The organism is Streptomyces sp. NPDC048417, from assembly GCF_040651615.1.
Classification (GTDB): domain Bacteria; phylum Actinomycetota; class Actinomycetes; order Streptomycetales; family Streptomycetaceae; genus Streptomyces.
This window is the reverse complement of sequence record NZ_JBEZKI010000047.1, coordinates 1-82,272: the sequence shown is the minus strand read 5'-3', so window position 1 is coordinate 82,272 and position 82,272 is coordinate 1. Positions and strand designations below refer to the sequence as shown.

The 82,272-nt window shown below is 69.3% G+C and carries 78 protein-coding genes, 1 tRNA gene and 3 pseudogenes; 54 read left to right on the top strand and 28 right to left on the bottom strand.

Annotated features, from left to right (window positions below):
* The 8 genes and pseudogenes from AB0D59_RS46760 to AB0D59_RS46725 all read left to right on the top strand — a co-directional run.
* Positions 1–95, top strand: a pseudogene (locus AB0D59_RS46760) (short-chain dehydrogenase); the annotation flags it as partial.
* A 115-nt stretch (positions 96–210) separates the two neighbouring features.
* Positions 211–663: pseudogene (locus tag AB0D59_RS46755) on the top strand (transposase); the annotation flags it as partial.
* A 632-nt stretch (positions 664–1,295) separates the two neighbouring features.
* Complete coding sequence (locus tag AB0D59_RS46750) at positions 1,296–1,637, top strand: hypothetical protein (protein WP_362577982.1); 342 nt, start codon at positions 1,296–1,298, stop codon at positions 1,635–1,637.
* Between the two features lie 71 nt (positions 1,638–1,708).
* On the top strand, positions 1,709–2,341 hold the full coding sequence (locus AB0D59_RS46745) for a sigma-70 family RNA polymerase sigma factor (protein WP_362577981.1): 633 nt from the start codon (positions 1,709–1,711) through the stop codon (positions 2,339–2,341).
* Positions 2,338–2,652 carry a hypothetical protein gene (locus AB0D59_RS46740; RefSeq protein ID WP_362577979.1) on the top strand — a complete coding sequence of 105 codons (315 nt, stop codon included), beginning with the start codon at positions 2,338–2,340 and terminating at the stop codon, positions 2,650–2,652. Before AB0D59_RS46745 ends, AB0D59_RS46740 begins: the two co-directional genes overlap by 4 nt.
* A 191-nt stretch (positions 2,653–2,843) precedes the next feature.
* Positions 2,844–3,890 carry an AraC family transcriptional regulator gene (locus AB0D59_RS46735; RefSeq protein WP_362577978.1) on the top strand — a complete coding sequence of 349 codons (1,047 nt, stop codon included), beginning with the start codon at positions 2,844–2,846 and terminating at the stop codon, positions 3,888–3,890.
* Between the two features lie 239 nt (positions 3,891–4,129).
* Positions 4,130–4,501, top strand: coding sequence for a beta/gamma crystallin domain-containing protein (locus AB0D59_RS46730; RefSeq protein ID WP_362577976.1), 372 nt, complete (start codon positions 4,130–4,132; stop codon positions 4,499–4,501).
* Between the two features lie 189 nt (positions 4,502–4,690).
* On the top strand, positions 4,691–5,080 hold the full coding sequence (locus AB0D59_RS46725) for a beta/gamma crystallin domain-containing protein (RefSeq protein WP_362577974.1): 390 nt from the start codon (positions 4,691–4,693) through the stop codon (positions 5,078–5,080).
* A gap of 85 nt (positions 5,081–5,165) precedes the next feature.
* On the opposite strand, the pseudogene AB0D59_RS46720 reads toward AB0D59_RS46725, so the two are convergent.
* From AB0D59_RS46720 to AB0D59_RS46700, 5 genes and pseudogenes are all read right to left on the bottom strand, one after another.
* Positions 5,166–5,355 (bottom strand): annotated as a pseudogene (locus AB0D59_RS46720) (IS5/IS1182 family transposase); the annotation flags it as partial.
* Complete coding sequence (locus AB0D59_RS46715; protein ID WP_362577973.1) at positions 5,312–5,665, bottom strand: hypothetical protein; 354 nt, start codon at positions 5,663–5,665, stop codon at positions 5,312–5,314. The gene AB0D59_RS46715 and the pseudogene AB0D59_RS46720, both read right to left, overlap by 44 nt.
* Positions 5,666–6,044: 379 nt before the next feature.
* A complete protein-coding gene (locus tag AB0D59_RS46710; protein ID WP_362577971.1) occupies positions 6,045–6,230 on the bottom strand; it encodes a hypothetical protein in 186 nt (61 codons plus the stop codon).
* Between the two features lie 124 nt (positions 6,231–6,354).
* Positions 6,355–6,957, bottom strand: a complete 603-nt coding sequence (locus AB0D59_RS46705; RefSeq protein ID WP_362577969.1) for an XRE family transcriptional regulator — start codon at positions 6,955–6,957, stop codon at positions 6,355–6,357.
* 68 nt (positions 6,958–7,025) lie between these two features.
* Positions 7,026–7,664 (bottom strand): class I SAM-dependent methyltransferase, encoded by a 639-nt coding sequence (locus tag AB0D59_RS46700; protein ID WP_362577968.1) that lies wholly within the window; start codon positions 7,662–7,664, stop codon positions 7,026–7,028.
* A 352-nt stretch (positions 7,665–8,016) separates the two neighbouring features.
* On the opposite strand from AB0D59_RS46700, the gene AB0D59_RS46695 reads away from it, so the two are divergent.
* From AB0D59_RS46695 to AB0D59_RS46560, 28 genes are all read left to right on the top strand, one after another.
* Positions 8,017–8,451 (top strand): hypothetical protein, encoded by a 435-nt coding sequence (locus AB0D59_RS46695; protein ID WP_362577966.1) that lies wholly within the window; start codon positions 8,017–8,019, stop codon positions 8,449–8,451.
* 289 nt (positions 8,452–8,740) lie between these two features.
* Positions 8,741–8,932: a hypothetical protein gene (locus AB0D59_RS46690; RefSeq protein WP_362577964.1), complete on the top strand. Its 192-nt coding sequence runs from the start codon at positions 8,741–8,743 to the stop codon at positions 8,930–8,932.
* A 66-nt stretch (positions 8,933–8,998) separates the two neighbouring features.
* A complete protein-coding gene (locus AB0D59_RS46685) occupies positions 8,999–10,060 on the top strand; it encodes an NAD(P)/FAD-dependent oxidoreductase (RefSeq protein ID WP_362577962.1) in 1,062 nt (353 codons plus the stop codon).
* Positions 10,061–10,733: 673 nt separating this feature from the next.
* Positions 10,734–10,898 carry a hypothetical protein gene (locus AB0D59_RS46680; protein WP_362577960.1) on the top strand — a complete coding sequence of 55 codons (165 nt, stop codon included), beginning with the start codon at positions 10,734–10,736 and terminating at the stop codon, positions 10,896–10,898.
* A gap of 293 nt (positions 10,899–11,191) precedes the next feature.
* Positions 11,192–11,785 carry an HTH domain-containing protein gene (locus AB0D59_RS46675; RefSeq protein WP_362577958.1) on the top strand — a complete coding sequence of 198 codons (594 nt, stop codon included), beginning with the start codon at positions 11,192–11,194 and terminating at the stop codon, positions 11,783–11,785.
* A 121-nt stretch (positions 11,786–11,906) separates the two neighbouring features.
* On the top strand, positions 11,907–12,995 hold the full coding sequence (locus tag AB0D59_RS46670) for a hypothetical protein (protein ID WP_362577956.1): 1,089 nt from the start codon (positions 11,907–11,909) through the stop codon (positions 12,993–12,995).
* Positions 12,996–13,179: 184 nt separating this feature from the next.
* Entirely contained in the window at positions 13,180–13,392 is a 213-nt protein-coding gene (locus AB0D59_RS46665; protein ID WP_362577954.1) for a hypothetical protein, read from the top strand.
* Positions 13,393–13,430: 38 nt separating this feature from the next.
* A complete protein-coding gene (locus AB0D59_RS46660; RefSeq protein WP_362577953.1) occupies positions 13,431–14,315 on the top strand; it encodes a hypothetical protein in 885 nt (294 codons plus the stop codon).
* 169 nt (positions 14,316–14,484) lie between these two features.
* Positions 14,485–15,573, top strand: a complete 1,089-nt coding sequence (locus tag AB0D59_RS46655) for a Ku protein (RefSeq protein WP_362577951.1) — start codon at positions 14,485–14,487, stop codon at positions 15,571–15,573.
* A gap of 23 nt (positions 15,574–15,596) precedes the next feature.
* Positions 15,597–16,565, top strand: coding sequence for an ATP-dependent DNA ligase (locus AB0D59_RS46650; RefSeq protein ID WP_362577949.1), 969 nt, complete (start codon positions 15,597–15,599; stop codon positions 16,563–16,565).
* 224 nt (positions 16,566–16,789) lie between these two features.
* Positions 16,790–17,002, top strand: coding sequence for a hypothetical protein (locus AB0D59_RS46645; RefSeq protein WP_362577947.1), 213 nt, complete (start codon positions 16,790–16,792; stop codon positions 17,000–17,002).
* Between the two features lie 74 nt (positions 17,003–17,076).
* A complete protein-coding gene (locus tag AB0D59_RS46640; protein WP_362577945.1) occupies positions 17,077–17,364 on the top strand; it encodes a hypothetical protein in 288 nt (95 codons plus the stop codon).
* 566 nt (positions 17,365–17,930) lie between these two features.
* On the top strand, positions 17,931–18,623 hold the full coding sequence (locus tag AB0D59_RS46635) for an SOS response-associated peptidase (protein ID WP_362577988.1): 693 nt from the start codon (positions 17,931–17,933) through the stop codon (positions 18,621–18,623).
* Positions 18,624–19,009: 386 nt separating this feature from the next.
* Positions 19,010–19,324 carry a hypothetical protein gene (locus AB0D59_RS46630; RefSeq protein WP_362577943.1) on the top strand — a complete coding sequence of 105 codons (315 nt, stop codon included), beginning with the start codon at positions 19,010–19,012 and terminating at the stop codon, positions 19,322–19,324.
* Positions 19,314–19,859 (top strand): bifunctional DNA primase/polymerase, encoded by a 546-nt coding sequence (locus AB0D59_RS46625; protein WP_362577941.1) that lies wholly within the window; start codon positions 19,314–19,316, stop codon positions 19,857–19,859. Before AB0D59_RS46630 ends, AB0D59_RS46625 begins: the two co-directional genes overlap by 11 nt.
* A 1,348-nt stretch (positions 19,860–21,207) precedes the next feature.
* Positions 21,208–21,765, top strand: coding sequence for a hypothetical protein (locus AB0D59_RS46620; RefSeq protein WP_362577939.1), 558 nt, complete (start codon positions 21,208–21,210; stop codon positions 21,763–21,765).
* 363 nt (positions 21,766–22,128) lie between these two features.
* On the top strand, positions 22,129–24,684 hold the full coding sequence (locus AB0D59_RS46615; protein WP_362577937.1) for a type II toxin-antitoxin system prevent-host-death family antitoxin: 2,556 nt from the start codon (positions 22,129–22,131) through the stop codon (positions 24,682–24,684).
* A complete protein-coding gene (locus tag AB0D59_RS46610) occupies positions 24,684–25,256 on the top strand; it encodes a hypothetical protein (protein WP_362577935.1) in 573 nt (190 codons plus the stop codon). The genes AB0D59_RS46615 and AB0D59_RS46610 overlap by 1 nt, the downstream gene beginning before the upstream one ends.
* Positions 25,257–25,292: 36 nt before the next feature.
* Entirely contained in the window at positions 25,293–26,072 is a 780-nt protein-coding gene (locus AB0D59_RS46605) for a hypothetical protein (protein ID WP_362577933.1), read from the top strand.
* A gap of 68 nt (positions 26,073–26,140) precedes the next feature.
* Positions 26,141–26,542, top strand: a complete 402-nt coding sequence (locus AB0D59_RS46600) for a hypothetical protein (protein WP_362577931.1) — start codon at positions 26,141–26,143, stop codon at positions 26,540–26,542.
* On the top strand, positions 26,539–27,189 hold the full coding sequence (locus tag AB0D59_RS46595; protein ID WP_362577930.1) for a hypothetical protein: 651 nt from the start codon (positions 26,539–26,541) through the stop codon (positions 27,187–27,189). The genes AB0D59_RS46600 and AB0D59_RS46595 overlap by 4 nt, the downstream gene beginning before the upstream one ends.
* Before the next feature lie 69 nt (positions 27,190–27,258).
* Positions 27,259–27,783 carry a hypothetical protein gene (locus AB0D59_RS46590; RefSeq protein WP_362577928.1) on the top strand — a complete coding sequence of 175 codons (525 nt, stop codon included), beginning with the start codon at positions 27,259–27,261 and terminating at the stop codon, positions 27,781–27,783.
* A 372-nt stretch (positions 27,784–28,155) separates the two neighbouring features.
* Positions 28,156–29,007, top strand: a complete 852-nt coding sequence (locus AB0D59_RS46585) for a hypothetical protein (protein ID WP_362577926.1) — start codon at positions 28,156–28,158, stop codon at positions 29,005–29,007.
* A 245-nt stretch (positions 29,008–29,252) separates the two neighbouring features.
* On the top strand, positions 29,253–29,531 hold the full coding sequence (locus AB0D59_RS46580) for a hypothetical protein (RefSeq protein WP_362577925.1): 279 nt from the start codon (positions 29,253–29,255) through the stop codon (positions 29,529–29,531).
* Positions 29,532–29,686: 155 nt separating this feature from the next.
* The gene (locus AB0D59_RS46575) at positions 29,687–30,754 is read left to right on the top strand and encodes a hypothetical protein (RefSeq protein WP_362577923.1); all 1,068 of its coding nucleotides are present in this window, start codon (positions 29,687–29,689) and stop codon (positions 30,752–30,754) included.
* Positions 30,751–31,602: a hypothetical protein gene (locus tag AB0D59_RS46570; RefSeq protein ID WP_362577921.1), complete on the top strand. Its 852-nt coding sequence runs from the start codon at positions 30,751–30,753 to the stop codon at positions 31,600–31,602. Before AB0D59_RS46575 ends, AB0D59_RS46570 begins: the two co-directional genes overlap by 4 nt.
* Positions 31,602–32,168: a hypothetical protein gene (locus tag AB0D59_RS46565; RefSeq protein WP_362577919.1), complete on the top strand. Its 567-nt coding sequence runs from the start codon at positions 31,602–31,604 to the stop codon at positions 32,166–32,168. Before AB0D59_RS46570 ends, AB0D59_RS46565 begins: the two co-directional genes overlap by 1 nt.
* A gap of 37 nt (positions 32,169–32,205) precedes the next feature.
* Positions 32,206–32,943, top strand: coding sequence for a 3'-5' exonuclease (locus AB0D59_RS46560; protein WP_362577917.1), 738 nt, complete (start codon positions 32,206–32,208; stop codon positions 32,941–32,943).
* Between the two features lie 284 nt (positions 32,944–33,227).
* Here the strand turns inward: AB0D59_RS46560 and AB0D59_RS46555 are convergent, their stop codons facing one another.
* The 3 genes from AB0D59_RS46555 to AB0D59_RS46545 all read right to left on the bottom strand — a co-directional run bounded on the left by AB0D59_RS46555 (position 33,228) and on the right by AB0D59_RS46545 (position 35,406).
* Complete coding sequence (locus AB0D59_RS46555) at positions 33,228–33,509, bottom strand: hypothetical protein (RefSeq protein ID WP_362577916.1); 282 nt, start codon at positions 33,507–33,509, stop codon at positions 33,228–33,230.
* The gene (locus AB0D59_RS46550; RefSeq protein ID WP_362577914.1) at positions 33,506–34,186 is read right to left on the bottom strand and encodes an HNH endonuclease family protein; all 681 of its coding nucleotides are present in this window, start codon (positions 34,184–34,186) and stop codon (positions 33,506–33,508) included. Before AB0D59_RS46550 ends, AB0D59_RS46555 begins: the two co-directional genes overlap by 4 nt.
* A gap of 263 nt (positions 34,187–34,449) precedes the next feature.
* Entirely contained in the window at positions 34,450–35,406 is a 957-nt protein-coding gene (locus tag AB0D59_RS46545) for an ankyrin repeat domain-containing protein (protein ID WP_362577913.1), read from the bottom strand.
* Positions 35,407–36,108: 702 nt separating this feature from the next.
* On the opposite strand from AB0D59_RS46545, the gene AB0D59_RS46540 reads away from it, so the two are divergent.
* Entirely contained in the window at positions 36,109–36,750 is a 642-nt protein-coding gene (locus AB0D59_RS46540; protein WP_362577911.1) for a hypothetical protein, read from the top strand.
* A gap of 242 nt (positions 36,751–36,992) precedes the next feature.
* Here AB0D59_RS46540 and AB0D59_RS46535 read toward each other — a convergent pair whose 3' ends face one another.
* Positions 36,993–37,637, bottom strand: a complete 645-nt coding sequence (locus AB0D59_RS46535; RefSeq protein WP_362577909.1) for a hypothetical protein — start codon at positions 37,635–37,637, stop codon at positions 36,993–36,995.
* A gap of 243 nt (positions 37,638–37,880) precedes the next feature.
* A complete protein-coding gene (locus AB0D59_RS46530; RefSeq protein ID WP_362577907.1) occupies positions 37,881–38,348 on the bottom strand; it encodes a hypothetical protein in 468 nt (155 codons plus the stop codon).
* 450 nt (positions 38,349–38,798) lie between these two features.
* On the opposite strand from AB0D59_RS46530, the gene AB0D59_RS46525 reads away from it, so the two are divergent.
* Together AB0D59_RS46525 and AB0D59_RS46520 are read left to right on the top strand one after the other, a co-directional pair.
* Positions 38,799–39,173 carry a WhiB family transcriptional regulator gene (locus tag AB0D59_RS46525; protein ID WP_362577986.1) on the top strand — a complete coding sequence of 125 codons (375 nt, stop codon included), beginning with the start codon at positions 38,799–38,801 and terminating at the stop codon, positions 39,171–39,173.
* A gap of 478 nt (positions 39,174–39,651) precedes the next feature.
* Positions 39,652–40,167 (top strand): hypothetical protein, encoded by a 516-nt coding sequence (locus tag AB0D59_RS46520; protein ID WP_362577905.1) that lies wholly within the window; start codon positions 39,652–39,654, stop codon positions 40,165–40,167.
* Positions 40,168–41,434: 1,267 nt separating this feature from the next.
* Here the strand turns inward: AB0D59_RS46520 and AB0D59_RS46515 are convergent.
* Positions 41,435–41,809, bottom strand: a complete 375-nt coding sequence (locus tag AB0D59_RS46515) for a PPOX class F420-dependent oxidoreductase (protein ID WP_362577903.1) — start codon at positions 41,807–41,809, stop codon at positions 41,435–41,437.
* On the bottom strand, positions 41,701–42,426 hold the full coding sequence (locus AB0D59_RS46510; protein WP_362577901.1) for a hypothetical protein: 726 nt from the start codon (positions 42,424–42,426) through the stop codon (positions 41,701–41,703). The genes AB0D59_RS46515 and AB0D59_RS46510 overlap by 109 nt, the downstream gene beginning before the upstream one ends.
* Positions 42,427–42,747: 321 nt before the next feature.
* On the opposite strand from AB0D59_RS46510, the gene AB0D59_RS46505 reads away from it, so the two are divergent.
* The 10 genes from AB0D59_RS46505 to AB0D59_RS46460 all read left to right on the top strand — a co-directional run bounded on the left by AB0D59_RS46505 (position 42,748) and on the right by AB0D59_RS46460 (position 56,560).
* Positions 42,748–42,888, top strand: a complete 141-nt coding sequence (locus AB0D59_RS46505; protein ID WP_362577899.1) for a hypothetical protein — start codon at positions 42,748–42,750, stop codon at positions 42,886–42,888.
* A 44-nt stretch (positions 42,889–42,932) separates the two neighbouring features.
* On the top strand, positions 42,933–43,124 hold the full coding sequence (locus AB0D59_RS46500; RefSeq protein ID WP_362577897.1) for a hypothetical protein: 192 nt from the start codon (positions 42,933–42,935) through the stop codon (positions 43,122–43,124).
* 514 nt (positions 43,125–43,638) lie between these two features.
* A complete protein-coding gene (locus AB0D59_RS46495) occupies positions 43,639–44,295 on the top strand; it encodes an alpha/beta fold hydrolase (protein ID WP_362577895.1) in 657 nt (218 codons plus the stop codon).
* A 178-nt stretch (positions 44,296–44,473) separates the two neighbouring features.
* Positions 44,474–45,421 carry a TauD/TfdA family dioxygenase gene (locus AB0D59_RS46490; protein ID WP_362577893.1) on the top strand — a complete coding sequence of 316 codons (948 nt, stop codon included), beginning with the start codon at positions 44,474–44,476 and terminating at the stop codon, positions 45,419–45,421.
* Positions 45,408–47,138 (top strand): condensation domain-containing protein, encoded by a 1,731-nt coding sequence (locus AB0D59_RS46485; protein ID WP_362577891.1) that lies wholly within the window; start codon positions 45,408–45,410, stop codon positions 47,136–47,138. Before AB0D59_RS46490 ends, AB0D59_RS46485 begins: the two co-directional genes overlap by 14 nt.
* On the top strand, positions 47,135–48,349 hold the full coding sequence (locus AB0D59_RS46480; protein ID WP_362577889.1) for an ATP-grasp domain-containing protein: 1,215 nt from the start codon (positions 47,135–47,137) through the stop codon (positions 48,347–48,349). The genes AB0D59_RS46485 and AB0D59_RS46480 overlap by 4 nt, the downstream gene beginning before the upstream one ends.
* Entirely contained in the window at positions 48,346–50,103 is a 1,758-nt protein-coding gene (locus AB0D59_RS46475) for a non-ribosomal peptide synthetase (protein ID WP_362577887.1), read from the top strand. Before AB0D59_RS46480 ends, AB0D59_RS46475 begins: the two co-directional genes overlap by 4 nt.
* Before the next feature lie 40 nt (positions 50,104–50,143).
* A complete protein-coding gene (locus AB0D59_RS46470; RefSeq protein WP_362577885.1) occupies positions 50,144–51,493 on the top strand; it encodes an MFS transporter in 1,350 nt (449 codons plus the stop codon).
* Between the two features lie 67 nt (positions 51,494–51,560).
* Positions 51,561–52,607: a TauD/TfdA family dioxygenase gene (locus AB0D59_RS46465; protein ID WP_362577883.1), complete on the top strand. Its 1,047-nt coding sequence runs from the start codon at positions 51,561–51,563 to the stop codon at positions 52,605–52,607.
* Positions 52,604–56,560: an amino acid adenylation domain-containing protein gene (locus AB0D59_RS46460; protein ID WP_362577881.1), complete on the top strand. Its 3,957-nt coding sequence runs from the start codon at positions 52,604–52,606 to the stop codon at positions 56,558–56,560. The genes AB0D59_RS46465 and AB0D59_RS46460 overlap by 4 nt, the downstream gene beginning before the upstream one ends.
* A gap of 573 nt (positions 56,561–57,133) precedes the next feature.
* Here AB0D59_RS46460 and AB0D59_RS46455 read toward each other — a convergent pair.
* Together AB0D59_RS46455 and AB0D59_RS46450 are read right to left on the bottom strand one after the other, a co-directional pair.
* Complete coding sequence (locus AB0D59_RS46455) at positions 57,134–57,328, bottom strand: hypothetical protein (RefSeq protein WP_362577879.1); 195 nt, start codon at positions 57,326–57,328, stop codon at positions 57,134–57,136.
* 326 nt (positions 57,329–57,654) lie between these two features.
* Positions 57,655–58,671, bottom strand: coding sequence for a hypothetical protein (locus AB0D59_RS46450; protein WP_362577877.1), 1,017 nt, complete (start codon positions 58,669–58,671; stop codon positions 57,655–57,657).
* Between the two features lie 616 nt (positions 58,672–59,287).
* Here AB0D59_RS46450 and AB0D59_RS46445 point away from each other — a divergent pair.
* Positions 59,288–59,563 (top strand): hypothetical protein, encoded by a 276-nt coding sequence (locus tag AB0D59_RS46445; protein ID WP_362577875.1) that lies wholly within the window; start codon positions 59,288–59,290, stop codon positions 59,561–59,563.
* Between the two features lie 146 nt (positions 59,564–59,709).
* On the opposite strand, the gene AB0D59_RS46440 is transcribed toward AB0D59_RS46445, so the two are convergent.
* The 3 genes from AB0D59_RS46440 to AB0D59_RS46430 form a co-directional block, all read right to left on the bottom strand.
* Positions 59,710–59,883: a hypothetical protein gene (locus AB0D59_RS46440; protein WP_362577873.1), complete on the bottom strand. Its 174-nt coding sequence runs from the start codon at positions 59,881–59,883 to the stop codon at positions 59,710–59,712.
* Positions 59,884–60,252: 369 nt separating this feature from the next.
* Positions 60,253–60,327, bottom strand: a tRNA-Met gene (locus AB0D59_RS46435).
* A gap of 1,120 nt (positions 60,328–61,447) precedes the next feature.
* A complete protein-coding gene (locus tag AB0D59_RS46430) occupies positions 61,448–61,945 on the bottom strand; it encodes a hypothetical protein (protein WP_362577871.1) in 498 nt (165 codons plus the stop codon).
* 50 nt (positions 61,946–61,995) lie between these two features.
* On the opposite strand from AB0D59_RS46430, the gene AB0D59_RS46425 reads away from it, so the two are divergent.
* Positions 61,996–62,583 carry a hypothetical protein gene (locus AB0D59_RS46425; protein ID WP_362577869.1) on the top strand — a complete coding sequence of 196 codons (588 nt, stop codon included), beginning with the start codon at positions 61,996–61,998 and terminating at the stop codon, positions 62,581–62,583.
* A 628-nt stretch (positions 62,584–63,211) separates the two neighbouring features.
* Here AB0D59_RS46425 and AB0D59_RS46420 read toward each other — a convergent pair.
* A complete protein-coding gene (locus tag AB0D59_RS46420; RefSeq protein WP_362577867.1) occupies positions 63,212–63,919 on the bottom strand; it encodes a GIY-YIG nuclease family protein in 708 nt (235 codons plus the stop codon).
* A gap of 697 nt (positions 63,920–64,616) precedes the next feature.
* Here AB0D59_RS46420 and AB0D59_RS46415 point away from each other — a divergent pair.
* Genes AB0D59_RS46415 through AB0D59_RS46405 form a run of 3 tightly spaced genes read left to right on the top strand, consistent with a single transcriptional unit; the run spans position 64,617 to position 67,530 of the window.
* Complete coding sequence (locus tag AB0D59_RS46415) at positions 64,617–65,612, top strand: bifunctional DNA primase/polymerase (RefSeq protein ID WP_362577984.1); 996 nt, start codon at positions 64,617–64,619, stop codon at positions 65,610–65,612.
* The gene (locus AB0D59_RS46410) at positions 65,609–67,132 is read left to right on the top strand and encodes a phage/plasmid primase, P4 family (RefSeq protein ID WP_362577865.1); all 1,524 of its coding nucleotides are present in this window, start codon (positions 65,609–65,611) and stop codon (positions 67,130–67,132) included. The genes AB0D59_RS46415 and AB0D59_RS46410 overlap by 4 nt, the downstream gene beginning before the upstream one ends.
* Positions 67,129–67,530: a DUF6009 family protein gene (locus AB0D59_RS46405; RefSeq protein ID WP_362577863.1), complete on the top strand. Its 402-nt coding sequence runs from the start codon at positions 67,129–67,131 to the stop codon at positions 67,528–67,530. The genes AB0D59_RS46410 and AB0D59_RS46405 overlap by 4 nt, the downstream gene beginning before the upstream one ends.
* A gap of 1,926 nt (positions 67,531–69,456) precedes the next feature.
* Here the strand turns inward: AB0D59_RS46405 and AB0D59_RS46400 are convergent.
* From AB0D59_RS46400 to AB0D59_RS46355, 10 genes are all read right to left on the bottom strand, one after another.
* Positions 69,457–70,041: a DinB family protein gene (locus tag AB0D59_RS46400; RefSeq protein ID WP_362577861.1), complete on the bottom strand. Its 585-nt coding sequence runs from the start codon at positions 70,039–70,041 to the stop codon at positions 69,457–69,459.
* Positions 70,042–70,758: 717 nt separating this feature from the next.
* Positions 70,759–71,556: a CRISPR system precrRNA processing endoribonuclease RAMP protein Cas6 gene (gene cas6, locus AB0D59_RS46395; protein ID WP_362577859.1), complete on the bottom strand. Its 798-nt coding sequence runs from the start codon at positions 71,554–71,556 to the stop codon at positions 70,759–70,761.
* A 111-nt stretch (positions 71,557–71,667) separates the two neighbouring features.
* Positions 71,668–72,798 carry a hypothetical protein gene (locus AB0D59_RS46390; protein ID WP_362577857.1) on the bottom strand — a complete coding sequence of 377 codons (1,131 nt, stop codon included), beginning with the start codon at positions 72,796–72,798 and terminating at the stop codon, positions 71,668–71,670.
* A gap of 17 nt (positions 72,799–72,815) precedes the next feature.
* Positions 72,816–73,259, bottom strand: a complete 444-nt coding sequence (locus AB0D59_RS46385; protein ID WP_362577855.1) for a hypothetical protein — start codon at positions 73,257–73,259, stop codon at positions 72,816–72,818.
* Positions 73,256–74,683, bottom strand: coding sequence for an RAMP superfamily CRISPR-associated protein (locus AB0D59_RS46380; RefSeq protein ID WP_362577853.1), 1,428 nt, complete (start codon positions 74,681–74,683; stop codon positions 73,256–73,258). The genes AB0D59_RS46385 and AB0D59_RS46380 overlap by 4 nt, the downstream gene beginning before the upstream one ends.
* Complete coding sequence (locus tag AB0D59_RS46375; protein WP_362577851.1) at positions 74,680–76,038, bottom strand: type III-B CRISPR module-associated Cmr3 family protein; 1,359 nt, start codon at positions 76,036–76,038, stop codon at positions 74,680–74,682. Before AB0D59_RS46375 ends, AB0D59_RS46380 begins: the two co-directional genes overlap by 4 nt.
* Complete coding sequence (locus tag AB0D59_RS46370; protein WP_362577849.1) at positions 76,031–76,603, bottom strand: RAMP superfamily CRISPR-associated protein; 573 nt, start codon at positions 76,601–76,603, stop codon at positions 76,031–76,033. The genes AB0D59_RS46375 and AB0D59_RS46370 overlap by 8 nt, the downstream gene beginning before the upstream one ends.
* Positions 76,600–78,087: a hypothetical protein gene (locus AB0D59_RS46365; protein WP_362577847.1), complete on the bottom strand. Its 1,488-nt coding sequence runs from the start codon at positions 78,085–78,087 to the stop codon at positions 76,600–76,602. The genes AB0D59_RS46370 and AB0D59_RS46365 overlap by 4 nt, the downstream gene beginning before the upstream one ends.
* Positions 78,084–80,165, bottom strand: coding sequence for a TIGR03986 family CRISPR-associated RAMP protein (locus AB0D59_RS46360; RefSeq protein ID WP_362577845.1), 2,082 nt, complete (start codon positions 80,163–80,165; stop codon positions 78,084–78,086). Before AB0D59_RS46360 ends, AB0D59_RS46365 begins: the two co-directional genes overlap by 4 nt.
* A 132-nt stretch (positions 80,166–80,297) precedes the next feature.
* Complete coding sequence (locus AB0D59_RS46355; protein ID WP_362577843.1) at positions 80,298–80,444, bottom strand: hypothetical protein; 147 nt, start codon at positions 80,442–80,444, stop codon at positions 80,298–80,300.
* Positions 80,445–82,272 lie beyond the last annotated feature (1,828 nt).

The window sequence follows — 82,272 nt, the reverse complement described above, 5'->3', positions numbered from 1 at the left end:
AGGGCACGGACGCGATCGTCGCCCTCGCCACCGAGGGGCCCGGTGCCGGCACCGGACGCTTCATCGACCGCCATGGCGAGATCGCCTGGTCCTGACACCGGCGGTCCTGAGACTGCCGCCTCCGACCAGCGTGAGAACCTCCGGAGACCGTCACGCCAGCCCTTTGACCTTGCGTCTTCAAGTTGGCGGAGGCTCAAGGGGTCTGGGGAGATCCCGGCGGAGACGGTGCGGGTGACTCGGGCCGCGTTCCCGAAGGGGAGCCTGGCGATCCGGGTGCGGGACGAGTTGGGCTCGTTGTTCAAAGATGAGGAGTTCGCGGACCTGTTCCCGGCGCGGGGCAGGCCGGCCTGGTCACCGGGCGGGCTGGCGCTGGTGTCGGTGTTGCAGTTCGTGGAGGGGCTGACCGACTGGCAGGCCGCTGAAGCAGTGCGGGCCAGGATCGACTTCAAGTACGCGCTCGGGCTGGAACTGGACGATCCGGGCTTCGACTTCTCGGTCCTGTCGGAGTTCCGTGACCGGCTGGCTGGGGCGGACGCCGGGCGGCGGGTGCTGGACGGCGTCCTGGTCGCGGCCCGTGACAAGCGGCTGCTCAAGAGCGCGGGCCGGGCCCGGACGGACTCCACGCATGTGCTGTCGGCAGCGCGCGAACTGTGCTGGCTGGAGGGAGCAGGGAGAGCCTCTCTCAGACGACCTTTCCGCCTGCGGCCGACGCCATGACCACGCTCCGGGAGAACTGCCCCGAGTGACCATCGCAGGCATAGAAGCGGCGGCCGTCATCGGGGCCGGCGCCGGGCTCGAACCACATCACGGCGGCATGCCGGCAGGAGTGGTGGTCATCCAGGGCGCGGCCTGTTCGCGATAGCTGTGTCCGACTGGGGCCAGCTCGGCGCTGCGGGTGAGGCTGAAGATCGTCACCATGACGATGTCCGAGGGCCGGGCGGTAGCCGGTGCGCGGCCACCGATGCATCAGACCGGTATCGCCGGCGTCGGTGGCGGCCTTGCGCAGCGGACCGGCGAGGTGGTGGAGGGCTGGGTAGCCGAGCGGGGCGAGGGCGCCGCAGGTGTCGGTGAAGTGGTTGCGCGGAGCGCGGGCGGCCCCGCCCAGGGCATCACCGCCGTCCACGCGTGGACGTTCACCGGCTGGACCCACGAAGGCTGCAGTTTTTTCGCGGATCGCGACAACCCCGGGTGGGGCCGCACGTCTGGTGGGGTGAAAGGCGGTTTCCGGGACGGGATTTTCAGCCCCGGCGCTGCCCGACCTTCAGCGTTGTCTCTACTCTTTGGAGTCGTTTCCTATGCGGCACATCCGCGCCAAGAAGTCGAACCGTTCCCTGCGCACCTGGGTGCTGGGGTCGGCTGCCGGTCTCGTCCTGGTGGTGGGCGGCGGCATCGCCGCTCAGGCGGCCACCGCCGGCCACGCGCACCCGGTCGTCAAGTCGGGCACGTCGGCCAAGGCCGACCCGAACCCCGTGCCGTCCACCCCGGCGAAGCAGACCTCCGCCGACACCGACCCGACTCCCGTCCCGGGCGATGAGAACGGCAAGCCCTACCCGTCCGCGGTCCCGGGCGACTCGAACGGCAAGCCCTACCCGACTCCGGTCCCCGGTGACGCGCACGGCAAGCCCTACCGCCACTGAGTCGCCGACCATGGGTGTGGCGGGGCCGGACCGGAGCCGGCCCCGCCACACCCCTGATGTGAACGAGGACGATGCAGCTCACCCTTGCCCTGCCCTGGTGGGCCCGGCTACTGCGCCGCGCCCGAACCACCGCCCGCACCCCGGCGCCGGGCGCACCGCACCCCGGCCGACGATTCCGGCACCTACGTCCGGTGGCGGGCCGGGACGGCGAGGAAGACTCCCCCACACTCGCCGACCTGTACCGGACCCGGCGGCTCGACATGGTCCGGCTGGCGGTCTTCCTGGTGGACGACCTGCACACCGCCGAGGACGTCGTCCAGGATGCCTTCGCCGCCGTCTGCCGTCGGCACGGCGAACGGCTGGACGACCTCCAGGACGCGCACGCCTACCTCCACACCGCGGTGGTCAACGCCGCCCGCTCGGTGCTGCGTCGGCGGCGCACCGCGCGCGCGTACACCCCGCCGTACGAGGGCCTGGGGGCGCCGGTCGACGAACTGCTGCTGCTCGCCGAGGAGCACCGGCAGGTCTTCGACGCGCTGGCACAGCTCACCGAACGCCAGCGCGAGGTACTCGTCCTGCGTTACTGGTCCGACCTGACCGAGGCGCAGATCGCCGAGACCCTCGGCGTGTCCCGTGGCACCGTCAAGTCGACCGCGAGCCGCGCGCTCGCCACTCTGGAAAAACTCTTGGAGGTGGACCGATGAGTACTCGGGCAGCGATCGAGGAACGGCTGCGCGCTGCGCTCGAAGCACGCGGGCAGCTCATCAGCGCCCACGACCTGTCACCGGCCCGCCCGCCCACCGGAAGCACCTGGGGCACACGCAGGATCCGGCGGGTGCTGTCCATTGCCGTCGCCGCCACCGCGGCGGCCGCAGCCGCCGCCGTCCTCCTGCTGTCCTCCCACACCCCGGACCACCCCCGCCCGGCACCACCCGCACGACATTCCAGCCCCACCCTCGCCCCCAGCCCCACCGTCCCGCACCCCGTGCCCTCCGCCGTCCCGTCCGGGCCCTAGCTAGGAGTGGAGAACGGCCGTACCGGCCTTGCTGCGCCGACGCTCTCAGTCCCGACCGGCGGCGGTCCGCCCGCCACTCGCCAGGCGGCGGACGGACCGTGCATGTCGAGCGCGTCCTGCTGCCGCGATCACCGAGGCCGGCGTGAGGTGCCGTCGGCCCGAGCCGGCCTGATCCGAAAGACAGGCCCTGGGTGAACGACCGTTCTGATCGTGTCCCCGGGGCAGATCGCGATGCCCCGTCAGGACCGCCGACTGCTCTACGGCGACACCGCGCTGTCGACATCAGTGACCGTCCTGCGACGACACCAAGAGGAATTCACGTGTTCGCGTCCCTCGCGTTCGATCTGGCACCGTATGCCGACATCGATGAAGATCAGTACGTACAACGTGGCTACTGCAGTTGGAGCGACGCGGGTTGGCGATCGCTGCTGGTGCAGAGTTTTGTGCATGTACGCCAAGTCGAGGACTTCCTGCTGCCTGGAACGTCCGACCTGCATCTCGTGCTGTGCACCGGTGGAGAAGCGATGATGCGGGTCAGCTCCGGAGGGGCATCGACCAGTCGGCACTGGAGGTCCGGCCGACTCGAGCTCATGGTGCCCGGCCAGTCGACGGTGCGCAGCTACACAGCGACGTCGACCATGTCGACCATCCAGGTGCACATACGACGGACTGATGTGGAGCAGGCCGCCCACGGGCTGGAGAAGCCCGCTGCCGACTTCGAGACGTTGTCCGCCGAACTGAGCGCCGGCGACCCGGTCGTCGAACACATCGTCCGGTCTCTGCCGGCCAACCGGGACGCCGGTGACCTGTACGCCGAGTCGGCCGCGGCGTTCCTCGCGGTGCATCTCATGTCCCGGGGCCGGACACCGCGCGTGTCCGGACCCGAGCACGCCGCGGTGCGCAAAGGCATGGGCATCATGCGGGACCGCCTGGCCGAGCCGCTCACCCTCGCCGAGATCGCGGCCGAAGCGCACCTCAGCGTGTACCACTTCGTACGTGTCTTCCGGGGCGCCACGGGCCTGACACCACGCCGGTATCTCACCCGGCTCCGTATCGAACTCGCCCAGCGACTGCTGTCGGAAACAGACCTCACCATTCAACAGATCACCGAGCGATGCGGCTTCGCCACGCCCAGCGCTCTGTCATCGGCATTCCTGCGCCAGGTCGGCGTCCGGCCCTCCGCCTACCGTCAGGCGACCGCTGAGCAGCCCAACGTGCTCGGCCCGAGTTCGCCCTGAACCGGTCGAACTCACCTCGTGAGCGCGGGGCATCCGCAAGGTGTCCACCATCCGGGCCGGGTACCCATGCCCGTTCGGACGGCCAACTGTGTCCGGGACACCGCAAGATGGGACTGCTCGGGCAGCAATCTGACGCATGTTCATGCGTCGTGGAGAGATCATAAACTTCGAATGCGTCTCAATCCGCGATGCGGATGAGGGGTACACGCGAACTCGTCACCGAAGCAAGGATGTCTTCAGTGCAAACGAACAAACTCATCTCCACCGTTGCCCTTGCGGGGGCTGCGGCAGCTGCGCTCACCGTACTGGGGCCGGTTTCCAGTGCCTCCGCCATGAGCAATGTGCCCTGCACCCCGGATCAGGGCTATCTCAAGATCTGGGACCATCCTTCAGGATTCCATGCGGGCACGTATGTGGAATGCTATGCCGTAGCCGGGACCGTCAACTGGTTTCGCGAGCACGGCCAAACTACATGGGTCGATCGGATCCAGACAGGCAACAATGATGTTGTCATCAACGACTGCAACGGTGCCCAAGACCGTTTCGATCGGTGGACGGACACCCTCTTCCCGAACCGTCCGATCGATGCCTGCAGCATAACCATTCTGTAACGCGCCACAACACGCTTGCATGACCTTCACCTGGCATGTTGCACACCTTGAGCCCTGGCTCGGTGATCGACGCCGATGGATATGGTCGCGCGCGGAAGGCGGCTGCCGGCTCCGTGAATCCTGATCGGTGACCGCCCCTTCCCGAAACATAAGGCACCAAAGCACCACAATCGGAAATGAGGCACTGTTTTGCCTGTCAAGACGAAAATCACCCGCAGACTGGCTGTGCTCTTCGCGGCGGCCATCACGCTCGTCGTAGCCGGCCCGACCACAAACAGCTTCGCCGGCAGCAACACCGTCCCGGACAGCGGCAACATCAGCGAGGTCACCTGTGTCGATGGGAAGGGCTTCCTGAAGATCTGGTACCACAACAGCGCCAGCCACGTGCGCTGCTACGCAAACGCAGGCGTGCACAATATGATCGGGGGGGACGGGGGGGATTGGTTTGACAGGGTCCAAACCGGAAACAATGACGTCTGGCTCTATGACGAGAACGGAGACATAGATTCGTTCCCTCGATGGACCGACACCGTATTCCCCAACCGTCCCCTCCACATTTACGCGATTCGAATCCTGTGAACACCGGGAGAACGGTCCGAGTCAACGTTCGGAGCCGCATCACGACAGACGCCGCGGTGGTGGTCCCGTGGAATACACAGCCGCGCTTGTCATAGCGTGTGGCGACCGCCCCGGAACTGTTTCAGGCGGTTGATCGCGCGTTCGGCGGTGTTGCGCTTCTTGTAGCGGTCCTCGCCGAAGCCGGATGGCCGTCCGCCGCGTGAGCCCGTGCGCAGGCGGGCGGCCTGGCTGTCACTCTTCTCTGGGATCGCGTGGCGGATGCCCCGCCGCCGCAAACACTCGCGGACGGGACCGGGCGCCGAGAGTGATGTCGAGGTCGGCAAGCGAGGATTCGCCTGCGTCGGCTTCGTCCTGGGCGTAGTCCGGCAGTTCCCGGTGCCCTGGTACGGGTGTGGTGTCCAGCGGCTTGATCGTGCTGGACGGGCTGCTGGACGCGGTGGGGGTGACCGAGCAGGCGACGTCCCGGCCGATGTCCAGGAAGCACAGGGCGTCCTCGGCGCTGCGCCAGGATGTGGACTCGATCGCCTGACGCGTCCAGCGGCCGTAGGCCACGAATCCGAGGCGCTGCGCCTCCGGGCCCGGCATGACTGTTGCCCCGGGTGTGAGTAGTTGAGGTACAGGAAATCCCGGTGAGATTGATCTTGCTGCGGTTCCCCACTCCTGATGAGGCCCGGGTGTGCTGCATACGGCAGCGGTCTCATCCTCTTCGGGTTCGGGCCAGGGGCCGAAGGGACCGTGTTTCCCGGGGCCGGTGGCGCCGAGGAGGCCGGGATCCTTCCAGCGGTGCAGCGGCACGGGGATCACTGTGCGTTTCCGTTCCGGGCCTGTGAGAGCACAAGGGCGTCTCGTCGCGCCGTGTCCCACTGCCGACCCCTCCGTGGAGTTGGCTGCTTGAAAGGTTCCCCACGACGCGAAGCGATTGACAGGGACCGTGAGCCGCCGGTCGGCCGACGCGCGGGGCGGATCAGTTGCGCGTGCCGGCCGGTGGGCCGACGACGGTGGTGAGCTGGAGTTTGGTCTCTTCCTCACTGCCCGGCGCGGCGGTCATGATGACAATCTTGAGCTCCGTGTCGCCGTCGGTCAGGACATCGCAGTCCACCGTGACCGGGCCCACCGACGGGTGATCGAGACCACGGTCAAGGCCCGCCACCGCTGGGGGTCGGGGAGCTGGCCGGTGTCGTGGGTCTGTCGTGCTGCGTCATCTGGTCCTCATCGCGCGGGTTCGTTTGCAGTCGGGGCGCTGCGTGTGTCGCAGACGCAGGACGTGTTCGTGGTCAGCACTGGCGGACGTGGAGTTGTTCGCCGCTGGTGGAGAACAGGGCCAGGACTTCGGCTGCCGCGTCATGGTCGGCGCTGGTCAGGGCGTGGGGTATGCGGGTGTCGAATTCGGCGGCTTCGCTGGCGTGCACGCGGGTGGTCGTGGTGCCGAGGGTGAGGTCGATGGCGCCGGTCAGGACGTACAGCCATTCGTAACCGCCATGCGTGCGCAGCGAGGGCTTCGGGGCGATCCGCAGGGGTGGGAGAACCATCTTGAAGGCCTCCACGGGAGCTCTGCCGCGGGTGAGAGGGACGAAGGTGGTGCCGTTGTTGCGGATCGGCTTGACGTGGACGCGGGGGTCACCGGTGGGCGGGGCGCCGATCAGGTCGTCCAGGGCGACCCGGTAGACGTGGGCCAGTGGCAGCAGGAGGTCCAGGTTGGGGCGGCGCCGTCCGCTCTCCAGGCGGGAGAGGGTGCTGGTGGAGATGCCGGTGCGTTCGGCGACGTCCGAGAGCGTCATTTGGCGGGCTTGGCGGGCGTCGCGCAGATGGGGCCCGACCGAGCCGAGCACGGCCTCTGTGTCGTGAACGAGCTGGTCGTCGGTCGGTGTGGTGGGCATGGCTCTCTTCTTCGTCGTGTGGGGTGGTGGGGGCTCCGCTCGCTGCGGGAGTACGGGGGCGGGGCGGTTCAGGTGGTGTGGGTCAGGCGCCACACATGGTCGGTGCGGGTGCCTGGGCGCCCCTCGGATGAGGGGGCGGACCGCTGGACGCTGGCGAGGGTGTCCACCTTCCAGGTGGGAGGCAGGGCAAGGGTGGTCAGCAGGCCCTCAAGGGTGGGGAAGACGACATCGGCGGGCTGCTGCGCGGCGGTGCTCCAGGTCGGCCATCCGGCGTGCATGACGATGATCAATGTGCCGCCCGGTGCGACGGCACGGGCCGCCAGCCGTAGGATGGCCGTCTGGTCCAAAGCGACCGGTGACTGAAGGTACTGCGCGGCGACGAGGTTGAAGCTGCCGCCGGGAAACGTCTGTCCGAGGTCGTGGTGCTGAAAGGTGACCTGCCCGGACAGGCCCAGCTCGATCGCCTGGGCGGCGGCCCGTCGCAAGGCTGTGGTGGAGATGTCGACAGCGGTCACCTGCCAGCCCCGGGACGCCAGCCACAAGGCGTCCGCGCCCTCGCCGCAGCCCAGCTCGAGTGCACTTCCCGGTGCCAGATCGCCCGCTTCGCGGACCAGCAGCTCGTTCGGCTGACCGCTCCAGATGCGTCCGCACTTGCGGTAGCGGTCCTCCCAGAACCGGGCCGGCTCGATGCTGTCGGGTGTGGTCATCAAGATCTCCTTACAAGCGCGGAAGGCGGCCCCTCGTGGCCAAAGTCCTCACCCGCCGCTCCGTAGGCAAGCTGCGTTGCTGATCCTGCAAACGGCGGGAGCCGGGGAGGGAGGGTGTCGTCAGGAGGTCTGAGGAAGTACGGCTGCAGAAGAGGTCACCAACAGGTGCAACGGCAGGGTCGTCACCTGCGAGCTCCGCTGCACGAAGGCACCGCCGTGGGGCTTCTGACCCCGGGGTATCGGTCCAGTCCGTTTTGCTGGTACCGCAACGTTTGTTGTCCGTTGAGTGGGTTGGTGCTGACCATGGCCAGGCGATTGACGCGCGTTTCTATACCTGGAAAGGACGAACCACATGGCGATCCAGCGTCATACCGAGTCGCCTGACTGCATCAGCATGGGCGGCACGGCCAACCTCTTCACCCTGACCGAGAGGTCTGGCATCGGTGCCATGACAGGCACGATTGATGGTGCGGCCTACGGGGAGAACACCAGCGACCTGAACAGCGTCGGCAATGGCAGGTTCGAGTACACGATGTGTCATGTCTTTCTCGACAAGTGCGGCTCGAAGCTGCGCACGCAGGACCGTGCCGTCCTGCAGACGTCCACGGAAGACGGAGTCAGTACCTTGGAGGTGGAGTACACCGTGGTTGAGGCCACGGGGAGATTCGCGGGTTACGCCGGCGCCTTTCGCAGTCGCGGCTGGCTCAGCATGCGGGAAGGCGAAAACGGGATAGACCAGCACGCTGTCGGCGTTGTCCGCTTCGAGGGCGAGATTTGTCGCAAGTAGGTGAGCGCGCGAAGCGCGTCCGGCTTCACCCTCCTTGAGGTGGACTGATGCCTGCAAGCACAAGGCTGTGAAGTTACGCTCGCAGGCTGCACGCAAGTGCGTCCTGATCTGCGTGAACGCCGGACGTTGGAAGCGGAGCCCCGGTAGGACGACGTGTCGACCAAGACTCATCATTCCAACCCGGGAGCTCCGCTGTCCGATAGTGAGTCATCACACGTGAAATCATGGTAACTAATGGCCTGTTCGCCCTACTCATCTGGGAGAACTCACCCAGATCGTCCCGTTCGACATGGTCGATGAGGCTCTTGCCAAGACCGGTGTGACCCAGCAGCGGCTGCGGAAGCTTCCCGCCGGGGTGTGGTCTACCTGCTGCTGGCCGTCGCCTTGTTCGAGGAGTGCGGCTACCAGGCTGTTTGGCGCAGGGCCTGATTGCCGGGAGAGCGGGGCAGATGAGTTCATCGGCCCGGCTGCAACCGGGTGAACCGATACTTTGCGGAAATAGCAAGGCTGTTTGCCGTAGACGGTAGCGCGGGGTGACAGTGCCGATATGGACACCAATGAGCTGAAGAGCACCGAAGGCCGTACCTGGGACGTCGTCGTGGTCGGCGGGGGCGTCGCCGGCCTGTCCGCCGCCCTGCTGCTGACTCGCGTACGGCGCTCCGTCCTCGTCATCGACGCAGGCGAACCCCGCAACGCCCCCGCCGCGCGAGTCGGCGCCCACAACATCCTGGGCCGCGAAGGCATCTCCCCTCTGGAGCTCCTTCGCATAGGCCGGGAGGAAGTCGCCTCCTACGGCGGAGAAGTCGTCAACGGCCGAGTCGAGCGCGTCGAGCGAGGCGACAGCACCTTCACCGTCACCACCCAGGACGGACAGCGCGCCCGTGCCCGGCGCGTCCTGGTGACCACCGGCCTGATCGACGAACTGCCCGACATCCCCGGCCTGGCCGAGAGGTGGGGCCACGACGTGATCCACTGCGTGTACTGCCACGGCTGGGAAGCCCGCGAAACCAAGGTCGGCGTCCTGGGTAACTTCCATCAAGCCCTGTTGTTCCGTCAGATGACCGACCAGGTCACCCTCTTCGCCCACCACGCACAGGCAGAGCTCACCGACGAGCAGTGGGAACAGCTCGCCGCCCTCGGCATCGAAGTAATCCACGGCGCCGTCACCGCCCTCGAGACCGACACCGAACAAGACAAGCTGACCGGGGCCCGCCTGGCCTCCGGCACCGTCATCCCCCTCGACACCCTTGTCGTCGCGCCGGCCTTCTCCGCCCGCGGCGGCTTCCTCGAAGACCTCGGCCTCACACTCAACCCCCACCCCGCCGTCCCCGGCGTCCAGGTCGCAGTCGACCCCTCCGGATTCACCGGCGTCCAGGGCGTGTGGGCCGCCGGGAACGTCAGCGACGTCCTTGCTGCCGTGCCCCAGTCCGCCGGCGCCGGAAATACCGCAGGTGGCGCCATCAATATGGACCTCATCCTCGAAGATGCCCGACGTGCCACCGAGGCCCGCGAAGCAGCATCGGCAACGCCGTTCGACGGCACGATGGAAGCAGAAGTGTCGCGACGCGTTCTGGGGACCCGCGCCCACGGTCTGGAAGGCCTCGCATAGCAAGCGGCGAGGCGCTTCCGCAACACCTCGTCATCGCCACCGCCAGGCCCTGCCCGTGAGCACCACCATGCGGCAGGGCCTGCCGCATGACGCGAGGGGCAAAGCTGATTGGGTGCAGTTCCTTTGGAGGGAAGGGTAGAGCTGGCCGCTGCGCGTGGGCGGGCCAGGGTCACCAACCCTTGATCATCGAGCTGCCCTCTCGCGTTGCTAAAAGCCATTCGAGGTACCAGCTGCGGAAGCGGAAGGTGTGACGGTTTCCGTTTGCATCGACGTACGGCTCGAAGGGCGGGTGACCCCGCTGTCCCAGTCATCCCCGCGGCGCGGGGGACGATGATGAGCCGGCCGGTCATCCCGCATCCGTTGTCGCATCGCGCCGCGCCCGCATTCCAGGAACCGGGCATCGTCGCCGGCGTCACGAAGACCTTGCGGTAGTCGTCCAGGTAGTCCTCGTCTTCGTCACGTGTGGCGGGTTCGTACCCGGCGGCGCGAAGCCCGGTGCGCGAGCAGTGCACCCGTTCGAAGACCGGCGGCCGGACCCTCTCCCTGCAACCCCGCGAGGTTCAACATCCTCGACCATGCCCGCGTCCAGCAGGGCGACGAGTAGTGGCGAGCCAAGGACGGAACCCGCGCGGGCATCGAGGGAACCATCCACCAGGCAGTCGCGGTCACCGGGATGAGCCGTGCCCGCTACCTCGGCCTCCAGAAGACCCACCTGGAGCACGTCTTCTCCGCCGTTGCGCTCAACCTCATTCGTCGCGATGCCTGGTGGAACGGCCATCCCCTCGACCGCTCCCGAGTCAGCCACCTCGCTCGGCTCGGTCTCTCCCTCGCCGCGTGACCGAATAAGCCAGCAGGGTCAGTGACGCGGTTCTTACCGGCTCACCGAGAGACACTCCAACCAGCGGTAGCACCACAGCTGTTGCACAAGCTAGAGTTCGACTACGAGCGGCTGAGCTGCACAAACCCGAGGTGCACACCACTGCGACAGCCTCACTCCCCCAGAGAAGTCGGGATAGTCGTACGTCGTCACGGCCCCCACAGTAGTTCGAACCGCTGACAGTGCCGCCGGTTCGACACCGGGGTCGTGCTCGCCGGATTCTGTCCACAGGGGACCTGTCCGAGGGTGTTCCCATGGATGATCAGCACGAATCGCAGCAGCCGGCCGCGCGCGGCAGCAAGGTCCTGGACGCCCTCACCCGGGCGGAGCGCAAGGTGTTCACCCGGCCCGCGCCGAAATCCGCGAAGGCTCAGATGAAATTCCTTCTCACGCGGGCGAAGGGGTCGACGAAGGCTCTGGCCGAGCGCCTGGGTGTCTCCCGCCGCACGGTGCAGCGCTACCGTGCCGGGCAGTTGAAGAAGCCTCAGAAGCGCCTCCAGGCGGCCCTGGTGGAGGAGACGGCCACACAGTGGCAACCGCAGGTCAGAGCACAGGCGAGGGAACGCGCGGCCACCTCCGGCGGCATGCAGGTTGAGGTGTATGCCTACTTCGGGTTCGAGGCCTCCGGCAGCTCCGACGACGGCCGCGAGCGGTACATCAGCACGGCGATCTCGCCCGTCTACGCCGCTGAGATCCTCCGTCTCCGGGAGGCAGGTGCGACGGAGGAGGAGCTGCATCCGGTCGTTGCGGAGGCCATCACCGAGTCGTATTTCACGGACTCGGGCAGCCGCTGCCGTGGACTGCGAGCGGATTTCACGCACGTACGCTCGATAAATTTCGAGTTCTGAACAGTCGGAATTCAGGGTCTGCTATAAAACAGATTTGTGACTGAGTGCCTCAGTTGGCCGCTCCGTGCTCAGCCGCCGCCTTCGGGACGTACCTGCCGGACCGTGCGGCATGATTGCGACCATGCGTAGAGGGGTGGGCTGGGGGTTCCGCCGACTGTGGCCATGGCGCGGACAGGACGAGTCGGCGCTCGCCGAGATCGAGGCCGAGATCACCGCCTTCGGTGAGGCTCTGGACCTCCATTCCTTCGCCCCCGGCCAGCCCGGCGCCACCGATGAGATGCGAGCCGAACTGGCGCGTGCTCTCGACGCATACGACCAGGCAAAGCGGGACGTCGCCCGGGACCGGATGCGGGCGGACACACTCGATGTCCTGCGCACGCTGGACGAGGGCAGGCACGCGCTGGCTTGTCTGGATGCCCTGATCGCCGGCCGACCGCTACCGGAGCACATGCCGCTGTGCTTTTTCGATGCCCGGCATGGTCGGGCCGCCCGGCTGGTCAGTTGGGCGCCTCCCGGGGGTGCCGACCGCAACATCGCCGTATGCGCAGCGGACGCGGTCCGCCTGACGGAGAACGCGAGCCCAAGCACTCCGCGACAGCCAGTCCCGGGCAGCAGAGTCCACACCCAGCCGCGCGGGGCCAAGCCTCGCCCGACGACGCCGACGGGTGTCCCCCAACTGCAGGTCAGCGGGAAGGGAGGCAGCGGCGAGCAGACCCATCAGCTGAAAATGCCGTCGTACCGCCCGGCCGTGATGGTCTTCTCGACCGGCGGCCAGGCACGGGTCCACCTACGCTTCGAGGACGGCAGGAAGGGGCGTTCCTCACGCCTGTACCGGCTGTCCGGCGACGGCACCCCCATCACCGCCCGGATTCCGCTGCCGGAAGGGAACAAGGCAATCGCCTTCCGCGTGTTTGCCGCCGGCGAACGGGAGGCGTGGACGGCGACCGCGGCCCCGCTGCGAGAAGTCCCGCGCTTCCACGATGAGATCAACGGGACCGGATCGGATGTCGTGCACTACCGAGGGGAACCGGGCCCGGGCGTCCTGCACTATGTGGGGCCGAGCCTGATCCAGTTGGAGGCGCTGGACGACCACCTCGCCTACTGGGTGACGGTGGTCGAGGGCCGCGCCGGGGAGCATACGTTCCAGTGGCCGGGCCGCGGCTACTACCAGGTGCGCTCGGCCGGAGCATGGAGCCTGTCCACTACGTGACGAAGCACAAGACCGCAATCCACTACCCGAATCGGTAGCTGCCCCGGCCAACTGTGACGCTCAGAGTGGCCAACTGAAGCACTCAGTCACAGCCGCCAGATCCGTTCTCGTGCCACCGGGCCTGCGAGGCGGGACTCGCCTCGGCCGGGATGCGGGGCGGTGAGGCGCGCGTGAGGCTGAAGCCATGTCGGAGCGCCGCGTGATCGTCTACCCGCCGTCCGGGACGGGTGGCCGCAGGGTGTGCATCGACGATCAGATGCTGGGCACGGCCTACAGCCTCCATGACCTCACCGTGTTCCTGCAGAACGCGGGCCTGACCGGCTGGGACGAGCTGCATGTCGCCGAGTCGGGCCGCATCGAGTGGCACGAGGGCGGGCCGGAGGTGTGGAAACGCTGAACGCGCGCAAAGACCGCCGCCGCGGCCAAGGGCACGACGTGGAAGCCGTCCTCGACGAGCTCTACACCACGCCGCCGTCCGACTTCGTCGCCCGACGGGAGACGCAGGCCGCCGCCGCGAAAACAGCCGGCCGTGTGGACGATGCCCGCCTCATCCATGCCGCCCGCCGCCCCACCGTCGCGGCCTGGGCCGCCAACCTCCTGCTGCGCTCCCAGCCGGAAGAGAGCCGGCAGTTCCTGGACCTGGGGCGCGCGCTGCGCGAGGCCTACCACGCCCTGGACGCCGCCGGACTCAAAGATCTCTCCGCGCAGCGCCGCCGCGTCGTCTCCGCCCTCTCCCGGCAGGCCGCCCAACTCGCCCGCGACGCCGGCCACCGGCTCTCGCAGCCGGTCCTGCAGGACCTCGAAGCGACCCTGCGCGCCGTCCTCTCCGATCCGGACGCAGCCGACCAGTGGGCGGGGGGACGCCTGGTCAACGCCCTCACCCCGCCCTCGGAATTCCGCCCCGACACCGCACCAGCGGCCGAGAGGCCGGGCACCCGCAGCCACCCGGCGCCCCCGCCCCCGGCACGGGCCTCCAAGGACGAAATCGCCGAGCGGCGCCGCGCCCGCCAGGAGCAGCTGGCCCGAGCCAAGGAGGCAGCCGAGGCGGCCGAGCAGCGCCTGCGCGAAGAGCGCGCACGGCAAGCGGACGTCGACGCCGAGCTGCAGCGGGCGCGTAAACGCACCGAGCAGGCCCGCCAGCGGATGGCCGCCATCGAGGAGCAACTGCCTCAGGCCCGCGAGGAGGTCCAGCAAGCCGAGAACGAACAGCAGGAAGCCGAGGAGGACAGCCGGTCCGCCGCCGACGCCGTTGCCCAGGCCGAGCGGGAGGCACACGAGACCGTCCAGCACGTACGCCGCATGACCGCCGGCACCACATAGCCGGCACCGGCTCAGCGGAGCGCAACGCCGGCTATTCCCCCCCGCCTCCACCTGCGGCTCTTGGGGACGGCGCCCGGCGCGCGCCCCTGGTTCAGGAGTGACACCGTGGTCAGCAGGCGCACCCTGCCCGGCGCGCCACCAGCAGCATCAGGCACGGGAGTGAACGGTCATGGCACGCTCAATCTGGACCGGTGTGATCACCTTCGGACTGGCCAGCCTGCCCGTGGGCCTCTACACGGCGACCGAAGACCACACGGTCCACTTCCACCAGCTGCAGCGCGGCACCGCCGACCGGATCCGCAACCGGCGCGTCAACGAACGCACCGGCAGGGAAGTACCGTCCGAGAACATCGTCAAGGGCTACGAGCTCGCCGAGGGCGAGTACATCGTCGTCGAGCCCGACGAGCTGGACCAGATCGCGCCGGGCCGCTCCCAGACCATCGACATCACCGACTTCGTCGACCTGGCCGACATCGAGCCGGTCTACTTCAACCGCACCTACTACATCGCGCCCCGCGGCAAGGAGTACACCAAGGTCTACGAACTGCTGCGCGCCGCGCTCGAGGAGTCGGAAAAGGCCGGGATCGCGACGTTCGTCATGCGAGGCAAGCAGTACCTCACCGCGCTGCGCGCCGAGGAACGGCTGCTGGTTTTGCAAACCCTGCACTGGGCGGACGAGGTGCGCGACCCGGGCAAGGAACTGCCCGAACTCCCCTCGCGCCGCGCAGGCAAGGGCAAGGAACTGACGCTGGCCATCCAGCTCGTCGACGCCCTGAGTGCGCCCTGGGAGCCCGGCCAGTACCACGACACCTTCGAGGAGAAGGTCCGTGAGCTGGTGCAGGCGAAGGCCGAGGGCCAGGAGATCGCAGTGGCGGAGGAGGCGCCACAGGCCACCAACGTCATCGACCTGATGTCCGTCCTGCAGGGCAGTCTCGACCAGGCCCGCCAAACCGGTCAGAAGAAGGCCGGCGAGCCGCGGCAGACCAAGAAGACCCCCGCCCGCAAAACCGCACGAAAGCCGGCCGCGAAGGCGGCGAAGAAACCCGCCGCCCACAAAGCACCGCCGAAGACGGCACGCACCACTTCGAAAGCCCGCCGACAAAACGGAGGCAAGAGCGAACTACAGCAGCTGAGCAAGGCCGAGCTGTACCAGCGGGCCACCGAGCAGGGCATCGAAGGCCGCTCCAAGATGAGCCGCGAGCAGCTCGTCGACGCACTCACCCACGCCGGGCGCCGCCGCAAGAAGAGCGCCGCCTGACGTCCGCCCGAATGCCGCGCCCCATGACCTGGACACTGCCCGAGCCGATGCTCGCTGCGGCCGTGAACAGCCCCGAGCTACCGCAGGGGTGTGCGGCCGAGCCGAAGTGGGACGGATTCCGCGCAAGTCTCTCCGTGGGCAGCGGCCGGGTGCTACTGCGCTCGAGGCGCGGCACGGACATGACGCTGGCTTTCCCCGAGGTAGTAGCCGAGGCTGCGCAGCTGCCGGATGCGACGGCGCTGGACGGCGAGCTGGTTGTCTGGGAGGCCGGACGGCTGACGTTCAAACGCCTCCAGGGACGGCTCCGGCTGAGTGGCACCGGAGCGGATCGGCTCGCGCAGGAGTGGCCGGCCCATTTCGTCGCGTTCGATCTGCTCCGGCTGGCGGGCACCAACACGATGCCGTGGCCGTACCGGCGACGCCGGGCAGCGCTGGAGCAGCTGTTCACCGCGAGTCGGCTGACGGCGCCGTGGGCGCTGTGCCCGTCGACGACCGACCCGGACACCGTCCGGGAGTGGTTGTCCTGGACAGCGGTCGGATTGGAAGGTGTCGTCTTCAAGCGGCTGGAGGACCCGTACCGGCCGGCGATGCGCGGTTGGCTGAAGTACAAGGTCCGCGAGACCACGGAGGCGATCGTCGGCGCGGTCACTGGCTCGCCCACGGCTCCCAGGAGCCTGCTGCTGGGGCGCTATGACACGGACGGGCGCCTGCAGTACACCGGCCGCACGGTCACCCTCTCCCAGGCGATCGGCGGCACATTCACCGACCTTCTGAACCCGGCCGGGAGCGAGCACCCGTGGACGGGCTGGACGTTCTCCGCCGGGTGGGGCACGAACGAGACGCTGAACGTCACCCTGATCCAGCCCGAACTGGTCGTGGAGGTCCACATCGACGTCGCCCGGGACAGCGCCGGCCGCTGGCGCCACCCCGCGCGGCTGCACCGCGCTCGCCCGGATGTCTCCGCCGGTGATGTTGCCCTGTTCGGCAAGTGACCCTCACTCGTCGCCGTAGCAGTGCCGCCTGCCGACTCCGTTCCTCAAGGGTTGAGCAGTTGGGCGACGCCGCCACCCACCAGCCCACCTTCGACCCCGGACGGCAACAAGGCCCGCCTCGTCGAGGCCGCTGCGGACAGGGTGCGGCAGCGCTTCACCGATGCGATGCTGTCTGCCGCCCTCGCCGGTCGCCGGGGCCGACAATGAAGCGGAAGGAGACGCCGGTGGAGACCAGGTATCTCGCCCGGCTGCGGTTCGTGGCCAACGGCCCCGCCGTGGAGGGCGAGTGGGCACTCGCATCAACGGCTCGCGACCGTTACACGGAGTGGGTCGGGATCTACAGCAAGGACCCGGAGGTCGTGGTCTGGCTCATCGAGAAGACGGGTGGGCAAGAGCGTGTGCTTCGAACGTGGACGGCGCAGGGCGAGACCGTGTGATAGCACGCCTGGGTTGACGGCGAGCCGGTCACGTTGCCGAGCGCCTGGCCGCAGCCGACGTAAGATCCGTCGACGTGGCACACACATTCGATGAACTGGTGGAGATGCAGAGAGCGGCTGACGAGGCACACGGCCGGGTTCTGGAGCTGCGGGACGCCCACGGCCGGCCCACGGCGACGCCGTGGACGGTGGAACAGACCGAGGCGTACGAGACGGCCTGGCTGCACTGGAGGCATCTGGCCGGGGATGTCCAGGCCGCCGTCACCGCCCACGCCGGGCAGGAGGACAAGCCCCGCTTCGGCGTCGAGGCCGCTGTACGGGCCAAGGCCCGGCATCCGCACCCAGAGCCAGCGAACGCATAGAGGACCGAGTGCTGCGCCCCGCCGTGCGGCAGGCGCGCAAGGGAGCCGGGAGTCATCGTGAGTCCTGAGGCTGGAGGGGCGGGAGCGGCCCGGACGACGTGATGAGGACGGCGCGGGCGCGACGGCGTCGTCCTCGATCGACCGCTCGTTCATGGTGGGCTGGCGGCGGCCGGTGCATCGGCGGCCGGTGTTTCCGCCGGCGGATGGGCGGGCGTGACGGTCGACGGTGTCTGGCTGAAGTACGTGAGGACATCGGCGGGCTGTGCGGCCCGAAGAGCTCGCCGTCTGGGGCCCGCGAAGGAGCTTGTTCCACGCGTCGACGAGCTGCGTCGCATGGCAGATCCCAAAAATGATGACGCAGACGGCGCAACTGCCCCACCAGGGTGCATCGGCGACGGCTGAGAGCAGGCCGCCCGTGATGCCGCCGGTGACGGAGGAGACGTTCATGCCGCGCTCCGGGCGATACAACGGCTGCAGAGCCGGCCGGCACCGCCGGCGCGGGACACGGTGAGTGGACGCGAGAACTACGGCTGATGCGCCTGTTCGGCATCACCGAGCAGACCGCCATGCGCTACGTCACCGCCGCGCACTCCGAACGCACAGCCAAACTGCCCCACTGCGCGCCGACCAACGAGGTGTGGGCCGTCCTCGAGCGCACAGCGCGCGGACATGACGATGCCGCGCCGGAGAGCAGGCAATTGAGGCCGCTGCGCTGGGGCTTGGTGCCGTCGTGGGCGAAGGACGTGAAGGTTGGCGCCCGGATGATCAACGCGCGGGTGGAGACCGTGCACGAGAAGCCCGCCTACCGCCGCGCGTTCGCCAAGCGCCGCTGCCTGTTGCCCGCCGACGGCTTCTACGAGTGGCAGCAGATCAAAGATCAAGACACGGGCAAGGCCCGCAAGCAGCCGTACTTCATCCATCCCGAGGACGACCAGGTGATGGCGCTCGCCGGGCTGTATGAGTACTGGCGCGATCCGGCGGTCAAGCAGGACGACGATCCGGCCGCCTGGCTGGTGACCTGCACGATCATCACCACCGAGGCCACCGACGTGGCCGGCCACGTGCACCCGCGTATGCCGCTGGCGCTCACGCCGGACCATTACGATGCGTGGCTCGACCCCCACCACCAGGACCCCGACGAGTTGCGCGCGCTGCTGACCCAGCCAGCCGATGGCCACCTGGACGCCCGGCCGGTCTCCACGGGGGTCAACAACGTTCGCAACAACGGCCCCCAGCTCCTGGACGAAACCGCACCGTAGATCGCTTCAGCGGAGGGGGGACGTACTCGCCGTTCCCCCTTCTTGCACCTGGACTTCCCCTGGCGATCAGCTGTGCAGGATTTCGACCAGCAGTCCCGGTTGCAGGCGGCGTTGGCCGAGCGGTCCGGCTCGCAGCCCGCCGGGAACTGGGACCTGCCCCGCGCGCGGCAGCGCCACGTGCGCCCGAGTGTCAGTGGCATCCTCTACCTTACGAAGTGGCGGTCAGTGGACCGTGGGCCCGGCTCGAAGGCCCGGAACCCGTTCGGCCCGTGACCGAACGTTCCTTCCGAAGGTGCACCGCGCCGAGCCTGTCTTCGCAGTTTCCTCGGCCGACGCTTCCTGCGCGGCGAGTCACGGGACCGCCGCGGCGCTGGAGGGGTTACGCCATGCCGAAGAGCCACGCCCGCAAGAAGGAACTCGCCGACCTCAAAGAGACGTTCGGCGTCCGACACCACGACGCGGTCGCCATCCTGGACGATCCCCGCCGGGACGAGCTCTGCAAGGTCCTCACCGAGTACACCGACGTCACGACGTACGCGGCGGCCGTCGAGGCCCTCGAACTGCCGGTCTACAAGTACGAGTTGGGCATCGACGAACCGGACGAGCCCCGGGAGTACAGCTGTGAGGAATGCGGGTTCTTCGGCACCGGATTCCACTGCTGCGAGTGCGGCGCCACCCACGAGTACCACTGTGTGTGCTGACCCGGCCTCCACCACGGCCGCGGCCGTCGACCTGGTCCGGCGCGGGCTGGCGGTGTTCCCGCTCCCGCCCGGCGGTCGACGGCCGGCCGGAAGCGGATGGCATGCCCGCTGTCTGACCGAGCCCTCCCGCGTCCGTGCCGTGTGGCGCGAGGGCGACAACATCGGCGTCGGCTGCCGTGCCTCCCGCGTGGTCGGACTGGACCTGGACGTCGAGGGTGGCGGCCAGGCGGCGCTTGCGGCACTCGCCGCCCGGATCGGCCAGGACTGGCCCGACACCTTGACCGTGAGGACTCCGAGCGGGGGCTTGCACCTGTACTTCCGCGCCCCAGGCGACTGCACGATTGCCAGCCTCTCGGGGGGCCGGACGGCGCTCGGGCAGGGCATCGACGTCCGCGGTCCCGGCCGGCGCAGCGGCGGGTATCTCATCGGCCCCGGATCCGTCGTGAACGGCACGCCCTACGTCATCAGCCGGGACGTCCCGATCCTGGAACTCCCGGGCTGGATCGCGGACCGGGTCACCGTCCTCCCGGTGTGATGCGATTTTTCGAGATAGGTGACACGGAAGGAGAGGGCTGGCCTGGGCTGTGCAGTCGCTCTGGTCGCTCTACCTGACACCGGAAGGTCGTTCTTTGTTGACACCCTCCGCCTGTTGTCCGGTCCCATTGACACCAGCTTCGAAGTTCGGCCGGAGCTGGAAAGCCCCTGGCGCTCCTCGGGGAAGGATTCAGTGCTCACAGCCACAGTCGCCGCCGGTGGATTCGACAGGCCAAGTACGAATCCTCGTCATGGTTGGGGATGCGGCCGGGGACTGATGAGTCGGAAGGGCCGCCCTTCGTCATCTGCGATAACAACCCCGGACTCTCCATTACAGACCCAGTGAACTCCGACACGCCACTGCACGTCCCCGGGGCTATCCAGAGCAGCACGAAGGACGAAGACTTCTGGGTCGTCCGGTGAAACCGTGTACGGGAAGTCCGGCACTCCCTCGGCCGGTTCCAACTGAGGGGGCGAGGCGTCGAGACCCACGTTGAGGGGCATGCCTGGGCTCACGTCACTCAACTGAACGTCGAACGTCCGCCTCGGCCTCCCCCTTCCCCGGCGCCGGGGAACGATCTGGACGTCAGGCGGAGCGGACCGTGACTCGATCTGCACGCTGAGACCTGTCAGGATCACAGCACGGTCAACGACGGCCTCCACGGTCAGGTATACGCTCGTCCGCCAGAGGGCAACAGTGTTCGCCCCACGCTCAGCGACATCTTCGGGGATCGGCCCGATGTGTCCTGCGTCGACGTCTCTTCCCGCATTTTGCCGCCCAGTGACGAGGATGGGAGTGGGAGGCGCCGGATCCAGTGCAACCTCACGACCGCGGGCGACGGCCCTGTCGGCGCTGCGTGCTACGAGCCCGCTGATAGCGGAGGCGAGCCCTGCTAGCACTGCCGCCACGGTCCACTTGCCGATCCCGGGTACTACAACAGCGACAACAACTGCGGCAAGCAGTGATGCAACTGCCCCAAGGCGCAGCATGAGTTGACGAGACCGCACGATACCCCCAGGCGCTCATGATGCCCCATCCTGCCGCCGGCGGACCGCATGGAGCTGCCCAGCCGCTGATGCCAACTATCGCGATCAGGTGTCACCTATCTAGAAAAGTCGCATGTGAAAAGGCCTGCTCAACACCAGAGCCCCCGTTGTCAGTGGCACCCACTACGGTAGATCCCGTAGTAAACGGCATGCCGCGAACCGCCGTTTCCGCTGCTGTCGCGCGCCCACGCCGCGCGAGTTTCCGGGAGAAGGTCCTTCGGGATCCAGATCACCAAACAGGCCGATCCTCTTCTCCACCGGCCGACGGCGTGGGCGCAAAGGCCGGCCTCACGGAGACGATCGTGACTAAGCGAAACACCGCCCAGCAGCGCGCACGGGAGCTGCAGCAGGCCGAGGGAATCGGCTACCACCAAGCCCTGAGCAGGGTCCGCGCGGGCACGCGGATCAAGCACGAGAGCGACCTGAGTGTCACCCTCACCGAGTCGACCCTCATCCTCATCGAGCCGGCCTACAACAACCGCTGCATGGCATGCGCCAAGAGCATCGCCTACGAGCAGTGGCAGCTGAACCTGATCGACGTGAGCACGTACGGCCGCTACGACCCTGTCCTCTGCATCCCCTGCGCCAAGGCGATCGGGAACGCCGTCGCCCACGTCCCGTCGACTCCTGCACCGGACCCCAACGACCCACACGAGATCCACTTGCCCGCAGCATCCGCGCCTGATCAGGTCGTGGGCTACCGCTCGCAGGACCGCGTCCACCTGCTGTGCCGACGCCACATCCCCCAGGCCCCGAACGACTATCTGCCCGTCACCATCGAAGACCTTGACCACCTTTTCCGCCCTGGCGGAGGCGGGCGCCGCTGCAGCGTCTGTGACCTCGACGTGCTGATCGACTGACCTGCTCTCCGAGTGAATCGACGGCCGGCGCATAGCTGGCCGTCGAGATCGGATAGCCGCTCCCGCGAACCGACCGACGTCAGCACCTGGGACGGACGCCTGTGGTGATCCGGTCCGCAGCCCGACAGGAGCCGGCAGGGGGGTTGAGCCTGTCGGCTCGACGGGTGTGATCGTCTGCGGATGGTGTGGAGCTGAGGCCGGGACCGGTAGTCCCGGCCTCAGTGCTGTCCGCTTCCGAACTCGTCAACATCCACCATGAAGTCACCAATAGTGAGTGAGATTGACAAAAAAGTTAGTGAGTATAGCGGATGAGTGGGTGAATTCTGCTATGATGGCGGTTAGTTGAATGCTAGAGGAGGGTGAGTGAGCCAGTCACCGCAGGAAGAGGGTGCGATCAACGCGACCACGGCGCGGAACAACCTGTACGCGCTGGTGAAGCTCGCTGAAGAGGAGGGGCGCACCACTGTGATCACCAAGCACAGGGTGCGCGCTCTCCTGGCGCCGCTGGACAGGTTCCCGGCAGCCCGGAAGACCGACGCCTTCCCGGCCCACGTGCTGAGCGCGGCGCAGAAGGATTTCGGCGACCTCGTCACGCTGGCGGCCCAGGGCCAGCCGCAGGTGCTCATGCGGAACAGCACCCCCGTCGCGGTCCTGCTCCCCGCCGACCCCTCTCCTGATGCTCTCTCATCCGACACGGCCGCGGGCACCGGCGCGGCGACCGCAGGAGGTGCGGTGAACAGTCAAGGCCACCAGAACCGCGGCAGCGTGCCGCGCAGGCTCGCCACGCTCGGCGACGCCATCGGTTCCGTACTCACCGACGGCCCCGTCGGCGGCCCCACCTTCGGACTGCCGGGCCTGGACGCCGCCACCGGTGGTCTGCAGCGGGGCAGGCTGACGCTCGTGGCAGCCCGTCCGAGTGTCGGAGGGAGTCTGCTGGGTCTGGCCGCCGCGCGGAGGACAGCGCTCGTCGACCGCCTCAAGGTCTTGTACGCGGCCTCGGGGCCGAACCGGGACGACATCTTCCGCCGGATCATCGCCGCGGAGGCCGGTGGTGAATACGCGCGTCTGAAGCAGGGCCGCCTCACCGAGCATGAACAGCACGTCGCCCGTCAGGTGGTCCAGGCCGGGGACCTCCTGATGATCGATGACGGCAGTGACCTGACGGCCGAGGACATCAGGGAGACCGCCCCACACATGGAGGGCCTGGCCCTCGTGGTCGTTGACCGCCTGCAGGCTGTGAACAGTGCCCGCCTGCCGCTGTCCGGGGACCGTCTCCCCGATGCCTCCCAGGTTCTGGCAACTCTCGCGCGCACGCTGCACGTGCCGGTGCTCGCCATCGTGGACAGCGACGATCCCGCACTCCTGGGTCTCCTGGACGCCGACGTCACGCTGACGCTCACGCCGGCCGAGGACCCTGCCAAGGTCCAGGTGGTGGTCGCCGAGCGCGACTTCGGCACGATCGGCTCGGCGTACCTGCAGCCCGATCTGGTCCACGCCCGCTTCCTCGACGCAGGCGCCGCGCCCATCGAGCGCGCCGACAGCCCGGCGGGCTCGGGGCGTTCGGCGGCCGTCGGCGGGACGGCGGCAATGGAGTTGGCCGAGGCCGCCCTTCCCTACACGTCCGGCGGACACCAGGGGATCCCGGCCGCCCTCACCCACGAACTGGCGGCATGGCGGACCGCGGTCGCAACCGGCGACCAGGAGGCTCTCAAGGAGATCCTGCCGTCGCTCCTCCAGGCCGCCGCAACGGTTGCGGAGATGCCGGACACCCATGAGGGACACCGCCTCGCCTGCGCGCTGCGCCCCTACACGCCCGAGTCTGCCGACACCACCGCAGACGCCGGGCAGTCCGCCGCTGCCGCTGTTCACGCCCCATCGGACAACGGCCAAGCCCAGGCCGACGTCGCGGAGGATGAGGAAGACGGCGAGGACGGTCTGGTGCCGGGGGACGAGGAGGACGAGCCCCAAGGCCACGTCTTCCCTGCCCTGAAGATCCTCAAGGACGCGGTCGGCCGCTCGAAGATGCACCCGATCCCCGTCATCCGAGCCGCCGACCGCGACAGCGGCCCATGGCCGCTGATCAGCGAGCACATGGACGGTGAGCCCCGATGGGTCCACCCCGACGTCACCGCCACCCGCGTTCCCTACATCCGCGCGAACGGCAAGCGTGTGCGCCGCGACCAACTCGACGTGCCCGACTCGTTCGGTGAGGGCGTGCTGTGCCTGATCGACCGCAACGGCAGCTTCCCCTCCGCCTGTTCGGCCGTTCCCCTCGCCCCGAACAAACTCCTGCACACCGGCCCGCTCGACGCGTACGACAAGGCCGGCGCCGGCATCTATCTCATCGACATCCCGGAGTGGACTCGCACCGACATGCCGCATCCTCTGGGGCGGATCGTCGACCGTCCCGACGAGGACGGCCGGGTATGGGTCACCACCCCCCACATCAAGCAGCTAGTGAGGCTCGCCCGGGACAACCACATCGGCGCCATGCCGACCATCTACGACTCCTGGACGGGCAAGGCCAACGAGTCCCTCTTCAAGCCCTTCTACGAGGCCACCCGGAAGGCTAGGACCGAGCTCGTCCAGACCGGCGGCGACCCCTACAAGGCGTACAAGACCCGGCTTTCCATCGCGCTGCGCCTGCTGTGGCCCAAGCGCCCCTCACAACGGTCCCCGTTCTGGCGGCCGGACTGGCGCATGAGCATGGTCGCCGAGGCATCCGTCCGCCACTGGACTGTCGCGTTCAAGGCCGTCCAGGAAGGGCACACGCTCGTCGCGCTGCGCAACGTCGACGCGGCCGTCTTCTGGACACCCGACGGCACCGCGCCCGCGACGTACCGGATCGGGACCGGCTTCGGCGAAGTGAAAGCCAAGTTCGTCCAGGCCGGCGAGATCATCCCCGAAGGTGATGACTGATGGCCGGCCCCACCGGCCACGGCGACTCACTGGGCGCCGCCCTCAACAACCTCCTGCGCTCCCAGGTCACCCCCCGCCACCGGCTGTCGTCGTACACCGCCAAGCACTGGCACGCCCAGCTCAGCCAGCTCACCGCGACCCACCGCGGGCAGCAGGCCCTGGAGGACGCCGGCCTCAACGTGACGACCAAGACCCTCATCAACTGGCTGTCCGACTCCGAGTACAACATCCGCCGCAGCTACCGCGACCTCATCCACACAGCGTACGAGAACGTCGCCATCGTCCCCGCCGACCCGATCCCCGACCACATCAGGCGGGGCCAGTACGAGATCAGCGGCGTCGTCAAAACCGGCGACGACGAGCGCACGCGCGGCACCGTGGACGCCGCCCCCCTGCGTATCGACGGCAGCCGAGGCCACTGGGACGAGATCGAAGAACTCTGGCTCGCCGGCGAACTCACCGACGACGAGTTCGAGGACCACTTCATCGACGACGTCATCGTGGAGGACATCGGCGAAGGCACCGACGGCTGGGAGTTCCCCGGCGCCTCGTACTCCGTCGAACTCAGGTAACAGCAGGCCGACCGACGGCAGCAGAGGAATTCGGACATGAGCAACTCCAGCCAGCGCCCCCCGTTACCACTGATCACCGTGCATCACGTGGCAGCCGTGCAGGCCCAGCACCACGTGGCTGGCCTGCTCGAAACCGCCGGCGCTTCACCGGCAGAGGTCCGGCGCCTGATCGCGGTCATCCAGGCCGGCGCCGTGGAAGCCGCTCACGCGGAGGCCATCGAGCAGGACGTACTCGCCCCGCCCAGCAGCAGCGACCAATTTCACGCAGGCTGGCGTGGTGCCGTCGAGGCGGTGACCGGCCGGCTCACGCACATCGCCGACCGCACCGTCCGCCAAGCCCAGGCAGCAACCGAGCCCTCCCGGACACTCCCGCCTGCGCCATGCCGCACTCCGTGCCGTTCGACGACAATGGTCGACAGCGTGGGGGAGGAGCAGGTGCTGCGGGTTCTGGAGGCGGCCGAGCGGATCTTCGTATCCCTGACCGGCTACACCCACTACGACCACGACCTGTCCGAGGAGATCCTCCCTGTCGTCCTCAAGGCGGTCGGTGCCGAGCAGCAGGACGGCTACGTGAGCCGGTTGGAGACCTTCGCCGCGGACAAGCGTGAACGCCTCGCGCAGCTGTATGCCCTGTACGGGCCGGGCGGACGGTTCGAAGCCCGGGATCGGTGCTACCTGACCCATCAGCCCGAGAGCCTCGTGGTCTGCGAGCGCCTGGACGCCGCTCCGCTGTGGCTCGCCTCGGTGTGGAACGACGAGATCGATGCCGAGCTCGTCCTGGACCGCTTCACCCAGTACTGGCGCTACGGGATCTGATCACCCGCAGGAGACGGCTCCCTCGGCCTGCACCTACCGGCCGGGGGTTTCGTGGAGAGGACAACGACATGGCCCAGCTGAAGATCCGGGACCTGCACGGCCTCCTCAGCCGCGCACCGAGGAGAAGCGACCTGGCGCAGGACGGGATCCGGCTGCTGTACGACGGCCAGGCCTTCCATCTCTCCACGGCCGACGATCCGGACACGGTGCTCGCCACAGCTCCCGTCACCGGGTTCACGACGGGGCCGTGGGAGGTGACGGCGTACTCGGCGAGCCTGGCCTCGGTGACGGCGTGGATGCGGATGCTGGACGGCGAGGACCTCATCGATGTGTGCCCCTTCTGGGTCAGCGAGGCCGTTCTCGCGTTCGCCACCGGCGGGCAGGTCGGGACGTGGCCGCTGATCGCGTGCCCGACCGCTCCAGCCGACCGGCGCCCGCAGGCCACCGCCGAGGGGAGGACGGACCGGTGAACGGACGGTGCCCGAAGTGCGGGGAGACGCACAATGTCCGAGTCGGCCGCGGCGACAAGATCAGCAACCACGGCTGCCCCGCGTGCGGCGTCGCTCTGCAGGGCGTTGCGTCCGGCCGGGGTCGCGGCCGGTATCTGTGCCCCGTCGACGGCTTCGTCGTCACCCTGGGGCAGACCGCCGTCCAGCTCGCCCGTCCCATGGTCCTGGCCTGGCAGCCCGGTACCTTCGGCCGCTGGAACGTCACCGAGCCGAGCGAACTCGACGCGCAGTGCCTTCAGCGGGTGGCCGGCCGCGTTCTTGGCACTGGCTGCGTGGTGTCCGCTCACTACGATCCGGACCGCGACCGACCTGAGGGCTGGGCCGAGCAGGCCGGCCTGCGTCTGGTCGACGATGATGATCCAGGAGATCCTACGGCGTGGCTGGTGAACGAGCGGTTGGTCTACCGCCCGTGCACAGCCTGCACCAGCCGTATCCCCGATGTTTCTGACCACCGCGTCCCGAGCGCGTGGACACCTCGGCGGGCGTGGGCGACGAAAGGCCGCGGCCAGTACCGGCGGGCCCAGGTCGCCGTCGACCAGGGGCCCCATCCCGCTGGGAGTCTGGCCTGTCCCGACTGCGACCCGCGCAGGAGAACTGCAGGCCAGTGATCTCCGGGCTGCGTGTGCGGTGCGGCACTGATGGACCGTGGCGTTCCCTGACTGGGCATACTCGTGGGCATGAGAGTCCCGCTCCGTACCCGGCTGTTCGCGGCGTTGACGCTGCTGATCGTGTGCGCGGGATCGGCCGGAGGGTATGCCGGGCTTCGGCTGGGCAGCTGGCTGGGGGCGGGCGCAGGGATCCTCGCGGGGATGACCGTGGTGTGCCTGGGTGCAAGAATCACGATCTCTCTGTGCCGTCTGCAGACGCAGGAGTTTCTGAAGCAGGTCGTGGGCGACGGCAAGGCAGAGGCGTCAGCGGATACGGTCCTGCGGGGGATCATGCTCTACGAGGCAGCTGCTTTTCCGCTGAGTGCCGGAGGGGTCAGTGCCGCGGAGCGGGAGTCCCGTCGCACGGTCGCGTACCGGTGCGCCGCCTTCGACGACCTGCCGGTCTCCGTGAGGCTGGCGGCGGCCGAGACGCTGGAAGTTGTCGACCAGGGCCAGGACCGCGAGCGGGTGCGGGCCGCGGTCTGGGCGCTGGCCGAGGTGGTTCGTGAGTGCCGTGCTGGTCAGCTCCACGTCCTCGATACGCCCGAAGCCTAGGGAGTTTCGTTCTCGGGCAGTGCGAGACCGTGACGGTGGCTCCCACGGGTGGTCGTGGCTGTGTCGGGTGGAGTTGAGGCGCCAGGCGGCGAGCATCATGCTTCGCCTGCGGAGGGGGATCTCGCGGAAGGCCCGGGGGCCCCCGCCGAAGAAGGTGTGAGCTCGTGTCAGGCGGCCATGGGGTGTGGGGCGGCGCTGTTTGTCGGCGAGTCGTTTGGCCTTCGGTGGCTGCGGCCTCGTCAAGGTCGCCTCCCGGGGCGCACATCCTGACGTCGAGCGCCGGGGGAATGCGCCCTGAATGCGCCAGGAAGCCGGTCACGATCCTGTCGACTCGCTGAGACGGCGGACGCTGCACTGTCAACATCTGCCGCCATGACGTCACTTGAAAGGCTGACCGCCTTCCGTCCCGACACCTGCAGCAGCGGCGCCGGCGGTATCGACTGGAGTGCCATCGGCTCTGCCGGAGCCATGAGCGCCTTCTGCGGCATCATGGCCGGCTTCGTCTTCGCCGGGATCGTCGTCGTCATTGGGGAGAGAAACCCGGCCTCGGGCGACGGCCACGCCTCACGCGGACTGAGGCTCCTGCTGCCCTGTTTCGTCGGGCTGGCCACTGCCTCGTACCTGTACGCGCTCACTTCCGGCGAACTGGTCTGCAACCGCGCCATCACTGAGCAGCTCTTCTCTGGGGCGATCCTCGCGGGCGACGCCGTCGTGGTGATCGTCGCGCTCGCCTGGCTGCTACCCGCCTACGGCCGCAACACCCACGGTACGGTCAGCTTCTTCCGCGGGCTCATCCAGTTCGCCGCACAGTTCTCCATGCTGATGGTCGTCGTGTCCGCCTCCGGCTTCACCAACTCCGTCCTGCACCATCGAGCCTCCGGGTGGTCCGACGCCCTGGTGTGGGGCAGCTGGGTCGTTGTCGCCGGCGCCGTCTTCTACCTCTGGCGAAAACGCCTGCCCGCCGCGCCTTCCAGCCGGCCCGAAGACGAGACTCCCGAGCAGTGGCGCGACGATGTCGTCCTCGACCGGCGCGTACGCATAGCCTCCTGGACCACCCTGTACGTGGGCGGTGTGCTCGCGATCGCGAGCGCTGTCGCCGTGGGCATCCCGTACGGCCACTGGACCGTGATGCCGCCATGGCTCGTCTACGGCTTCGGCGAAGCCTCGCTCCTGCTGCCCGGCGCCATCATCGTCACCGCCGTCTGGGCAGTACCCCGCGAGTAACCCGGAGAAAGATCGCACGACCCTTGGCCAGGACGCGGGCGGCGTGATTCACAGACGCACCCAGTGGTCATCATCTGAACGGTCATGCGGGGACCTTAGGAGCCGGCACCGACAGGGTGTCCCACATCTGGAGCATCCCGGCTCACCCTACGGGCACCTTCTTCACCCGCTCGGCCGCGTGCGCAGGGCAGCGGCCCGTTTGATGAGGCCCGTGGAAGTCTCGGCGGTCCGGCAGGGTGAGCCTCATGCCTCAGGACTTCATGTCGTGCACGACGCTCGCCCTGCCCGCTGGGTCTTCTCTCTCCCCGCGCGAGCGCATTGGGGAACTCGCCGCACACCTGCGCGCCGTTGAGCAGCAGTGTTCGGGGCTGCGGCGGGAGCGATGGGGGTATGCCGCGGCGAACGCGGAGGCGGCTGCTGCAGCCGGGCATCCGTCCGCCCGGCGCTGGCTGTGGGCGACGGCCTGTGACTACGCCCGGCTCGCTGCGGAGGGCGGTACCGATGTCCTTCACTCCCTGAGGTGATTTCCCCGTGCGCCGGGTTGATGCCGCACGCGCAGGTTGGCGCTCTCGGCCCTCCCCGAGAAGATGATCACTATAGGTGCCCGAGGCTCGCATATGGCTACTCTCCGTGCCCGGCTGCTCGGTGCGGGTGGCCTCCCCATCCGGAGGGCATGAGGATGACCACGCCGTCCCCGTCGATTTGGACCGAACCCCAAGCGGACACAGCAGATGAAGCGGGCTGCACGCCGGCGGAGTTCGACGAGATTGAACGCATCGTCACTCGCGGCTCGACCACGGGCCGCGAGTTCAGGGACACGCGCTTCGCCGTCGGTGACTGGCTCGTGGCGAAGTACGGGCCGCCGGGGAAGCCCGGCTCCCGCTACGCCACGGAGGCACAGCTCGATGTGCTCAGTGCACGACTGAAGCTGTCGCCGCACACGCTGCGCAAGTGCCGTCTGCTGGCCCACCGGTGGAAGCCGCAGCAGCGCCAGCCGGTCCTGGACTCCCCGGTGCACGTCTCGTTCACCACGATGTTCCAGGTCGCTCTCAGCAGCGAGCACGGCGAATTCGACCAGGAACAGTTCAACGAGAAGGTCGAAGTTCTGCTCGGCCTGATGGACCTCGCCGCGCAGCACGACATCCTCGAAGTCACCGAGACCGACTACCTCAAGGCCGTACGCAAGGCGGTCCCGCCCAGCCGCCGCCCCGGCGCGCAGTCCGAGCACAAGGCGGTCGTCACCACGGTCACCCAGTTCGAGGCCCGACAGCCCGACGTTCGCGACGCGGTCCTCGGCGCCGTGAAAGCCGACGAGGACGCCACCCGCAGCGTCGCCGCCGCCTACCTCATGCGCAGACCCGAACTGGCCCGCGCCGTCCTGCGGGAAGACCCCGAACTCGCCGAAGCGGCCGCGCAGGAGGCCGCCCTGCACACCCCGGATGCCGAAGAAGCCGACGGCGAATCCGGCGAGCAGGTCTTCCGCGAACTCGTCCAGGTTCTCGGCGGCGCCCGGCCCAGCGACGAGCTGCTGCTGGCCGAGTGGCGTCAGGACTTCGCCCGGGCGGTCGGCCGGTTCAACGCCTTCGTCACCGACTGGTACCCCGCCGACAAAGTTGCCGTCAACGCCGACGCCGACATCGTCCGGCTCGTCACCTACCTCGCCGACGACGTAGCCCGATGGGCTGCCACCATCACCGACTCGCGCACGCCCGGCGGCCTGCGCCTCGTAGAGAGCACGACCGCATGAACCACGACGACGCCGACAACGCCGCCACGCCGCCCGGCGACAACGCGCCCCACTTCTTCGACCGCTACCCGTCCGAGACCGCCCACTGGCTGGCCGGCATCTGCGACGAGGCCACCGCGAAGGCGGGCGACAGCCCCTACGACTTCCGCAAGTTCATGTGCGAGCTGATCGTCATGAACCTGCGCGACGGCATCATCCACGCCTTCCGTGTAGCCGAGCAGCTCATCGTCGCGAACAGCCCCGGCGCCAAGTACATCGAGGAGCGCTACCTGAAGTATGACCAGGCCCGGGCTGCGGTCATCGAGACAGGACCCACGTCCGTCACCGCCACCGGTGAGCCGGACAAGACCGACACGCCGCAGACCACAACGGCCGGAACAGACGACGCACAGGGCCCGAACGGGACCAGCGGCACCGCTCCAGGCCCGGGGGCCAAGGCGGGCACGGGCGTCACCATCGGCGTCGCCGGCGGTTGCGGCACAGGCGTCGCCACGGGGGCAGAGGACACCGGCAACACCGGCATCGGCCACCAGGGAAGCCTCTTTATCGTTCACTACTCCCAGTTCCGGACCACCATCTCCGCGCGCCGCACAAAGGCCAGCACCGAGAACAAGCGCCTCACCCAGGTCCGGGTGGATGCGCGTCGGCAGATCGCCGCCAACAACGACGAGCTGGCCTTCCTCGACCGCATCGAGGCAGCCGACCCGGTCCTGGAAGACCTGATCAGCACACACCGCAAGGAGACGAGCATCGTCGGGGTACTGCGGGCCGCCGGCCGGACGCCGGAGGACCTCGGCCTCACCCCGGACACCGTGACGTGGCTGGACACCCAGCTCAAGGCCGTCTGATGCCCCCTGTCACCACGTGCCCCAAGTGCGGGGCACAGCTCGGCCCCTCCCGCGTCCGCGGCGAGGGGCCCTGGTGCCAGGGCTGGCGCTCGGGCCTGAGCAGCGATCAGCAGTATGTGTCACGCGGCGACATGGAAGGCGACGTCCTCACCCCGTGCGGCCACATCGTAGAACTGCAGTACGGGCCCCTGTCCCGCGTCAACATCGAACTCCGTGAACGCGTCTACGGCACCATGGTCTGGCTGTTCCACGCCTGCAGCGCCCACCGCAGCGGCCGCCTCCGTCTTGGTCTGAGCCCGGGGCGCCCGCACGTCAACTTCGCCTGGCGCCAGCCCCGTGAGACCCTCGACGCCTGCCGGCGCACGGTCCACCTCGACCTCGGCGAGTCCGACCAGGCCGACGGACTGCACCTGGTCCTGCGGATCAACCGCTGGCATCCCAAGCAGCCCGGCCGCCTCTCGGGCAGCGGCATCCTCTACACCGCCGAGGCCTTCCACAACTGGATGGCCCACGGCCTTCCCCTCACGCCCTTCACCCCCGAAGCCCCCGACCATGCAGCCGCCTGATCCCACGCGTCACCTCGACCACCTCTTCACTCGTACCGTGGACGCCTCCCCGGTCCACTTCGTGCGGCCCCTGGACACCAACCGGCCAACGTGGGTTGCGTACGAAGGCGGCCAGTACCTGGGCACCGTCCACGCACAATTCGACACCGGCAGACACTGGCACGTGCAGTCCCTGCGCGAGCAGCACCTCCACCTCGACGACGCCGTACGCGCCCTACGCCGCCCCGCCACCTGGCCGGACGACCAGGAACGCGTACGCCGGTGGGCCCACAGTGTGCTCGGCGACCACCACCTGGTCGTGCTCGACGTGCAGACCACCGCGCTCAACAATCCGTGGGCCGTGCAGATCGGCCTTACCGACCGCCACGGGAACGTGCTCTTCAACGAGCACCTCAACCCCCTAGCTGACATCGCCCCCGAGGCAGCGGCACTGCACGGCATCACCGCAGACCAGGCAGCCGCCGCACCGCCCTTCGGTACGTTCGTGCCGCGACTTTCTCGGCTGCTGCGCGGCCACCGCTGCCTCTCCTACAACGCACCCTTCGACAGCGGCGTACTCAAGCGGGAACTGCTCCGCCACCTCCGCAGTACGACCCGAGCCTGCTCCTGGCTGGACCAGTGCACCTGGGTAGACGCCATGAGGCCGTACGCTGCTTGGAAGGGCCTATGGTCAGCCCACCGCCGCGACTACCGCTACCAGCCACTGGGCGGCAGCTACGAAGCGGTCACCAACTGCCGAATCCTGCTGGCCACACTCGAACGGATCCGATGGTAGGCGGGCGTGGAGGCGTTGTTGCGGCTGGCGCGTGCGGGCCGACCGCCGGGGCGGTCCCTTCGGGCTGGTCTGCTGCTCGTCGCGGTAGACGGCTCGGGCGGCGGGTGTCGCTGAGGGTGGTGGCGGTTGCGGGACAAGCGCCGGGGGAGAGCCGGGCCGTTGGCGGTGGTGTTTGGTCTGGAAGAGCTCGGTGCCGTCCTCGGCGGTGTGCGCGACGAGGCGGGGCCTGCGGCGCCTTGCCGAAGCGCGGGCTGGGTCAAAGGCGCCGTAGGCGGTGACAGGAGTCAGGTCGCCTGGGCGGCCTGACCGCGGCGGACGCGGCCGAGCAGGTCGCGGTGGTAGGCGGCGAGGCCGCCGTCGGGGACGGGTGCGGGGCTGCCGGTCAGCGTGTACCACTCCTCAGCACCGGTGTACTGCACGGTCACGCGGGCGCTGCGCGCGTCGTCATTGAGGGTGGTCCGTACGGTGAGGTCGCCGGTGATGACGCCGACGTCGTCGGTCATCACCCCGCCAGGTCCGGCTGTGACCTCGTCCTGATAGCTGGTGGCGTCCGGGTGTTGGGTCATGCGGGGCAGGTGTCCACCATCTCGATCAGCTTGTTCTTCTCCGGCTCGGTGATGTTGAGGTTGTACAGGTACTTCACGTGGGTCCAGGCCCGTCCGTAGGTGCACCAGTAGGAGCGCAGCGGCGGAGCCCACTGGTCCGGGCTCTGGTCGCCCTTCTGACGGTTCGACGACGCCGAGACCGCGATCAACTGGGGGTCGGTGAGGTCGTTGGCGAACTTGCGTCGGGTGGCGGTGTCCCACAGGTCGGCGCCGGAGCGCCATGCGTTGGCCAACGGTACGACGTGGTCGATGTCGACCTCGGTGGACGGCCTCGTGGACACCTTGCCGTCGTACGCGCTGACCCACACACCGGAGACGGCCCGGCACTGGTCGTCCTGGACGACGTCCTGGCCGTCACGGGCCAGGACGACCTCCCGGCTATCACAGGCACCGTACTGGGTGACCCAGTGCGGGAACTTCGACCGGGAGTAGCCGGTCATCGCGTGCGGGGCAGCGATGGTCAGGTCGTCGAGTTCCTTGCGGATGACGTCCGCCGGCGGCGGCTCGGGAAGGTCCCGCCGCACGGTTGCGGCGCCGGCCGGGTGGCTTGCCGGTCCGGCGGCGGCAGCGGTGACGGGTGCGAGCAGTGCGGCGGCGGCCGCGGTCACCAGGGCGAGCTTCGCGCTGATCCTGCGCATGCGGTGGCCTCTCTCGATCGGCGGAGTTGCTGATCCAGAGAGGTAGCGGCCCGCAACGCACCCACGCTGGTGCGGCGGAGCGATGTCACCCCAATGGCAGGGGGAAGTTCACCGGTGAAACGAATCCTCCGGATCACCAGAACCCGGGCTGCACCGTTTCACCCCCGGCTCGCGAGACGCGGTGCTCACTCAGGTGCCGTTCGTGCCGTTCGTGCCGTCGCGGGGTTGAGGCGTGCCAGCACGGCGGCGACGGTTTGTGTCAGTCAGTGACTCCAGTAGTCGCGGCGGGGCAGTTCAACCCACCTATCGGGAGGTCCGACCACGGCGCGCCGGTCGGCCAGGCGCAGTCCTGTAACGGCGCAGCAGTAGGCCACGGCGTTGTAGTGGTAGAGGTACGAAGTCAGTGCTTCCTCGGGGGTGTCGTTCTCGTACGGTCCTCCGCCCGGGTGCAGGTCCCTGCCCTCGATGCTTCCATGACGGGCGATGCGGCCTTGGTTGCCGCTCTTGGGATTGGCGTACAGGCCGTAGCAGACCGTGCCGGCGGACAACCGGGTCAGCACACCGGGCATCTGCGGCGCGTATCCCCAGGGTTGTGTCACGACACAGCCGCCTGGCACGGACGTCACGCCGATGATCAGCATGCTCTCGTCCATGCCGTACGCGTTCGGGTCTTCCAGCAGTTCGTCGATGACGTCGTCCGCCACCGGCGCCGCCTCCAGCCGGCGCACCGCCTCGGCCGCGTCGATGCCGGTCACGCAGGCCAGCCCCGTACCGTTGTAGTGGAAGGTGCCCAGTGCTGTGGTGAGCCGTCTGGCCTCTTCCGCTGCCGCACGCTCCGTGCCGGTCAGGCGTACCCCCTCCGGTACCGGGAACAGATCCGGCGTCGGTCCGGCCAGGCTCAGCCGCCCCGGTGACCAGCCGCCGACCGACAGCCGCCAGGGATCAGCCCCGGCGGCGGCGAGCGCCCGTGCGTTGTGCGGCTTCCTGGACACGACGGCCTCCCAGAGCGCCGTCACCCCGTTCTCCAGCGCGTCCACATCCGCAACGCGGCAGGCCAGTTCGGCGACGATCTCCGGGGACCCGAACACGGCCGCGCGATGCAGCGGCCGGCCGCCGCTCCATTTTTCTGGATCGGCGCCTTCGTCGAGACGCCGGCGAATGTCGTCGGCATCCGTCCAGTCCCAGCCCATCCCAGACCAGCCGTCACTCACTGCTGCCACCGTTCCCCCTTCAACATGTCCCATGTTTTCGCGCTACACGCTCGCACACAGGTCCGACACTGGAGACCGGCCAGCGCGCATCCGCCCGGAGAACCAAGTCGGGCAACTCCGAGGCGACCCGGTGATCGGCATCTCGACCCCGAGGGCGTGGGCCAGACGCTGGCACCCCTGCTCGGTGGCGACACCTCCTCGCCGTTCATCGGGCAGCCGCTGCCGGCGGCGTACCCCGACGGCCTGCCGCGAGACGAGGCTCGGCCGTCGCCCGCCAGCGATCGCTTCCGGCGGGCTGGGTGTCCGGCTCACTGTGCTCGTGTCCAGTCTGATGTGCCGTGTCGGGTGAGGGAGGCATGGGCGTGAGAGGGCGGCGGCGCGTCCTGCGCGCCGCCGCCCCTTCTCCCGCGTTGGGCCTGGTCAGTTGCTGAAGTAGAAGTAGTTCCAGGTGCCGTATGTGGTGGTGTTGACGTTGTCGCCCGAGGAGGGGTCGATGTAGGAGGTGCGCACCCGGGCGCGTATGCCCGAGGTCGGATCCATGGCGTGCAACCTGGAGATCGCCAACGTGGACTTCTACGAGTTCGTCGCCGAGGACCAATGATCCCGCTGAGACAGTGCGGTTCACTACGGAGACGGAGGCTGGCGCGTTCCCGCATCCCCGACCTCCGCGAGCTGACGGGCCGGCCGATCCACCCCGGAGGTAGAGGCACGATGACGCCCGAACCCGAACCTGCCGAGAACGGCCCCGCCGCGGCCTCAACGGGCCGCCCCGCGTCCCTGACGCGCGCGGTACTGGCCGAGCGTGGCTTCGTCGGCTTCGTGCCGTTCGCCGACCTCCCGCACAGCACCGTCCCCACCGGGGAGGGCATCTACGTCGTGCTGCGCCCCTCCGCCTCACCCCCCGTCTTCCTCGCACGCAGCCCCGCCGGCCACCACAAGGGCCACACCCCCACCACGACGACCGCCACCCTCAACAACGCCTGGGTGCCCGGCGCCACAGTGGTGTACGTCGGCAAGGCCGCTGGCCGCCAAGGGCTGAGTCAACGGCTGAACGCCTACCGCCGCCAGGGCCAGGGCCGCAACGTCGGGCACAGCGGCGGCGCGTACATCTGGCAGCTGGCCGACTCCGACACACTCCTGGTCGCCTGGCGCACCGTGACCGAGCCCCCCGCCGGCCAGGCCGAGGCGGAGCTGATCGCGGAGTTCACCTCGATCCACGGAGCACTGCCATTCGCCAACCGCAACCGGGGATCCTCGATCGTGCGCGGACCCGCTGGCGCTGTCGATGTAGTTGGCCCCACTTCGGGCTTGACCCGGCTCCAGGACAAACCGGACGCAGCTACTCCCGGCTAGAAATGGCCCCACCGCTGAACAGGATGAACGGCCTCATGTGGGGTCGCTTCAAGCCGGAACTGAACACGTGCGTGGGTCCAAACCGGACCGATTCCGCTGGGGCCAGCGGCAAACCGATAACGCCAACCAGCCTTGCCGGCCGCAGCCACGCCAGGGGGTGGGGAGCACGAGCAGGTCTGGAGAACGAGCCGAGCGTCCTTCGGGCGCGAGTGCTGTTGTACCGCGGTGAGAGGCCTGAACGGCTACTGGGCTTCCTCGGGTTGAGCCTCCTGCTGTGACTCGGCCGGGGCGGACGGCGTGGGCTGGGATGCGTCGGGGGAGGTGTAGTACACGGAGCGTCCCTGCTTGGTGCGCTGGGCCTGGCCCTTGGCGACGAGGTTTTCGACGGTGGTGCGTACGACGGTGTTCTTGACGCCGCGTTCAGGGTGGGCCTGGTCGAGGGCGGCGGTGATCTCGACGGTGGAGCGAGGTTCGCTCTGGTCGGCGAGGTGCTGGCGGATCAGTTCGATCAGCGAGGGCTGTGCTGCTGTTGAGGGCGCGTCCTCGGTCTTCTTGGCTGGCTTGCGGGCTCGTTCGCGGCTGGGTGCAGCGGTGGTCTTCTTGGCCTGCGCGGTGGTGCTCGTGCGCGAGGCGGCTTTCTTGCGGGGTGCCGGCACGGTTGCCTGCTCAGGCGCCGTGGGCTCGGCAGGTGGGAGGGTGATGCCGAGTGCCTTCTGCATGGTCACCAGCACGGTGTGGTCGTGCTGCAAGGTGGCCAACTGCTGCTGCAGTGCCGTGATTTCCCCGCTGACCCGGTCCTGTTCCTTGAGGTTGTGCTCGAGGTCGCTGGTCACCTGGGCGGCGTATTGCGAGGTCAGTTCCGTGGAGGCGGTCGTGTTCTCGGACATGGTGGTGGCCTTTCCTTGATGTCACAGCCGCAGGGGGTCTGTGACGGCCGGGGCCTGGCCGCGTGCGCGGTGCGACGACACGGACTGTGTCATGGCGCAGGGCCTGGCGTAGAGATAGTACGGACGGACGGGGAGGTTGTTCCGCACGGCAACTGTGGAACGTCACGTAATTCCCCACCCTCGGCGCCAACTTCCCGCCCTATCGTTCGAACGTGCTGCACTTGGTTCCTGCTGGGACCTGAGTCAGATGTGGGCTCTGACCTGCTTCACTGGATGCCCGAGTGTGTCGCTGATAGTGGCCAGTTCCTCGTCGCCGAACCAGTCACGTTCGGGGTTCCAGATGGCGATCTCGAAGCGGGCGAAGGCGCACGGCCAGTCGTAGTCCAACACGTCCAGCGACGTGGCGGTGCCGCAGCAGGGCACTTCCACGGCCAAGGTGGCGAAGCCGTCCTCACAGTGGGTTTCCAGCAGGTCGGCGTACCATTCGGTGTCGATCGAGGCGCCGCAGTGCGGGCGGCCGATCCGTTCCAGGTTGTCGCCGCAGTCGACGGGGGTGAGGGTGTCGTGCCAGGTGACGTCGATCTCGACCTCCACGCCATCCGGCAGTCCGGGAGCCAGGTCCGCGGCAAGCGCGGCGGTCCGCTCGGGCGCCGCCCGGTCGGGCTGCCACTGGGGATCGGTCGGAATGATCGACAGGACGTCGTCGCTCACGGACTCACTCAATTCGTCGGGCACAAGCGTTCGGTGGGGTGCCGCGATCGTAGGGCCACGTGCCGGCTGGCCGTTCCCTGGGTTCGTTACTCGTCGATGGCAAGGCCCGTGCCGGCGAGGCAGCCGTCGACTATGTCCGGTCGGTACTGGATCTGCTTGAGCCTGCGCTTGACGGCCTTGGTGATCTGGGTGAGGTCGGCCGGGGCGAGATTGCCGACCTCGACGCGATATAGCCTGCCCGTGATCGGGTGCCGGGACCGGTGGCGTATCCCTCGGCGACGGCGCGTCAGGCCGACCGCTGCAGGTATCGGCCTACGACTCGGGGCGCACCGTCACGTTGGCATGGCCAGCGCCATACTCTCGGCCTCGACCGCCGTCAACAGGGCCGTCACCCACCGGAGTTACCACCTGGTGGGACATCTTGCTTCCCATGTGGTTGCCGTACGGTCTGTGCATCCCCCGTGGTGCGGGGGCAGGGGAGAGGACAGCGCAGGCGTGATCACGGGTGAGGAAGAGTGGCAGGCGCGGGCGAAGTGCCGGACCGCTGACCCCGACGACCTCTTCGTCGAGGGCGCGGCCCAGAACCGGGCGAAGGCCGTCTGTAACGGGTGTCCGGTGCGCACCGAATGCCTGGCCTACGCCCTGGACCACCGTATCGAGCACGGGATCTGGGGAGGCATGACGGAGCGGGAGAGGCGCAGTCTGCTGCGCCGGCGCCCCACCGTGACGTCCTGGCGGATTCTCCTGGACACCGCGCGCACCGACCACGAACGGCCTGGCGGTCGGTCGTCCGACAGCACCGAAGACTGGTCCGGGACCGGCTGAGCCACCTCATGTCCGGAGGGCCGCGGCGGCGCGCAGGAGCTGAGGACGGCGCTGGTCAACGCCGACACCGTTGACGGGCGAAGACATCCGGATACGTCTGGCGATGGCGTACACCTGGAGCCCTGGTGCCGAACGATTCCGGCTCCCGGCGACGAGATGTCGCCGGGAGCCGGATGTTGGTAGCGGGTGCGGGAAACGCAGAGTTGGAACAGCACGCTTCATGGTGAGAGATCCACGGAGGTCGGTGGCTTGGGCTGCTGTACGCGGCCATGCCGGCCGGTCTTGGTGCGGGCGGGAAGCGGCCCATCTCTGCCGTGAAACAGGGGGCTTGGGAAAGGCTTGGTCAGGGTGAGGTAAGGATTGCGCAGGTCGCTTCTTGTTCATCCCGCGGCTCTACTCGCATAGACCTGGGTAGTGGTGTCATGCCGTCAGCCGCCCGGCACCCCACCTTCCGGGCCGACCCCGCGGGAGATCCTCTATGCGTCGCTTCACCGCCACTACCTGTGCCCTGGCCCTGGCGGCCGCGGGCATGATCGCCGCTTCGGCCGGCACTGCCCAGGCGTCGACCTGCTCCCACTCCTACCTGCCGTTGCCCGACTCCTCGTGTACGCCGGGCGCCTACAACTCGGATGTCACGCAGTCGAACATTCACAGCACGATCTGCGTGTCCGGCTGGACTGCCACCGTCCGCCCGCCGACGTCCTACACCAACCCCCTCAAGGCCCAGGGCATCATCGACTACGGCTACTCCGACACCAACATGGCCGACTACGAGGAAGACCACCTGGTCCCCCTCGAACTCGGCGGCTCGCCCCGCAGCACCAGCAACCTGTGGCCCGAGCCCTACTCCGGCACGAAGACCGCCACCACCAAGGACGGCGTGGAGACGAAGCTGAAGAACGCCGTCTGCGCCGGCACCATCACCCTGTCCGCTGCCCGCAGCGCCATCAAGACCAACTGGACCACGGCCCTGCAGGTCACCGGCATCGGCTGACCCTGCCAGCTGCCGGGACATCCAGTCCGAACGTGCTGCATGTCCCGGCACCAAGCGTCGAGCTCGGGTCCGGGCCGGTCATCATCTCGCTGGTGCCGGCGCTGACCGAGTTGTCCGGCCGCCGCCGCTGGTGGGTTGCTGGGCGCAGCCGCACGACGTTGCGGCCGCGGTGCGGGTGGCCAAGTTGAGGGTGATGGTGCCGCCGGAGGCGTCGACCTTGCTCCGCGCCGCCTGAGGCTCCTAGCGCGACTCTGCGTATCCGTCCCTGAGTCATGCCTTGGCGGAGGCTACTCCGTGCTCGTGCGCAGACGCCTCGGGTCAATAGGCCGCCCTCCCGTGAGCGCGGAGCCGTCGACGTACCTCCTCGGTGAGTCCGGGAGTCCGGTGCGGCCGTGTCGCGAGGCGGAAGGGGATTCCCGTGCCTCGTCTTGGCCGCGCCGAGTTTGTGGAAGGGCAGGACCCCCAGGCGTCGCACCATGTCGAGACCGGCGACGCATGCGGCGTGGCCGTCCACAGCGTCCGAGTCGTCGTGTCAGGGCGGGGGTGCGCCGCCGGTCAGCCGTCGGTAGGTGCCGACCTCGAAGGGCTTGACGCCCTCGCGCGCTGGGTATCGCAGGCGCATGCAGGCATGGGGAAAGGCCGTGTGGACGGGACCCCGGTTGGAGACTTTCCTGCGGCGCGTGGTGTGGCGGATGCTGGCGAGAGAAGCGCCGCAGCCATGGTGGATCCCGCGGCGCCTGCTGACCATGGTGTCGGCCGACGTCGACGCCAGTGCCGGTGTCGGGGCGGTCTGGCTCGTGTGGCGTCCGAAGTCACCGCGCATGCGTGGCCCTGGGACGCGACGGCGCCGAGCTCTCCAGCATTGGCCCCCATGACGGACTGGACACTCATACCTGGGCACGGCTGAGAGAGGATCTATGACCAGCCTGCTTCCTGGGTCTTCGTCGTGCCGGCTGTCCTGGCTGTTCCTGCCGGTCACCTGGAGAGGGTGAGGTTGTTGTGCAGGAGGACACCACCAGGGCGCTGACCCACCCCCGAGTGCGTCGCCGACACACTCACGGACGCCTCGGCAAGGACCTGGATCGGCGCCGCCTTGCGGGAAGTAGCCACTCCCACGATTTCTACTGGTACTCCGGCGTCCTCGCCCGCCGCCGCGCCAGGAACGCCGCCGTTCCGGCGGCCGCCGAGGCGGAGCCGGTGCAGAGGTGAAGCCGCGCGACGCGGCGGTCCCCCGCCGCGCCGTGGCCCCCGGCCCCGTCACACGAGCTCAGCCGCGGGGGCTGGTGATCCGTTCAGGCTGGATCACGTAGATCACCCGGACCTGGTCGCGGCCGCCGAACCACGGGTAGGGCCCGCCAAGGTACTTCTGCGCGAGCTTCTCGATGTGCTCGACCGCGCCCTCGGTGGTCACCCGCACCACACGGCCGCGGATCTGGACGTAGGAGGACGGTTCCGAGGGATCGGAGACCGCGATGGCCACCCGCGGGTCGCGCGCGATGTTCCGGGTCTTCTGATGCGACTCCACGCTGTTGATCAGGACGTGCTCACCGTCGGTGTCGACCCATGTCTGGGTGAGCTGGGGCGAGCCGTCGGGCATCGTCGTGGCGATGTAGCAGGTGCTGGGGCTTCGCAGCATCGCCACCACGTTCTCGCCGAGGGATACGGGCACGGGGGTCTCCAGGAGTAGGTCCGGTGGACGCCGGACCCACGGTAGCCACGCGTGCAGACCGGCCCACGTCCGGCCCCGGGAACCACGCACCAACCGCCGCTCAGAGTTCGCGGTACCCCTTGTGCTGGGCGGCCTGGGCGCGCGGGCGGACGACGAGCAGGTGGACAGGGCGGAGGCCGGACGCCTTCGGGCAGTTGTAGGTGAGCGGGGCCGCAACGGCGGGGCCGACCAGAGAACCGGCAGGTGGCGGCCGGGCCGATCACGCCGGGTCCGGACTTCTCCCGGATTCGGTCGGCCGCCCCCTCAGCAGTGAGTCGCGCCCGCCGGGCGGCGTCGAGGCTGAGTTGCTCGGCGACCTGACCGCTTTCGACCAGGTCCTCGCCACGCAGTGCGAGACCGGTCAGCCGGCCCCGCTGGAGGCCTGCGCCGTCCCGGAGCTGGTAGGTGGGCTGGCGCAGGTCGTCCTCGTGCCCGGACGGCTCGGCCAGGCGGCGGGGCTTCCCCAACGCGGGTCCGCCGGGAAACCTGAGCGTGAGCGTGACGGCGCGTGCGGCCTGCCCGCGGCGGCGCAGTTCGGCACCGAGTTGCACGACCAGGCTGACGAAGGTGGGCAGGCGCTGCGGGGTGACGGTGCGGGGGTCGATGACGCGGGCCCGGTCGACAGCCGTGCGGCCCGCTTTCCCAGCAGGCGCTGCACGGTCACGGCCGGCAGTGCGGCGAGCAGGTCAACGCGGTCGATGCATCTGCTGCGGCACGCCTGCGCGACACACAACTACGAGTCAGGGATGAGGGCTAACGGCGGGCTGCGGAAGGCCGTCTGCCGCCGGTGCGGCTGAGCGGGGAGCGTCGGCGCGGACGGCACCTGCCGGGGATGCCGGATCGCGGTCCGGCTCGGTCAGGACCCGGCGTGGATGCATGCCGAGTTCGAACGGGCCGCCCTGCCCGCCGGGCGGCCGCTGCAACTGGCCGTGCGCATCCAGGAATTGGCGCTGAACAGCAACCCGCTGCGCTGCCGCGCCGCCACGGGCCCGCGGCAGAGGCTCGCGCCGTGAGCCCGCGGCCGGGTACCCCCGGCCCTCGACGACCCGTGGTGTGCGTGGCGGAAGTGCCGGGCCGGTTCGGGCTGTTCGCGCCCTGGCCCAGCACCTTCACCCGCAGATGGCCGCCGAACGCCGGGTCGGGCGCCGGGCCGGCCGATCCGCGACGCGGCGCCGTCGTCCGCCGGCAGGACGTCACCGTCCGACGTCACAACGACACCGACGGCCGCCGTCCGCCGTCCGCCGGCTGAGCCGAACGCATCGCTCCGCCTCCGACCGCTGCGACGAAAGGTTTCAACGTAGGCGTCTGCCACAACGGATCGTTGCCGCCGGGCCAACGCGAAGAGGCTATCCGGGCGCGGTGTGATGACCAGGCGGCCGGGGCGGCGTATGAGTGAACACCGATTTTTTACTCCAGCGTTGCGGGCCGGACGTCGGTCCCGACACGCCGGCCCGGGTCCGGTCTCCAGAAAACCGCAGAAAGAGACCTTCCATTCAGTACCGATTGATTCTTGATCATGAATCTCCGGGCACTGACGGACAGTCAAGCTATTGCCTGAAGGGTTGACAACGCATCAAGGGCCGTGTTGTTCTCTTCGAGGGCGGGACGACCGTACTGTTGGCGCCTGAAGATCATCCCGCTCACACGCACCAAAAACGGGGAAACACGGGGAAATCACGGGGATTGACATGCCAAACAGAGCGCCTTCTGGCGCGCTCATAGCCTTCAAGCCGAGATTAACAGACAATCCGGCTCTCGTTTGCGTGCCCTGGGCCGGGGCCGGGGCGGCGCCGTTCCGCGCCTGGACGTCGGTCTTCGGGACCGCCGCGACCATCTACGGGGTACGGCTGCCCGGCCGGGAGAGCCGCATCGACGAGCCGTTCTTCGAGGACGTCGACTCCCTCGTCAAGAGCATCGTTGCCGAGGTCGAGTCGCTGGGCGACCGGCCCATCGTCCTGTTCGGACACTGTTCCGGCGCCCTGCTGGCCTACGAGGCCGCGCGCGCCCTGGGCCCGCGGGTGACGCGCCTGGTCGTCGCCTCGCAACTGCCGCCGGCCGAGGCGGCCCGGACCGCGGCCGACGAACTGGGCTCCCGGGAGTCGCTGGCCGAGCGCTATCTGGGCGAGGACGTCGCCGACGATTCCGAGATGCGTGCGGTGGCCCTGGAAATCCTGGAAGCCGATATCCGTGCCGTTTCCGGATATCAATTCACACCCGGCCGACTGCGCATTCCGATCACGGTATTCCACGGAATGAATGACCGTGAGATACGGTCCGCGGACCTTGCCGGCTGGGTTGCCGAAAGCACGATTCTGTCGGAGATACGCGAAGTGGCAAATGCCGATCACATGTTCAGTGGTGCGGCATGGGCGAATCTCGCCGAGCTGATCGCCGTTGAGCTGGGCCTCGTAACGGTCTGACGCATATCCGACCGCACCACATTTCCAGTACGACCGCACCGCATTTCCCAATGAGTATCAACGGGTGGAGCGGACGTGGACCGGGCGCGCGACGACGTCCACTGTGGACCGTCGGCGGACCGGCACGCCGTCGACGCCCGGCCCTTCACCCTGCACCGCCACCGAAAGGTCTTCTGTCATGCAAAGGGTCAGGTCCGGTTGGCGCCCCGTCGGACGCACGCAGGTCCTCGCTCGGCGCGACCTCGTCGCCGAGAGCGACCACTTCGCCATCCGTCCGTGCGGGCCCACCATCGGCGCCGAGATCTCGGGGCTGCCGCTCGTCGCGCCCATCTCGTCGGCCGCGCGGGCCGACCTGCGGCGGGCCTTCCGGGACTGGAAGGTGCTCTTCTTCCGCGACCAGCATCTGTCCAGCCGTGACCACGTCGAGCTGGCCCGCGTCTTCGGCGACCCGCTGTTCCTGCCGATGCCGGACAAGGGCGACTTCCCCGAGGTGACCCGCGTCGCCGCGGGGCCGGGCGAGCCCGGCGCCGAGAACGTCTGGCACAGCGACGGCTCGGGCGACGAGAAGCCCTCGCTCGGCTCGATCCTGCGCGCCCTGCACGTCCCGCCGGCCGGTGGCGACACGCTCTGGGCGGACATGGTCGCGGCCCACGACGGCCTGCCCGACGACGTCAAGGAGCGCATCGCCAACCTGCGCGCCGTGCACGACCCCTTGACCATCTACGACGGCTACGACGAGGTAGCGCGGGAACGCGACGGCCGGGGCATGTTCCCCGTCAGCGAACACCCGGTGGTGCGGGTGCACCCGGAGACCGGGGAGAAGATCCTCTACGTCAACCGCTTCTACACCACGCGCATTCTCGGCGTGGACGAGGCGGAGAGCGAGGAGCTGCTGGCGTACCTGTGCGACCAGGCGCACTACCCCGAGTACCAGGTGCGCTTCCACTGGACCGACGGCGCCGTCGCCCTGTGGGACAACCGGTCCACCCAGCACTACGCGGTCTCCGACTACTACCCGCAGACCCGTGTGCTGGAGCGCGTGAGCATCGCGGGCGACCGTCCCCAGGGCCCACGGCGGCTGCTGCGCAACGCCGTGCGAAGGGAAGCCGGCGTTGCGAACCGTTGACCCGACGACCGATCCGTCGACGAACCCGACGACCGATCCGTCGGCCGAAGAGCGCCACCGCGTCGTGGCCGGGCTGTTCGCCGACGTTCTCGGGCTGGACGCCGACGAGCTCGAGCCCGACGACGACTTCTTCGACGAGGGCGGGAACTCGTTGCTGGCCACCCGCCTGGTGAACGCGGTCCGGGCGCGGTTCGGGGTGGAGCTTCCGCTCAAGGCGCTGTTCCGGGCGCCGACGGTCGCCGGGTTGGTGGCTTCCATCGGCTCGGCGCCGAGCACCCGCCCGGCGCTCGTCCCGCGGGACAGGCCGGGGCTGGTCGCGGCGTCGTTCGCCCAGCACCGGCTCTGGGCCGTCAGCCAGTTCGAGGCGACGGGCGGCGTGTTCAACGTGCCGATCGCCGTACGGATCCGCGGCGCGCTCGATGCCGGCGCGCTCGCCACCGCGCTCCGCGATGTCGTGGTCCACCACGAGAGCCTGCGTACGGTCTTCGTCGACGTGGACGGCGTGCCCTGGCAACGGGTCCTGGAGCCCATCGCGGTGCGGGTGCCGCTGCACCGGGAGACGGTCGCGGAAGCGGACCTGCCGGCCGAGCTGGCCGCCGCCGCGCGGCACGTTTTCGACCTGGCCGCGACCCTGCCGATCGCGGCGTGGCTGTTCTCGACGGGGCCCGACGAGCACGTCCTGCTCGTCGTGATGCACCACATCGCGGTCGACGACGGCTCGGTGCGGCCGTTGTTCCAGGACCTGTCGCTCGCCTACGCGGCCCGGACCGAGGGACGGGAGCCGGCGTTCGCGCCGCCGCCCGTGCAGTACGCGGACTACGCGGCCTGGCAGCGCGAGCTGCTCGGCGCCGAGTCCGACCCGCGCGGCCTCGGCAACAGCCAGATCCGCTACTGGCGGTCCGCGCTCGCCGGCGCACCCGACGAGCTCGTGCTGCCGTTCGCCCGGCCCCGGCCGGCGACACCGTCCTACCGCGGCGACCGCGTGGCCGTCACCGTGGACGCCGAGCTGCACGCGGCGCTGGCGGCGCTGGCCCAGTCGACCGGCACCAGCCTCTTCATGGTCGTCCACGCCGGGCTCGTGGCGCTGCTCCGCCGGCTGGGCGCGGGTTCCGACATCGTCGTCGGCGCCCCGGTGGCCGGGCGCACCGACGCGGCCTTGGACGACGTCGTCGGGTTCTTCGTCAACACCCTCGTGCTGCGGGTCGACTGCGCCGGGCGACCGGACCTGCGCACCGTGCTCGACCGGGTCCGGGAGGCGGACCTGGAGGCGCTCGGGCACCAGGACGTCCCGTTCGACCGCCTCGTCGAGGCGCTCAACCCGCCGCGGTCGCTCGCCCGGCACCCGCTGTTCCAGGTGATGCTGACGATCCTGGGCGACGACGGCGAGCTGCTGCGGGCGCCCGGGCTGTCCTGCGCCGAGGAGCGCATCGACCTGTCCTTCTCGCGGTACGACATGTGGCTGGGCCTGGTGGAGTCGAGGTCTCCCGGCGGCGACCACGCCGGCCTCTCCGGGGAACTGCGCTACAGCACGGACCTGTTCGACGCGGCGACGATGCGGGACCTGGTCGACCGGTTCGTCGCGGTCCTGCGCGAGCTGGCCGCGGACCCGTCTCGCCCCGTCATCCCCACCGCGCAGCCCACGACGCCAACCGCCGTCCGGCGAAAGGTGCTCGCGCATCCGGCAGGACCAGGAAATGGGAGGGAACGCACGTCATGATCGTGAACGTCTTCAGTATCGGATCCGCCCCGCCCAACGCCATCGCCGAGGCCGCGGAGCCCTACGGCGGCTGCACGTTCGTCGTCGAGCCGGACGACGACGCCGCGCTCGCGTCCGTGCCGGTCCTTCAGGAGCTCGGCGAGGTCGTCGTCGCCGACGGTGTCGACGCGTGCGTCCGCGCGCTCGGCGGGCGGGTCCCGGCCGGGGTCGTCACGTTCGCCGACCGGGGTCTCCGGCTCGCCTCCGGACTCGCCCGGCACTACGGGCTGCCCGGCCTGTCGGAGAAGGCGGCGGAATGGTGCTGCGACAAGATCGCCCAGCGCGAGCGGCTCAACGCGTGCGGCGTCGGCGACGTGCCGACGGCGCCGCTGCAGGGCGGCGTCTTCCCGGCCGAGGTGCCGATGCCGGCCGTCGTCAAGCCACGCGAGGGCGCCGGCAGCGAGGACACGGCCTTCGTCCACTCCGCCGAAGAGTTCCGCGACCTGATGACGCAGCTGTCCCCGGACCGGCCCTACGTCGTCGAGCGCTACATCGAGGGCGTCGACACGCCGTTCGGGCCGTTGCTGACGGACTCGGTCTCCGTCGAGAGCGCCGTCGACGCCCGCGGCGCGGTCCGGCACATCGGCATGACACTGCGGCTGCCGCTCGCCCCGCCGGCCCGCGACACCGGCCTCGTCTTCCCGGTCCACCGGCACAGCGCGCTCACCGGGACCCTGCTGGAGCTCGCCGCTGCGGCGATCGCGGCGGTGGACTTCACCGCCGGCCTCACGCACATCGAGTTCAAGCTCGGGCCCGACGGGCCGGTCGTCATCGAGGTCAACGGGCGGCTCGGCGGCGGCCTCTACCGGCTCATGCCCCGGGTCGGGACAGTCGAGCCGGTGGGGCTGGCCACGGCGCTGGCGGTCGGGGAGTCGCTGCCGGACGCGTTCGCCGAGCCGACCGGCCACGCCATGCACTACTACGCGCAGCCGCCCTACGGCGCTGTGGCGGTGTCGGCGCTCCCGTCGCCGCGGACCGTGCGCGGCGTGCCCGGCGTGTTCGGCGCCGACCCGCGCACCCGGGCCGGCGCCCCGGTCCACTGGCGGCAGGGCTCGGCCGGTCGCGTCTACGACATCTGGATCGCGGCCGATTCACTGGCCGAGCTCGACCAGCGGAGGGCGGCCGTCGACGAGCTGCTGGAGCAGACGACCGAGTGGGAGTACGAGCGATGACCGAGGTCTCGTTGTCCGACGTCTCGTTGTCCGACCTGTTCGAGCGGCAGGTCCGGCGCACGCCGGACGCGTGCGCGATCGAGCACGGCGAGGGCGCGCTGACCTACGCCGAGCTCCTCCGGCACAGCACGGCGCTCGCCGCGGAGCTGCACGCCGCCGGCGTCGGGCCGGAGCACGTCGTCGGCCTCGATCTGCCGGTCGGGCCGCGGCTGGTGGCGACGATGCTCGCCGCCGGGCGGCTCGGCGCGGCGTTCCTGCCGCTCGACCAGCGCGACCCGCGCAGCCGGCGGGACCACCTGCTGGCCGACGCCAGGCCCGCGGCGGTGGTGGTTCAGGACGGCCTCCTCGCCCCGGACTCCCCGCCACAGCGGCTGCTGGACCGGGTGCCGAGCGTCGCGTCCCCGGCCGCGTACCTCAACTACACCTCGGGCTCGACCGGGGAGCCCAAGGGCGTGGTCAACGAGCAGCACGCGATCGTCAACTACATCGAGGCCGCGATCGCCGAGTACCGGCTCGCCCCGGCCGATCGGCAGCTGCAGTTCTCGTCCATCGCCTTCGACATCGCGCTCGAGGAGGTGTTCACCGCGCTCGGCTCGGGCGCGACGCTCGTGCTGCGGGACGAGGACTTCCGCTACGAGGACGTGGAGGACTTCCTGCGGCTGGTCGACAAGCGGGGACTGACCGTGGTCAACCTCCCGACCGGCGTCTGGAACCAGTTGGGCCGCGCGCTCCGGCAGGTCCCGCACGTGCGGCTGCCGGCGGCGGTGCGGCTGATGATCATCGGTGGCGAGGCCGCCGGCCCGGACGCGGCCGAGGCCTGGCACGCGGCGGCCGTGCACCCGGAGTTCCGGATCGTCAACACCTACGGGCCGACCGAGGCCGCGGTCGCGGTGAGCTTCGCCGAGCTGACCGCGGGCGGCCCGGTCACCATCGGCCGCCCCATCCGCGGGGTCGGGCTCGTCGCCGTCGACGCCGACCTGCGCACGGTGCCCGACGGGGAGATCGGCGAGCTGCTGATCAGCGGGATCGCGCCGGCGCGCGGCTACCTGGACCGGCCGGACGAGACCGCGGCGCGGTTCGGCACCACGGCCGACGGCGCCGAGGGCCGCTGGTTCCGTACCGGCGACCTGGGCCGGGTCCGGCCCGACGGGCTGATCGAGTTCCGCGGCCGGGCGGACGACCAGGTGAAGGTCCGCGGCGGGTTCCGGGTGGAGCCGGGCGAGGTCGGCAACGCGCTGCTGACGCATCCGGGCCTCGTCGAGGTCGCGGTGCTCCCGGTGGACCTCGGCGCCGGCCGGGCGCTGGCGGCGTTCGTGGTCGCGGTCGACGCCGCGGCCCCGCCGCGCGCCGCCGACCTGCGCGACCACCTCGCGGCCCGGCTGCCCGACTACATGGTCCCCGCGTCGTTCACGCCGGTCGCCGCGATCCCGCTGACCGACCGCGGCAAGGTCGACGCCGCGGTACTGCGGGCCCTGCTGAGCGAGGTGCGGTCGCACCCGGAGTCCTCCGGCAGCGTCGCGGACGCCGTCCGGGAGAGCTGGGCGGCGGCGCTGGGCGGCGAGCCCGAGGACGAGTCCGCGGACTTCTTCGACGACGGCGGGGACTCGATCGCCGCCGTGGAGTTCCTCGGGCAGCTGCGGTCCCGTCTCGGGCAGGCGCCACCGCTGCGCGAGCTCTACCGCGCGCCGCGCTTCGGCGACGTCGTCCGGCAGCTGACCCAGGACCCGACCGACTCGTCCGTCACCGCCGTCTAACGGCGTATCACCCCTATCCATCGAGCAAGAGGGTTACCCCATGGCATTGGTCCAGTCACGGCTGAAACGCTGGCCGTTCACTCCCGGTCAGGCGAAGTTCCGCAAGCTGTGGGCGGCGGAGTCCGTCTCGCAGATGGGCGCGCAGGTGAGCATGGTCGCCTTCCCGCTGGCGGCCATCCTGATCCTGAACGTCGGCACGGTGCAGGTGGGTTTGCTCGCCGCGGCCGAGCGGGCGCCCTACCTGCTCTTCGGCCTGCTGGCCGGGGTCTTCGTGGAGCGCTGGAACCACCGCGTCGTGATGATCGCGGCGGACTGGACCCGCGCGGCGGCGATCGTGACGATCCCGATCCTCGCGTGGACCGACCACCTGTCGATCGCCCTGATGTGCGTCGTGGTGTTCGTGGTCGGGGTGGCCACCGTGTTCTTCGACATCGCCTACCAGAGCATCCTCACCTCGGTCGTCGACCCGCGCGACCTGATCAACGCCAACCGCCTCCTGGAGAGCAGCGCCGTGGTCTCCCAGGTCTCCGGCCCCGGCATCGCCGCGCTGATCCTGCGGGTCCTGTCGGCCCCCTACGCCATCGCCGTCAACGCCGCGACGTTCGCCTTCTCGGCGCTCTTCCTGCACTCGATGGGGAAGGTCAGGGCCGAGCCGGAGGAGTCGCCGGAACCCGCGTCCATCCGCCGGGAGCTGCTCAGCGGGCTGGTGTTCGTCCGGAAGACCCCGTTCCTGCGCTGGATCGCCCTGATCGCCGGGACCTGGAACCTGCTGCTCCAGGCGCTGCTGGCGGTGTTCTTCGTGTTTCTGTCGCACGAGCTGCACCTGAGCGCGTCGGCCATCGCCACGGTCGTGTTCGTGGGCGCCATCGGCGGCGTGGTCGGCATCGCCGTGATGGGGCGGATCAACGCGTGGTTCGGCGTCGGCCCCACCGTGTGCATCGCCACCGGGACCAGCGCCGTCGGCGGCATCATGCTCGCCTTCGCCGGCGGCACACCCACACTGGCGGCGGTCGTCGTCGGCGCGGCCTTCTTCCTCCAGAACGCCAGCAACCCGCTGTTCGACGTCAACGTCATCACCATCCGGCAGACCATCACGCCGCAGCACCTGATGAGCCGCACGACCGCGGCCATCCGCACGATCATCTGGGGCGCGCTGCCGCTGGGCGCACTCGTCGGCGGTTTCCTCGGCGCGGCCATCGGCACCCGCCCCTCGATCGCCGTGCTCGGCGTGGCGCTGCTACTGCCGGCCGGCCTGACGCTCATCTCGCCGATCCGCAAGATCCAGGCGATCTCGGACGTGGAGCCCGAGCCTCCGTCCACGGACTCGTCCACCGATCCGAACGCCGATCCGGTTCCGGGCGCCGCCGAGCGCCCGCTCAACACTGCCTGACCAACACTGCCTGACTACCACTGCCTGACTGACTACCACTGCCTGCCTGACTACCACGGGGGAAATCGTGAACGTCAACGAGCAACAACGTCCCGCACTCCGGGACATCCGCCGCCGCACCGTTGCCGCGGCGGACGGTCCGGCGGTCACCGTCACGCCGCCGACCGCGGAACGTCTTCCGGCGACAGTCACGGCCGACGTGCCCGGCGTCGACCTGGCCGCCTGGCTGGCGGCGAGCCGCGAGCCGCTGCTGGAACTGCTGCACAGCCACGGCGCGGTGCTGTTCCGCGGCTTCGGCATCTCCGGCGCCGAGGGCCTGGAGCGGCTCGTCCTCGCCGTGTCGCCCGAGGCCATGAACTATGTGTACGGATCGACGCCGCGCACCCGCGAGATGCGGCAGGTTTACACGTCCACCGAGTACCCGGCCAGCGAGTCGATCCCGATGCACAACGAGCTGGCCTACGCGACGACTTGGCCGATGCGGCTGTGGTTCCTCAGCGACAAGGCGGCCCGGACCGGCGGTGCGACGCCGCTGGCCGACAGCCGCCGGGTGTACGAGCGGATCCCGCAGGCCGTCCGGGACCGCTTCGCGGCGCACGGCGTGATGTACGTGCGCAACTACGGCAGCGGCATGGACCTGACGTGGCAGCAGGCCTTCGAGACCGAGGACCCGGCCGAGGCGGAGCGGTTCTGCGCGGACTCGGGGATCGAGTTCACCTGGCTGCCGGGGCAGCGGCTGCGGACGCAGCAGGTCGCGCAGGCCGTCGTGCGGCACCCGGTCACCGGCGAGTGGACCTGGTTCAACCAGGCGCACCTCTTCCACCCGGTCAGCCTGCCGGCGGACGTGCGCGGGTCGCTGCTGGAGGCACTGGACCCGATCGATCTGCCGCGCAACGCCCTGTACGGGGACGGCACGCCGATCGAGGACGAGGTGATCGCCACGATCAACGCGGCGTTCGAGGCCGAGTACCGCGCGGAGGCCTGGAACGACGGCGATGTGCTGCTGATTGACAACGTGCTGACCGCGCACGGCCGGCAACCGTACACCGGACCACGGAAGGTACTCGTGGCGATGGCCGAGCCGGCCTCGTCGGTGCCGGGCGGTGAGCGATGAGCGCCGGCACCGAGGACGCGTTCGCGATCTCGCCGCAGCAGGAGCTGACGTGGCGGACGGCGAAGGCGCGGGGCGGGCGGGCGGTCCCGGTCACCGTGGTGGTCGAGCTGCGCGGTCCGCTGAACCTGGATCGGTTGTACGGCGCGGCCCGCGGCGTCATCGAGCATCACGAGATCCTGCGGACCGAGCTGCGGATCCTGGACGGCTACGTGACGCCGGCCCAGGTGATCCGGCCGCACCGGGAGCAGGTGCCCGGCGCCGAGACGGACGCCGCTTCGACAGGCGCCGCCGAGGACTGGTACCCCGAGGCGGTGATCGAGTCGACGCCGGTATCGCTGGCGGTGCGGCGCGTCGGCCCGAAGCTGCACGTGCTGCGGCTGCGGGCCTCGGCGGCCGTGCTGGACCGTGCGGGCGCGGCGGTCCTGATCGACGAGCTGGCCCGGGCCTACGCCTACGCCGACACCGACACCGACACCGACACCGGCGAGGCTCCGTTGCAGTACGCGGACCTCGCCGAGTGGCTGCGGGAGCGGGTCGGGGACGGCCGTTTCGAGCACCCGCGCTACCTGCGCGAGGTCGACGACGACACCACCGCGCTGCGCCTGCCCTTCGAGCTGCCGGTGCACTGCGGTGATGGCAGGACGGCCGCCGCCACGATTGAGCTGGCGGACGTCCTCCCGCCCGACTGCGCCGACCGGCTCGCCGCCGCCGGGGGCGACCTCCGCGACCTGCTGCTCGCCGCCTGGCAGGTCGTGCTGCACCGCTACACCGGCGCGGACCGGCTGCTCACCGGGCTGGTGGACGGCGGGCGCTCCGCACCGGAGCTGGCCGGCGCGCTCGGCCCGCTGGCGAGGCTCTTGCCGCTGCAGGTCGCCGTCGCCGCGGACACGCCGTTCCGCGACCTGGTGCGGCGCTGCCACGCCGCCTTCGAACACGCCGCGGCCGAGTCGGAGCTGTTCGACGCCGCGTGGTGGTCGACCCGGGACACCCTGGAGGTGATCGCCTTCGACCACGTTGACCTGGGCGCCCCCCGGGCGGCCGGCGACCTGCTGTTCGCGCCGGTCGCCGTCCACGGCGTGCACCCGGGCGCGGGTCTCGCGCTGCTCGTCGACCAGGTCGGGGCCGGCGCCGCGCGGGTCGCGCTCGGCTACGACCCGGCCCGGTTCTCCGAGGCCGACCTGGCCGGGCTCGGGACGGTGCTGCGCACCGTGCTGGCCCACGCGGTCGCGGACCCCGGCGCGCACGTCGGCGCGCTGCGCGTCTGGCCGGACGGTGCGGACCAGCCGGACCGGGCCGTCGCGGAGACGCCGGCCGGCGGCGCGGTGCGCCTCGTGCCCGCGCGCTTCGCCGAGCACTGCGCGCGGAACGCGGACGCCACCGCGGTCGAGGACGCCGCCACCAAGCTCAGCTACGGGCACCTGGACCGGTTCGCCGACCGCCTGGCCGCCCGGCTCGCCGCCGCCGGGGCCGGTCCGGGCTCGGTCGTGCCGGTCCTGCTCGAACGGGGCGCGCTCACCATCGCCGCGATGCTGGGCATCTGGCGGGCCGGTGCGGCGTTCACCGTCCTGGACGACACCACGCCGCCGGGCCGGATCGCCGCGACCCTCGCCGACACCGGGACCGGCGTCGTGGTCACCAGCGCCGCGCTGGCGGGGCGGCTCGCGGAGTCGGCCATACCCTGCCTCCTGACAGAGGATCTGATCGAGGACCTGCCGGACGAGGAAGCCCCCGCCGCGGTCCGGCCGGATCCCGATCCGGCCGCCCTCGCCTACGTCGTCTACACCTCCGGCAGCACCGGCCGGCCCAAAGGCGTGGCGGTCAGTCACGGTGCCCTGGCCACCTACGTCCACGAGGTCGGGCAGCGGCTGCCCGGCGCGGCGGGATCGTCGTTCGCCGTCATCACGACCGTCGCCGCCGACCTGGGGTACACGGCCGTCTTCTCGGCTCTGTCCTCGGGCGGGCGCCTGTCCGTCGTGCCGCGGTCGGCGGCCACCGACCCGGCCGAGCTGTCGGCCTGGATGAGCGATCACGAGATCGACTGCCTGAAGATCGTCCCCTCGCACCTGGCCGCGTTGCTCAACGCCGCCGAGGATCCGGCCCGGGTACTGCCGCGCCGATTGCTGGTCGTCGGCGGTGAGGCGTGCCCGATCGACCTGGTCGAGCGGGTCGCGGCGATCACGCCGGAGTGCGTGGTCGTCAACCACTACGGCCCGACCGAGACCACCGTCGGAGTCTGCACCTTCCCGGCCGGCGCGTCGCCCCTCGACCCGCGGGCCAGGACCGTGCCGATCGGCACCCCGCTGCCGGGCACCCGGGCCGCGGTCCGGGACGGCGCGGGCCAGCCGGTGCCGGCCTGGATGCCGGGGGAGCTGTACCTCTCCGGTGCCCAACTGGCCGACGGCTATCTGAACCAGCCGGAGCGGACCGCGGAGCGCTTCCTCAGCGCGCCCGAAGCGCCGGGTGGTGCGCCGGTCCGCTGGTACCGCACGGGCGACGTGGTCCGCGCCCTTCCCGGCGGCGAGCTGGAGTACCTGGGTCGTACCGACGACCAGCTGAAGATCAACGGCTACCGGGTCGAACCGCAGGAGATCGAGGCGGTGCTGCGCGGACACCCGGGCATGCGCGAGTGCCTCGTCACGGTCGCGGGCCCAGACCGGGTGCTGACCGCCTTCGTCGCGCTGGAAGCGAGCGGGCCCACGGTCGACGAGCTGAGCGGGCACCTGCGCACCGTGCTGCCCGAGCACATGGTCCCGAAGGCGTTCGCCGTCGTCGCCGCGCTGCCGCGCACCGCCAACGGCAAGGTCGACCGGGCCCAGCTGCTGGCCATGGACAGCACGGCGGGCCGCGCGACGGCCGCGGTGCCCCCGCGCGACTCGCTGGAGCTGCGCATCCTCGAGATCTGGCGGGCGATGCTGGGCTCGGACCGGTTCGGCGTCACCGACGACTTCTTCGCCGAGGGCGGGCACTCGCTGCTGGCGCTCCAGCTGCTTGCGGCCGTGTCCCGCAAGCTCGGCGCCCGCCTGCCGATCTCGGTCCTCTTCGAGAACGGCACCGTGGAGGGGCTCGCCCGGACGGTCCGGGCCCAGGCCGAGTGGCAGTCGACGGTGCTCGTCCCGATGCGTCCCGATGGCACCCGGCCGCCGGTCTACTGCGTCCACGCCGGCGGCGGGAGCGTCATGGGCTACCTCGACCTGGTGCGTGCGATGCCGGCCGACGTCCCGGTCTACGGCCTGGAAGCGGTCGGGCTGGACGGCCGGCGGGCGCCGGTGCCGCACGTCCGCGAGATGGTCGAGCAGTACGCCGCCGAGATCGGCCGCCGGGCCGAGGCCGACGCGGTGCCAAGCACGATCGTCGGCTGGGGCCTCGGGGCTGTCTTCGCCTACGCTCTGGCCGAACGGCTGCGCGGCCTCGGCCACCGGATCGGGACGCTGGTCGTCATCGACGGCGCCGCGCCGGACACGCGGGCGCTCAGGGGGGTGGTCGAGGGTACCTCCGACGACGACTACTACGCGGGCATGACCGACCGACAGATCGTCGAGCGGTTCGCGGCGCACTACGGGCTGCCGCTGACCGCCGCCGACCTCGCGGGCCGCTCCGTCGCGGAACAACAGGCCCTGCTGGCCGCGGCGATGCGGGACCGCGACGTGCTCACCCCGGACGCGGGCGCCGGGCACTTCGAGACGCTGTTCGCGCTCTACCGGTCGAACATCGCCGCCTGCCAGGAGTACGTGCTCGGTTTCCGGCCGGAGTTCGGCGACTACGACGTGCTGCTGGTCCGCACCGACGAGGAGTCGGCCGTCGTCGGGCCGGACGGTGCGCTCGGTTGGCGGACCCTGTTCGGCGACCGGGTCACGCAGGTCTGGCTCCCCGGCGACCACTACTCGGTCATGAAGCCGCCGATTGTCGGCCGGCTGGTTCCGTTCATCGACAAGGCACTCGAAGGCACCGCGTAGTGGCCTGAGTGAGGCTCCCGCCGGACCGCGGTCGTCCCATCCGGGTCCGCGCGGGAGCCTCACGCCCGCCTGGTCGTTCCAGGGCCTGTCCGGCGGACCATGCCGCAGACGCGGGGCCTGCCGCGTCCACCTGCGGCGTTGTCGTCGGTTGTCAACGTCCCCCAGCCTTCGGCCGGGGGTGCCCCCACCGCGTTGCCGCCCTCCTCCGCCTTGCAGTCGGACGCACCAGGCCCCGCTCACCGGCGCTGATGATGTGCCGTTGTTCTCCTGCGACCTGATCCGCCGGACAGGCCCTAGGTGCGATGGTGCGAAGAACACCCACATGGCGTCGATCTCGTCTGGCAGTGTCGGGGCAGTCAACGCGTGCGCGATCACCGGGTCGAGACATGCCACGTAGGGGTGGTCGAAAAAGTGGGACACGATGAACACCACTCGCGCCCTGTCGGGGGAGGACTTGTCCCGCAACTGCTTCGCGGCCTTGGCGGTCATCGACTGGGCTGTCTCGACGACATCGTTCGCTGACACTACCTTCGACCAATGAGTGCCTGGCTCTTCGCCTCGCTTCAGTGCCCGTCAGGCCGCTGCGTCGTGCTTGCGGAAGTCGCCGGGTATGGACTTCACCTCGAAGTCCGCGAACTCGACGCCGTTGCGGCCGAGCAGCAACGACAGTGCGTCGCTGTCCGCGTCCGCCACGCGGTAGACGAGATCCACGCCGCCGTCGATGTCTACGGCGGCCGGCACGATGCCGAGATAGGCGGTCGTCAGCATCGCCGCGAGATGCTCGCCCGCGGCCAGCTTCAGCCTCTTCAGGTCGCCCGCCGATACGTGCGCCGACAGCGCCTCCGTCGAACCAGTCCATCAGTTCGTAGGTGATGGCGATGACATGGGTGCCGATGGCCCCGTCGAGGCTCTTGGCGCTGTCGTCTGTCATGGGCGCGAGTGTGGCAGCAGCGTGAGACGGTCGCGAAGGGTCGGGGGCAACCGTTGTGCGACACCCCGTGTGGAGACCTTGGCAGTGGTGGCAGGTGGGAGAAGGCTCCGGCCGTCGCATCGAACGTGCTGTACTCCGCGGCGCGCCCTGGTCCGGCCTTGGATCAGCGGTCGGCGGCTGTCCGTGCGTTTGAGTCCGCTGCTGTGGGGCCGTTTGAAGCGCTGAGCAGGCCGATGGCGCTGATGACATCGCGTGGTGAGGTGGCGAGTTGGGGGCGGTGGTCCAGGGTCGCCTGTTGGGCTGCGGTGAGCTGGAGGACGTGGACCTGCCAGTCGACCTTGACGACCAGGACGGCGCCGATGCGTACGACCGCGTCTTTGGTCGGTTGCAGGGCGGTGAGGAGCGGTCCGACGTTCTGCATCATGGTCGCGGTGTTCGCCGCGTCCAGGGGCAGGAGCAGGCGTGCCTCGGCGATGTGTGCGGCGGTCAGGGCGCCCTCGCGGACGGCTCGGGACCGTGCGGCGCGGGAGATGGTGGCCCGCATGCGGCGGAACCAGGATCCGAGGACGGGGTCTTCGCGGTCGAGGACCTCGAGGCCGGCGGTTGCGAGGAGGGCTTCGACGGCGGCCTGGACGCCGGCGTGCGGAGCCTCGTCGGACAGGTAGATCGTGACCGGTACCGAAGCCGGCTCCGGCTCGGATGACCTGACTGCGGGCGCCTGCGAACGGTCGGTTCCGGCAGCTGCGTACTCGGACATGTCCCGGAGCGTGCGCTCAAGCTCTTGCACCGCCATGACCAGCGGTGGCACGTCTTGGATCAGCACGTACAGGCGTGCGATGACGGATCGCAGGAATTCCGGCGACGGGTCTGGCTGCTCAATCTCCACGTGCATGCGGTGGAGCATCTCGGCGACCAGCTCGGGTTCGGCGAGTCGCCAGCCTTGCATCTCCATCATCTGCTGAAGGCGCACGATCACTTCCAGCAGGCCGTGGGTATCCGACCGGAATGAGTTGGCTGGTTGGACGAACTGGTGGACTTGGGAGCCCGCTCCTACAGCGGAGATGTTCACCTGGGCGGCGCCACCGTTGATCACGATGCCGTTGTTGCCCGCAGAGCTCTGTCGCCTGTCGTCGTCGCCCAAGTCAATCGCCCCCACTCGCCCAATCCGATGGTGCGCCACGGCGCCAGGAGCCCAGCGTCCGACCCGCCAGACCTCTAGGTTATGCCCGCAGAACCACCCAACACTGAGACATCTCCGCAGTGTTCCGGACAATCCCGGGTTCCGGAGGCTACTTCTGGGCGGGTGTGTTTCCCTGTCTCTCTGGCGTCTGTTGTGTTTCGGTTCTGCCGGATTCGGGTGTGTTGATGGTTGCTTGGATGATGCCGTCGACGACGCGGTCGAGCGCGGCTGTGTGTTCAGGCGAGTCGAGTCTCTTGGCGAGGTGTTCGGTGGCCAGGAGGTAGCCGCCTCACAGTGAATGACCACAGCCGTCGACGAGGACCCGCCACGACATGCCTGATCATCGACTCTGAACGGGGGATTTCCGCGCGCCGGGCGCCTTGCAAGGAGCCGGGCTCTACCCTGCAACTCACCTGCCGGAGAAGGGGTAGGGGTCCCGCCGAGGACCCGGCGATCGCCACGCGGCCCGCAGCGGACGTCCGTTCGGGGCGCCGGGCGCGATCCGCAGGACGTCGAGGCGGCCCAGGCCGCCCGGGCCACGCTGGCGGCGGTCGCGTCGAGCGGGCGGCGCGTCGCGGGGGAGCAGCGTGTCCTTGCAGCGGAGACGCTGTGCCGGGTGGGCGATGCGCGCGGCATCGAGGCACTGCGGGCGATGACCCAGGACCCGGAACGGCTCGATGTCCTCGACCAGTGGCACACACCGATCCGGATGCAGATGCCCAGCCTGGCCATCGCCCCGATCATGCCGCACGAGACCGACGCCATGCGCCGCGACAGCCGGCGCGACACCAAGTCCAAACTGGAGGCACTCGATGCCCGACGCGACGCTCCCCGAGGCGGTGCGCCGGGGGGCCGCCCAAGTACGGGCGGCCTTCGGCACCGTCATCGGTGAGAACACCGCCGCGCAGGCCAGCCGGGCCAAAACCCGGCCGGGCGGCGGGCGGTGGTGGCGCAGGCGCGGCGTGACCGGCTCCGTGACGCGGGGCGCGGAGCTCATCGGCTCGTGTAGCGCACGCCGAACACTGCGCCGTCCGTACGTCACCGTGCGGCGATCAGTGTGATGAGTGCGGCCAGTCCCGCTACGCCGGTCAGGCCCACCAGCAGCGGATCGCGCAGGACCGGGTAGCGGTGTACTAGGTAGACGAGGCCGGCGAAGAGGAGCGTGCCGACCAGAACGAGCAGGAGGACGACGAGTTGGGCCAGCGGGGACACGGAGAGGTCCTCCGGGGCGGGGCAACACCGGAAGCTCCCGGTGCAAAATGCGGGTGTCCCGCTTGCCCTTGCGACGTACGCGTTCGCCGAAGCATCCGGGGTGGGCGCGCGGGAGGGGGCAGCCCATTACAGGTGACGTCCACCCGCACGTGGGCCGTGTGCGAGCATGAGAGATGGGGCAGGGAGAAAGCCGCCCCTTGGCATCGCGGGGTGGAGACGGAGAGTGCCGGAGCGACGGACTAGCGGCGCAACTCAGACGGCACCGCGGATCGTGAGGGCCTGCAATGGCGTCGGCGTAACGACCTGGAGCCCTGCTGCCGAACGACTCCAACCCCCGGCGACGAAATGTCGCCGGGGGCCGGATGTGGGTAGCGGGGGCGGGATTTGAACCACGCGACCTCTGGGTTATGAGCCCAGCGAGCTACCGAGCTGCTCCACCCCGCGTCGGTGTCTTTACCGTACGGCATCCGCGCGGCGCTGGCAGGGATTTATGCCGTCGGGCCGTCCCTCGGTCGGCCACGGGGTGGTACCGAGGTCACGCCGTCCTGCAGGTCGACTACTACGCAGAGGTGGAACGGCACGCTTCATGAGAGATCCACGGAGGTCGGTGGCTTGGGCTGCTGTACGCGGCCATGCTGGCCGGTCTTGGTGCAGGCGGGAAGCCGCCCATCTCTGCGGTGAAACAGGGGGCTTGGGAAAGGCTTGGTCAGGGGTGAGGTGGGGACTGCAGTCCGCTGATGCCTCGGCCTGTTGGCCGGGAGCACAGTCGTGCGAGGCTCCCGTCATGCCACACGATCACGCAGCGGTGAAAATGGCCGACCTCTTCGACCCCGAGCCGGAGGGGTGGGGTCTGCGCGGCGACCCCTACGTCTGGCGGTCCCTTCGCGACCACCTGTCCGATACTGACATTCCGACCTCGGTTGACGAGGTGGCCAGCCTTCTGCGGGCAACATTCAATGAGCTCGTGGGGCTTGACCTTGCCACCGCCCGAGAGCCGCACGTGTTCCGGGAGCAGTACGCGCACGGAGGCATGTCCAGCGGGCACATCGATCTCAACACTTGGAGGGATCGGTTGATGCCCATGATCGTGAAACGCGCGGAAACTCGGTCGAGTCTTCGGCGTTCAACAAGTCCGTAACCCTCACACCGCCCTCTGCCGACGACGTCCCGGACCTGGACCCGCTCCAGCTGTGACCCGGACCGCGGCGCCTCCCGTGCAGGCCCGTTCTCCTGCGTGAGAGGCGCTGCCATCCCGCGAAGTGGGCGGGGCTCCCTATGCCCCCGGCTGACAGCGGTTTCCCGGCGCCTGACCGACCCGGAGAAGCCTGGGTCGGGCCGGCCGGCTTCAGTACTTCCGGGCGGCAATGTCGTCCGTGTTCTCGCCGCCGGGGCCCGGCCCGCCCGCCGCCGTCCGGCCGCGCTGCGCACCGTACCGCCCGCTCTGCGTCGCTCCGGCGCCGTGCGGCTCTCCGCGCCCGGGGCCGTGCACCCGTCACCGCCTGACGCCAACCACCCGCCGCGCGCGACCCGGCGCCGCGCCCGGTTCGTGGGTTTGCCCAAGGCCTTATGCCGCACCCCGCCCCGTGCCCGCCATACCATCCGCCCGGCGCCCGGCCGGAGTACCGCGGTCCCGGAAGGGGGCACGCCTCCTCGAGGGGTTTGCGCCGTGCGGTGCGGCGGCCGGGCTCGCGCGGGCGAGGTACTGGCCGATCTCGGCGCGCAGTTCCCTTCCCGCCCTGGCCGCCGTGGACTGCTCCTGCGGTTCGCAGAGTTCGTCAGCGGTGAGGTCATCGACCCACTCGGTCGCGTACTGGAAGGCGCCTTCTTCCTCGTCGCGCAGCTGCTGGTCGTACTCATCGAGCTCGACCGTGGCCGCGAGCCGGGGGCGGCGCTTCGTCCTCCTGGCGCCGCTCGTCGGCGCGTTCGACGATCTCGCACGGGAACTCCGCCGGCGGTCGCTGTCCGGCCAGGCGCCGGCGCCGCAGGCGGCCGCACGAGCAACTGCTGTCCACGCTCGGGAAGCGGCGAGCGTCGCCGCCAGCCCCCGCTGACTGGCCGCCACTCGCTGCCGGTGGGCATCCCGGAGCCGGCAGCGGCGGCTAGCCTTCTGGGGTGGACAAGCAGTGGTTTGAGCCAGCCCAGCCGACGGAGGGCGAGGCGACCGCCCGGCACTTCGTGCGGGTGTGGGCGGAAGCGGTCATCCGCCAGGCCCGGCGTACCCGGGAAGCACGCAAGGACAGCGCCGACAACTCGCGGGCCTACGACCTCGCTGAGGATTTCAGCCCAGGCCTTGAGCAGCTCGAGCTCGACTTCCGCACGCAGTGGGCCGAGGAGCACCTCCTGGTGTGGTGCGCCTACCAGCTGGAGAGGTGGCGCGGGCGCCTGGCACGGGAGCGGGGCGAGGAGCCGCCGCCGGAGAACCAGGACCTGAAACTGGCCCGGGATGCGCTGGAGCATCTGGACGAGGCCGCCTTCGCCGACGACGAAGCCCGCTCGCCGGCGGAGAAGGGGAAAGCTGGCCGGGCCCTTCGCGATCTGCCCGGTCAACGGCTGCGCCTGTCGCTCGGCGGCGGCAGCCTCTTCGAGGTGCTGGACCCGGAGCGGCTGGATGGGGAAGCCCTCAAGGTCGTGAAATCCGTCGAACAGGAGCTGGCCGACCGGGCAGTGGCCGCCTACGCGGATCTCATCTGCGGACGGTGAGACCTGCCGTGCGGCTCCGGCAGAGATGAGCGGCGACGTGCGAGGCGGCCGCGAGGATGTGCACACGATCACGGCGGCGGTCGGCCGCGAGGCACCCGCCGTGCCGGACCCTGGGGGCTCGTCGGGTTCGCCCGCAGGCGAGGCCCGCGAGCTCTACGCTGCACCGGCGGACCGAGATGCCGCGCGCCGACGGTCAACTGCCGCCGCTTCAGCTGCCGGCGGCCGACAAGGCCGTGGCCGTCGCACTCAGCGCGCACACTTGCCGCAGGCGGCCGCCGCGGCCGGCCGGCCGGCCCGCTCGCTGCCGCCACTGCCCTGGCCAGCACCGCGGACGCGGGCGCCGCCGGCTACACGACCGTGTTGCAGCGCATGGTGGGGGCCGATCCGGCCGCCTGGACCGCCGACGTCCCCGACGTACTCACCGCTCTCGTGCTACCGGAACTCGTCGCGTTCTACCTCGCCGCCGCGGCCGTCGCGCGCCATGCAGTCGCTTGCTCTTGCGGCGGACTCATTCACCGACTGCCTGCGGGCTGGTGTCGCCGACGGCAGCCGCAGCCTCCGTCCAGTCGGTGGTCTAGTCTCGTCCTCAGCGAGGGCCACCACGTCATCGCCGAGCTGATCTTGAACTTCAGTCGCTTTGGTCGCTGATGGCGGTGTGTGCGGCGGCCTGGAGGCGGGAGTGCCGGCGAGTGGTGAGATCCGGCATGGAGGCCGGGGGCTGGACGAAGCGGCGAATCAACTCATCCAGCAGCGGATCTGTCTCTCGGGGAGCCGCCGTGGGCGACGGTTCTCCGCGGCGGAGGAAGCGGGTGCGGCAACTTCCCTCGGCGAAGCGATTCTTCAGTCGCTGCCAGACGTCCCGCGGCGTTGGGGCAAGGAGTCTGTGAACATGCTGAGGAAGCGGCTTGTGTAGTCCCGCCACGGGTGTTGAGGGCATGGCGCGCGACGTGTCGTGGAAGCCGAGTACGGCCTTGATCGCCTCGCTACGTGCTACGCCGAAGGCCAGGTGGGGGAAGTACTCACCGCGGGGCGGGGCTGCGGGAGAGTGAGCCCGGCAAGCGCGGAGCGCTTGGGCTTCGGTGCTGTGGTGTGAAGGGTGCGCGGGGGAGAGCCAGGCCCGGCTTACTGCTGAGCCGAGGCGGTGGGCGTCCGAGCCCAGTGCATCGAGGCGGGTTCGCGGCTGGGTGGTTGCGCCGACCTTGACGTACGACGTGGGCCCGGTGACCTCGAGCACGTAGACGTATCCCGTGCCTTTAGGGGCCCAGGCCGGGACAGGCGTCTTATTGAGGTAGTTGCGTAACCAGCTTTGCGGAGCGTTGTGCACCAGCTTGAGCATGATCGATCTCCTCGTTCTGTTCGCCCCAGTCAACCGGTGAGGTCTGGCAACACCCGCCGTAGCCCCGGGCGGGAAAGACCTCAACGGTCCGCCACGACAGCAGTCCGCCAGGGCTCCGGGGCTCGTCGTGTGTGGCACTCGGTCGCTTGGGTCGCTGCGAATTCTGCGCAGCGACTGAAGAAGCCAGCGACCAAACGGGTCTTCAGTCGCTGAGGTTTCGTTGGAGGAAAATCGCAGGTCAGGGATCTATCTGTGTGGTGGCAGCGACCGGAGCGACTCGAGTTCCGGTATATGAGCGCAGGAACTGTGTGCTCGTGTGCGTTATATATGTCGTGCTTCAGTCGCTTCAGTCGCTGTTCTGGTTCGATGCCTCCTCTGAACTGGTCTTTTGCCCTACGCAAAGAGCAGCGACCGAACGTACTGGGTCGCTGCGCTGTTTGCTGAGTCGCTGGAGTGAGGCTCGGGCGACTACAAGACCAGCGTGCCGGCACCGCTGTTCCGCATGTGCTGCACGATCCCACCAGCCGAGTTCGCTAGTCTGTGTCCGTCGTTGAGTCGCTTCGGTCGCTGATAGGGGGTGTGCATGCCTGCTGAGCTGCAGTTTCACCGGAGCGACTCAAGAACACCCCAAGACGGCGGCTCTTCAGTCGCTGCCTCTCTGGCCTCGGCGCAGGTGTGCGCCCGCCGTGGCTGGCCGGTGCATCCCCTCGCCCCGGGGCGCAAAACTCCAACTGCGAACTGTGCGAAATGCCGCGAAAGTTCCCACTCGCCAGCGGAGTGCCCGTGCCTACGCGCAGGCCGTTGGTGCCACAGCTTCCACGCGGCCACCCTCAACCACGGCCGTATCCAGCAGTGGTGGGGCCAGCACCCCGAGTTCGGCGTCGGGGTTTCCTGCGGCCCGGCAGGCTTGATCGTCATCGACATCGACGCCCATCGCACCGAGCCCCCCGCACGCGACCGGATCCTGCCCGGTATCCCCATTGGCGAGCACATCGACCTCACCGGCCTAGCCAACGGGTTCCACACCCTCGCCGTCCTCGCCGCCCTCCGCGGCCAGCAGAGCCCCGCCGACGACAGCAGCACCCTGCGCGTACGCACCCCTTCCGGGGGCCTGCACGTGTGGTACCGGGCCACCGATAACCGCCCGTGGAAGTCATCGGCCGGCTCCAGCCCCGGCCGGGCCCTGGCCTGGCAGGTCGACATCCGCGCCCACGGCAGCTACATCATTGCCCCCGGCGTCACCACCCTGCAGGGCACCTACACGCCGGTCGACGACGTTCGCGAACCGGCTGCTCTGCCCCTGTGGCTGGCGCAGGAGCTCGACCGCACCGGCCACCTGCCGGCGCCTCACATCCCTGCACCTCGCCCGGTGCCGCCCCGTGCCCAGCAAGCCGTCCTCGCCGCTGCTGGCGGTCGCAGCGAGCGCACCCTGGCCGCCATCCTTGCTCCCGTCGAGGCATGCGGCCAGGTCGCCGAGGGCGCTGGCTTCTCCGACACCCTCAACCGTGCCGCCTACACCCTCGGCGGCCTCATCGCAGCCGGACGCCTTGAGCGCCAGGACGCCGAACAGGCTTTGCGGCAGACCGCGGCCGCGGCCCGCCCCGGCCAGGAACTGCGCATCGAACAGATCATCCGCAGCGGTCTCACCGCAGGCCTCAACAAGCCCCTCCACGCCACTGGGAGGCGCCCGTGACCTCCCCCGGCAACGAGACCCTCTTCGAGTTCGACCCCGAAGCCGTCGCCGCCCAGATCCGCGCCCAGACCCCCGTCATCCCCCGCCCCGCACAGGCCGACACCGAACGCCCCCCGGCCGGGCACGCCACCGCCGCCGGACTGCTGCCGGACACCCTCACCGACCGCGGCAACGCCAAACTGTTCGTCCGGCTGTACTCCAACGACTACCGCTACGTACCCAAGATCGGCTGGTACCGGTGGGACACCACTCGCTGGCAGCTGGACGAGGACGACACCGTTCTGTGGGCCGCCGGCGACCTCGCCGAGAACATCGCCGACCAGGACCAGCTCGGCCGCTTCACCATGCAGGCCCTGCACAAGCACCGCACCCGTGCCATGTCGACCGCCGGCATCCACTCCATGCTCGCCCAGGCCAGATCCGCCCCCGGCATGGTCCTGACCGCCGACCGCCTCGACGCCGACCCCTACGCCCTGTGCACCCCCGAGGGCGTCGTCGACCTGCGCACCGGGCTGGTGAGCGCCCCCAACCCCAACAAGGACTTCCACTCCCGCTCCACGGCCGTCGGCCCGCAGCAGATGCCCATCCCGCGCTGGCTGCGCTTTTTGGCGGACACCTTCGGCGACGACGCCGAAGGCCAGGAAATGATCGACTACCTCCACCTGCTGCTCGGATACTCGATCACCGGCGACGTCGGCGCCCAGATCCTGCCCTTCCTCTACGGCACGGGCAGCAACGGCAAGTCCGTCCTCCTGGACGTCATGATGAAACTGCTCGGCGACTACGCAGACGCGGCCCCGCCCGGCTTCCTCATGGCGAAGCCCTTCGAAGGGCACCCCACCGACCTCGCCGAGCTCCACGGGCGGCGCATCTACGTCTGCTCCGAGATCAGCCCCGGCGACAAGTTCGACGAAGCCCGCGTCAAGCTCCTCACCGGCGGCGACCGGATCAAAGCCCGCCGCATGCGCCAGGACCCCTTCTCCTTCCAGCCCACCCACAAGCTCTGGCTGCTGGGCAACCACAAGCCCGAAGTCGGCACAGGTGGCTTCGCCTTCTGGCGCCGCATGCGCCTCATCCCCTTCGAACGCGTCGTTGCCGACGACCGCAAGATCGACAACCTGGCCGACCTCCTCGTCGTCGAAGAAGGTCCCGGCATCCTGCGCTGGCTCATCGACGGCGCCCGCCGCTACCTCTCCAGCGACCGCGACCTCACCGGCCCCGAACGCGTCCGCATCGCCACGACCGCCTATGCCGAGACCGAGGACCACACCGGCCGCTTCTACGAGGAGTGCTGCCGTCTCGCCCCCGACCTGCGCGCCGAACAGACGGCGCTCTACGCCGCCTACACCACCTGGTGCCACAATGAAGGCGCACTGGTGATGTCTTCACGCGCGTTCGCCGCCCGCACCCGCGAACTCGTCGGGCTGGCCTCGCCCAAGGAGATGAAGGTTTCCAACCAGCGCAAGTACTACCCGGGCATCGGACTGCTGACCGACGAGGAGAGGGGCGCCGGCGCATGAGTTCCCTGATCGACCCGGACGAGATCAGCCACGAGACCGAACTCGTCTGGCTGGAAGACATCAACAACCTCGACTACGTCCGCCAGAGCCTGGACCGCCTCCCAACACGCAAAGGCCGCCCCACCTACCGCCGCGACGGCCGCCTCATCGGCTGGGCAAACCTCGCCCCCACCGCCAAAGCCTCCCGCGCCTCCGGCACCTTCCGCCGTCGCGTCTTCTGGCTCCTGCCCCACGACCGCGACAGCCAGCCCGACGGCGACTACGCCAAGGGCGCCCCCTCCGAAGCCGTCGACCCCCGCACTCTCGAACCCCGCGTCAAGGGCTACAAAACCGAACGCTCCCAGGGCGGCCCGCCGTCGGCCGCCATGCAGGAACTCGGCATAGAGCTCCCGCTGTAGCGGTCACCCTGTGGCCGCAGACCGCCGGCTCAGGACTTGACTGCCTGACGACAGAGTAGAGACTATGCAAAAATGGAATCTCGAACAACAGCAGCCCGAAGGGCATAGAAACTACTGCTGTGTGATGGTGTGCAGCACCGAAATGCCGGTTTCCGAACAGCGGCAGCCCGAAGGGCATAGAAACGCCAGCCTGTCGCACGCTGCCCAGTTCATGAGAACGGACTTTTCCGAACAATGGCAGCCCGAAGGGCATAGAAACTTGACGTAGTCGCTGATGGACGAGCCGACCTGGCACGCATTTCCGAGAAACGCCCGCCCGAAAGGCATAGAAACGCTTGATCAGCGTGGCGATCTGCAGGTAGTTGTCCTTATTTCAAAACGACGCCCTCTCGAAGGGCAAAGAAACCACTCCATGGGACTGTGGAAGTAGAAGCAGTATTCCAGAGCAAGTCCGCCCTAAGGGCATAGAAACACCGGTACCGGCCTCAGTGTCTCTGTTGTAGAAAGCTATTTCAGAACAATGCCCGCCCGAAAGGGCATAGAAGCGCAGCGGGACGGAAGCACCCATCGGCGATGCGCACGATTTCGGAACAACGCCCCCCTTGATGACATAGGGGATGAAGAGTGGGGCGAGCGTGGTCGTAGTCATGAATTCACGAGCGACGCCCGTCCGAAGGGCATAGAAACTCGCCGGGCGTTGCCAGGCGCACTTTGAGGCTTTCTAACTTCACAACAACGCCCGCCCGAAGGGTATAGAAACGTCACCAGACCGGCCACCACCAGCGCGGAGAACCCAATTGCAGAACAACGCCCGCTCTAAGGGCATAGAAACGCGACCCAGGTCAGTTCACCGTAGATCTTGTGCAGGCATCTGAGAACAACGCTCGTCCGAAGGGCATAGAAACGCCAGCCGGTCGCACGCCGCCCAGTTCATCATGCGGATTTTGAGAAAACGCCCGCCGGAAGGGCATGGAAGCCTTCCCAGGGAACGCATGATGTGCCCGAACGGGGGATTGCAGGACAAACGTCCGCCCGAAGGGCATAGAAATTTCCGGAAGTCGTGCCGGGCATCGATCCACCAGGCCGACATTTCAAAACAATGCCCGCTCTAAGGGCATAGAAACTCAGAGTGCCTACGGTGAGGCTGTCCTTGGCATGCTTTCAATTTCAGGACGACTCCCGTCCGAAGGCATAACCAAACGAAGTTACTGACCTGGACCAAAGAGGGCCGCCGTGGGCGATCTTCTTTATCGTTGATATTCAAGTCCTCTTTGCTAGCGGCGTGGCAGGAGGTTCAGGCAATGATCTGGAGGACGGGGAGGTCAGCGATCAAGGGCCGAGTATGCGCGTGGTGTGCTGGCGCGGTTGACCGCTGGGGCGGGAGGTCCAAGGCAGGTTCGTAACGGCCAGGGCCTGTGTAGGCGATGGAGATCGCCAAACGCTCGGGCGGTACGCGGCTGCTGGCGGTGCCCGTGGTCGAGGACCGCATCTTGCCGCGATCGACCGGGTTCGGCCCCGTCAGCGATCCCCCCTTTTGGCGCGAACGGAGGCCGCGTCGACGATCGCCGAGGCCCAGTCCACCTCGCCCCGGGCCCCGAGTTCGTCCAGCACCGCCCCGATGCAGCCGACGCCACAGGCCGACCCCGGTCCACACCGTGAAGCGGCGATGCGCGGTGGCGGAGGACGTGCCGAACGTCGGCGGCAGATGCCGCCAGGCACAGCCGCTGGTCAGCCACGTACACCACGGCGGTGGACACGGCGCGCTCGTCACGCGGAGCGGTCCCGCCACCTTGCGGTCGATCCGTGAACGACGGCAGTAACGGGGCGACCAGCTCCCAGAGCTCATCAGGAACCAGACGCTTCGACGGATCCGCACCCACGGCCGGCATCATGCCGCTCGAACATCAAGTCACCTGGCGCAGCCTTCTATGCCTTGACTGGTGCGGCCGATCTGGCGGCCTGCTCGATCTTCGCGCAGTAGGCGGCGCTGGCTTCCGCATCGATCTGCATCTCGTGTTCAGGGCGCGTCCCGGTTCGGCCGTCGACGCCTTCGCGCAGGATGTCGGCGTGCCCGGCATGCCGGTTGGTCTCGCCGAGGACGTGGACCGTGATGGCGAACAGGTTCGTGTTGGGATAAGGCTCCGGCCACCACGGCACGTGGCCGGGGGCGTCGAGGGGAAGCTCGTTGATCGTCGTGTCCGAGTGTTCCCACGTGCGCCGGTAGAATCCGATGATCTGATCGCGGGTCTCGCCCTCAGCCGCCCGCAGGTCGCTGCCGTCGGAGTCCTGCCACCGGCACAGCGGTTCCGGCGAAGGGCGGCCGAAGACCTCGCCGAAGTACCTGGCCTCGACGCTGGCCACGTGCTTGACCAGGCCGAGCAGGTTGGTCCCGGTCACTGTCAACGGCCGGCGGGCGTCGTACTCGGACAAGCCGTCGAGTTTCCAGAGCAGCGTCTCGCGGTCCCGCCGCAGTCTCCTGTGCAGGTTGTCCTTCGCGAATTCATCGATCATGCGGCATCAGCCTGCCATGGGCTGCTCGTGGTCTCAAGATCCCTTACGTGGTCCGCAACGACGGGCAGATCCGAGACCTGGCCATGGCCACCGCCCTGAGCAACTACAAGAAGCTGCGAAATACCCGACCCCTATTGGAGCTGCAGAACCCGCACAGTGTCTCTATGTCCTGCTGCGGGCTTCAGCTCGTGCGGAATTCTCCTCGCAAAGTTTACATGGCCTGTTATGGGACCCGTGTCCATGCCCTGTGGGCTTTAATTCCTGCGGGGTGATGTTCATGTGGGTCGGCCTGCCCATCGCCGTGGGGTTTCTATGCCCGGCGGGCTTGTCTTGCGGAATTTCGACATGGATTACAATCAGTGCAAGTAGCTGATGTTTTCATGCCCTGCGGGCTTTAGGTCCTGCGGGATTTGAGTCGCACGAATTACACGGCTTTTAATGAGACCCGTTTCCATGCCCTGCGGGCTTTTAGTGCCTGCGAAGCCGTGGGTATCCGGGAGGGGTGCATCCCGTCGAGCCTGCGTTTCCATGCCCTGCGGGCTTCAATTCTGAGAGGAATGCATCCTCTGCAAGAGGGACATGGCCCCGTTCAGGTTTTTCTATTCCCTGCGGGCTTGAGTTCCTGTGGAGTGTTTCCCTGCGGGGAGGGTGTGTAGCCTGCGGTGATTGTGCCTGATTGTTGGCACGCTACTGGGGCCGGGGGCGGGGTGGTGTGGGTCACGTTTCTTGTTGGTGATGGTGGTGGCCTGCGGGAATGGGCTGCGAGGGGGCTTGTCTTCTGCGGGGCGAAGTCGCGGGGTGGAGGGTGGTGGTGGTCCAGCCGAGGCCGTGGGTGGTTTGGGCTCCGGTGCCGGCGGCTTCGGCGTAGGCGGACAGGGAGGTGAAGGCGGTGGCGATGGGGTCGGGTGTGGTGTGGGGGAGGGTGAAGGTGGCGTGGCCGGTGAAGCCGGTGCGGGAGGCTTGGCCGAGGTCGGCGGGTGCGCTGCGGAGTTCGTGGGTGGTGAGGCGGACGGTATTGAGCAGGCCTGTGGTGAGAGCGTCCGGCAGGGGACGGGGTGTGAAGGTGTTCCAGCGGCGGGCGAGGCTGCCGTAGAGGAGTTCGGGGTCGGGGAGGGGGATCCAGCGGCCGCTGCGGTTGAAGTAGGTGACGGAGAGGAAGTTCAGGGTGGCTCGGCGGGTGGGGGGCAGTGCCTCGAGGGCTGTGTAGGGGGCGTGGGAGTGCTGGACGTCGTCGACGGTGAAGAACTGTGGTCCCAGGCGTACTTCAGCTCCCTTGAGGACGTCCAGGGGCGGGGTGGTGGAGTCATCGAGCCACCCGAGGGCGAGTGTTGCGCATCCGGGGGCGTGTGGGGCTTCGATGAGCGGGGTGATGGAGAAGGGCTTGGTCTGGGCGTGGTGGTCGGCTCCTGCTCCTTCGAGGAGGTGGCAGGCAAGGCCGTGGAGTTGCGTGGGCGGGACGTGCTTGGTCCGGGTGGGGTTGGTGGGGCGTAGCAGGAGCTGCCAGCGGCTGGGCATCAAGATCCGTTCTGTCAGTGACGTGGTTGGGTGCTGAGCGTCCTGTGCCGGGCGCCCAGAGGGCGGGCGGAACTTCGCGGTGCAAGACGGGGCGTCAGCCGCGGTGGGTGGTTATGGGGTGGGTGCGGGGGCGTTGAGCAGTCGGATGTCGTGGTTGACGATGCTGATGTTCTCGTGGGCGGTCAGCCAGCCCAGGGCGACGGTGATGGGCAGCGGGGCGGTCATGAAGACGCGGGTTTCGACGTTGGTGCTTCCGATTTCGGTTTGCCAGGCGGCTTTGGCGGCAGCCCAGGCGTGGCGGAGATAGGCCGCGACGGCCTCGAAGACGTCTTTCGTCTCCGGGAGGAGGGCTGCGGAGGCTTCGATGACCACGTGGGCGCCGCACGGCGGCCCGTTCTGGTCGGGGTGTGTGTCGTCAAAGACGTATCCCGTGTGGGTCTGGTCGTGCGGGCGGCGCACTCTGCCGGTCTGTGCGACGCATATGGCGTCGTCGACCATGCCCGTCACCGCGGTCAGGCGCACGATGAAGGCAAGACGGTGCCGGTGTTGCGGGGGGCACGACGGGTGCGCAACCGGCTCGGCATACGTGGTGCCTGCGGGAAGCTGCAGGACGGTGCCGAGGAGGGTCTGCTGCCGGGCGCTGAGGGGATGCGTGAGGCGCCCGGTGAGAGTGACGCCGGGCAGGACGGGCTCGCCTGCCTGGCGAGAGAGGTGCATCACGGTGAGTGAGGCGTGCCGATCGTTGTGGAGGCGGCGGCCGAGGAGGAAGGCGTCGCGTACCGCGGCGAGGACGTAGAGCGTGACGGTGCCTTCGGCTCCGCTTGAGCGGTATTCGTCTGCGCGGGCGTCGATGAGGCCGGCGACCAGGTCGGCTCCGTCGGCCGGGGAGAGCGCCTTGCCGCCGGGGCGCAGCAGCCGGGGATTGATGAACAGTGTGCTGGAGTGGTTTTTCGCGGATGCTCGTCGCATCTCCGCGACCAGGCTGGTCTGGGTGAGGTCGGTGGGAAAGAGGGGAACGACGACACCCACGCCGTGTGGTCGGCGCAGGATCCAGCCGAGGATCACGATCAGGACTGCGATGAGGAAGGCGGCGAGGTAGAACCAGGCGGAGTCCCAGAGTTTTTGCAGCATGTTGGGGACCACGCCGAGGGCGATGGCGGAGAAGACGGCGATGAGCAGGGTGCCGAGGCCTTCGCGGGTGCGCAGGAAGGCGAAGAGCTGCCGGTACCAGGGGGTGCGCATGGGCGGGACCCTTCGGTTCAGGGCGCCGTGGCGCGTACGAAGGTGGCCGGCGTGGGGCCGGGGAGTTCGATCAGTTCGAAGGACAGGGCGTGGGCCTCGGCCGGCAGGGGGCCGGCCTGCTGGTCGCCTGCGGCCCAGGGCGTGCCGGGGCGGATGTGGACGAGGACCTGCTCGCCTCCGTCCTGGCCGGGCTCGAGCAGCGCGGTCAGGGCCTGGGGGCCGTCGATACGCAGGCGCAGGCAGCGCCTAGGGTCCCAGGCCCACAGGTGCGTGGCGTGCAGGGGTTGTTCGGGTAGTCGGCCCGCTGTGGCGATGTGGAAGCCGTCGAGGTCGGCCCAGGCACATGTGGTCCCGGTCAGCAGAGTGCGGGCCTCGGTCCAGCCGAGGCGGCCGATGCGCTCCAGGCGGGCGAGAACGGCTCGGGCCGTGTGGACCGGTCCGGTGGGCGGGCGGGTCGTCATGCGCCGGCCTCCTCACGGGTTGGGGCGGGGACAGGCGCGGCGGCGCGGTGAGCCCGCAGGGTGTGCAGGGCCGTGGTGCGTTCCGTGGTGAGCCATTCGGCGCTGGCGGGTTGCGCGGTGAGGGTGCCGTGGCCGCGGGTGGTGGAGCCGCCGACGCCGATCATGCCGTCCGCCAGATCCGCCAGGGCCAGCACGAGGGCGGCGCGCATCAGGTCTGGCACCGGCTTGTCGTGCCGCAGGTGCAGGGTCAGGTAACCGTCCTCGACGGTCTCCTCCGCCCAGAGTGCCTCGTCGCGGGCGCCGCCGAAGACCCGATCGATCGCGACGTGGTTACGGACCTTGATGCTGCCGTCGCGGATGGGGGAATCGGCGAACACCAGCCGCCCGCGGGCGCCGGCCGCCGTAGGCAGCTCTCCGCCAGTCGCGGTGGCGCCCGTTCTTGCGGCCCAGCCGAAGCTGTCGCAGACCACACAGGCGCCGCAACTGCCTGCGGTGTCGTCCTGGGTGGAGGCACAGACGGGGCCGATGCCGACCGAGCGGAGGATGAACTCGACGCGGGCCCGCAACACGCCTTTCCATGTGCTGCCGGGCACGAGCGGGGTGTTCTCGTGGTCGCGCAGGATCTGGGCGACTCCTGTTTGCCTGCCGGTGCGTTCACCGAACGTGCCGGAGCCGACGTGCAGGCTGTCGGCGATGCGGAACTCCAGCGGCCGTCCGAACAGGTACGGCTCGTCGGGGGCGCCGCCGGCCCGTTGGGCGCGCTCGTAGACGACGCTGGCGTGGTCGTCGACGAGTCCGGGGCCGCCGCAGGTGAGCCAGTGCCGTAAGCCGTCGGCGGTGGTGAGGTCGATCACGCGGTGGCGGACCGTGATGAGTTCGGCGCGGCCGTGGCCGGTGGTGCGGCCGCCGCCGATCCTGGGCCGCCAGGCGGCCAGCAGGCTGATGACTTCGTCGACCAGCGGAGATTCGGTCGCCTCGGTGTCCAGGCGTATCCAGAAGGCCAGTTCGGTGCCGGGCGGGAGCAGTTCCCGATGATGGAGGGTGGTTGCCTTCGCGGCGGCGCGGTGCCGGTCGATGGCCGTACGGCGGCGCTGCATCAGGTCGGCCTCCGGCAGTGTCAGCCGGGTTCCCAGCAGGCGGACCGGGGACGCGATCGCGCCGCCAGCGTCAGGGACCATCCCGTCGGCGGAGGGGGCAGGTTCGCCGGCGATGTCACCGAACAGCTCCCGGCGCCGCTCCGGCGGGGCCTGCTGGCGCAGCGAACCGGCCAGGGAAGTGGCGGGTATGTAGGGGTGGTCCCATCCGTCGCGGGACAGGGGCAGGTCGGGGCGCAGGACGGAGCCGACGGCGGTGGTTTCGGGGGCGGCGATGGCGGCGGGGCCGGTGAGTTCCAGGTCGGCCTGGAGGATGTGGACGACGCTCACGACTGTGCGCTCTCCTTTTCCAGCAGCCGGTTGAGGGCGCGCAGCGTGGCCAGGGTGCGGTCCAGGACGTCGACGGGAGCGCTCAGCAGCATGGCTGTGACCGCGTCCCGCTCGTAGGGGGTCAGCCGTCGCAGCCGCGGCCGCTCCAGCACTCCCAAATGCCGGGTCCCTGGATGAGCGGCGAGCTCCTCGACGTAGGGACGGAGGTTGTCGGCGAACCATGCGCCGTGACCGGTGGACAGCAGCAGCCGTGCGTACGTCTCCGCCGGATCCGACGCCCGGTCCTCGCCGGCGGCGACCGGCTCCGGTTCGAGAGGGTGCATCCAGGCGGTGGTGGCGGCCTCCAGGGCGCCGAAGCCCTCGCTGCGCCGCAGCCCGATACCGCGCCCGGTCAGGGCGAGCAGCGCGTCGGGGGTGGGCGGCTGGTCGAAGCAGAGGAGGAGGACGGAGCCGGCGCTGACAGCCAGTTCGACGGGCTTGGGCAGGCGGGAGGCCGCGTGCCAGCCCCCGACCCATTCCCGGCGTGCCCACACGCGTTCCACGGCCGTGACGCGCGCGCTCCCAGGCAGCGGGGCGAACGCTGCATCAAGCGTGGCCCGCAGGCCGTCGTGGTCGGCGATGTCGAGGGGTAGACCGGCCGGGTCGGTGAGGATGGCGGGTGCGTTCAGGCGCAAGGCGATCCGTCGGTCGGTCTTCGGAGGGACGGCCTCGGCGGTCCTGGGGGTGTAGGTGACGGCCCCGGAGGTGCCGCGGCGTCCGCCCAGCCGCAGCTGCCGGGACCTGGCCAGCCATCTCGCTGCCCCGTCAGGCAGCTCGCTGTTGGTGGTGATGCGTCCGTGGAAAGTGCGTTCGGCCCCGGAGGCATCGCGGTGGGTCAGGGCACGACGGGTGAACAGCAGCCCTTCTTGTGCTACTTGGCGGGCGTCGTCGATCTGCAGATGAGTGGACTGCGCCACCAGCTGCCCGGCCCCGGACGCGGTGAACTCGACCTCGCCCCGTCCGGGCACCAGAGGCCCGCACGCACACGACGCCTCGGCCCCACCCTCGTTGAAGGCCTCGTCGATGACGGTGGGGCATTGCCGGTATTTGCAGCGCAGCACCGACAGCGGAACCACCTGCGATCCCGCCGCGAACAGCGGACCGTAGGAGACGTCACTCTCGAACAGGGCGATGAATTCCCGGCGCTGGGCGGCCGAGACCTTGGCGGGCACGCCGTGCTCGGCAATCCACGCCGCTGCCAGCGCGCCGCGCAGCACCGAACCGGGCACGTGCAGCCGTGTGGGCACCGGGGCTGTGCCGGCCGGACGCACGCCCAGGGCCAGGGACTGGTGGGCGGTTACCTGCACATCAAGCATGCTGATGGCTCCTCCACTGGTCGGCGAGCGCCGTGAAGCGGGCGATCAGCTCCTCGTCCACGACCGGATCGGCGGGCGTGCACTTAACCCAGCCCAGTCCGCGGCGCCGGCTCGCGCCCAGGCTGTGTACGCCGGCCGCGGCACAGGCCAGGACCGCCAGGTGGCCCTCCCGGTCCAGACCGGGGATGGTCGTGTCGGGCAGCGGCCCGTGCTGGGTGATGGTGAACTCGGCTGAACGTGCCCACACTTCCTCGCCGAACAGCAGGTGGTCGCGCTTGGCCGTACCGGACTCTTCATCCAGCGACACCCTGGCCCGGGTGACGACTACGGGCTCCTCGCCGGGGAAGCGGGCTGCCTCCCAGCCCCAGGGGGTGGGATGGTGCGGCCCGCCGAAGACCTGCTCCACCAGGCGAGGCAGCCCAGGCAGGAGCCGTTCCGCGGCATCGCGCATCACGCCCTTCAGGGTGGAGGCAGGCAGCAGGTTGTCCCGGTCGACGGCCGCGTCGATGCCGGGCCGACCTGTGCCGGTCGCCACCTGGAACGGGCCGTGGAAAAGGATCGTCACGCGCATGGCCACCACCGGGCGAGATTGAGTGCCGCGCCCAGACCGATCCCGGACACAGACGGCACATCGAGCTGGTCGATCCGATCAAGCGGGGGGAGGAAGGGCCGGATCGCGTCGAGGTGGCCCACCCGGTCGGCGAGCGCCGCCGCTGTGAGCGGACCGCTGCCGCGCAACGCCTCGGTGAGCCGAGCCCGGTGACTGGCCGGCACTTTCACCAGCCGCGACAGCGCCGCGGCGGCCGCGGTCTGGCCGCCGTCCCCGTCACGCAAGAGGTGCAGGGCCACAGGCGGATGCCCGGGGTGTTCAGCACCGTCGGCGGTGATGTCCAGCCACTGCACCGACGCCTGCCGCCCGCGAAAGGCCGCCTTCGCTTCCGACAGGCGCATACCCGCCGACTCGACCAGCAGGTTCAGCGGGTGGGAGGCGCGGGCGAAGACGACACCGGCCGACGCGGTCGGCGCTTCCAGCGCGGGCAGCCCGGCACGGCTGGCCCGCAGCTCGTTGAGCGGCTCCAGCACCTCGGCCGTCTCCTTGCGGACCAGGCGCTCAAACTCCTTGAGGAACGTGAGCGTGAACCACCACGCCTGGTCGGCGGGCAGACTCACCAGCACGTCATCGCCACCGACCACGTGCGGCACCACACACAGCTGCTCACGTTCCACAGTCAGCGGTAACTCCAGTGCCGCATTGGCCAACGCCGTACGGGTGGCCAGCGACAGCGCCGTGGAGATGGAGGCCTTCGCCTCCCGCAGGCGCGCGTCCTGCCCGCCCTCGTCGGCCAGGGCCCTGAAGAACAGCCCGAACGCGTTGCCGTCGACCGCGACGGTCGCCAGATGGTTGCGCCCCGACGCTGCGCTCCCCAGCGCGGCTAGGTCCGTGAAGGAATCCGGCGCGGGTGCCAGACCGATGTCCTGCAGCAACTGCCCCTCAGGGCTGCCCGCGTCTGCCACCGCCTGGCGGCGGGTCACGTTCCGCACCGAGCAGTCCAGGCACAACGCCAGCAACCCATCCGGCACCGGCTCGACGCCGACCACCGGGTCGATGTGGCACATCCGGCACGGCACGGCCAGCGGGAACTCAGCTGACGGCGGCAGATCATGCCGCACCTGGCCCCGCCGCACCTTCGGCTGCAGGCTGTGGGCATAGACGGCGAGATATGACTCCCCCTCCCCCCACACGGACTGGAACTCCGCCCCGGGCAACGCCCTGCGCAAGTGGGCGAACATACGCTCCTGCAGCCGCTGGACCCGCTTCTCACAGCCGCCTGTGGCGGCGGGAAAGCGGACACTGACCACACCGTCCGCTCTTCCAGCCTCCGGGTTGACCTCGGCCAGATCCCCGATGACGTCCGCGATCGATGGGGCGGCGGTTGCCCGGGCGAGGTTGTTGCTCGCGGCCCGATGGCCGCGCAAAGCCGGTGTGCGGGCCAGATACTGCTGGATCCGCACGGCACCGAAGTCGACGTACACGTACGCGCCGGTCACCGGCCCTCCTTCTTGCCCTGCGGAATGACCTTCATGACGGGACTGGGGGCGGCCGATGCCGGCAGCTGCTGGTAGGGGAAACGGGCCTTTTCGGCCCGGCCACCGGTGGTCTCCTTCCAGAACGTGAAGGAGGGCAGCAGCACCTCCGGGCCCAGCGGCTGCCCCGGCTCGGGCAGCCAGCCCGCGGGCGGATACCACACCTGGTGTGGCGCGGCCCAGTCCAGCCGTAGCACCTTTGTCAGCTGCCGCTTCCAGATGTCCTGCAGTTCCCTGGATGCGGTGCGGCGGAACGCGGCCACTGCCTCGCCGACCTCTAGCGACGGAGCCGTCTCACCGAGGTACCGGCTTGCCCCGTCCTCCAGCGAGGCGATGGCGACCCGCGACGTGACCGTGCCGAAGCCCAGGGGCCGGCCGCCCCCCACGCCCCAGCCATACTCGACATTTTCGCCCTCACCAGCCCCTTCGTCATAAGGGCGCAAGAGCAACGAAGGGTCCAGGGCGTACAGAAGAGAGCCGAGCTCAGCGACGCTGAGGTTCTCGAAGCGGACCTGCGTGGTGAACACCGAACCCGCCGGCACCGACTCGCCCTGAGCGAGCATCTTGTTGTCCGGCTTGTACACGTCCTCGTGGAACACGTTCGGTTTGGCCGCGCTGGCCCGGAAATAGGGACGGTCTCCGGGGGTCCCGGTCAGCCAGTACTGCTTGCGGCCGCGCAGCCCGCGCCGCCCTTTGGCGTCGCCTTCCGAACCCCACTCCCGCAAGGGCCGCGCGTTCTTCTCAGCGGCGGTCTTGCCCTCGGAGCCCTGGTCCCGGTTCAGGTAGAACTGGCCGGCTCCCGGCCTCGGTCTGCCCAGCGGCGGCAGCCACTCCTGCCGCGTCGCATACGCCTCCCTCGGCACGGCGTCACCAAAGCGCACATGCCCCCGGTAGCCGCGCTGCTCAGCGCGGCCCCGCCCGCCCTCACCCTCAGTGTCCGCCGAGCCGAAAATCCGGCAACTGGGACACAACCGCCGAGGGTCCGTACAAGGCAGCGCGTGAGCAGGCATCCGGTCCCGCGCCTTGTCGACGCCGCCCGCATGCCGCCACACGACCGCCAACGCGATGTCCCTCACCGTCAGCGCCTCCCCCGTGACGTCGGGCAGCACCCACACGACCTGGTTCTCATAGAGGCGACGACGGGCCGCCATCCGCCGGCCGAGGACCTTCTTGTCCTTGGGGTGCAGTACGTCCACCCACCGGGGCTTGTCGTCGTCCCGGCTCGCCTGCTGCCGCAACTCCCGCATGTCGTTGGTGTCATCGACCGCGTCGAGGAATCCCTCCCACACTCCCTCGCCGAACACCACACCGCGGATCACGTCCTCGAGCTCCCCCGTGGCGCAGAAGTAACGGCCGCGCAGCCGCCCGCCACCCTCCAGGTTCTTCCGGGTTTCCCGGCGAGTGCGCGCGTCGGTAAGCAGGACCACCCAGCCACCGCCAGCACGTACCAGGTTCGGGTCCTCCAACTGCTGGCGCCCGAGTACCTCCGTGCCGCGGCTGAGCAAGGTCACCCGCGCCCCGCTCTCCAACCCGTCCGCGCCTCCCAGCGCTTGGTGCAGGGCCTGCGCCTCCACCCACACCGCAGGCTGCGGACACAGCTGCATCCGCAACGGCCTGCCGTCCTCATCGATCTCATCAACCCGGGCCAGACGCCAGCCCGGCGGGCGCGGCTGCACCTGATCCCGGTATCCCGGACGGAAGTCACCGTTGAAGACCCGCAGACACCCGCCCGCCAGCGTCTCGTGCAGCGACCGCACAGCACCCGCGAGCGACGACCCCGGAAGATACGGCACGCGTCCCTCGAAGCCGGGCAGCTCCCGCCGGGGAAACGCATGCTCGTCGCCGGCGTACACGTGGCGAAGCAGCAAAGGACTCCGCGCGGTCAATTCGACCTCGACAACCCCCGCGTACCGATCCTCCGCGAGCCGACTGTGTCCCGCAGGTTCTGCCCGCCAGCCCTCCTCCGGTTCCCCCTTCGGCACCTGCACAAAGGTGTACGGATTGACGAACCCCTCTCGCCCCATCCCCGGCGCATCAGACATCTGGCCCCCCGCTGCATCCGATCACCACAAAGTGTGAAGAACATTCACCACCGAGCGGCGCATCATGCGCAAGCCGAATGCTGTTTTACGAAGCGCGAGTCGAGCGGGCCCGGCGACGGCGGGGACGGGCGTTCAGACGGCTGCCCCGCTGCCCTTGCGCCTGGCCCCGCAGGCTGCCGCGAGTGCGGCCATGATGCCGCGCTCGCCGTCGGTGTGGAGCATGCCCGGGTGGGCGAACGCCGTCGGCACCGCGTCGGCGTTGTTGCCGCCGGACCCCACGATCGCCGTGCCGCCGCCGAGGGGCGCGGTGGCGGCGAGACCTCCAACGACACGCAGGACGTCTCGGCGGTCAAGTGGTGCTGTCCTGGGACTTCGGCTCAGTGGTGTTCTGCCGCTTGTACGCAGGCATCTGGTACTCCCGGGCGAAGAGTGGTCTGACACTGAGGAGACGGAGTGATGCCCTCCGCGATAACGGTCACACTCCTCGGCCTCGGATGATCACAAACCGGACGCCACGCGACTACGCCGAAGCCCTGGTTTAGCAGGGCATGCGTAAAGCGCGGACTCGGCGGTGGATCCGCGTCGAATGGGGCTGCTCTGGCCGCGTACCCGCGTCGGCAGGTGGCGTGCGTCGGTCTGGAATAGCTGTTTCTGTACCAAGCTGCTCATCAACGGGTTTCTATGCCCTTGAACGGGCGTTTTTCTGAAATGCTGGGCTGCGTTGTCTGGCTGGCGAGGCGCAGCAGGACGTTTCTATGCCCTTCAGGCGGGCGTTGGTTTGAAATGCAGTCGACAAGCCCGGCGTGGACGATCCGAACCAATTTCTATGCCCTTCGGGCTTAAGCCGTTCAGAAACCCCAGTGACCGCGGTGAGCGACAGGTGGCCTCCAAGTTTCTATGCCCTTCTGGCTTACGCCGTTCGGAAACGCCTGCCAAATCTTACCCGCCTCGACCTGCTTCGACGCTGTCCGTTGCGCAGGATCGGGTCGCACGAGCATCCTTCCGCCATTACGGCTCACACCGCGTGTTACCGCCTCCTGTGAGCTGCGGAAACGTGTCGCGCGTAAAGCAGCAGGTCGGTTCACGGTTACGCCCTGCTCTGGCGATGGTCACGGTGGTGGTCTCCGTGCTGATGGGGGCTGGCGTCTGCTGGTGTGGGTGGTGGAGGTGGATGCGGACATAGCCTTGGGCGTGGGTGGTTTGGGCGCTGATGCCGGCGACGGCGGCGAAGCGGGTGAAGGCGTGGCGGGTGGGGGCGCTGGCGTGGTGGTGGAGGGCGACGGCGGTGGTCCCGGTGTCGTGGGCGGTGAGCAGGAGGCTGTCGAAGAGGCCGGCTGCGCTGGGCGCGGGTGTGGGGCGGGGAACGTGGTGGTTTCGCGGCGCAGGAGGCTTTGGTAGACGAGGCGGGGGCCGGTTGGGTGTTGAGGCGGTCCTGGTAGGGGGCTGGTTCGAAGTGGGCGTGGTGGACGGTGAGGATTTGGGAGCTGAGCTGGATGGGGTTCTGGTTTCCGGGTGTGGTTGCGCGTCGCCCGGAGGGCGTCGCGTGGTGGGGTGGCCGGCCTCTTGGGGGGGCCAGCCTTTTGGGGGCCGGTGTGGGGGTGGAGCTGGGGGAGTAGGCCTGTGGTCCTCTCACCCGGTCTTCGTCGCCCGCACCGACCCTCTCGGTGTGTTCGTCCTCGTGCCGGTGGTCTTGGTCCTGCCGGAGGCAGGCCGCTCCCTCGAACTCGTCTGGGCATGGGGAGTTCAGCCATTCCGGGTTTTCTTTTTCCCTCATTCCGTGATGTACTTGTTTTCACGGAATACCAATCAAATACCCTTGTCCGTAAGGGAATCCAGGAGGATTCCCCAACCCCCCGGCCACACCTCACGCCATGACGATTCCTCAACTCAAACCCCAACACCCCACCCCCTCACCCAAACCCGTCCACCCATTCCTCAATCCGTGTGCCGGAGGCACACGCAATGCCGCTGCTTTTCGTGCCGGAGGCACGCACGTTGTGAAAAAGGCCGGAGGCCGTTTTCACAACTCCCCGCCGGAGGCGGGCTTTTCGCGCGGGGACGCGCGAAACGAGCGGAGCGAGTATTCGGCTGCCTCCGGCAGCCGAAT

Bases quoted from the DNA above. Each gene is read 5' to 3' on its own strand.
- AB0D59_RS46555 (WP_362577916.1), bottom strand. From the start codon at position 33,509: ATGACCCAACACCCGGACGCCACCAGCTATCAGGACGAGGTCACAGCC.
- AB0D59_RS46630 (WP_362577943.1), top strand. From the start codon at position 19,010: ATGCCGAAGAGCCACGCCCGCAAGAAGGAACTCGCCGACCTCAAAGAG.
- AB0D59_RS46605 (WP_362577933.1), top strand. From the start codon at position 25,293: ATGAGCAACTCCAGCCAGCGCCCCCCGTTACCACTGATCACCGTGCAT.
- AB0D59_RS46650 (WP_362577949.1), top strand. From the start codon at position 15,597: ATGACCTGGACACTGCCCGAGCCGATGCTCGCTGCGGCCGTGAACAGC.
- AB0D59_RS46670 (WP_362577956.1), top strand. From the start codon at position 11,907: ATGCGTAGAGGGGTGGGCTGGGGGTTCCGCCGACTGTGGCCATGGCGC.
- AB0D59_RS46405 (WP_362577863.1), top strand. From the start codon at position 67,129: ATGAGTTCCCTGATCGACCCGGACGAGATCAGCCACGAGACCGAACTC.
- AB0D59_RS46540 (WP_362577911.1), top strand. From the start codon at position 36,109: ATGACGCCCGAACCCGAACCTGCCGAGAACGGCCCCGCCGCGGCCTCA.
- AB0D59_RS46385 (WP_362577855.1), bottom strand. From the start codon at position 73,259: ATGACGACCCGCCCGCCCACCGGACCGGTCCACACGGCCCGAGCCGTT.
- AB0D59_RS46690 (WP_362577964.1), top strand. From the start codon at position 8,741: ATGGTCGATGAGGCTCTTGCCAAGACCGGTGTGACCCAGCAGCGGCTG.
- AB0D59_RS46535 (WP_362577909.1), bottom strand. From the start codon at position 37,637: ATGTCCGAGAACACGACCGCCTCCACGGAACTGACCTCGCAATACGCC.
- AB0D59_RS46680 (WP_362577960.1), top strand. From the start codon at position 10,734: ATGAGCCGTGCCCGCTACCTCGGCCTCCAGAAGACCCACCTGGAGCAC.
- AB0D59_RS46490 (WP_362577893.1), top strand. From the start codon at position 44,474: ATGCAAAGGGTCAGGTCCGGTTGGCGCCCCGTCGGACGCACGCAGGTC.
- AB0D59_RS46635 (WP_362577988.1), top strand. From the start codon at position 17,931: ATGCGCTACGTCACCGCCGCGCACTCCGAACGCACAGCCAAACTGCCC.
- AB0D59_RS46455 (WP_362577879.1), bottom strand. From the start codon at position 57,328: ATGCTGACGACCGCCTATCTCGGCATCGTGCCGGCCGCCGTAGACATC.
- AB0D59_RS46375 (WP_362577851.1), bottom strand. From the start codon at position 76,038: ATGCTTGATGTGCAGGTAACCGCCCACCAGTCCCTGGCCCTGGGCGTG.
- AB0D59_RS46695 (WP_362577966.1), top strand. From the start codon at position 8,017: ATGGCGATCCAGCGTCATACCGAGTCGCCTGACTGCATCAGCATGGGC.
- AB0D59_RS46470 (WP_362577885.1), top strand. From the start codon at position 50,144: ATGGCATTGGTCCAGTCACGGCTGAAACGCTGGCCGTTCACTCCCGGT.
- AB0D59_RS46575 (WP_362577923.1), top strand. From the start codon at position 29,687: ATGACCACGCCGTCCCCGTCGATTTGGACCGAACCCCAAGCGGACACA.
- AB0D59_RS46400 (WP_362577861.1), bottom strand. From the start codon at position 70,041: ATGATCGATGAATTCGCGAAGGACAACCTGCACAGGAGACTGCGGCGG.
- AB0D59_RS46610 (WP_362577935.1), top strand. From the start codon at position 24,684: ATGGCCGGCCCCACCGGCCACGGCGACTCACTGGGCGCCGCCCTCAAC.
- AB0D59_RS46565 (WP_362577919.1), top strand. From the start codon at position 31,602: ATGCCCCCTGTCACCACGTGCCCCAAGTGCGGGGCACAGCTCGGCCCC.
- AB0D59_RS46745 (WP_362577981.1), top strand. From the start codon at position 1,709: ATGCAGCTCACCCTTGCCCTGCCCTGGTGGGCCCGGCTACTGCGCCGC.
- AB0D59_RS46675 (WP_362577958.1), top strand. From the start codon at position 11,192: ATGGATGATCAGCACGAATCGCAGCAGCCGGCCGCGCGCGGCAGCAAG.
- AB0D59_RS46480 (WP_362577889.1), top strand. From the start codon at position 47,135: ATGATCGTGAACGTCTTCAGTATCGGATCCGCCCCGCCCAACGCCATC.
- AB0D59_RS46360 (WP_362577845.1), bottom strand. From the start codon at position 80,165: ATGTCTGATGCGCCGGGGATGGGGCGAGAGGGGTTCGTCAATCCGTAC.
- AB0D59_RS46705 (WP_362577969.1), bottom strand. From the start codon at position 6,957: ATGCCCACCACACCGACCGACGACCAGCTCGTTCACGACACAGAGGCC.
- AB0D59_RS46740 (WP_362577979.1), top strand. From the start codon at position 2,338: ATGAGTACTCGGGCAGCGATCGAGGAACGGCTGCGCGCTGCGCTCGAA.
- AB0D59_RS46700 (WP_362577968.1), bottom strand. From the start codon at position 7,664: ATGACCACACCCGACAGCATCGAGCCGGCCCGGTTCTGGGAGGACCGC.
- AB0D59_RS46390 (WP_362577857.1), bottom strand. From the start codon at position 72,798: ATGCGCACCCCCTGGTACCGGCAGCTCTTCGCCTTCCTGCGCACCCGC.
- AB0D59_RS46585 (WP_362577926.1), top strand. From the start codon at position 28,156: ATGACGTCACTTGAAAGGCTGACCGCCTTCCGTCCCGACACCTGCAGC.
- AB0D59_RS46420 (WP_362577867.1), bottom strand. From the start codon at position 63,919: ATGCTCAAGCTGGTGCACAACGCTCCGCAAAGCTGGTTACGCAACTAC.
- AB0D59_RS46655 (WP_362577951.1), top strand. From the start codon at position 14,485: ATGGCACGCTCAATCTGGACCGGTGTGATCACCTTCGGACTGGCCAGC.
- AB0D59_RS46590 (WP_362577928.1), top strand. From the start codon at position 27,259: ATGAGAGTCCCGCTCCGTACCCGGCTGTTCGCGGCGTTGACGCTGCTG.
- AB0D59_RS46505 (WP_362577899.1), top strand. From the start codon at position 42,748: ATGCATGCCGAGTTCGAACGGGCCGCCCTGCCCGCCGGGCGGCCGCTG.
- AB0D59_RS46715 (WP_362577973.1), bottom strand. From the start codon at position 5,665: ATGCCGGGCCCGGAGGCGCAGCGCCTCGGATTCGTGGCCTACGGCCGC.
- cas6 (WP_362577859.1), bottom strand. From the start codon at position 71,556: ATGCCCAGCCGCTGGCAGCTCCTGCTACGCCCCACCAACCCCACCCGG.
- AB0D59_RS46685 (WP_362577962.1), top strand. From the start codon at position 8,999: ATGGACACCAATGAGCTGAAGAGCACCGAAGGCCGTACCTGGGACGTC.
- AB0D59_RS46580 (WP_362577925.1), top strand. From the start codon at position 29,253: ATGCCTCAGGACTTCATGTCGTGCACGACGCTCGCCCTGCCCGCTGGG.
- AB0D59_RS46475 (WP_362577887.1), top strand. From the start codon at position 48,346: ATGACCGAGGTCTCGTTGTCCGACGTCTCGTTGTCCGACCTGTTCGAG.
- AB0D59_RS46550 (WP_362577914.1), bottom strand. From the start codon at position 34,186: ATGCGCAGGATCAGCGCGAAGCTCGCCCTGGTGACCGCGGCCGCCGCC.
- AB0D59_RS46750 (WP_362577982.1), top strand. From the start codon at position 1,296: ATGCGGCACATCCGCGCCAAGAAGTCGAACCGTTCCCTGCGCACCTGG.
- AB0D59_RS46570 (WP_362577921.1), top strand. From the start codon at position 30,751: ATGAACCACGACGACGCCGACAACGCCGCCACGCCGCCCGGCGACAAC.
- AB0D59_RS46460 (WP_362577881.1), top strand. From the start codon at position 52,604: ATGAGCGCCGGCACCGAGGACGCGTTCGCGATCTCGCCGCAGCAGGAG.
- AB0D59_RS46520 (WP_362577905.1), top strand. From the start codon at position 39,652: ATGCGTCGCTTCACCGCCACTACCTGTGCCCTGGCCCTGGCGGCCGCG.
- AB0D59_RS46665 (WP_362577954.1), top strand. From the start codon at position 13,180: ATGTCGGAGCGCCGCGTGATCGTCTACCCGCCGTCCGGGACGGGTGGC.
- AB0D59_RS46600 (WP_362577931.1), top strand. From the start codon at position 26,141: ATGGCCCAGCTGAAGATCCGGGACCTGCACGGCCTCCTCAGCCGCGCA.